This is a genomic window from Pseudomonas aylmerensis (assembly GCF_001702265.1).
Taxonomy (GTDB): Bacteria; Pseudomonadota; Gammaproteobacteria; order Pseudomonadales; family Pseudomonadaceae; genus Aquipseudomonas; species Aquipseudomonas aylmerensis.
Genome location: NZ_MAUE01000001.1, coordinates 1 through 112,010, shown reverse-complemented (window position 1 = coordinate 112,010; position 112,010 = coordinate 1). Strand labels below are relative to the sequence as shown.

At 59.7% G+C, this 112,010-nt stretch carries 110 protein-coding genes, 1 tRNA gene and 1 riboswitch; of the genes, 52 read left to right on the top strand and 59 right to left on the bottom strand.

The window, feature by feature from the left end; all coding sequences use genetic code 11:
* From BBG20_RS00525 to BBG20_RS00485, 9 genes are all read right to left on the bottom strand, one after another.
* A complete protein-coding gene (locus BBG20_RS00525; protein WP_065899425.1) occupies window positions 1–693 on the bottom strand; it encodes a 16S rRNA pseudouridine(516) synthase in 693 nt (230 codons plus the stop codon).
* Window positions 683–889, bottom strand: coding sequence for a cysteine-rich CWC family protein (locus tag BBG20_RS00520; protein ID WP_065899424.1), 207 nt, complete (start codon window positions 887–889; stop codon window positions 683–685). Before BBG20_RS00520 ends, BBG20_RS00525 begins: the two co-directional genes overlap by 11 nt.
* 47 nt (window positions 890–936) lie before the next feature.
* Window positions 937–4,554, bottom strand: a complete 3,618-nt coding sequence (gene uca, locus BBG20_RS00515; RefSeq protein ID WP_065899423.1) for an urea carboxylase — start codon at window positions 4,552–4,554, stop codon at window positions 937–939.
* Between the two features lie 239 nt (window positions 4,555–4,793).
* On the bottom strand, window positions 4,794–5,423 hold the full coding sequence (locus BBG20_RS00510) for an urea amidolyase associated protein UAAP2 (RefSeq protein ID WP_065899422.1): 630 nt from the start codon (window positions 5,421–5,423) through the stop codon (window positions 4,794–4,796).
* Between the two features lie 9 nt (window positions 5,424–5,432).
* Window positions 5,433–6,158 (bottom strand): urea amidolyase associated protein UAAP1, encoded by a 726-nt coding sequence (locus BBG20_RS00505; RefSeq protein WP_065899421.1) that lies wholly within the window; start codon window positions 6,156–6,158, stop codon window positions 5,433–5,435.
* Window positions 6,155–6,919 carry an ABC transporter ATP-binding protein gene (locus tag BBG20_RS00500; protein ID WP_065899420.1) on the bottom strand — a complete coding sequence of 255 codons (765 nt, stop codon included), beginning with the start codon at window positions 6,917–6,919 and terminating at the stop codon, window positions 6,155–6,157. Before BBG20_RS00500 ends, BBG20_RS00505 begins: the two co-directional genes overlap by 4 nt.
* A complete protein-coding gene (locus tag BBG20_RS00495) occupies window positions 6,916–7,731 on the bottom strand; it encodes an ABC transporter permease (protein ID WP_065899419.1) in 816 nt (271 codons plus the stop codon). Before BBG20_RS00495 ends, BBG20_RS00500 begins: the two co-directional genes overlap by 4 nt.
* A 12-nt stretch (window positions 7,732–7,743) precedes the next feature.
* On the bottom strand, window positions 7,744–8,811 hold the full coding sequence (locus BBG20_RS00490) for a putative urea ABC transporter substrate-binding protein (protein WP_065899418.1): 1,068 nt from the start codon (window positions 8,809–8,811) through the stop codon (window positions 7,744–7,746).
* 59 nt (window positions 8,812–8,870) lie between these two features.
* A riboswitch (guanidine-I (ykkC/yxkD leader) is annotated at window positions 8,871–8,972 on the bottom strand.
* 167 nt (window positions 8,973–9,139) lie between these two features.
* Window positions 9,140–10,762: a methyl-accepting chemotaxis protein gene (locus BBG20_RS00485; protein WP_065899417.1), complete on the bottom strand. Its 1,623-nt coding sequence runs from the start codon at window positions 10,760–10,762 to the stop codon at window positions 9,140–9,142.
* A gap of 316 nt (window positions 10,763–11,078) precedes the next feature.
* Between BBG20_RS00485 and BBG20_RS31500 the strand changes: the two genes are divergently transcribed.
* Window positions 11,079–11,444: a hypothetical protein gene (locus tag BBG20_RS31500; protein WP_083221300.1), complete on the top strand. Its 366-nt coding sequence runs from the start codon at window positions 11,079–11,081 to the stop codon at window positions 11,442–11,444.
* Between the two features lie 55 nt (window positions 11,445–11,499).
* On the opposite strand, the gene BBG20_RS00480 is transcribed toward BBG20_RS31500, so the two are convergent.
* Window positions 11,500–12,612, bottom strand: a complete 1,113-nt coding sequence (locus BBG20_RS00480; RefSeq protein ID WP_065899416.1) for an enoyl-CoA hydratase/isomerase family protein — start codon at window positions 12,610–12,612, stop codon at window positions 11,500–11,502.
* Window positions 12,613–12,747: 135 nt separating this feature from the next.
* Between BBG20_RS00480 and ung the strand changes: the two genes are divergently transcribed.
* Entirely contained in the window at window positions 12,748–13,440 is a 693-nt protein-coding gene (ung, locus tag BBG20_RS00475; RefSeq protein ID WP_065899415.1) for a uracil-DNA glycosylase, read from the top strand.
* Between the two features lie 38 nt (window positions 13,441–13,478).
* Here ung and BBG20_RS00470 read toward each other — a convergent pair whose 3' ends face one another.
* From BBG20_RS00470 to BBG20_RS00450, 5 genes are all read right to left on the bottom strand, one after another.
* Window positions 13,479–14,507, bottom strand: coding sequence for an AbrB family transcriptional regulator (locus BBG20_RS00470; RefSeq protein WP_065899414.1), 1,029 nt, complete (start codon window positions 14,505–14,507; stop codon window positions 13,479–13,481).
* Complete coding sequence (locus BBG20_RS00465) at window positions 14,500–16,014, bottom strand: tripartite tricarboxylate transporter permease (protein ID WP_065899413.1); 1,515 nt, start codon at window positions 16,012–16,014, stop codon at window positions 14,500–14,502. The genes BBG20_RS00470 and BBG20_RS00465 overlap by 8 nt, the downstream gene beginning before the upstream one ends.
* A 1-nt stretch (window position 16,015) precedes the next feature.
* Complete coding sequence (locus BBG20_RS00460) at window positions 16,016–16,474, bottom strand: tripartite tricarboxylate transporter TctB family protein (RefSeq protein WP_065899412.1); 459 nt, start codon at window positions 16,472–16,474, stop codon at window positions 16,016–16,018.
* 129 nt (window positions 16,475–16,603) lie between these two features.
* Entirely contained in the window at window positions 16,604–17,587 is a 984-nt protein-coding gene (locus BBG20_RS00455; protein WP_065899411.1) for a Bug family tripartite tricarboxylate transporter substrate binding protein, read from the bottom strand.
* A 33-nt stretch (window positions 17,588–17,620) separates the two neighbouring features.
* Window positions 17,621–18,913 (bottom strand): OprD family porin, encoded by a 1,293-nt coding sequence (locus BBG20_RS00450; protein ID WP_065899410.1) that lies wholly within the window; start codon window positions 18,911–18,913, stop codon window positions 17,621–17,623.
* Between the two features lie 235 nt (window positions 18,914–19,148).
* On the opposite strand from BBG20_RS00450, the gene BBG20_RS00445 reads away from it, so the two are divergent.
* Together BBG20_RS00445 and BBG20_RS00440 are read left to right on the top strand one after the other, a co-directional pair.
* Window positions 19,149–19,820, top strand: coding sequence for a response regulator (locus tag BBG20_RS00445; protein WP_010212220.1), 672 nt, complete (start codon window positions 19,149–19,151; stop codon window positions 19,818–19,820).
* Complete coding sequence (locus BBG20_RS00440) at window positions 19,813–21,198, top strand: sensor histidine kinase (protein WP_065899409.1); 1,386 nt, start codon at window positions 19,813–19,815, stop codon at window positions 21,196–21,198. Before BBG20_RS00445 ends, BBG20_RS00440 begins: the two co-directional genes overlap by 8 nt.
* On the opposite strand, the gene BBG20_RS00435 is transcribed toward BBG20_RS00440, so the two are convergent.
* Together BBG20_RS00435 and ygfZ are read right to left on the bottom strand one after the other, a co-directional pair.
* A complete protein-coding gene (locus BBG20_RS00435; RefSeq protein WP_065899408.1) occupies window positions 21,199–22,020 on the bottom strand; it encodes an HDOD domain-containing protein in 822 nt (273 codons plus the stop codon). It abuts the gene before it with no gap.
* A 36-nt stretch (window positions 22,021–22,056) separates the two neighbouring features.
* Window positions 22,057–22,998: a CAF17-like 4Fe-4S cluster assembly/insertion protein YgfZ gene (ygfZ, locus tag BBG20_RS00430; protein WP_065899407.1), complete on the bottom strand. Its 942-nt coding sequence runs from the start codon at window positions 22,996–22,998 to the stop codon at window positions 22,057–22,059.
* A gap of 140 nt (window positions 22,999–23,138) precedes the next feature.
* Here ygfZ and BBG20_RS00425 point away from each other — a divergent pair, with 140 nt between their 5' ends.
* Window positions 23,139–23,393, top strand: coding sequence for an FAD assembly factor SdhE (locus tag BBG20_RS00425; RefSeq protein WP_010563680.1), 255 nt, complete (start codon window positions 23,139–23,141; stop codon window positions 23,391–23,393).
* Window positions 23,377–23,823: a protein YgfX gene (locus BBG20_RS00420; RefSeq protein WP_065899406.1), complete on the top strand. Its 447-nt coding sequence runs from the start codon at window positions 23,377–23,379 to the stop codon at window positions 23,821–23,823. Before BBG20_RS00425 ends, BBG20_RS00420 begins: the two co-directional genes overlap by 17 nt.
* On the opposite strand, the gene nadB is transcribed toward BBG20_RS00420, so the two are convergent.
* Entirely contained in the window at window positions 23,792–25,408 is a 1,617-nt protein-coding gene (gene nadB, locus BBG20_RS00415; protein WP_065899405.1) for an L-aspartate oxidase, read from the bottom strand. The two genes, BBG20_RS00420 and nadB, sit on opposite strands and share 32 nt — an antisense overlap.
* A gap of 464 nt (window positions 25,409–25,872) precedes the next feature.
* Between nadB and rpoE the strand changes: the two genes are divergently transcribed.
* The 4 genes from rpoE (at window position 25,873) to BBG20_RS00395 (ending at window position 29,721) form a co-directional block, all read left to right on the top strand.
* On the top strand, window positions 25,873–26,454 hold the full coding sequence (gene rpoE / locus BBG20_RS00410) for an RNA polymerase sigma factor RpoE (protein ID WP_003172477.1): 582 nt from the start codon (window positions 25,873–25,875) through the stop codon (window positions 26,452–26,454).
* Window positions 26,455–26,486: 32 nt separating this feature from the next.
* On the top strand, window positions 26,487–27,074 hold the full coding sequence (locus tag BBG20_RS00405) for a sigma-E factor negative regulatory protein (RefSeq protein ID WP_003172479.1): 588 nt from the start codon (window positions 26,487–26,489) through the stop codon (window positions 27,072–27,074).
* 16 nt (window positions 27,075–27,090) lie between these two features.
* Window positions 27,091–28,050: a MucB/RseB C-terminal domain-containing protein gene (locus tag BBG20_RS00400; protein WP_065899404.1), complete on the top strand. Its 960-nt coding sequence runs from the start codon at window positions 27,091–27,093 to the stop codon at window positions 28,048–28,050.
* Between the two features lie 234 nt (window positions 28,051–28,284).
* A complete protein-coding gene (locus tag BBG20_RS00395; RefSeq protein ID WP_065899403.1) occupies window positions 28,285–29,721 on the top strand; it encodes a DegQ family serine endoprotease in 1,437 nt (478 codons plus the stop codon).
* Between the two features lie 66 nt (window positions 29,722–29,787).
* On the opposite strand, the gene BBG20_RS00390 is transcribed toward BBG20_RS00395, so the two are convergent.
* The gene (locus tag BBG20_RS00390; RefSeq protein WP_065899402.1) at window positions 29,788–31,221 is read right to left on the bottom strand and encodes a M48 family metalloprotease; all 1,434 of its coding nucleotides are present in this window, start codon (window positions 31,219–31,221) and stop codon (window positions 29,788–29,790) included.
* 95 nt (window positions 31,222–31,316) lie between these two features.
* On the opposite strand from BBG20_RS00390, the gene BBG20_RS00385 reads away from it, so the two are divergent.
* Window positions 31,317–31,556: a sulfurtransferase TusA family protein gene (locus BBG20_RS00385; protein WP_010212198.1), complete on the top strand. Its 240-nt coding sequence runs from the start codon at window positions 31,317–31,319 to the stop codon at window positions 31,554–31,556.
* Between the two features lie 31 nt (window positions 31,557–31,587).
* A complete protein-coding gene (locus tag BBG20_RS00380) occupies window positions 31,588–32,658 on the top strand; it encodes an AI-2E family transporter (RefSeq protein WP_065899401.1) in 1,071 nt (356 codons plus the stop codon).
* Between the two features lie 114 nt (window positions 32,659–32,772).
* Here BBG20_RS00380 and BBG20_RS00375 read toward each other — a convergent pair whose 3' ends face one another.
* Window positions 32,773–33,246, bottom strand: coding sequence for a peroxiredoxin (locus tag BBG20_RS00375; RefSeq protein WP_025855402.1), 474 nt, complete (start codon window positions 33,244–33,246; stop codon window positions 32,773–32,775).
* A gap of 12 nt (window positions 33,247–33,258) precedes the next feature.
* Window positions 33,259–33,819, bottom strand: coding sequence for a glycine cleavage system protein R (locus tag BBG20_RS00370; protein ID WP_003172487.1), 561 nt, complete (start codon window positions 33,817–33,819; stop codon window positions 33,259–33,261).
* Between the two features lie 273 nt (window positions 33,820–34,092).
* Between BBG20_RS00370 and dapA the strand changes: the two genes are divergently transcribed.
* The 5 genes from dapA to BBG20_RS00345 all read left to right on the top strand — a co-directional run bounded on the left by dapA (window position 34,093) and on the right by BBG20_RS00345 (window position 37,781).
* Entirely contained in the window at window positions 34,093–34,971 is an 879-nt protein-coding gene (dapA, locus tag BBG20_RS00365; protein WP_065899400.1) for a 4-hydroxy-tetrahydrodipicolinate synthase, read from the top strand.
* 17 nt (window positions 34,972–34,988) lie between these two features.
* Window positions 34,989–36,104 (top strand): outer membrane protein assembly factor BamC, encoded by a 1,116-nt coding sequence (bamC, locus tag BBG20_RS00360; protein ID WP_065899399.1) that lies wholly within the window; start codon window positions 34,989–34,991, stop codon window positions 36,102–36,104.
* A 4-nt stretch (window positions 36,105–36,108) separates the two neighbouring features.
* On the top strand, window positions 36,109–36,867 hold the full coding sequence (locus tag BBG20_RS00355) for an MBL fold metallo-hydrolase (protein ID WP_065899398.1): 759 nt from the start codon (window positions 36,109–36,111) through the stop codon (window positions 36,865–36,867).
* A 27-nt stretch (window positions 36,868–36,894) separates the two neighbouring features.
* Window positions 36,895–37,608, top strand: a complete 714-nt coding sequence (gene purC, locus BBG20_RS00350; RefSeq protein ID WP_010212191.1) for a phosphoribosylaminoimidazolesuccinocarboxamide synthase — start codon at window positions 36,895–36,897, stop codon at window positions 37,606–37,608.
* An 83-nt stretch (window positions 37,609–37,691) separates the two neighbouring features.
* Window positions 37,692–37,781 (top strand) — tRNA-Ser (locus BBG20_RS00345).
* A 111-nt stretch (window positions 37,782–37,892) separates the two neighbouring features.
* Here BBG20_RS00345 and BBG20_RS00340 read toward each other — a convergent pair.
* The 8 genes from BBG20_RS00340 to BBG20_RS31490 form a co-directional block, all read right to left on the bottom strand.
* Window positions 37,893–39,110, bottom strand: coding sequence for an Arm DNA-binding domain-containing protein (locus tag BBG20_RS00340; protein ID WP_065899397.1), 1,218 nt, complete (start codon window positions 39,108–39,110; stop codon window positions 37,893–37,895).
* Entirely contained in the window at window positions 39,107–39,322 is a 216-nt protein-coding gene (gene xisR, locus BBG20_RS00335) for an excisionase family protein (RefSeq protein ID WP_027614470.1), read from the bottom strand. Before xisR ends, BBG20_RS00340 begins: the two co-directional genes overlap by 4 nt.
* The gene (locus BBG20_RS00330; RefSeq protein ID WP_049827962.1) at window positions 39,319–39,771 is read right to left on the bottom strand and encodes a hypothetical protein; all 453 of its coding nucleotides are present in this window, start codon (window positions 39,769–39,771) and stop codon (window positions 39,319–39,321) included. The genes xisR and BBG20_RS00330 overlap by 4 nt, the downstream gene beginning before the upstream one ends.
* Window positions 39,768–40,148 carry a pyocin activator PrtN family protein gene (locus tag BBG20_RS00325; protein ID WP_027614472.1) on the bottom strand — a complete coding sequence of 127 codons (381 nt, stop codon included), beginning with the start codon at window positions 40,146–40,148 and terminating at the stop codon, window positions 39,768–39,770. The genes BBG20_RS00330 and BBG20_RS00325 overlap by 4 nt, the downstream gene beginning before the upstream one ends.
* Window positions 40,149–40,306: 158 nt before the next feature.
* The gene (locus tag BBG20_RS00320; protein WP_027614473.1) at window positions 40,307–40,588 is read right to left on the bottom strand and encodes a phage antirepressor KilAC domain-containing protein; all 282 of its coding nucleotides are present in this window, start codon (window positions 40,586–40,588) and stop codon (window positions 40,307–40,309) included.
* A gap of 10 nt (window positions 40,589–40,598) precedes the next feature.
* Window positions 40,599–41,189 carry a hypothetical protein gene (locus tag BBG20_RS00315; protein WP_027614474.1) on the bottom strand — a complete coding sequence of 197 codons (591 nt, stop codon included), beginning with the start codon at window positions 41,187–41,189 and terminating at the stop codon, window positions 40,599–40,601.
* Complete coding sequence (locus BBG20_RS31495) at window positions 41,186–41,365, bottom strand: hypothetical protein (RefSeq protein ID WP_081730299.1); 180 nt, start codon at window positions 41,363–41,365, stop codon at window positions 41,186–41,188. Before BBG20_RS31495 ends, BBG20_RS00315 begins: the two co-directional genes overlap by 4 nt.
* Window positions 41,366–41,446: 81 nt before the next feature.
* Window positions 41,447–42,226, bottom strand: a complete 780-nt coding sequence (locus BBG20_RS31490) for a LexA family transcriptional regulator (protein WP_081730300.1) — start codon at window positions 42,224–42,226, stop codon at window positions 41,447–41,449.
* 110 nt (window positions 42,227–42,336) lie between these two features.
* On the opposite strand from BBG20_RS31490, the gene BBG20_RS33415 reads away from it, so the two are divergent.
* From BBG20_RS33415 to BBG20_RS00280, 7 genes are all read left to right on the top strand, one after another.
* Window positions 42,337–42,615, top strand: coding sequence for a transcriptional regulator (locus tag BBG20_RS33415; protein ID WP_081730301.1), 279 nt, complete (start codon window positions 42,337–42,339; stop codon window positions 42,613–42,615).
* A 325-nt stretch (window positions 42,616–42,940) separates the two neighbouring features.
* Window positions 42,941–43,459 carry a phage regulatory CII family protein gene (locus BBG20_RS00305; RefSeq protein WP_025112490.1) on the top strand — a complete coding sequence of 173 codons (519 nt, stop codon included), beginning with the start codon at window positions 42,941–42,943 and terminating at the stop codon, window positions 43,457–43,459.
* Window positions 43,452–43,676 (top strand): TraR/DksA family transcriptional regulator, encoded by a 225-nt coding sequence (locus BBG20_RS00300; protein WP_008080171.1) that lies wholly within the window; start codon window positions 43,452–43,454, stop codon window positions 43,674–43,676. Before BBG20_RS00305 ends, BBG20_RS00300 begins: the two co-directional genes overlap by 8 nt.
* On the top strand, window positions 43,666–45,885 hold the full coding sequence (locus tag BBG20_RS00295; RefSeq protein WP_027614476.1) for a VapE domain-containing protein: 2,220 nt from the start codon (window positions 43,666–43,668) through the stop codon (window positions 45,883–45,885). Before BBG20_RS00300 ends, BBG20_RS00295 begins: the two co-directional genes overlap by 11 nt.
* Entirely contained in the window at window positions 45,878–46,237 is a 360-nt protein-coding gene (locus BBG20_RS00290; protein WP_027614477.1) for a PA0613 family protein, read from the top strand. The genes BBG20_RS00295 and BBG20_RS00290 overlap by 8 nt, the downstream gene beginning before the upstream one ends.
* Before the next feature lie 529 nt (window positions 46,238–46,766).
* Window positions 46,767–47,099 carry a phage holin family protein gene (locus BBG20_RS00285; RefSeq protein WP_027614478.1) on the top strand — a complete coding sequence of 111 codons (333 nt, stop codon included), beginning with the start codon at window positions 46,767–46,769 and terminating at the stop codon, window positions 47,097–47,099.
* Window positions 47,100–47,428: 329 nt separating this feature from the next.
* Entirely contained in the window at window positions 47,429–48,031 is a 603-nt protein-coding gene (locus BBG20_RS00280) for a hypothetical protein (protein WP_027614479.1), read from the top strand.
* A gap of 647 nt (window positions 48,032–48,678) precedes the next feature.
* Here the strand turns inward: BBG20_RS00280 and BBG20_RS31475 are convergent.
* Entirely contained in the window at window positions 48,679–52,392 is a 3,714-nt protein-coding gene (locus BBG20_RS31475) for an autotransporter domain-containing protein (RefSeq protein ID WP_083221299.1), read from the bottom strand.
* 223 nt (window positions 52,393–52,615) lie between these two features.
* On the opposite strand from BBG20_RS31475, the gene BBG20_RS00270 reads away from it, so the two are divergent.
* Both BBG20_RS00270 and BBG20_RS32235 read left to right on the top strand, forming a co-directional pair.
* Window positions 52,616–55,564: an RICIN domain-containing protein gene (locus BBG20_RS00270; RefSeq protein ID WP_158267390.1), complete on the top strand. Its 2,949-nt coding sequence runs from the start codon at window positions 52,616–52,618 to the stop codon at window positions 55,562–55,564.
* A 56-nt stretch (window positions 55,565–55,620) separates the two neighbouring features.
* Window positions 55,621–56,712: a hypothetical protein gene (locus BBG20_RS32235; protein WP_027614481.1), complete on the top strand. Its 1,092-nt coding sequence runs from the start codon at window positions 55,621–55,623 to the stop codon at window positions 56,710–56,712.
* A 273-nt stretch (window positions 56,713–56,985) separates the two neighbouring features.
* Here the strand turns inward: BBG20_RS32235 and BBG20_RS00265 are convergent, their stop codons facing one another.
* The 3 genes from BBG20_RS00265 to BBG20_RS00255 all read right to left on the bottom strand — a co-directional run bounded on the left by BBG20_RS00265 (window position 56,986) and on the right by BBG20_RS00255 (window position 59,853).
* Window positions 56,986–57,363, bottom strand: a complete 378-nt coding sequence (locus tag BBG20_RS00265; protein WP_027614482.1) for a hypothetical protein — start codon at window positions 57,361–57,363, stop codon at window positions 56,986–56,988.
* Between the two features lie 638 nt (window positions 57,364–58,001).
* Window positions 58,002–58,271 (bottom strand): hypothetical protein, encoded by a 270-nt coding sequence (locus BBG20_RS00260; protein ID WP_219738114.1) that lies wholly within the window; start codon window positions 58,269–58,271, stop codon window positions 58,002–58,004.
* Between the two features lie 787 nt (window positions 58,272–59,058).
* Window positions 59,059–59,853 (bottom strand): AraC family transcriptional regulator, encoded by a 795-nt coding sequence (locus BBG20_RS00255; protein WP_049827964.1) that lies wholly within the window; start codon window positions 59,851–59,853, stop codon window positions 59,059–59,061.
* A gap of 88 nt (window positions 59,854–59,941) precedes the next feature.
* Between BBG20_RS00255 and BBG20_RS00250 the strand changes: the two genes are divergently transcribed.
* A complete protein-coding gene (locus tag BBG20_RS00250; protein WP_027614485.1) occupies window positions 59,942–61,150 on the top strand; it encodes an MFS transporter in 1,209 nt (402 codons plus the stop codon).
* A 253-nt stretch (window positions 61,151–61,403) separates the two neighbouring features.
* Here BBG20_RS00250 and BBG20_RS00245 read toward each other — a convergent pair whose 3' ends face one another.
* Entirely contained in the window at window positions 61,404–62,306 is a 903-nt protein-coding gene (locus BBG20_RS00245; protein ID WP_065899486.1) for a LysR family transcriptional regulator, read from the bottom strand.
* A gap of 143 nt (window positions 62,307–62,449) precedes the next feature.
* On the opposite strand from BBG20_RS00245, the gene BBG20_RS00240 reads away from it, so the two are divergent.
* From BBG20_RS00240 to BBG20_RS00225, 4 genes are all read left to right on the top strand, one after another.
* Window positions 62,450–63,850 (top strand): amidohydrolase family protein, encoded by a 1,401-nt coding sequence (locus tag BBG20_RS00240; protein WP_027614487.1) that lies wholly within the window; start codon window positions 62,450–62,452, stop codon window positions 63,848–63,850.
* An 11-nt stretch (window positions 63,851–63,861) separates the two neighbouring features.
* Window positions 63,862–64,335, top strand: a complete 474-nt coding sequence (locus tag BBG20_RS00235; RefSeq protein WP_027614488.1) for a DMT family transporter — start codon at window positions 63,862–63,864, stop codon at window positions 64,333–64,335.
* Between the two features lie 39 nt (window positions 64,336–64,374).
* Window positions 64,375–65,235, top strand: coding sequence for an SMP-30/gluconolactonase/LRE family protein (locus tag BBG20_RS00230; RefSeq protein WP_027614489.1), 861 nt, complete (start codon window positions 64,375–64,377; stop codon window positions 65,233–65,235).
* Window positions 65,236–65,429: 194 nt separating this feature from the next.
* Window positions 65,430–65,984 (top strand): sce7726 family protein, encoded by a 555-nt coding sequence (locus tag BBG20_RS00225; RefSeq protein WP_027614490.1) that lies wholly within the window; start codon window positions 65,430–65,432, stop codon window positions 65,982–65,984.
* Here BBG20_RS00225 and BBG20_RS00220 read toward each other — a convergent pair.
* The 3 genes from BBG20_RS00220 to BBG20_RS00210 form a co-directional block, all read right to left on the bottom strand.
* A complete protein-coding gene (locus BBG20_RS00220; RefSeq protein ID WP_027614491.1) occupies window positions 65,976–67,043 on the bottom strand; it encodes a beta family protein in 1,068 nt (355 codons plus the stop codon). The genes BBG20_RS00225 and BBG20_RS00220 overlap by 9 nt on opposite strands.
* 688 nt (window positions 67,044–67,731) lie before the next feature.
* Window positions 67,732–68,619 carry a GntR family transcriptional regulator gene (locus BBG20_RS00215; RefSeq protein ID WP_027614492.1) on the bottom strand — a complete coding sequence of 296 codons (888 nt, stop codon included), beginning with the start codon at window positions 68,617–68,619 and terminating at the stop codon, window positions 67,732–67,734.
* Window positions 68,620–68,730: 111 nt separating this feature from the next.
* Window positions 68,731–70,047 (bottom strand): CitMHS family transporter, encoded by a 1,317-nt coding sequence (locus tag BBG20_RS00210; RefSeq protein WP_026019990.1) that lies wholly within the window; start codon window positions 70,045–70,047, stop codon window positions 68,731–68,733.
* Window positions 70,048–70,395: 348 nt separating this feature from the next.
* Here BBG20_RS00210 and BBG20_RS00205 point away from each other — a divergent pair, with 348 nt between their 5' ends.
* The 6 genes from BBG20_RS00205 to BBG20_RS00175 all read left to right on the top strand — a co-directional run bounded on the left by BBG20_RS00205 (window position 70,396) and on the right by BBG20_RS00175 (window position 78,051).
* Window positions 70,396–73,002 (top strand): aconitate hydratase, encoded by a 2,607-nt coding sequence (locus tag BBG20_RS00205; protein WP_027614493.1) that lies wholly within the window; start codon window positions 70,396–70,398, stop codon window positions 73,000–73,002.
* 31 nt (window positions 73,003–73,033) lie between these two features.
* On the top strand, window positions 73,034–74,182 hold the full coding sequence (prpF, locus tag BBG20_RS00200; protein WP_027614494.1) for a 2-methylaconitate cis-trans isomerase PrpF: 1,149 nt from the start codon (window positions 73,034–73,036) through the stop codon (window positions 74,180–74,182).
* Between the two features lie 79 nt (window positions 74,183–74,261).
* On the top strand, window positions 74,262–75,488 hold the full coding sequence (locus BBG20_RS31465; protein WP_226939986.1) for a lactonase family protein: 1,227 nt from the start codon (window positions 74,262–74,264) through the stop codon (window positions 75,486–75,488).
* A gap of 31 nt (window positions 75,489–75,519) precedes the next feature.
* Window positions 75,520–76,230: a TerC family protein gene (locus tag BBG20_RS00185; RefSeq protein WP_027614497.1), complete on the top strand. Its 711-nt coding sequence runs from the start codon at window positions 75,520–75,522 to the stop codon at window positions 76,228–76,230.
* Window positions 76,227–76,961, top strand: a complete 735-nt coding sequence (locus BBG20_RS00180) for a transporter substrate-binding domain-containing protein (protein WP_027614498.1) — start codon at window positions 76,227–76,229, stop codon at window positions 76,959–76,961. Before BBG20_RS00185 ends, BBG20_RS00180 begins: the two co-directional genes overlap by 4 nt.
* Before the next feature lie 178 nt (window positions 76,962–77,139).
* Entirely contained in the window at window positions 77,140–78,051 is a 912-nt protein-coding gene (locus tag BBG20_RS00175) for an alpha/beta hydrolase (protein ID WP_065899395.1), read from the top strand.
* Window positions 78,052–78,228: 177 nt separating this feature from the next.
* On the opposite strand, the gene BBG20_RS00170 is transcribed toward BBG20_RS00175, so the two are convergent.
* Window positions 78,229–78,687 carry a winged helix-turn-helix transcriptional regulator gene (locus BBG20_RS00170; RefSeq protein ID WP_027614500.1) on the bottom strand — a complete coding sequence of 153 codons (459 nt, stop codon included), beginning with the start codon at window positions 78,685–78,687 and terminating at the stop codon, window positions 78,229–78,231.
* A gap of 96 nt (window positions 78,688–78,783) precedes the next feature.
* Between BBG20_RS00170 and BBG20_RS00165 the strand changes: the two genes are divergently transcribed.
* A complete protein-coding gene (locus BBG20_RS00165; RefSeq protein WP_027614501.1) occupies window positions 78,784–79,731 on the top strand; it encodes an aromatic alcohol reductase in 948 nt (315 codons plus the stop codon).
* Window positions 79,732–79,914: 183 nt separating this feature from the next.
* On the opposite strand, the gene BBG20_RS33050 is transcribed toward BBG20_RS00165, so the two are convergent.
* Window positions 79,915–80,370: a hypothetical protein gene (locus tag BBG20_RS33050; RefSeq protein ID WP_226939985.1), complete on the bottom strand. Its 456-nt coding sequence runs from the start codon at window positions 80,368–80,370 to the stop codon at window positions 79,915–79,917.
* Window positions 80,321–80,557, bottom strand: coding sequence for a hypothetical protein (locus BBG20_RS33045; protein WP_226939984.1), 237 nt, complete (start codon window positions 80,555–80,557; stop codon window positions 80,321–80,323). The genes BBG20_RS33050 and BBG20_RS33045 overlap by 50 nt, the downstream gene beginning before the upstream one ends.
* 388 nt (window positions 80,558–80,945) lie before the next feature.
* Between BBG20_RS33045 and yidD the strand changes: the two genes are divergently transcribed.
* On the top strand, window positions 80,946–81,239 hold the full coding sequence (gene yidD / locus BBG20_RS31450) for a membrane protein insertion efficiency factor YidD (RefSeq protein WP_219738115.1): 294 nt from the start codon (window positions 80,946–80,948) through the stop codon (window positions 81,237–81,239).
* 180 nt (window positions 81,240–81,419) lie between these two features.
* Here the strand turns inward: yidD and BBG20_RS00155 are convergent, their stop codons facing one another.
* Together BBG20_RS00155 and BBG20_RS00150 are read right to left on the bottom strand one after the other, a co-directional pair.
* Entirely contained in the window at window positions 81,420–81,788 is a 369-nt protein-coding gene (locus BBG20_RS00155) for a helix-turn-helix domain-containing protein (RefSeq protein WP_049827965.1), read from the bottom strand.
* 334 nt (window positions 81,789–82,122) lie between these two features.
* Window positions 82,123–83,349, bottom strand: a complete 1,227-nt coding sequence (locus BBG20_RS00150; protein ID WP_065899394.1) for an MFS transporter — start codon at window positions 83,347–83,349, stop codon at window positions 82,123–82,125.
* A 279-nt stretch (window positions 83,350–83,628) separates the two neighbouring features.
* Here BBG20_RS00150 and BBG20_RS00145 point away from each other — a divergent pair, with 279 nt between their 5' ends.
* From BBG20_RS00145 to BBG20_RS00125, 5 genes are all read left to right on the top strand, one after another.
* Complete coding sequence (locus BBG20_RS00145; protein ID WP_065899393.1) at window positions 83,629–83,883, top strand: hypothetical protein; 255 nt, start codon at window positions 83,629–83,631, stop codon at window positions 83,881–83,883.
* A 144-nt stretch (window positions 83,884–84,027) separates the two neighbouring features.
* The gene (locus tag BBG20_RS00140) at window positions 84,028–84,579 is read left to right on the top strand and encodes a cytochrome b (protein WP_065899392.1); all 552 of its coding nucleotides are present in this window, start codon (window positions 84,028–84,030) and stop codon (window positions 84,577–84,579) included.
* 48 nt (window positions 84,580–84,627) lie between these two features.
* The gene (locus tag BBG20_RS00135) at window positions 84,628–85,179 is read left to right on the top strand and encodes a tetratricopeptide repeat protein (protein WP_107339004.1); all 552 of its coding nucleotides are present in this window, start codon (window positions 84,628–84,630) and stop codon (window positions 85,177–85,179) included.
* A gap of 60 nt (window positions 85,180–85,239) precedes the next feature.
* Window positions 85,240–85,737, top strand: coding sequence for an RNA polymerase sigma factor (locus tag BBG20_RS00130; RefSeq protein WP_065899485.1), 498 nt, complete (start codon window positions 85,240–85,242; stop codon window positions 85,735–85,737).
* A complete protein-coding gene (locus BBG20_RS00125; protein WP_065899391.1) occupies window positions 85,734–86,501 on the top strand; it encodes an anti-sigma factor family protein in 768 nt (255 codons plus the stop codon). The genes BBG20_RS00130 and BBG20_RS00125 overlap by 4 nt, the downstream gene beginning before the upstream one ends.
* A gap of 2 nt (window positions 86,502–86,503) precedes the next feature.
* On the opposite strand, the gene BBG20_RS00120 is transcribed toward BBG20_RS00125, so the two are convergent.
* From BBG20_RS00120 to BBG20_RS00110, 3 genes are all read right to left on the bottom strand, one after another.
* Entirely contained in the window at window positions 86,504–87,523 is a 1,020-nt protein-coding gene (locus tag BBG20_RS00120) for an AraC family transcriptional regulator (protein ID WP_065899390.1), read from the bottom strand.
* Window positions 87,524–87,541: 18 nt separating this feature from the next.
* Complete coding sequence (locus BBG20_RS00115; protein ID WP_065899389.1) at window positions 87,542–88,363, bottom strand: SDR family NAD(P)-dependent oxidoreductase; 822 nt, start codon at window positions 88,361–88,363, stop codon at window positions 87,542–87,544.
* A gap of 112 nt (window positions 88,364–88,475) precedes the next feature.
* Window positions 88,476–89,417 (bottom strand): LysR family transcriptional regulator, encoded by a 942-nt coding sequence (locus BBG20_RS00110; RefSeq protein ID WP_065899388.1) that lies wholly within the window; start codon window positions 89,415–89,417, stop codon window positions 88,476–88,478.
* Between the two features lie 157 nt (window positions 89,418–89,574).
* Here BBG20_RS00110 and BBG20_RS00105 point away from each other — a divergent pair, with 157 nt between their 5' ends.
* The 3 genes from BBG20_RS00105 to BBG20_RS00095 all read left to right on the top strand — a co-directional run bounded on the left by BBG20_RS00105 (window position 89,575) and on the right by BBG20_RS00095 (window position 93,241).
* On the top strand, window positions 89,575–90,894 hold the full coding sequence (locus BBG20_RS00105) for an MFS transporter (RefSeq protein WP_065899387.1): 1,320 nt from the start codon (window positions 89,575–89,577) through the stop codon (window positions 90,892–90,894).
* A gap of 13 nt (window positions 90,895–90,907) precedes the next feature.
* The gene (locus BBG20_RS00100; protein ID WP_065899386.1) at window positions 90,908–92,137 is read left to right on the top strand and encodes a Zn-dependent hydrolase; all 1,230 of its coding nucleotides are present in this window, start codon (window positions 90,908–90,910) and stop codon (window positions 92,135–92,137) included.
* 78 nt (window positions 92,138–92,215) lie between these two features.
* Window positions 92,216–93,241 (top strand): histone deacetylase family protein, encoded by a 1,026-nt coding sequence (locus BBG20_RS00095; protein ID WP_065899385.1) that lies wholly within the window; start codon window positions 92,216–92,218, stop codon window positions 93,239–93,241.
* 134 nt (window positions 93,242–93,375) lie between these two features.
* On the opposite strand, the gene BBG20_RS00090 is transcribed toward BBG20_RS00095, so the two are convergent.
* From BBG20_RS00090 to BBG20_RS00060, 7 genes are all read right to left on the bottom strand, one after another.
* Window positions 93,376–94,260, bottom strand: a complete 885-nt coding sequence (locus tag BBG20_RS00090) for a hypothetical protein (protein ID WP_065899483.1) — start codon at window positions 94,258–94,260, stop codon at window positions 93,376–93,378.
* Window positions 94,261–94,343: 83 nt separating this feature from the next.
* Window positions 94,344–96,278 (bottom strand): response regulator, encoded by a 1,935-nt coding sequence (locus BBG20_RS00085; protein WP_065899384.1) that lies wholly within the window; start codon window positions 96,276–96,278, stop codon window positions 94,344–94,346.
* Window positions 96,268–97,131, bottom strand: a complete 864-nt coding sequence (locus BBG20_RS00080) for a sensor histidine kinase (protein WP_065899383.1) — start codon at window positions 97,129–97,131, stop codon at window positions 96,268–96,270. The genes BBG20_RS00085 and BBG20_RS00080 overlap by 11 nt, the downstream gene beginning before the upstream one ends.
* Window positions 97,124–98,131 carry an ATP-binding protein gene (locus tag BBG20_RS00075; RefSeq protein WP_083221298.1) on the bottom strand — a complete coding sequence of 336 codons (1,008 nt, stop codon included), beginning with the start codon at window positions 98,129–98,131 and terminating at the stop codon, window positions 97,124–97,126. The genes BBG20_RS00080 and BBG20_RS00075 overlap by 8 nt, the downstream gene beginning before the upstream one ends.
* Window positions 98,122–98,526 carry an ATP-binding protein gene (locus BBG20_RS00070; RefSeq protein ID WP_065899382.1) on the bottom strand — a complete coding sequence of 135 codons (405 nt, stop codon included), beginning with the start codon at window positions 98,524–98,526 and terminating at the stop codon, window positions 98,122–98,124. Before BBG20_RS00070 ends, BBG20_RS00075 begins: the two co-directional genes overlap by 10 nt.
* Complete coding sequence (locus tag BBG20_RS00065) at window positions 98,523–98,885, bottom strand: STAS domain-containing protein (protein WP_065899381.1); 363 nt, start codon at window positions 98,883–98,885, stop codon at window positions 98,523–98,525. Before BBG20_RS00065 ends, BBG20_RS00070 begins: the two co-directional genes overlap by 4 nt.
* Window positions 98,886–98,887: 2 nt before the next feature.
* On the bottom strand, window positions 98,888–99,739 hold the full coding sequence (locus BBG20_RS00060; protein WP_065899380.1) for an STAS domain-containing protein: 852 nt from the start codon (window positions 99,737–99,739) through the stop codon (window positions 98,888–98,890).
* Between the two features lie 333 nt (window positions 99,740–100,072).
* Here BBG20_RS00060 and BBG20_RS00055 point away from each other — a divergent pair, with 333 nt between their 5' ends.
* Window positions 100,073–100,975 (top strand): LysR family transcriptional regulator, encoded by a 903-nt coding sequence (locus BBG20_RS00055; RefSeq protein ID WP_065899379.1) that lies wholly within the window; start codon window positions 100,073–100,075, stop codon window positions 100,973–100,975.
* On the opposite strand, the gene BBG20_RS00050 is transcribed toward BBG20_RS00055, so the two are convergent.
* Window positions 100,967–101,725 (bottom strand): substrate-binding domain-containing protein, encoded by a 759-nt coding sequence (locus BBG20_RS00050; RefSeq protein ID WP_065899378.1) that lies wholly within the window; start codon window positions 101,723–101,725, stop codon window positions 100,967–100,969. The genes BBG20_RS00055 and BBG20_RS00050 overlap by 9 nt on opposite strands.
* Window positions 101,725–103,029, bottom strand: a complete 1,305-nt coding sequence (gene tcuC, locus BBG20_RS00045; RefSeq protein ID WP_065899377.1) for an MFS transporter — start codon at window positions 103,027–103,029, stop codon at window positions 101,725–101,727. Before tcuC ends, BBG20_RS00050 begins: the two co-directional genes overlap by 1 nt.
* 196 nt (window positions 103,030–103,225) lie before the next feature.
* Here tcuC and BBG20_RS32885 point away from each other — a divergent pair, with 196 nt between their 5' ends.
* Window positions 103,226–103,369 carry a hypothetical protein gene (locus BBG20_RS32885; protein ID WP_162946067.1) on the top strand — a complete coding sequence of 48 codons (144 nt, stop codon included), beginning with the start codon at window positions 103,226–103,228 and terminating at the stop codon, window positions 103,367–103,369.
* Between the two features lie 76 nt (window positions 103,370–103,445).
* Here the strand turns inward: BBG20_RS32885 and BBG20_RS00040 are convergent, their stop codons facing one another.
* Entirely contained in the window at window positions 103,446–103,625 is a 180-nt protein-coding gene (locus BBG20_RS00040; protein ID WP_065899376.1) for a hypothetical protein, read from the bottom strand.
* Between the two features lie 129 nt (window positions 103,626–103,754).
* Here BBG20_RS00040 and BBG20_RS00035 point away from each other — a divergent pair, with 129 nt between their 5' ends.
* Window positions 103,755–104,678, top strand: a complete 924-nt coding sequence (locus BBG20_RS00035) for a LysR substrate-binding domain-containing protein (protein WP_065899375.1) — start codon at window positions 103,755–103,757, stop codon at window positions 104,676–104,678.
* A gap of 79 nt (window positions 104,679–104,757) precedes the next feature.
* Window positions 104,758–105,120, top strand: a complete 363-nt coding sequence (locus tag BBG20_RS00030; RefSeq protein ID WP_065899374.1) for a 5-carboxymethyl-2-hydroxymuconate Delta-isomerase — start codon at window positions 104,758–104,760, stop codon at window positions 105,118–105,120.
* 15 nt (window positions 105,121–105,135) lie between these two features.
* Here the strand turns inward: BBG20_RS00030 and BBG20_RS00025 are convergent, their stop codons facing one another.
* The 4 genes from BBG20_RS00025 to BBG20_RS00010 all read right to left on the bottom strand — a co-directional run bounded on the left by BBG20_RS00025 (window position 105,136) and on the right by BBG20_RS00010 (window position 110,677).
* Window positions 105,136–106,071, bottom strand: a complete 936-nt coding sequence (locus BBG20_RS00025; protein ID WP_065899373.1) for a LysR family transcriptional regulator — start codon at window positions 106,069–106,071, stop codon at window positions 105,136–105,138.
* Between the two features lie 137 nt (window positions 106,072–106,208).
* On the bottom strand, window positions 106,209–107,396 hold the full coding sequence (locus BBG20_RS00020; protein ID WP_065899481.1) for a cyanate transporter: 1,188 nt from the start codon (window positions 107,394–107,396) through the stop codon (window positions 106,209–106,211).
* A 216-nt stretch (window positions 107,397–107,612) separates the two neighbouring features.
* Window positions 107,613–109,055, bottom strand: coding sequence for an aldehyde dehydrogenase family protein (locus tag BBG20_RS00015; RefSeq protein WP_065899372.1), 1,443 nt, complete (start codon window positions 109,053–109,055; stop codon window positions 107,613–107,615).
* A complete protein-coding gene (locus tag BBG20_RS00010) occupies window positions 109,052–110,677 on the bottom strand; it encodes a 5-guanidino-2-oxopentanoate decarboxylase (RefSeq protein WP_065899371.1) in 1,626 nt (541 codons plus the stop codon). The genes BBG20_RS00015 and BBG20_RS00010 overlap by 4 nt, the downstream gene beginning before the upstream one ends.
* Before the next feature lie 111 nt (window positions 110,678–110,788).
* Between BBG20_RS00010 and BBG20_RS00005 the strand changes: the two genes are divergently transcribed.
* Window positions 110,789–111,667: a LysR substrate-binding domain-containing protein gene (locus BBG20_RS00005; protein WP_065899370.1), complete on the top strand. Its 879-nt coding sequence runs from the start codon at window positions 110,789–110,791 to the stop codon at window positions 111,665–111,667.
* Window positions 111,668–112,010 lie beyond the last annotated feature (343 nt).

The following is a 112,010-nucleotide window of genomic DNA, read 5'->3' as shown; positions in this document are numbered from 1 at the left end:
TCAGACCTGCCGAATTTCTTCCTCGGACAGCGCCCGATACTCGCCCGGCGCCAGGCTCAGGTCCAACACCAACGGGCCCATCCGCTCCCGGTGCAAGCCCGTCACTTTGTTGTTGAAATGCCCGAACATGCGCTTCACCTGGTGATAGCGGCCTTCGATGATGCTCAGGCGTGCGGTCCTGGGCCCCAGCAACTGCAGATCGGCGGGTTGCGTGGTCAGGTTTTCAAACGCNAAATACACGCCCGCCGTAAAGGTAGCCGCGTAGTGCGGGCCGATGTCCTGCTCGGTCTGCACGAGATAGACCTTGGGCAGCTTGGTCTGCGGTTGCGTCAGGCGCCGTGACCACTGGCCATCGTTGGTGATCAGCATCAGGCCCGTGGTGTTGAAATCCAGACGACCGGCGATGTGCAGCTCGTCTTTGTCCGGCTCATCCAACAGGTCCAGGACCGTGCGGTGTTGCGGGTCAGCGGTAGCGCTCACGCACCCCTGGGGTTTGTGCAGCATGAAGTAACGCGCTGCGCGGCCCGCCTGCAACACTTCAGCGTCCACGCACACGCGGCTGAATTCGCGTACTTCATGGTGAGGATCGCTGACGGCGACACCATCAACGCTGACACGCCGCTCGACCAGCAACACCCGCACTTGCTGGCGATTGAAACGCGGCAGATTGCTGAGGAAACGGTCAACGCGCATGGCGAATCTGTTCATCGACCTGCGCGCACCGCGGGCACAGGCAGGCCTTGTTGCGCAGTTCATCGGGCAGCGCTTCAAGTATCGCCGGGTCGATGGTGACGCTATAGCACCAGCAAGGCTGATCGGCGGTACGTGGGTCGGCCAGGGTGCAGTCGTTGCGGGCACCGCAGGCAGGGCAAAGGGTTGGCGTGGTCATGGTCGGTCGGGCAGGGCCTCGGAAGTCCCTGCACGATACAGCGCCGTTCAGTCGCGTTCCAGCACGACGACCCGCTGTCCGGCACCGATGCTGCTGCCCGGCTGTACTGGAATCTTGCGCACCACCCCGGCAAACGGCGCCAGCACCGGGATCTCCATTTTCATCGACTCCAGGACCACCAGCACATCGCCGGCCGCCACGCGCTCACCCGAGCTCACCTGGACTTGCCAGAGATTGCCGGCGATATGGCTGTCGATGCTGTACTCATTGGCTTGCAACGGTGTGTCCTGCGCCAGCGGCGGCGCTGACTCTTCACTGTCGAAATGCGCCTGGCCGCTGGCGATCCAGCGTTCGCGCTCGGCGTTGAAAGCGTGCTGCTGGTGCTCACGAAAGGCGTCGATCGTGGAGGCTTCCCGCGCGAGAAATGCCTGGTAATCCGCCAGGTTCAACGTGCTGTCTTCGATGCTCAGCTCAAAGCGCCCCAGGGGAAAGTCCCGCCGAATCTGCAGCAGTTCCTGCGCGCTCACCGGGTAGAAGCGAATCTGGTCGAAAAACCTTAGCAGCCATGGCTTGCCATCGAACGCCGCCACCTCTCGATAGCGGTTCCACATCTGCAGCGTGCGCCCGACAAACTGATAACCGCCGGGGCCTTCCATGCCGTACACGCACAAGTAGGCGCCGCCGATGCCCACCGAGTTCTCGGCGGTCCAGGTGCGCGCCGGGTTGTACTTGGTGGTCACCAGCCGGTGGCGCGGGTCGAGCGGCGTGGCCACTGGCGCGCCGAGGTAGACATCGCCCAGGCCCATGACCAGGTAGCTCGCCTCGAACACGGTGTGGCGCACTTCATCGAGGTTGGCCAGGTCGTTGATACGGCGGATGAACTCAAGGTTGCTCGGGCACCAGGGTGCGTCCTTGCGCACGGTGGTCATGTATTTTTCGATGGCCAGCTGGCACGCCGGGTCGTCCCAGGACAACGGCAAGTGCACGATGCGCGACGGCACCTGCAGGTTTTGCCGGGCGCACACGGCGCTCCACTCGCTGGCGATCAGTGCCAGCAGATCCGCCAGGGGCAGTTGTTCGGGCTGGTAGTGGATCTGCAGGGAGCGGATGCCCGGCGTCAGGTCGATGACGCCGTGCAGCGCACGGGCTTCGAAGGCTTGCATCAGGGCGTGGCCGCGAAAACGCAGGACCAGGTCCAACTCGGCGGCGCCGATTTCCAGCAGCAGATGGGTGTCGCCTGCGAGGCGGGCGACCAGGCGGGTGTCGCCCTCGCCGATATCCAGCACCACCGGCGACGTGTAGGCGCCCGGCGTGCCGGCGATGGCGGCGCCTTGGTCAGCCTGAAGCACCGAGTTGTCGGCATCGCTGGCAAGCTTGCTCCTGCAGACGCGGTTCTCGTTCATGGCCAGTTCACGGGCGGTCTTGAGGTCGACCGGCTCGAAGCGGACCTTGTCGCCTGCCTTGAGCTGCCCCAGTTGCCACAGGTCCGCCTCGATCACTGTCACCGGGCAGACGAAACCGCCGAGGCTCGGGCCATCCGGGCCGAGGATCACCGGCATGTCGCCGGTGAAATCCACCGCGCCAATGGCATAGGGATTGTCGTGGATATTCGACGGATGCAGCCCCGCCTCCCCGCCGTCCGTGCGTGCCCACGATGGCTTGGGCCCGATCAACCGCACGCCGGTACGGCTGGAGTTGAAATGCACTTCCCACGGCGTGGCAAAGAAGGTGTCGATGTACTCCGGCAGGAAATATTCCGGCGCGCCGTGGGGGCCGTAAATCACTCGCAGCGTGCGCACCTGCGGCAGCGGTTCGGCGAGGCACTGCTGGCCGGCACTCGCGTCCAGCAGCGGCGCCAGGTGCAACACATCCCCGGCGCGCAACGCCCGTCCACCATGGCCGCCGAACTGGCCGAGGGTGAAGGTACTTTTACTGCCCAGGTAGTCCGGTAGTTGCAGCCCGCCGCGCAGGCACAGGTAGCTGCGCGCGCCGGCGCCGGCGATGGTGCCAAGGCTCAACACCGCGCCGGCCTCGATCAGCAGCGCGGTGTTCATCGGCACCGGCTGTTCATTCAACAACAATGGAATGTCCGCGCCGGTCACCGCGACCACCGCCGCACAGTTGAAGCGCAGCAGCGGCCCGCTCATGGTGATTTCCAGCGCGGCGGCGCCGTCGTCATTGCCCAGCAGGCGATTGCCCCTGCGCAGCGCGCGGCTGTCCATCGGCCCTGACGGTGGCACGCCCACGGCCCAGTAACCGAGGCGGCCGGGATAGTCCTGCACGCTGGTTTGCGTGCCGGCGCTGAGCACCTCGAAGGTGTTGGCGACGTAGACCAGATCTTCCAGGCAACGCGTCCAGGGCCGGCCGCTGGCGAAGGGGGCGGCGAGCAGAATCTGGCGCAGGTAGTCGCGGTTGGTTTCCACCCCATACAGCTGGCTGTCGCTCAAGGCCTGGTGCAGGTCCAGGCGCGCCTGTTCGCGGGTCGGGGCCCAGGCGATCAGCTTGGCGATCATCGGGTCGAAGTACGGCGGGATCTCACACCCGGCCTCGACCCACGTGTCGATGCGCAGGCCATCGCCTGCGGGGAAGTCCACACAGGTCAACAGCCCTGGGCTCGGCTGGAAGTCGCGGCCGGGGTCCTCGGCGTACAGCCGCGCCTGGATCGCATGGCCCCGAGGTTTTACGTCCAACTCACTCAATGGCGGCAGTTCACCCGCCGCCAGTTGCACCATCCAGCGCACCAGGTCCACGCCCCACACCTGCTCGGTGACGCCGTGTTCCACTTGCAGGCGCGTGTTCACTTCAAGGAAGTAGAAGCGCCCGTCGGCGCTATCAAAGATAAATTCCACGGTGCCGGCGCTGCGGTAATTCACTGCCTTGGCGAGGGTGATGGCGGCTGCACACAAGGCCTCGGCCATGCCTTCGGGCAGATTCGGCGCCGGGGTTTCCTCGAGGACTTTCTGGTTGCGCCGCTGCACGGAACAGTCGCGCACGCCGAGGGCGATCACGTCACCTGCGCCGTCGCCGAACACCTGCACTTCAAGGTGACGCGCGTGCTCGATGTACTTCTCGATAAACACACCGGCGTCGCTGAAGTTGTTCTGGCCCAGGCGCTTGACCGCCTCGAACGACTCGCTCAACTGCGCCGCGCTGCGGCACACGCGCATGCCAATCCCGCCGCCGCCGGCGGTGCTTTTCAACATCACCGGGTAGCCGACGGTGTCGGCGGCCCGCAACGCAGCGTCGAGGCTGTCGAGCAGCTCGGTACCTTCCAGCAGCGGAATGTGCTGTTGCCTGGCCAGGGCGCGGGCAGTGTGCTTGAGACCGAACACGCGCAACTGTTCGGGCGTCGGCCCGACAAAGGCAATGCCTGCGTGTTCACAGGCTTGGGCAAACGCTGCGTTTTCCGACAGGAACCCGTAGCCCGGATGAATCGCCCTGGCACCGCAGGCCTTGGCGGTCGCGAGGATTTTTTCCACCGCCAGGTAGGTCGTGGCGGCGGCGCCTTCACCGAGGCTGTAGGCCTCGTCGGCGTGTTGGATATGCAGGCTCGCCGCATCGGCTTCGGCATAGATGGCGACGCCTTTGACCTGCAGTTCGCGCAAGGTGCGCAGGATGCGGCAGGCGATGGCGCCACGGTTGGCGATCAACAGTTTTTCGAACATGGCAAAACCCTGCGGGCCGTCCCGCAAAGTGAGGGAGCACTTCGGTCGTCCGAAATGCATGCGGTCAGTGTGGGAGCGGGCTTGCTCGCGAATGCGGTGTTTCAGTCAATGCATGTATCGCTGATACACCGCCTTCGCGAGCAAGCCCGCTCCCACATTTGATCTTCAGCGTTTGTGGAGGCACTGCCCGGCGCGGGCCTGGCACAGGGCAAACAACCATTGACGCAACCGGCTCATTTTCAATTCCATACCAGCAGCTCCGCAGGGGTGGGGTTGTAGGCGTTGCACGGGTTGTTCAATTGCGGGCAGTTGGAAATCAACACGATCACGTCCATCTCCGCGCGCAGGTCGACGTACTTGCCAGGGGCGGAAATCCCGTCTTCGAAGGTCAGCCCGCCGTCGGCGGTTACCGGCACGTTCATGAAGAAATTGATGTTCGGCCCGATGTCGCTTTTGCCCAGCCGGCCATCGTGGGCGCAGGCGCGCAGGTAGTTATCGCGGCAGCTGTGCATGTAGCGTTTTTCCAGGGCGTAGCGCACGGTGTTGCTCTCCTGGGCGCAGGCGCCGCCGAGGGTGTCGTGGCGCCCGCAGGTGTCTTCGACGATGGTCAGCATCGGCTGGCCGAGGTTGGAATACAGCACGCTGCCGGTACCCAGGTACACGCTGTTCTGGCGACGCAAGGTGCGTTGCACGTCGTAGCGCTCACGTGGGTTCTTGAGGCTGTAGAACAGCGTGTCGACGGCCTGGTTGCCCTCAAGGTCGAGGATGCGCAGGGTCTGCCCGGCCTTGACCTCCATCAGCCACGGCTCGCCGGCGGGGATGGTGGCGCGGTATACCGCTGCATCCGGTTGTTTCAGTGCGATAGACATGGCAGCTCCTCAGGCGAACAGACGGTCGGTGTTGATAAAGCCGCGCGCGTTTTCCGGGCGCGAAGTGCGGCAGTGTTCGGCGACGCTGGGGTCGGCGTTCATCCAGCTCAGTTTCAGTGGTTGTGGGGCGTAGTCAGGGTTGGGGTCCATCGGGTGTTGCAGTGCGGTGAGCACCACCAGGGTGTCCATCGGGGCGTAGAGTTCGATGTAGTCGCCGGCCTTGGAGTTGCCCGGCACGAAGTGCAGGCCGCCGTCGGCATCCACGCTGACGCGGCTGAACAGGTTGAGGGTCATCAGCAGGTCGGACAGGCCCAGGCCCCACTTGCCCAACTCCACCAGCAGGTTGTCGGTGCCGTTGCGGAAAAATCCGTTGCGCAGTTCCTGATAGCGGCCCTGGCCGTACTTCTCGGCGACTTCGGCGGCGCACAACACGCCGCCAATGCTGTCACTCCAGCCGCAGGTGTCGGCGGTGATGGCCGCCAGTACGCGGCCCATGTCCGAGTACAGGCAATGGCCGGTGGTGAGCTTGGCGGTGTGCTGGCATTTGAGGCTGTCGGGCAGGTTCAGGCGCTCGGTTTTTTCGTTGGCGTTGAGCAGGGTCAGGCTGACGTTGGCGCCGCCGCGAATATCCGTGAGACGCAGCAGTTGACCGCGCTTGAGCACGAACGAACGGTGACCACCACCGGGTAGCATTTCCTCGGCGAACGGCGGGAACAGCGGGTTGGAATCAGTCATTTGGAAAGAGCTCCAAGTTCGGCGGCGAGCGCCTTGCGACGCTCGCTGTTCAAAGGGATGTCGTAGGTGATACGGGCGCCATAGGCGCCGGGGGCGTGGGGATCGACGCGCACTTTGTCGAACACCAGCAGGCGCGTGCCGAGGCTGAAGCCTTCGCTCAGGTCGTGGGTGACCATGAACACAGTCAGGCGGGTTTCGCGCCACAGTTCCAGCAGCAGTTGGTGCATGTCTTTGCGAATGCCCGGGTCGAGGGCGCCGAAGGGTTCATCCAGCAGCAATACGCGCGGCTGCATGATCAGCGCCTGGGCGATGGCCAGGCGTTGTTGCATGCCACCGGAGAGCTGCGCCGGGTATTTGTCCAGCGCATGGCCGAGGCCGACCTTGTGCAGCAGTGCGCCCGCCTGTTCGCGGGCCTGCTGCCTGGCCTTGCCGAACAACCGGCCGAGCAGTGCTGAACGCGGCAGTTCCAGGCCCAGGGCGACGTTGTCGAGCACGCTCAGATGCGGGAACACCGAGTAGCGCTGGAACACCACGCCACGGCTGGCATCCGGCTCGGCAGCGAGCGGTTGGCCGTCCAGCAGGATCTGGCCTTTGCTCGCGGTTTCCTGGCCCAACAGCAGGCGCAGGAAGGTCGATTTACCGCACCCCGAGGTGCCTACCAGCGTGCAGAACTCGCCCTCGGCCACGTGCAGGTTGAGGCCTTCGAGCACCACCTGGTCGCCATAGCGCTGCCACACATTGTTGACGCTGATAAAGCTCATGCCCGCGCTCCTTCGTACCAGGGGAACGCGCGTCGGGTCAGGGCCTTGAGGCCCCAGTCCATCAGCCAGGCCAGCAAGGTGATCCACACCACGTACGGCAGGATCACGTCCATCGCCAGGTAGCGGCGCACCAGGAAGATGCGGTAGCCCAGGCCATCGGTGGAGGCGATGGCTTCGGCGGCAATCAGGAACAGCCAGGCCGAGCCCAACATCAAGCGCAGGGAGATCAGCAGGCGCGGCAGCAATTGCGGGAGTACCACGCGCAGCATCAGGGTCCAGGTAGAGGCGCCGAGGGTCTGCGCCTTGACCAGCAGCTCGACCGGAATCTCGCGCGCACGCTGCTCCAGGTCACGGGCCAGGGCCGGGGCGATGCCGATCACGATCAGCATCACCTTGGACAATTCCCCGAGCCCGAACACGATGAACAGAATCGGCAGGATCGCCAGCGGCGGCACCATCGACAGCACCGTCAGCAGCGGCGACAACGGTGCGCCAAACAGCGGCAGCGTGCCCGCGGCGATGCCCAGGCACAGGCCGGCGAGGGCGCTTATTCCCAAGCCGATGGCCAGGCGGCGCAGGCTCGACGCGCTGTCTTGCCAGAGCACGTATTCCCCGGTGCGCGCGTCGGCGCTGAACGCCAGGCGTTTCACCGCGTCGCTCATTTGCGCGGCGCTGGGCAGCAGCTTGTCGTTGGGATTTTCCGCCAGGCGCTCGGCCGAGCCCACGAAGTAGGCGAACAGCAGCAGGGCGAACGGCAGTATCACCAACAACAGGCGGCTGGAGCGTTCCGGATGACGGTTGATCAGGCGCATGGCCAGGTCCTCTTACAGCTTGCCGTCGGCGGCCATCTGTACGTAGCTGGGGTCGAAATGCAGCTTGAGGTTGGCGGTGTCGCCGCTGGTCACGCCGTTGGCGAAGCTCATGCCCACGGCGCTGGTGTCCTTGGCGCCTTCGCCGAGCAAACCGTGTTCAAACGAGAACTCGGCGACCTTGCGCATCGTCGCCGGCAGTTGCGCGCTGGTGGCGAACGCCAGGGCTTCCTTGGGCGTGGCAAACAGCTTGGTGGTGTCCAGTTGCGCCTGGAAACCCTTGAGGTCGGTGCCGGAAGCCTTGGCCATATGTTCCAGGGCCTCGGTGCTGGCGGCGCCCTTGGCGTTCATCAGTGCGACCACTTCAAACCAGGCGCCCGTCAGCGCCTTGCCGAGCTTGGGGTTGTCCTTGAGGGTCTGGGTGTTGACCACCATCATGTCCATGATTTCGCCGGGCACTTTGCTCGAGTCGAACACTTCGCTTACGCCGGGCTTGGCCTTGATCTCCGAGAGCATCGGGTTCCAGGTGGTGACGGCCTGCACCTGATCGGTGTTGAAGGCGGCAGCGATATCGGCGTCGGAGGTGTTGACCACCTTCAGGTCTTTTTCAGTCAGGTCTGCCGATTCCAGCGCACGGGCCAGCAGGTAGTGGGACACCGAGAGTTCCACCAGGTTGACGTTCATGCCCTTGAGATCAGCCACGGTCTTGCCCGTGCCCTTGATGATCACCCCGTCGTTGCCGTTGGAGAAATCGCTGACCACCAGCGCGGTGCTGTCCACGCCACCGGCGGCGGGGATGGTCAACGCGTCCATGTTGGTCATGGTGCAGCCATCGAACTGGCCGGCGGTGTACTGGTTGATGGATTCGACGTAGTCATTGAGCTGGACCATGTCGATGCTGATGCCGTACTTCTTTGCCCATTTGTCGAGGATGCCTTGGCTGCCGGCATACTCCCAGGGCATCCAGCCGGCGTAGATCGTCCAGCAGACGCTGAAGTGGTCTTTGGTGGCGGCCTGGGCCGGCAGGCTCAGAACGGCGGCGAACGCGGCGGCGAGGAGGGCGGGTAAACGGATTGAGGGCATGGGCTTCTCCAGTTGATCAAGGGCGAGCAGGAGCAACGCGGCACCGCGAACGGTGGCTTGTCTCCCGGGCTTTTATCCCGCCGTGTAACCTCAACTGGAGGTCGCCAACTCTCGGACCAGCCACTCGCTTGTGGCGAGCCGGAACCCTAGTCGGCCATTGCAAATTGTGGTGCCGCGAACCTGTGATGAATCCTGCACGGCAGATGCAAAGCGAGGTTCGTGCCAAGTGCGCCGGGGCCCGGCTGTGCAGGCGGCCCGGCGAGGAGGGAGGTTAAAGGCAAAGGCAGCGTGCGCCACGCGGGTGCGTCGGCGCACTGCAATGAGGCGCTTACAGCTGGAACTTGCTGACCAGCACGTTGAACGAAGTGGCCAGCCGTGACAGGTCCTGGCTGGAGGCGTTGGTCTGGTGCGCGCCGGCGGCGGTCTGGGTCGACAGGTCCTGGATGTTGAGCAGGTTGCGGTCGACTTCGCGGGCCACCTGGGCCTGCTCCTCGGAAGCCGAGGCGATCACCAGGTTGCGCTCGTTGATCATCGCCACACTTGCGGTAATCCGCTGCAGCGCGTCGCCGGCGTTCTGCGCCAGGGCCTGGGTATTGTTGGCCCAGGTCAGGCTTTTGTTCATCGCGGCCACCGCGTCATCGGCGCCGACTTGCACTTCGCCAATCATCTTTTCGATGTCCACGGTCGAGGTCTGGGTGCGATGGGCCAGCGCGCGGACCTCATCGGCGACCACCGCAAAACCGCGACCTTGTTCACCCGCGCGGGCGGCCTCGATGGCGGCATTCAGGGCCAGCAGGTTGGTCTGGTCGGCGATGCCGCGGATCACATCGATGACCTTGCCAATCTCGCGCACCTGGCCGGCGAGGTCGGCCACCGATTGGGTGGAGTCGTTGATCTCGTCGACCATCGATGACATCCCGGACACGGCCTGCTCGACCTGCTGGCGGCCATCTTCAGCCTCGGTGGTGGCCTGGCGCGAGGCTTCTGAAGTCGACACCGCGTTGCTGGCCACTTCGTCGACTGCCGTCGTCATCTGATTCACGGCGGTGGCGGCTTGCTGGATTTCGTCGTTCTGGCGCGTCAGGCCGCGGCTGCTTTCGTCGGTGACCGCGCTCAGTTCCTCGGCAGCCGAGGCGAGCTGGTCGGCGGCGTTGGCGATTTCCACCAGGGTGCTTTTCAGGCCACCCTGCATATCGGCGAGTGCCATCAGCAGTTGCCCGGCTTCGTCGGTGCGCTCGGTGAGGATGGCTTGGGTCAGGTCGCCCTTGGCAATGCGTTGCGCACTTTCTACCGCCTGGGCGATGGGACGGGTGATCAGCCGCGTGATCAGCACGCCAATGATGATCGCAATGATAAAGGCCAGCACGATGCCGGCGATCATCCAGGTCAACGCACTGCTGCGCAGTTCATCGGCGGCGACGGCGCCTTCCTGGATCTGGCGGTTGTTGGAGTCGATCATCACGCGGATCAGGTCGCGGGCCTGGCGGAACAGTTCATTGTTGCTGCTGTTGAGCTGCGCGCGGGCCTGCTCGACCTGGCCGCCATCGAGCATGGCGATGATGCGTTCGGAATTGCTGACATAGGTCGGCCAGAGCTGGTCGAGCTTGTCGCCTGCTGCACGTTCGTCATCTTCCAGCGGCGTGGCGCGGTACGTGGCGTAGGCGGCCTGGCTGCGCTTGAGTTCGTTGCTGATGTCGTCGCGCACGCGGTTGCGGTCCTGCGCGGCGACGTCGCCCTTGCTGGCATCCAGCAGGCGGTACAAACCACGGTTATGCGCAACCAGGCCATTGAGGGTGGCGGCCGTGTTGCTGACGGACACCAGATTATTGGAGAACGTCAGCTCCAGCGCACTCGCCAATCGCACGACGCTTTTGATCCCCAGCAGGCCGACCCCGAGGGTGACCAGCGCGCACAGTAGAAATGACAGCAGCAGCTTGGTGGAAATTTTCATGGCTCGAATCCGCAGATGTTGGCGAAGGGCGCACACTAGAGCCTTCCTGGCGTTGTGCGATGTCATAGTGACATCATCGCAATCGACAAAGTTTCGAGCCAGATAAATTTACTGAATCGTTAAAGCTTCGAGCAGACTAAACACGCTCTCCCCATGCAGCCATACGGCCCTTCAAGCCACCGGCATTGATGTATCAAGTTGTTACCAGAACGCACCAGATTCTGTTTTTGATGTCAGATATTTCGTCATTCGTTGAAAGATGAATGCCGCCCTCCAGCGTCGCTGGAGGAGCTCTTCCGCGGTCCAGGAGGCCGCCATGTATCGACGATTGCTACTCAGTGCGTTACTCGGTCTTACGCTTTCTGCGTGTGTGCCTTACTACGATGGAGGCCAGAGCTATTACCGCTCCGAGGTCTACACCGCACCGGCGCCGGTGTATTACTACGGCGGTGGCCCGACGTACCAATACCGTCGTGACTACTACCCCGCACCGCGTTATTACGCCCCTCCACCGCGTTATTACTCCGCACCGCGCTATTACGCGCCGGCGCCTCGCTACTACCCGGCAGGCCCGAGGGCGGGCTACCGGCCTTACCCGAATCAGGGCTGGGGTGATCACGGCGGTAATGGCGGGCATGGACGTGGAGGTGATCACGGCGGCGGCCGTGGCGGTCACCGTTGATCGATCAAATACGCAAACGGCGCAGGAAGCGCCGTTTTTTTATGCCTGTAAACCCTCAGTAATCCGACAGATCCGCCAGCGGGTGCCGGCCTTCCCAGGCCTTGTTGAAATGCGCCTGCACCACGGCGTCGGGGATCGTGTTGATATCCGGCCAATGCCAGTGGGGTGTCTGGTCCTTGTCGATCAACCGCGCGCGCACCCCTTCGCTGAACTCCGGATGACGGCAGCAATTGAGGCTCAGGGTGTATTCCATCTGGAACACCTCGGCCAGCGACAGATGGCGAGCACGCTGGATCTGCTCCCACACCAGGTGCGCGGTCAGCGGGCAGCCTTCGCTCAAGGTCTTGCCGGCGCGGCTGAACAGTGGGTCGGCGTGCTCGCGCAGCGGGCTCAAGGCGCGCCAGGCACAGCGCACGTCGCCGACATCCAGCAATGCATCGATCTGCGCCCGGCGCGGCAGCCATTGGGCTTCGGGTTGCTGGTCGACGGCTTCCTGGGCCAGGGCCTTGAGCAGGCTGTTGAGTTGCATCGAGGTTTGTTCCTGCCAGTTCAGTTGCAGCAGGCCATCGAGCAGTTCGTCCTGTTGATCGTCGCGCAGGAAACGGTCGGCCAGGCCCAGGTCGAGGGCATCACGACCATTGATGTGCGCGCCGGTGAGGCCCAGGAACAGGCCAAGTTTGCCCGGCAGGCGCGACAGGAACCAACTGGCGCCCACATCCGGGTAGAGGCCGATGCTGATCTCGGGCATGGCCAGGCGGCTGCTCGGCGTGACGATGCGCACCGCCGCGCTCTGCAGCAGGCCCATGCCGCCGCCCAGCACGTAGCCGTGGCCCCAGCAGATCACCGGTTTGGGGTAGGTGTGCAGGCGGTAGTCGAGGCGGTATTCCGCCGCGAAGAACTGCGCAGCCAGGGCCGGCACTTCTCCTGGATGTTCACGGCAGGCCAGGGCCAGGCTGCGCACCTCGCCACCGGCGCAAAAAGCCTTGGGGCCGTTGCCGCGCAGCAGTACGCAGACGATGTTCGGGTCTTTGGCCCAGGCATCCAGGCGGTCGGCCAGGGCCAGGATCATTGGCAGGGAGAGGGCGTTGAGGGACTTTTCAGCGTCCAGGCTGGCGATGCCGATGCGGGCACCGTCGCTGCCGGTCAGCTCTTCGAAGTGCAGGTTCATCGTGACCTCAATCGAGAAAGTGAAGGTTCAGTATGATCGCTTCGTGGGAAAGTGCCGATGGTGTGTCAGATCAATTGACAAGCGGGGTCGGCTTTCCTAGGGTTCGCCCATTCTTTTTCAGGCGACGACCACACCATGACCGAAGGCGACCGTATCAAACTCGAACCCAGCTGGAAACACGCCCTGCGCGATGAGTTCGAGAAGCCCTACATGGCCGAGTTGCGCGAGTTCCTGCGCCAGGAACATGCCGCCGGCAAAGAGATCTATCCACCTGGCCCGCTGATTTTCAACGCGCTCAATTCAACCCCGCTGGACAAGGTCAAGGTGGTGATCCTCGGCCAGGACCCGTACCACGGTCCCGGCCAGGCTCATGGTTTGTGCTTCTCGGTGCAGCCGGGCGTGCCGACGCCACCGTCGTTGGTCAATATCTACAAAGAGCTCAAGCGCGACCTGAACATCGACATCCCCAACCACGGCTGCCTGCAGAGCTGGGCCGACCAGGGCGTGTTGCTGCTCAACACCACCATGACGGTGGAGCGCGCCAACGCCAATGCCCATGCGGGCAAGGGCTGGCAGTTCTTTACCGACCGGATTATCGAAGTGGTCAGCGAACACCAGCCGCACTTGGTGTTCCTGCTGTGGGGCGCGCATGCCCAGGGCAAGCAGAAGCTGGTCGATGCCACCAAGCACTTGGTGCTGACCTCAGTGCACCCGTCGCCGTTGTCGGCGTATCGCGGGTTTCTGGGCTGCGGGCATTTCAGCCGCACCAACAAGTTTCTTGAGCAAAATGGCGAGACGCCGATTGAATGGCGGTTGCCACCGCTCTAACCCTCGCCACCCCACTGCAGGCGCCGGCAAGCCGGCGCCTAGACACGGCGGTTCCAGTGCCGGAACAGCGGCTCCGCCAGGAACAGCACAAACAGCAAGCGCATCACCTGCATTGCCGTCACCAACGGCACCGACAGTTGCAGGGTCTCGGCCGTGAGGCTCATTTCGGCAATGCCGCCGGGCATCATGCCCAGGGTCAATGAGCGCAGGTCCAAATGGGTCAAGGCGCTCAAGCCCACTGCCGCCAACGTCGCCAGCGCCATGGTCAGGGCCGTGCCGATCAAGGTGCGGCCCATGAACGACGGCGCGCGGCGAAAAAACTGACGGTTGAAGTGGCAACCCAGGCCGCTGCCGATCAGCCATTGGCCCACCTGGCTGCCGCCGTCCGGCAGGCCGATATGCAGGTCCCACACCACGCTGGCCGTCGCACTCACCAGCAACGGGCCGAACAGCCACGGGTTCGGCTGGCGCAAGCGTTGCCATCCCCAGGCCACCAACGCCCCGAGCGGAAACAACAACGCCAGCCATGCCCAACTGACCGGCGCCGGATGAAACTGCGGCGCGCCGCCTTCAAGCAGGTACTTGAAGATTGCCGGCACGCACAGCACCACCACCAGCACGCGCAAACTCTGCCCCGCCGCGACCCGACTGAGCACCGCGCCATTGCGTGCGCCGAGGTTGACCATCTCTCCGGAGCCGCCCGGCATGCTCGAGAAAAACGCGGTGGCGCGGTCTTCGCCACTGCGGCGCATCAACCACACGCCGACGATGCTCGACAGGCTGGTGACCAGCGCGCCGAAGAAGATCAGGCCGAAGTGGCTCATCACCTGCTCGATCACCACCGGGGTGAAGTGCAGGCCGATGCCGATCCCCACCACCCATTGGCCGCATTTGCGCCCGCCGGGAATTTCCGCCAATTGCCACGGCGTGAGGCACCGCACCAGGATGATCGCCAGTAACGAGCCGACCATGTACGGCAACGGCCAGCCAACCAGGCTGGCCAGGTAACCGCCGGCCAGGCCGACCAGCGGTGTTCCCCACCATTGCTTGAAGGTGACCTCAGACATCAGCCACGGCACGACGCTGCAGGGCACGTTTGCGGTAGATGCGCACCAGTGGGAAGGCCAGCATCAGCGCCGTCAGTACCCACACACCGAAGGTGATCGGGCTCGACCAGAGGATGTCCAGCGCACCGTTGGAGATCGACAGCGCGCGGCGCAGGTTTTGCTCCATCAGGCCACCGAGGATAAAGCCCAGCAGTACCGGCGACAGCGGGAAGTCCAGCTTGCGCAGGATGTAGCCGAAGATGCCGATGCCAACCATCAGGAACAGGTCGAAGGTGGTGGCGTGGACCGCGTACACACCAATCGCGGTGATGATCGCGATCACCGGCACCAGCGCCCAGTTCGGCACGGCGAGGATGCGCGTGAAAATGCGGATCATCGGAATGTTGAGGATCACCAGCATGATGTTGGCGATGAACAACGAGGCGATCAGGCCCCAGACGATGTCCGGTTGCTGTTGGAACAGCAGCGGGCCCGGCGTGATGTTGTACAACGACAAGGCGCCTATCATCACCGCCGTGGTGCCCGAACCCGGCACACCCAGGGTCAGCATCGGCACCAGCGCGCCGCAGGCGGAAGCGCCGATCGCGGTTTCCGGGGCGGCCAGGCCGCGCATGTCGCCCTGGCCAAATTTGCCGCTGGCACCGGCCAGGCGTTTCTCGGTCATGTAGGCCACGGCCGAGGCCAAGGTCGCGCCGGCACCTGGCAGTACGCCCATGATGAAACCGAGCAGGCCGCAGCGGATGTTTACTACAAACACCGCAGACGCTTCCTTCAGGTTGAACATCATCCGTCCGGTGGCCTTGACTGCTTCCTGGCCACGGTGGGTTTTTTCCAGCAACAACAGGATCTCGCTGATGGAGAACAAGCCCAGCACCAGCACGACGAACTGGATGCCGTCGGTCAGGTGGATGTTATCGCCGGTAAAACGGTAGACGCCGCTGTTGGCATCAATGCCCACCGCCGAGAGAAACAGGCCGATCAGCGCCGCAACGAAGGTCTTCAGCGGTTTGTCGCCGGCCATGCCGCCCAGGCAGACAATCGCGAACACCATCAGCACGAAATACTCCGCCGGACCGAAGGCAATCGCCCATTTGGCCAGCAGCGGTGCAAACAGCACCATGCCGCAGGTGGCGATAAACGCGCCGATGAACGAACTCCATGCCGACAACGACAGTGCCACACCGGCCAGGCCTTTGCGGGCCATCGGGTAGCCGTCGAGGGTGGTCATCACGGTGGACGCTTCGCCCGGGATGTTCAGCAGGATCGAGCTGATACGGCCGCCGTATTCGCAACCCAGGTACACCGCGGCGAGCAGGATCAGCGCCGATTCCGGCGGCAGGCCCAGCGCGAAAGCGATCGGGATCAACAACGCCACGCCGTTGATCGGGCCCAAGCCCGGCAACAGGCCGACCACGGTGCCGATCAAGGTGCCGCACAGCGCGGTCACCAGGTTGTAGGGGGACAGCGCAACGCCGAAGCCCTGGCCCAAATAGCCAAAAGTATCCATGTCAGTTCTCCAGAACGTCGAGCAGGCCGAGGGGCAGCGGAACATCCATGGCTTTATCGAACAGCAGATAAAGACCAATGGCCATCAGGCTGACGATCACCACGCTGGGCAACCAGCGGCCGCCATACAGGCGCGCCATGGGGATGCCGATCAGCATGCTGCTGAGGATGAAACCCAGTGGTTCGAAGGTGCCGGCAAACACAATCAGCAGGGCCACGCAGACGCCGATCTTGATCAGGGTCTGGCGGTCCAGCGCGGGTTCTTCCTCGGTGTGCTTGGTCGGCTGTGGGCGAAACAGCATGTAGATCAGCCCCAGGCTCATCAGCCCGAGCATCAGCAGCGGGTAGGCGCGAGGGCCGACCGGCTCGTAGGAAAATGCCGCCTGATACGGCCACGCCATCAAGGCGAGGCCGGCACAGACCAGCAACATCACCGAGGCGAAAATGCGTTGTAAGAGCATAGGAAACTCCTGGGCCACTTTTGCAGGCGCGAAACTGCTCGCGAAAAATGCACGGACGCCGCGTGTGTCGAGCAGCACGCGTCGTCGTTGACGTTCTTCGCGGGCAAGCCCGCTCCCACAGAGGGGCGATTACTGGATCAGGCCGAACTCTTTGGCCAGCACTTTGTAGTCAGCCACCTGCTTCTTCACGTAGGTGTCCAGCTCCGGGCCGGTCATGGCGAACGGGAACAGCTCGCGCTGGTCACGCAGCTTGGCGAACTCGTCGGAGGCCAGCAGTTTGTCGAAGGCATCCTTCCACCAGGCGTAGTCGGCATCGCTGACTTTCGGCCCGAGGTAGAAGCCGCGCACCACCGGCCAGACGATGTCGTAGCCTTGCTCCTTGGCGGTCGGAATATTCTTCATTTCCGGCTCGTCCAGGCGCTGTTCGGAGAACACCGCGAGCAGGCGCATGTCACCGCTGAGAATGTGCGGCATGGAGTCGGAGATGTCGGTACTGCCCACCTGGATATGCCCACCGAGCAGCGCGGTGGCGATTTCACCGCCGCCCTCGAGGGCCACATAACGCAGCTCACGCGGGTTGATCCCGGCGGCCTTGGCGATCAGCGCGGTTTGCATCCAGTCCTGGCTGCCGACGGTACCGCCGGAGCCGATCACGACGCTGCCCGGATCTTTCTTCAAGGCTTTGACCAGATCGTCGAGGGTCTTGTAGGGCGAATCGGCTTTCACCGCGATGGCCCCGTAGCTGGTGCCGACCGCTGCCAGCCAGCGCACGGCGCTCTCATCGAAGCGACCGAACTTGCCCTGGGCCAGGTTCAGCAGCGAGCCACTGGACCAGGCCACCAGGGTGCCGGCGTCCGCCGGGCGCTGCGCGACCACCGCGTTGTAGGCCACCGCGCCCACGCCGCCAGGCATGTAGGTCACGCGCATCGGCTTGCTCAGCAGCTTTTCATTGACCAGCGCGCTTTGCGCCAGTTTGCAGGTCAGGTCAAAACCGCCGCCAGGAGAGGCCGGCGCGATGCATTCCGGGCGCTTGGGCTCGTCGGCGGCCAGCAGTTGGCCGGCGAACAACATGCAGCCGGCGGCGAGGGCCAATTTACGCAGTGAAGGGGTCATGATGATCTCCGTCTTTGTTGTTATGAGTTGTTACTACCAAAGCGCGACGCTATAGCTGACCAGCAGGCGCATTTCATCCGCGTCACGGGCTGAATAGTTGGAACGATAAGTCGCGTTGCGCAGGCGCACCGACACATCCTTGAACGTGCCGCTTTGCACCACGTAGCGGATCTCGCTGTTGCGTTCCCACTCCTTGCCGGTCTCGCCGTTCTTGAGCTTGATGTTGTCACCCGAGAGGTAACGGCTCATGAAGCTCAGGCCGGGAATCCCCAGTTTGGCGAAGTCGTAGTCGTAACGGGCTTGCCAGGAGCGCTCTTCAGCGCCGGCGAAATCGTTGATCTGCACGAAGTTGACCAGGTACGGATCGCTGCCATCCACATACGGGAAGGCGCTGTCACCGGACATGTGCTGATAACCGGCGCTGAGCTTATGGCCATTGAGCGCATAGCTGAACAGGCCGTTGAGGGATTGGTTGTCGATCTTGCCGCCACGGGCACTGCCGGTGTCATCGCTGATCGCCAGGCGCAGGTCGGTGGCGAAGGTCCCGGGGCCCATCGGGCGCGCAGCGACCAGGCCGAGGAAGTGCTGGCGGTAGACATCATCGAGCTGGGCGAAGTGGTAGCTGCCGGTGATCTTGTCGGCGAACTTGTAGTCGGCACCGCCAAAGTTGAAGTGCTTGCCGGTGGCGCCACTGAGGAAGCGGCTGTTCTTGTTATTGAGGGCGATGTCCTCGTAGTTGGTGTCGTCGCGGTCCTTGGCCTTGTCGAGCCGGCCAGCGGTGAACACCAGGTTCTTGAATTCCTTGGAGGTCAGCAGACCGCCGTTGAAGGTCTGCGGCAGGATGCGCCCGTCGTTGGGCTTGAGGATCGGCAGTTCAGGGATCAGCGCCCCGATCTTCAACTCGGTGGCAGAGATTTTCACTTTGCCGGTCAGGCCCAGCTTGGAGTACTCGTTGGCGGCGCGGCCATCGTCATGGGTCGGCAGCAGGCCGGTGCCGGTGCGGTCGGGGCTGGAGTCGAGCTTGACCCCGAGCATGCCCAACGCATCCACGCCAAAGCCGACGGTGCCGTCGGTGTAGCCCGATTGCAGGTTGAGCATGAACCCCTGGGCCCATTCGTCGCGCTTGGATTGCTGCGCACTTGTGCCGTCGCGAAAGTCGCGGTTGAAGTACATGTTTCGGGTTTCCAGGGTCGCGCTGCTGTCTTCGAAGAAGGCAGCCTGGCTGAGCGGCGCAAAGCCGGCGAGGGCAGCGGCACTGGCAAGGGCGGTGTGGGTCAGGCGAGAAGAACGAACAGGCGGGCAAGCCTGGGGCTGTGTCGACAGCATCGTTGGGTACTCCGTTATTGTTCTTATTTTGGCGAAAACGCTTCGAGGCGTTTTTCGAGCGCTACGGATCAGGTAGCTCGATGGGCATGACCCACCGTGGCTGGATGCTAAAGGGCGAAGCTTTCACTAACCTTTCAGTTGTCTTTCAATGTTTTCGGGCTTCACAGGCCAGGCGGCGCCTGTAAACTGCCCCGCAAAGCGTGGCGTCGGCCATGCCCGAACGAGGTAGAAGTCCATGCGTGTCCTCCTGGTTGAAGACCATCTGCAGCTCGCTGAAAGCGTCGCCCAGGCGCTCAAGAGCACGGGTTTGACTGTCGATGTGTTGCACGATGGCGTGGCCGCGGACCTGGCCTTGAGCAGCGAGGAATACGCGGCGGCGATCCTCGACGTGGGCCTGCCGCGCATGGACGGCTTCGAAGTGCTGGCGCGGTTGCGCGCCCGTGGAAAAAACCTGCCGGTGTTGATGTTGACCGCGCGCAGCGATGTGAAAGACCGCGTGCATGGCCTGAACCTCGGCGCTGACGACTATTTGGCCAAGCCGTTCGAACTGACGGAACTGGAGGCGCGGGTCAAGGCGCTGCTGCGGCGCAGCGTGCTGGGCGGCGAGCGCCAGCAGGCCTGTGGTGTGCTGGTCTATGACCTCGACACGCGCCGCTTCACGGTCGGCGGCGAGCTGATGACCCTGACCTCCCGTGAGCAAGCGGTGCTTGAAGCACTGATCGCGCGACCGGGCAGGGTGATGAGCAAAGAGCAACTCGCCTCGCAGGTGTTCGGCCTGGACGAAGAGGCGAGCCCGGATGCCATCGAAATCTACGTACATCGCCTGCGCAAGAAACTCGACGGCCAGCCTATCGCCATTGTGACCTTTCGCGGTCTCGGCTACCTGCTGGAAGCGCGCGATGCATAAGCCCAGCAGCCTGCGCTGGCGCCTGCTGTGGAACCTGGCGCTGTTGCTGGTGCTGCTGATGCTGGCCAGCGGCATGAGCGCTTACTGGAATGGCCGCGAGGCCGCCGATACCGCCTATGACCGCACCCTGTTGGCCTCGGCCCGCACCATCGCCGCGGGCCTGACCCAGGTGGACGGCACCCTCAGTGCCAATGTGCCTTACGTCGCCCTGGATACGTTCGCCTACGACAGCGCCGGGCGCATCTATTACCAGGTCAATGACATCGACCAAAAGCTGATCTCCGGCTACGAAAACCTGCCCGGCCCGCCGCCGGGCACGCCGCGCACCGATGATTACCCGGCACTGGCGCGCTTCTATGACGCCGTGTATCTGGGCCAGCCGGTGCGGGTGGTCAGCCTGCTCAAGGCGGTGTCCGAACCGAACATGAACGGCATGGCGGAAATCCGCGTGGCCGAAACCGATGAAGCGCGTGTGAGCATGGCCCGCAGCCTGATGGCCGACACCTTGCTGCGCCTGGGCATGCTCGCCATCGGCGCCTTGTTGCTGGTGTGGTTTGCCGTCAGTGCGGCACTGCGCCCGCTGGAGCGCCTGCGCACGGCGGTGGAAGAGCGCCAGCCCGACGATTTGCGGCCACTGCCGTTGGTGGAGGTGCAACATGAGTTCGGCCCGCTGGTGCGTTCCCTCAACCACTTCACCGAGCGCCTGCGCGGCCAGTTCGAGCGCCAGGCGCAGTTCATCGCCGATGCGGCCCACGAACTGCGCACCCCGCTGGCGGCGCTCAAGGCACGGCTGGAGCTGGGGCTGCGCAGCGACGCCCCGGCGACCTGGCGCAGCACCCTGGAAACCGCGGCCCAGGGCACGGACCGCCTGACCCACCTGGCCAACCAATTGCTGTCCCTGGCGCGTATCGAGAACGGCGCGCGGGCGATTGCCGAAGGCGGCGCGCAGTTGCTCGACCTCAGCCAGCTCGCCCGTGAGCTGGGCATGGCCATGGCGCCGCTGGCGCATGCCCGCGGCGTGGCGCTGGCCTTGGAGGCCGACGAGCCGGTGTGGCTGCGCGGCGAGCCTACCCTGCTCAACGAGTTGCTGAGTAACCTGGTGGACAACGCCCTGGCGCACACGCCGCCCGGCGGCAACGTGATCCTGCGGGTGACGGCGCCGGCGGTACTGGAAGTGGAGGATGATGGCCCGGGTATCCCGCTGGATGAGCGCGACCGAGTGTTCGAACGCTTCTACCGACGCAGCCAGCAGGGCATGGGTTCAGGCCTGGGGCTGGCGATCGTCGGCGAAATCTGCCGCGCGCATCTGGCGCAGATCAGCCTGCATGATGGCGAGCTGGCGGGGTTGAAGGTGCGCGTGAGTTTTATCGCCGGTTGATCAATAGAACATCGAGCGCGCTTCATCCAGTTCCGCGCGCAAGCTGTCACTGTAGGGGTCGACGCGCAGCTTCTTGATCGCCGGCAGGGTGGACACCGGTACGCTTGCCAACGGGTGATCGGTGCCGCGATGGCAATACAGCACGGCGATCTGCACCAGGTCGATGTAGTCGAGGCTGGCGGAGTCGCGCTCCAGGTTCAAATATTGTCCCGGCAACTTCGCCAGCATTTCCGGGAAGTCCCAGCCACCGAGCAGTTTGTCGCCGAGCAGTGGGTGGATGCTGTCGATCACGTGGTTGAGGCTGACCGGGTCCGAGAGCAGCTCGTAGTGGTCTTCGGCGTAGGTCAGGATCGGCAGTACGCCGATCTGGTGCACCAGGCCGCCGAGGGCTGCCTGGTCGGGCTTGAGCAGGCTGTGGCTACGGCACAAGGCGTAACTCACGCCGGCCACTTCCAGGCTGCGGCGCCATACATCGCGCATCTTCTGTTCGACGGCTTCGGACCGGGCGTGGAAGATCTGTTCCATCACCAGGCCGATGGCCAGGTTGCTGCTGTAGTTGGTGCCCAGCCGCGTGATGGCGGTGTGCAGGTCGGTGACTTCCTGGGTCGCGCGCAACAGCGGGCTGTTCACCACTTTGATCAGGCGCGCCGACAGCGCGGTGTCACGACCGATTACCTTGCTCAAGTGGCTGATGCTGATGTCCGGGTCTTCGGCGGCCTGACGGATGTTCAGGGCGACTTCCGGCAATGTCGGCAGAACCAGGTCATCGTTGTCGATGGCCGTCACCAACGCCTGTTGGACTTTTTCCGCCAGCTTGTTCATTCATGATCTCTAGGGTGTTGCAAAAAGGTACGGCGACTAACGCTGGATCTCTCGATCACGGTCGAGTTGGTAAGGCAGGTCGAGCAGCTGTAAACCGGGGCCTTCCAGGGTGCCAAGATGCACATCGCCACTATCGGCTGCTTCGGCTTGCAACACGGCCAGAAGTTCAATCACCTGGTCCGCTTTTGCCGCAATCACCACCTCGCCAATGGCGCTGTTGTGGCTGGGGGAAAACAGCGGGGTGCCTGGCTCGGGCATTTGCGCCGCATTGAGGCTCAAGCGGTACAGGCGGCGCTTGAGTTTGCCCAGGTACTGCATGCGCGCGACGATTTCCTGGCCGGTGTAGCAGCCTTTCTTGAAGCTGACGCCGCCCACGGCTTGCAGGTTGAGCATCTGCGGTATGAACAGCTCGCGCGTCTGGGGCATGACCTGGCCGATCCCGGCGCGGACCTGGCCCAGCAGCCATTCATTCAAGTCTGCTTGTTTCAATTGAGTAGCCAATTGGCTGCGCACGGCATCGGCATGCTCGGCGGGGACCCAGAGTTCACTGCGGCCGGGCGACACGCGAATGGCGATCAAGTGGTCGGTGCGGGCAACACTGTCGGTGTCGGCCGGCAGTTCCAGACCCAGGCTGGCAAGGGCCTGATCGGCTTCGGCCAGGCCGAAACGCACCCAGGCGGCGCTTTCGTCGGTGAGCTTGGATTTGGAGAACACGGCGTATTTCTTCAGGTCCGCCAGTTGCGGCTCCAGCAACTCGGTGGCCATCGCCAGCAGCACGCCGTCACCTTGCAATACAATGCGAAAACTCGATTGCATCCGGCCTTTTTGCGTACAGCGCGCGCCGAGGCTGGCCTGCGTGTCGCTCAGGTAATTGAGGTTGCAGGTCAGTTGGCCCTGCAGGAATTTGGCAGCGTCGGAACCACGGACGGCAAGAACGCCTTCGTGGGACAGGGGGCAGAAGAAAGCAGAGTCAGCCATGGGTCATCGCAGGTCAAAAAGTCATGGGTGCATCATAGAGGGGCGCCCGGCAAATGGATAGTTTCCGTATGGGGCGACCAAAGCCGACTGTTCCGGTGCCGTTCGGCCTGTATACTCGCGCTCTATTTGAGGAGCGCTCCATGGTCGAAGATGTAGAACTCAATCGCCTCTACTGGCACAGCCGTCGCGGCATGCTTGAACTGGACGTGTTGCTGGTGCCATTCGTCAGAGAGGTCTATTCAACCCTTAATGAGGTGGATCGCAATGTCTATGTCCGCCTGCTGGAGTGCGAAGACCAGGACATGTTCGGCTGGTTCATGGAGCGTGCCGAGTCGGAAGACCCGGAGCTGCAGCGCATGGTCCGCATGATTCTGGACCGTGTACAACCCAAGTAATCGTTTTGAATGCCGCTGGCAGGCCTCGCGGCTCTTGCTGGCGGCGTATCTTCTTGCCCAGGCGTTCGCCTTGGGTGCCCTGTTGGTGGTGGATCTACCGTTCGCCAGTCTGGGCATGCTGGTGTGCCTGGCTCACGCCGCCTGGGTTTTACCGCGCCATATCCTGTTGACTCACCGTTCGTCGATTCGTGGCCTGCGCCGTGACGAAGACGGCTGGCAGTTATTCAGCGACGAGCTGGGCTGGCAGAGTGTGCAATTGCGTCCCGACAGCCTGGCGTTGCCGCTGATCGTGGTGCTGCGCTATCGGCTGAAGGGCCAATGGCGCGTGCGTTCCCTCTGCGTGCCGAGGGATTCGCAGGCCGCCGATATACACCGGCACCTGCGGGTTCGCCTGAAGTTCAGCCGGCGTAGGTGGTTGGCACCAGAATAGTGTCGCGCGCCTCGGGCAGCATCTGCGGGTAGTCGAGGGTGTAATGCAGGCCCCGGCTCTCCTTGCGCTCCATGGCTGAGCGGATCATCAGCTCCGCCACCTGGGCCAGGTTGCGCAATTCGATCAGGTCACGGCTGACCTTATAGTTGCTGTAGAACTCATCAATCTCATCCAGCAGCAACCGCACCCGGTGCTGAGCGCGTGCCAGGCGTTTGTTGGTGCGCACGATACCCACGTAGTCCCACATGAAGCGCCGCAGCTCGTCCCAGTTGTGGGCAATGATCACGTCTTCGTCCGAATCGGTGACCTGGCTGGCATCCCAGCGGGGCAGGGCGGCTGGCACCGGGATACGCGGCAGCTGTTCGAGAATGTCCGCCGCCGCCGAGCGGGCGTAGACGAAGCATTCGAGCAGCGAGTTGCTGGCCATGCGGTTGGCGCCGTGCAGGCCGGTGAAGCTGGTTTCGCCAATCGCATACAGGCCGGGCACGTCCGTACGGCCTTGCTGGTCGACCATCACGCCGCCGCAGGTGTAGTGCGCGGCGGGTACCACCGGGATCGGGCCTTTGGTGATGTCGATGTTGAAGGCCAGGCAGCGCTCGTAGACGGTGGGGAAGTGCGTCTTGATGAAGGCTTCGGGCTTGTGGCTGATGTCCAGGTAGACGCAGTCGATGCCCAGGCGCTTCATCTCGTGGTCGATGGCGCGGGCGACGATATCGCGCGGGGCCAACTCGGCGCGCGGGTCGAAGCGCTGCATGAAACGTTCGCCGTTCGGCAGTTTCAAGTGTGCACCTTCGCCACGCAGGGCCTCGGTGATCAGGAAACTCTTGGCTTGAGGGTGATACAGGCAGGTGGGGTGGAACTGGTTGAATTCCAGGTTGGCCACCCGGCAACCTGAACGCCAGGCCATGGCGATGCCGTCGCCACAGGCGCCGTCGGGGTTGCTGGTATAGAGGTAGACCTTGGCTGCACCGCCGGACGCCAGGATCGTGAAGCGCGCACCATAGGTGTCGACCTCGCCGCTGGCGCGGTTGAGCACGTAGGCGCCGAGGCAGCGTTCGCCCGCCAGGCCCAGGCGCTTTTCGGTGATCAGGTCGACGGCGACGCGTTGCTCCAGCAATTCGATGTTGGGGCGTTGGCGCGCCTGTTCGAGCAAGGTCTTGAAGATGGCCGCGCCGGTTGCATCGGCGGCGTGGATGATGCGGCGATGGCTGTGGCCGCCTTCACGGGTCAAGTGGAATTCGAAGCCGCCGTCGTCAGTGCCCGCGTGCTCGTCACGGGTGAAGGGCACGCCTTGGTCGATCAGCCACTGGATCGCCTCGCGGCTGTGCTCGACGGTGAAGCGCACCGCGTCCTCATTGCACAAGCCACCGCCGGCGTTGAGGGTGTCTTCGACGTGGGACTGCACCGTATCGGTGTCGTCCAGCACGGCGGCGACACCGCCCTGGGCCCAGAAAGTCGAACCGTTGGCCAGGTCGCCTTTGCTCAGTACGGCAATTCGCAGGTGGCGGGGGAGGGTCAGCGCAAGGCTCAAGCCGGCCGCGCCGCTACCGATCACCAGCACATCGTGTTGAAACTGTTGGCTCATTTGAAGGATTCCGCAAAAAGCGATCCACAGGGTTGGCGCAAACAGGACGCCCGGATCGGCGAATCAAAGGGTCACACGGGCCACTAGTATATAGAGGGGGGGAGCGGCACAATAGCCGGGCATTCGTGGCAATGTGAGATTACGGTGCGCGGCTCGGGTTAAAATCGGCTGGTTATTGAGATGGGAACTTTTTGCATAAGCCCCGACTCAATAGCAGGTTGCCCGAAAGCTGGGAAAACGTTGAGTTTATTGGCCCGTCGGGAGCATTGGACGCGTCAGAAAACCGACGACAAGATTATTCGCGCAGTCGGCATTGCCCGTGCTGCGTTTTTCGTGTGTGCCAAATCAGTGCATGCCGGAAACTTGCTTGGAGGGGGAGAACTTTTGCGAAAAGTCCGAGTCTATGTTTGCAAGCCTGATCGTTTAGTTATGCAAGCCTCCTTCAAGTACAACGAGGAGTGTTCATGCTAACCCAGGAAGAGGATCAGCAGCTGGTCGAGCGCGTTCAACGCGGCGACAAGCGAGCTTTTGATCTGCTAGTGCTGAAATACCAGCACAAAATTCTCGGGTTGATCGTGCGGTTTGTGCACGACACCCATGAAGCGCAGGACGTTGCACAGGAAGCCTTTATCAAGGCGTACCGTGCACTTGGCAATTTTCGCGGTGATAGTGCGTTTTACACGTGGCTATATCGCATCGCCATCAACACGGCGAAGAACTATCTGGTGTCTCGCGGGCGCCGCCCACCGGATAGTGATGTAAGTTCAGAAGATGCAGAATTTTACGATGGTGACCACGGCCTCAAAGATCTCGAGTCGCCGGAGCGTGCATTGCTGCGCGACGAGATCGAAGGAACCGTTCATCGCACAATTCAGCAACTGCCAGAAGATTTACGTACGGCGTTAACTTTACGTGAATTCGATGGTCTGAGTTACGAAGACATTGCGAGCGTCATGCAGTGTCCGGTGGGGACTGTAAGGTCACGGATTTTCCGGGCCCGGGAAGCCATCGATAAAGCCTTGCAACCGTTGTTGCAGGAAAACTAAAGACAGCGGCGACAGCCAAGAGAGGAACCGCCATGAGTCGTGATGCCCTGCAGGAATCGCTGTCCGCAGTGATGGATAACGAAGCGGATGAACTGGAACTTCGTCGAGTGCTCAACGCATTTGATGATGCCGAAACCCGTGATACCTGGTCTCGTTACCAAGTCGCTCGGGCGGTGATGCACAAGGATCTTCTAATCCCTCGTCTGGATATTGCTGCGGCCGTTTCTGCCGCGCTGGCTGATGAAGCCGTTCCGGCAAAAGCTGCTCGTGGTCCTTGGCGTAGCCTGGGTCGCCTGGCAGTTGCTGCCTCGGTGACTGTTGCCGTGTTGGCCGGTGTTCGCCTGTACAACCAGGACGAAATCGCCGGTGCCGAACTGGCCCAGCAGACTCAGCAACCGGTCATGGCCGGTCCGCAAGTCAAAGGCCCAGCGGTATTGGCCGGCTACAAGGAAAGCTCTGACACCACCGGCCCTATGGCCAACGGTGTGTTGCAAGGGCAATCCGGCTGGCAGGACCAGCGTCTTCCAGGCTACCTGCGCCAGCACGCACAGGAATCGGCCTTGAAAGGCACTGAAAGCGCTCTGCCATATGCACGTGCTGCAAGCCTGGAAAACCGCTAAACCGTCAAGGAGCCCTATGCGCGCCATACCGCTCCTTACGCTTTTGCTCAGTGGTTGGTTTGCACTCCCCGCCCATGCCGATGAAGCCCAAGACTGGCTGACTCGACTTGGGCGTGCAGAGCAGCAGCAAAGCTTTAAAGGTACGTTTGTCTACGAACGTAACGGCAGTTTTTCCACCCATGACATCTGGCATCGCGTCCAGGATGGTCAGGTCCGTGAGCGGCTCTTGCAGCTCGATGGCTCTGCCCAGGAAGTCGTGCGGCTGGACGGCCGTACTCAATGTGTCAGCGGCACCCTGGTCGCAGGCCTTGGCAATTCGCGTGATGCACCTTCACGCGCGCTGGATCCGCAAAAACTCAATCAATTCTACGAACTGGCCGTCATCGGCAAATCGCGCGTGGCCGGTCGGAATGCGGTAATCGTTTCGATAACGCCGCGTGATCAGTACCGTTATGGCTTTGAGCTGCACCTGGACCGTGAAACCGCGCTGCCGCTCAAGTCTTTGCTGCTCAATGATCAGGGCCAATTGCTGGAGCGTTTCCAGTTCACGCGCTTGGATACTTCCCTGCCCGACGATCACGACCTGCAGCCCGGCAGCGACTGCACGCCGGTCAGCGTCGCCAAGACTCAGGCACCGCAAGCTCAGTCTGTCGAGGCGTGGCACCTGGAGTGGTTGCCGCCGGGGTTTCAGCTAAGCAACAGCAGTGTGCGTAAAGACACGCAAACCAAGGCAACCGTCGAAAGCCTGATGTATGAAGATGGCCTGGCGCGGTTCTCGGTGTTTCTTGAGCCCATCAGCGATGTAAGCGTCACGGAAACCCGCACCCAGTTGGGCCCGACGGTGGCCGTGTCCCGTCGTCTGAATACGGTGGACGGCGAAATGATGGTGACGGTCGTCGGCGAGATTCCTATCGGTACGGCCGAACGTATCGCGCTGTCAGTGCGCGGTGAAAAAAAGCCAGTCACCCAGCCGTGAGCCGTTAATCCTATGTTCATCCTGACCTTTCACTGTGTATCCACGCCAGGTTGGCTGCCGAGAGCATGAAATGTCCGGATCAGCATTTTCACTTGCAAAAATCTCTCATGTTTTCTATAGGTCAGGGCTTGTCGGCTCTGGCCTTGTTTTGTTCGCGGAACAAAGATGTCGGTCGCAGTTTTCGGCGTTTCTTGAACCCTGTCGCTCAACCCTGCTCGTCGTAACGGGAGCTGTATGTCGATACCACGTTTGAAGTCTTACCTATCCATAGTCGCCACGGTGTTGGTGCTGGGTCAGGCCTTGCCTGCGCAAGCGGCCGAGTTGCCTGACTTTACCCAATTGGTTGAGCAAGCCTCGCCTGCCGTGGTGAACATCAGTACCACGCAGAAGCTGCCGGATCGCAAAGTCTCCAACCAGCAGATGCCGGACCTCGAAGGCCTGCCGCCGATGCTGCGCGAGTTCTTCGAGCGCGGCATGCCGCAGCCACGCACGCCCCGTGGCGGCGGTGGCCAGCGTGAAGCACAATCCCTGGGGTCGGGCTTCATCATCTCGCCGGATGGCTACATCCTCACCAACAACCACGTGATTGCCGACGCCGACGAGATTCTTGTGCGCCTGGCCGATCGCAGTGAGCTCAAGGCCAAGCTGGTGGGGACTGATCCACGTTCCGATGTGGCGTTGTTGAAGATTGATGGCAAGGACTTGCCTGTGCTGAAGCTGGGTAAATCCCAGGACCTGAAAGCCGGTCAGTGGGTGGTCGCCATCGGTTCGCCGTTCGGTTTTGACCACACCGTGACCCAAGGTATCGTCAGCGCTATTGGTCGCAGCCTGCCCAACGAAAACTACGTGCCGTTCATCCAGACCGACGTGCCGATCAACCCGGGTAACTCCGGTGGCCCGCTGTTCAACCTGGCGGGCGAAGTGGTGGGGATCAACTCGCAGATCTACACCCGCTCCGGTGGCTTCATGGGCGTGTCCTTCGCTATCCCGATCGACGTGGCAATGGATGTTTCCAACCAGCTGAAAAGCGGTGGCAAGGTCAGCCGTGGCTGGTTGGGCGTAGTGATCCAGGAAGTGAACAAGGACCTGGCTGAATCCTTCGGCCTCGACAAGCCGGCCGGTGCCCTGGTCGCGCAGATCCAGGACGACGGCCCGGCTGCCAAGGGTGGCTTGCAGGTTGGCGATGTGATCCTGAGCATGAACGGCCAGCCGATCATCATGTCGGCTGACCTTCCACACCTGGTAGGTGCACTCAAGGCCGGCAGCAAGGCCAAGCTGGAAGTGATTCGTGAAGGCAAGCGCCAGACCGTTGAGCTGACGGTTGGCGCCATCCCTGAAGAGGGTGCAACGCTGGATGCCCTGGGCAACACCAAGCCGGGTGCCGAGCGCAGCAGCAACCGCCTGGGTATTGCCGTGGCTGAGCTGACCGATGAGCAGAAGAAATCCTTCGACCTCAAGAGCGGCGTAGTCATCAAGGAAGTGCAGGATGGTCCGGCAGCCTTGATCGGCCTGCAGCCAGGCGACGTGATCACTCACCTGAACAATCAGGCGATTGACTCTACCAAGCAGTTCACCGACATCGCCAAGGCGCTGCCGAAGAATCGCTCGGTGTCGATGCGCGTGCTGCGTCAGGGCCGTGCCAGCTTCATTACCTTCAAGCTGGCCGAGTAACCGCCAGCTCAATAAAAAGCCCCGCCTTCGGATGACGAAGGCGGGGCTTTTTTGTGGGCGATGGGTTTAGCTCATCATTCCCTTGACCAGGCGTTCCTGTTCGATCAGCTCACGTTGGCGCGCATCGATGCGTGACGACAGCGGGAAATTGTTGCCGGCGCGACGCTTGGCAAAGTCCAATTGCTGAATGGCCTGCTGGAAATCGCCCACCAGGGCAAAGTATTCGGCACGCGCCTGGTGCAGGCCGATGATATTGCCGGACAGGCCGCGCGTCTCGGCAACCTGATACCAGACATCCGGATCGTCCGGACGAGACTTGAGCAATGCGTCGAGGGCCTTTTCTGCATCGGCGGTGCGGTTCTGCTTGAGCAGCAGATCCACTCTCACCTGATTCAACGGATAGTTGCCCGGATACTGGGTCAACATCTTATCGGTGCGCTGCTGCGCATCCGGCAGGTGGTTGTTGTCGATGTCCAACTGGATCTGGGCCAGGTTGTAGGTGATGTCAGTGGGCGCCTTGGCCAGCAGCTGCGCGAGGTTTTCCCGCGCCTCCTTGAATTGCGAGCCCTTGATCTGGGCGATGGCCAAGCCATAGCGTGCCACGTCGTTTTTAGGGTTCTCATCCAGCTGTGCCTGGAAGCGCTTGGCAGCGAGCCCGGACGTATCTTCGTATTGCAGCTGCACACGGGCGCGAATCAGCTGATAACGCAGGCTGTCTTCCTTGCCGCCGGGCTTGGCTTGCTCGGCGCGGTTGCGGGTGTCGGCGATCCGCGATTCGGTGACCGGGTGCGTCAGCAGGAATTCAGGCGGCTTGGCATCGAAACGGTACTGGCGCATCAGGCGTTCGAACATGGTCGGCATGGAACGCGGGTCGTAACCGGCTTTTTCCAGGTTGAGGATGCCGATGCGGTCGGCCTCTTGTTCGTTCTGGCGCGAGAAGCGCCGTTGTTCCTGGATCGCAGCGGCCTGGGTACCGGCAATTGCGGCAATCCCCGCATCACCTGCGCCGGCAGCGGCGGCGATGATGCCGCCCAGCAGGGCCGCCATCATCGGGATCTGCATGCGCTGTTGCGCCTCAACACCACGGGCAAAGTGGCGTTGGGACAAATGCGCCAATTCGTGTGCGAGCACCGAAGCGTATTCGCCCTCGGTCTGAGCATTGAGAAACAGGCCGCCGTTGACCCCGACAATCCCGCCGGGTGCGGCAAAGGCGTTCAATTGCGGGCTGTTGATCAGGATGAACTCCAGGCGCCGGTCATTCACCTGGCTGGTCTCTACCAGCTTGTACACGCTGGTTTCGACATAATCCTTGAGTTGCGGATCATTGAGCTGCGAGACCTGGCCGCGCAGATAGGCCAACCAGGCGCGCCCCAGTTGGTATTCCTGTTGTGGCGAGACAATGGCAGAACTGGCGTCGCCAAGTGACGGCAGGTCATCGGCGAAGCCCGGGGAGGCCAGCAGGCAAGCCAGCGTCAGCAGGGTAGGGCGCAAAAAAGTCATGCACAGAGCCTTTCGACAAAGAGCTTACTGTAGCCGGACACTGAGCTTCGGACCAGATATTCTAAGCAGCCCGAATGCGTGCCTGGAGTAAAACCATGACCGACGCTGTAGCCTTTGATGCCGAACTCGATGCCAGTGGCCTCAATTGCCCGTTGCCCTTGCTCAAGGCCAAGCTGGAGCTCAATCGATTGGCCAGTGGCGCAGTGCTCAAGGTCATCGCGACCGACGCGGGCTCCCAGCGTGATTTCCGTACCTTTGCCAAGTTGGCGGGCCATACCCTGCTACATGAAGAAGACGCCGCCGGTGTGTACCGTTACTGGTTGCGCAAGGCCTGAACCGTTCGCCCCCACCACCCGAGGTTGATTGATGTTCAAAGTGTTACGAGACTGGATCCAGCGCTACTTCTCCGACGAAGAAGCGGTGGTGCTGGCGGTCCTGCTTTTCCTGGCCTTTACGGCCGTGCTGACCTTGGGCGGCATGCTGGCGCCGGTACTGGCGGGGATGGTGCTGGCTTACCTGATGCAGGGCCTGGTCACCACCCTGGAGCGTCTGCGACTGCCGGGCGGCGCTGCCGTGGGCCTGGTGTTCGCCTTGTTCATGGGCTTGCTCGTGGTGTTTATCGTGGTGGTGTTGCCGTTGCTGTGGCACCAACTGATTACCCTGTTCAACGAACTGCCGGGCATGCTCGCCAAGTGGCAATCACTGTTGCTGCTGCTGCCGGAGCGTTACCCGCACCTGGTCTCGGATGAGCAGGTGTTGCAGGCCATCGAAGCGGCGCGCGGCGAGATCGGAAAATTCGGGCAATGGGCGCTGACCTTTTCCCTGTCCAGCCTGCCGTTGCTGGTCAACATCATGATCTACCTGGTGCTGGTGCCGATCCTGGTGTTTTTCTTCCTCAAGGACCGCGCGATGATCGGTCGTTGGGTGAGCGGCTACCTGCCGCGCGAGCGGGCGCTGATCACGCGGGTGGCCGAAGAGATGAACCGCCAGATCGCCAATTACATCCGTGGCAAGGTCATCGAGATCATTATCTGTGGCGGCGTGACTTACATCGCCTTTATCGCCCTGGACCTGAACTACGCGGCATTGCTGGCGTTGCTGGTAGGGGTGTCGGTGGTCGTGCCGTACGTCGGTGCGGTGGTGGTGACGGTGCCGGTGATGTTGATCGCCTTGTTCCAGTGGGGCTGGAGCGACCAGTTCATCTACCTGATGGCGGTGTACGGCATTATCCAGACCCTGGATGGCAACGTGCTGGTGCCGCTGCTGTTCTCGGAGGCGGTCAACCTGCACCCGGTGGCGATCATTTGCGCAGTGCTGTTGTTCGGCGGGCTGTGGGGGTTCTGGGGCGTGTTCTTTGCCATTCCCCTGGCGACGCTGTTCAAGGCGGTGCTGGATGCGTGGCCGCGGCAGGAGCCAGTGGTGGCACCGCTGCTTTAAACGTAGCGGGGGATTGAAGGCGCCATCGCCGGCAAGCCGGCTCCTACAGGGAAATGCGTTACCACTATAGGAGCCGGCTTGCCGGCGCTGACAATCCAAAGGTCGCAGCAGCAATCAAGCCTTGTTCAAAGCCTGCGCCGCCGCCAACACCGCATCCACATGACCCGGCACTTTCACGCCACGCCATTCCTGGCGCAGCACACCTTCGCTATCGATCAGGAAAGTGCTGCGATCCACGCCCAGGTATTCCTTGCCGTACAGCTTCTTCAGCTTGATCACATCAAACAGTTGGCAAACCGCTTCGTCCTTGTCGCTGATCAGCTCAAAGGGGAATTCCTGCTTGCCCTTGAAGTTTTCGTGAGACTTCACGCTGTCGCGTGACACGCCAAACACCTCGGTGTTGGCGGCCTTGAATGCCGCGTACTGGTCACGGAAACCCTGGCCTTCGGTGGTGCAGCCCGGGGTGCTGTCCTTCGGGTAGAAGTAGATCACTACCTGCTTGCCCTTGAGAGCGGCAAGGCTGAAGGTCTGGCCGCTGGTGGCCTGGGCTTCGAAATCGGCTACGGGTTTGTCGATGACTACCGCCATGAAAAAACTTCCTTACATTGGGTTCTGTGGGCGCCACGGCTCGATCAGTGCGTCGAGGTTCAAGGCATCGGCAAAGTCGAGGAACTGGTCGCGCAACCAGCTGATCTGCACGCCGGCCGGCAAGGTCACGGTGAACGTGGCGTTGAGCATGGTGCCGCCGGTTTGTGGCGCCTGGTAAGTGTCGCAGGTGAGGTTCTCCAGCTCGACGTTGTGGTCGATAAAGAACTGGCACAGCTCATTGACGATGTCCGAGCGGTAGGCCGAGCTCACGTACGCTACATAAGGCAGGGCCTGGGGACGGTTCTCCAGGGCCGCGCTGCGCACCACGTTGACGGTGAAGTCGTGCTTCTTGGCCAGGCCCGGCAAGCCGGTTTCCAGGCGCGCGAGGGCATCCCAGGTGCCGGAAATCTGCAGCACCAGCGCACTGCACTCGCCGTGGCGGGTCAAGCGGGAAGTCACGACGGCGCAGCGGTTTTCATGGCTGGCGCGGCACAGGACGTTGGTCAGCTCCATGGGGTTGGCGCCGAGGGCACTGATAACAAGGAATTGTTCGCGAACTGTGGGGGTGGACATGCAGCCTTCCTAAAACGATGAGCGGTCGATACTGTGAGGGCCGTATCGATCAAAGGATGAAGGGTAGCGAAAAGCGTCGCCAAGGGATAGGAGGTGGCGTTTTCATTGCGTGAACGGCGGAATTTTCTCGGGCTTGCGGCCGTACTTTGGCCCAATGATGGCATTGCCCGTCGTTTAGTTGCTCCGGAACGCATCGTCAGGCGGTACTTAGCTTGTACAAGCATCTTGGCGCCAGTACCATTACGGCTCTCTTTTTCCGGCAGGAGCGGTTGCATGATTGCGGGCAGTATGGTGGCACTGGTCACACCCATGGATGCACAAGGTCATCTCGACTGGGACAGCCTGGGCAAACTGGTGGACTTCCACCTGCAAGAAGGCACCAACGCCATCGTGGCGGTCGGCACCACAGGTGAATCGGCCACCCTCGATGTGGAAGAACACATCCAGGTGATCGAATTCGTGGTCAAGCGCGTCGCGGGCCGCATTGCCGTGATCGCCGGTACGGGCGCCAACTCGACGCGTGAAGCGATCGAGTTGACCAGGAACGCCAAGAAGGCCGGCGCCGATGCCTGCCTGCTGGTGACCCCGTACTACAACAAGCCGACCCAGGAAGGCCTGTACCAGCACTTTCGCACCATTGCCGAAGCCGTGGACATCCCGCAGATCCTCTACAACGTACCCGGCCGCACTGCCTGCGACATGAAGGCCGAGACCGTGATCCGCCTGTCCACCGTGCCGAACATCATCGGTATCAAGGAAGCCACCGGCGACCTGCAGCGCGCCAAGGACATCCTCGCCGGCGTGAGCAGCGACTTCCTGGTGTATTCCGGTGACGACGCCACTGCTGTCGAGCTGATCCTGCTGGGCGGCAAGGGCAACATCTCGGTCACCGCCAACGTGGCCCCGCGTGCCATGAGCGAAATGTGCGCCGCCGCCATCGCCGGCGACGCCGTGACCGCCCGCGCGATCCACGAGAAGCTGATGCCGCTCAACAAGACACTGTTTATCGAATCCAACCCTATTCCCGTGAAATGGGCACTGTTCGAGATGGGCCTGATGCCGGACGGTATCCGTCTGCCGCTCACCCGCCTCAGCGACGCCTGTCACGAACCGCTGCGACAGGCCCTGCGCCAGTCCGGCGTCCTGGTTTAATTGAGGAAGCACTACGCATGAAGCGATTGGCCGGACTTTCCGCACTTGCCTTGATTATCTCCAGCACCAGTGGCTGCGGTTGGATCTGGGGCCCGGAAGGCTACTTCCGTGACCGCGGCAGCGATTACCTGGAAGCACAAGCAACCAAACCGATGCAACTGCCGCCGGACGTCAATGTCGCCAAGCGCCTTGACCCGTTGCTGCCGATTCCACGCAATGTGGCCGACGACACCACCAAGGGTGAGTACGTGGTACCACGTCCACAGCCGATCTCGGCCGTGGCGGATGCCAGCGACTACAGCCTGCAGAAGAGCGGTGATTCGCGCTGGATCATGGCCCAGCGTCCACCTGCCGAAGTCTGGCCGGTGGCGGTGCAGTTCTTCCAGGACAACGGCTTCCGTATTGAAGAGCAGCGTCCACAGACCGGTGAATTCACCACGGCATGGCAGCACAGCAGCGAACTCTCCGCCAGCATGGCCAAGCGCCTGCAGGCCGGTGGTGTAGCCGCTGACAGCGAAGCCCGTGTGCGGGTGCGCATCGAGCCTGGCGTGCAGCGCAATACCAGTGAAGTCTACGTCGTCAGCGCCGAGCGTCCTGCCGGCAGCACCGCCAACGTCGATTTCACCAACCGTTCGGTCAACACCGGTGTCGACTCGGCACTGGTCGACGAGATGCTGGCCAGCATGAGCCGCATTTCCGAGAAGGGCGGTTCCGTCTCCCTGCTCGCCGCACGTGATTACGACACGCCGAGCCGCGTCAGCCTCACCGAAGACGGCAGCGGCAACGTGGTGCTGAACCTGGGTGAAGACCTGGACCGTGCCTGGGCCAGCGTTGGCCGTGCCTTGGAGCAGGGCCCATGGCGTGTTGAAGACATCAACCGCAGCCTGGGCCTCTACTACATCAACGTGGCTGAAAAAGCCGAGCGCAAAGATGAAGAGCCAGGTTTCTTCGGCAAATTGTTCGGCAGCAAGCCGACCAAGGAAGAGATCGAGACCCGCGCCGAGCGCTATCAGGTTCGTTTGAGCAAGGTTGGCGAAAGCGTACAAGTCACCGTCGAGAAGAACATCAATACCGTTGCGCCAGCTGAAACAGCGCGCAAAGTGTTGGGCGTGATTCAGGACAACCTGGGCTGATCCGATGCGTTTTGCCGTTCTCGGCAGCGGTAGCCAAGGGAACGGCACGCTGGTCGCTCATGACGACACGTACGTGCTGGTGGATTGTGGTTTCTCGTTACGGGAAACCGAGCGGCGCCTGCTGCGCCTGGGTGTTCACCCCACGCAGCTGAGCGCGATTCTGGTGACCCACGAACATGCCGACCACGTGCATGGCGTGGGTTTGCTGTCTCGGCGCTACAATCTTCCGGTGTACCTCAGTCGCGGTACCTTGCGCGGGATGCGCAAACCGATTGAACCCGCAGGTTTCCTGGCCGGTGGCGAGCAACTGCAGATCGGTGCGTTGAGCATTGATGTGATTGCCGTGGCGCACGATGCCCAGGAACCGACGCAGTATGTATTCAGTGATGGCGAGCGGCGTTTCGGCGTGCTTACCGACCTGGGCTCCTACTGCGCCAAGGTGCTGGACGGTTACCGGAACCTCGATGCATTGATGATCGAATCCAATCACTGCCGGGACCTGCTGGCTCGCGGTCATTACCCCTACTTTCTCAAGCAGCGGGTCGGTGGCGAACTGGGACATTTGAACAACCACCAGGCGGCGTACCTGGTGTATGAGTTGGGCTGGCAAGACCTGCAACACCTGGTCCTGGCCCACTTGAGCAGCAAGAACAACCTGCCGACGCTTGCCCGGCAATGTTTTGTCGACACCCTTGGGTGCGACCCGGACTGGCTGCAACTGGCCGATCAAGATTCAGGGCTCGACTGGCGACACATCGCCTAGCCCACCTCACTCAAAGCGGAGCCCATCATGGAAAAACGTGAAGAACTCTACCGCGGCAAAGCCAAGTCGGTTTACAAGACCGACGACGCCAACCGCCTGATCCTGCTGTTTCGCAACGACACTTCGGCGTTCGACGGCAAGCGCATCGAACAGCTTGATCGCAAGGGCATGGTGAACAACAAGTTCAACGCCTTCATCATGCAGAAACTCGAAGCGGCCGGCATTCCGACCCAATTCGACAAACTGCTGGGCGACAACGAGTGCCTGGTCAAGAAGCTGGACATGATCCCGGTGGAATGCGTCGTGCGTAACTACGCCGCCGGCAGCCTGGTCAAGCGCCTGGGCGTGGAAGAGGGCCTCAAGCTCAATCCCTACACCTTCGAGCTGTTCCTGAAGGACGACGCCAAGGGCGACCCGTTCATCAACGAATCCCACGTCGTGGCATTCGGCTGGGGCACCGCTGAGCAACTGGCGCGCATGAAAGAGTTGTCCCTCAAGGTCAACGACGTGCTGAGCAAGCTGTTCGACGACGCCGGCCTGCTGCTGGTGGACTTCAAGCTCGAATTCGGCGTATTCCACGATGGCTCCATCGTCCTCGGCGACGAATTCAGCCCGGACGGCTGCCGCCTGTGGGACAAGGACACCAAGAAGAAGATGGACAAAGACCGCTTCCGCCAGGGCCTCGGTGATGTGATCGAAGCCTACGAAGAAGTCGCCAATCGTCTCGGCGTACCGCTTTAATCGACGCAAGCATCTGATAGCACGGAAAAAAATCGCGTTTGGGGTTTGCTTCCGCGAAACACACTGTTATGATGCGCGCCGTTGGAGAGATGCCAGAGTGGCCGAATGGGACGGATTCGAAATCCGTTGTACCTTCACCGGTACCTAGGGTTCGAATCCCTATCTCTCCGCCATTATCGAATAAGACTAAGCCCCTGTAATCATTGATGATTACAGGGGCTTTTTCGTTTCTGTCGATCCATTTAGGGCATTTCTAGGGCATAAACCTTGCCCGTTATGCCGCTCTAGTCCGTCCTAAACCCCAGCATTTTCGACACGACACCGGCCATGCTCTTGGTGTCTTTGGGTATCCACCTCCCATAATGTTTTCTCACCATCGTGGTGTCAGCATGTCCAAGCTGTCTCGCTACCCATTCCACTGGTACATAGCTCGACAGCATCTGGCTCGCGAAGGTATGACGGCATTGGTTGGCGCCTCGGTGTCGGACCTCTGCCTTCTTCAGGTGAGCCGTGAACCAATTGCTCAAGGTCTTTCCGCTCCATAGCAGCCCGCTGGTGGAGCTGCGGAAAAGAAACCTGACTTTCATCTTCTTCGACGTGATGTTGTCACGCTGGATAACGGTGATCTCTTCCGCGGGGACCTCTCTTGCAGCAGCTACGATCTCTCGCATCAGTACAAGTGCAGGATCGATCAGCTCTATCACCCTAACCCTGGAGCGCTCTTTCGGGACTTTGAACTCACCAACGACCAGCGCACGACGAACCTGCACTAGGCCGGCATCGAGATCGATATCTTCGACAGCGAGCGCGATGAGCTCGGATAGCGAAAGTCCGGCCCAGCAGTTGAACTCAATCATCCTGCTATCATGTCGTCTGTCCGGATCCGCTTTGCCGATCAGCTCGATCTCGGTGCGGCTGAAGGGATCGGCGTGCTCAAGGTCTACGTCCGAACCGACGTTACTGATTCGGTCCAGTGCGTTGGCTTTCAAAATGCCGTCGCCAAAGGCGTCAGCCCAGACGCCACGAACGACGGTGAAGATGTCGTTTACTGTCTTAGGGGATAGCCCTTGCTTTAGCAATTGAGCTTGGAATAGCTCTATATCGCTCTTGCTGATGTCGACGATTCGGCGTTTGCCAAATTTGTTATCGACGTGCTTGGCCTTGCTGACATAGTTAACGACGGTACTTGATGCTTTAAGCGCCCTTTGAACCTCCAGCCATCGGTCGATACCTTCTTTGACTGTACGCTTTAGGGACGGGCCGCCGGTGTCCGTGAACATGGCGGCCCTTGGTGAGTTGGGAAAGTGAGCCGCATAATCGAAACGGCCCTCTCTAATCTCCGCTAAGATGGTGCGCCGTTTGTTGTCGGCGTATGCAATTGCGGCTTTGTTTACTTTCGAGATTCCTTCGAGAGGTTCTCGGCAACGTTGGCCGTTGAAAATGAACCAGATGCGTAATTGCTTGCCATTCATCTCGACGCCTGTGGGCATCTTGTCAGTCATGGTTGGCCTGCCATCCACTTTTCAATGGCCTCCTTGTTATAAACAAGCACGTTCGCTGGGTCGGTTCGATAGTGCTTCCCTTCTAGCCAGATCCCGCGGGATCGGTATTTGCGGACTGCTTCCGTGCTTAATCCAAAAACTGGATACAGCAGATCCTGCCGAAACCAGGCGCCTGGAGTTATGTGGAAATCAATTTTTTCTGCGGCGCTCATGCTCTCACTCCTTTTGGCTGAATGCCTTTCATGTGATCGGTCCTTTTTTGGGTTACTACGCGTTTTGCTAATTGAAGCGCTTGTTCTCGTAGAGGTCTGGCGTCGCGCTCGAGCTTCTTGCCAGTACGAAATACGCTGAAGGTTTCGGCGGCAATTCGCAGTAGGTCGCCGATGGCGACCAGCGTCTGCTTTTCTGTCGGGCCGAACTGCGGACTTGCTTCAAGAAGTTTGCAAGTTTGTGCCAGGCGCGCGTGATCAGCCCTGATGAACTGCAGGGAGGCCTGAAGCTCGCGTATGGTTTTGGCGCTCACGGCGCGCTGAATGTCTTCACTCTCGCGCAGGCCGACCTCCAGACCATCTCTGCGGCCCATGATGTAATCGCCCCAAATAAGGAGAGCGGCGAGCGCCGTCAGGATGACGAGTGCAACTATTTGTATTGGAGTCATCATTTGGTGTGCTCCTGGGGTTGTCGTGGGGTAGTGGTAACTGCCGTTAATGGAGTGGGTGCAGCATCGGGTTGGTCTTCCTGCTGTCGCTGCATGTCTTCATCGGCCTTGTAGGCGCAGATGTCGATCAACGAGGCCATGTGCCGGATGTGGACGTATTTAAGTGCCTTGCGACTGGCGTCGATCGTGGTGATCGGAAGCTGAATCCGGCCGTTGTAGATCTCAGTCACGAACAACTGCGAATTCAGGTTGCGAAAATAGGCCTCCCGAATTTTTTCCAGCGGGATCAGCACATTCCCGAAAGTGCGATAGAGCATTTCAACGGTGGTCGATTCAGGCGCCGGATGAAGGCGAAGCGGTGTTTGGTTCGCGTTGTTCATGTGGCTATTGAGCCTCCTTGCGTTTGGATCGTGATGGGTGGTTCCAGGCGTTCAGGCAATGGCGTTTGGTCAATTCCCGCAGATGTTCAGGCACCTCCTGGAGCGCGGCATTGCGCTCCTCACGTGTTCGCATTGCGATGATCTGTCGGGCGTATTCCCTAGGCCACGTCACGGCGGCCTGCCGGAATGGCGGGGAGGTCGATACCCAACTGGTCAGCCAGCCAGCGGATTCCGGCCTGCTTGACCCGAGTCGACTGGCTGTACTGCATGCCGTATTTCTCGTCGTACCAGGGACTGCTTTTGATCCGCAGATAATCATCGTCACGGTTGAGATCCGCCGGCAGGTTTCCCTTGAGCAGACCCTTTTCGCGCATGCGGGCGATGAGCTTGGGGCGGGTCAGGCCGAGATGAGCAGCTGTTTGGGCGAGGGTACGTTCCATGTCGCCCACCTTAAGCCGCGTGTGCAGCAGGAGTGGCCGCTGCAGCAATTTGGCTGATGGATTCGCTGACTTTGCCGTAGATCTCGACATCGGTACCGCACGCGGTAAAACACCGGGTACGCGGGCTCTTTTTGCCGATGCTGAGGATGGCGGTGATGCAGGAGAGAGTGTGCGGGCGATGAACAGCCACGTGCAGCGGCAGATCGAAACCCATGTCGAGGCTCAGCACGCCGCCGGTACGAATCAGCTCGAACACCCGTTGCTTGTCCTGGACGTCAAAGCGGCCGTATTGGCGATCGGCATGCGCGCGATGCGCCGGGTCGCTGGTGTTGCTCGGATCAAGCGGGCCGTTGGCAATCTCTTCGATGAAGTCGGCTAGCTTGAGGTGCATCTTCTTGTCGTTCGGCAGGGTCAGCGTGTGGCGTTCACTGCCCAGCTCGATGACAAAAGTGCTTTCCACGGGGCCGCGCTCAGCCTTGAGACGGAATGCCAGGCACTCGCGCTTCGGCGCTGTGCGCAGAACATGGTTGAAGGTCTCGCTCAGGTTGACCTGGGCATTGAGCAACTGCAGGGTACGGTTGTCGATCTTGAACTTGATCATGCCGCGTGCCCTCCGCCGTTCGGATGAACAGGAGAGGGCTGACAGGACTTGGCGACAAGCTTGGGTTTGCTGTTATGAATGACGACCAGGCAGCCCGTGGCGAGCTGCAGCTGTTCGATCAGTTTTCGATTGCTGACGCATGCCGGATGGACATGCAGGGATGCGGTGGTACGCATGGTGAAGCCTCACTGTGGTAGGAGAGTGAGGCGAAAATAACCTAGGTGTTAGCATGATGCAATTACTTTGGTTTTAGATCTTCAATTTCTTGGAAGAGGAGGAGCATTCACGGGGCGGATTGTCGACCACCAAAATACTCGACCTAAAACTTTCATTTGCTGCTCTACAAACTGGTCAAATGTATAGGATTCATCTGGATGTTCAGCTCTGTTATAGCTCACGAGCTTCAGTCCACCACCCTCCAAACGTTCCAGGAATTTAATCCTCAGCGCGCCCTCTTGCTCAATGGCATAGAGATGGTCAGAAATGATTTTGGTCATGCCGCGGTCTATTCCGACCGTCGCACCGTGAAGGATTAACGGTTCCTGGCTCCTACCTGTGACTGGCGCACATAACGCATTAGCAGGGTGGACGCCGCACTGCCGAAGTGTTGCAAGGGAAAAACGAAGCACACGGCCATATTCAGCCTGAACAGCTGTTCTCCCTGCCCCAGCTGAAATCTCAACTTGCTTAAAAAGTGGTATCTCCACCTCGTCATCATTCAAGGGGGTGTCGTTATCCCACGCGGATACCGGTTCAAGAATAAGAGGCGGGGGTGATTTTTCCTGACGACGAGTGATGGGCACTATGCTGGCTGGCATATCGCCATTCTCAAGCCACGGTAACGAAAGGTTAAGTCCGCGAGCTATAGCGCCTGTTTTGCGGCTTTCTCGTGTTTGGCCATCTACGATTTTGAAAATCGTCGCTTGAGAGCATCCCGAAAGCTTCGCCACATCAGTTTGACTGAGGTTGAGTTGCTCCATGGCATATTTCAGCCGATCGGAGAGCGTGGGGAGGAGATCGATCGGTAAGTATTTCATGGGGTAATTCTACGACCTCGGTTATAGGGCGTCCTAAACTATTGGGTGTTGACTTGTCTATTACGAAGGTTGTAGATTCGCTTCGTCGTTCATCAGGGAGAGCTTAATCAGTGACTTACTGCGTTAAAGACGCCGAGCTATGTCGGCAGGCCTTAGAAAAGGTCATCAAGATTTGCGGTAACAACCAGTCAGAGCTTGCTCGCCGCTGCAACGTCAAGCAACCGCATGTCTGGAAATGGGTCAGGGCGGGGCGGGTTCCCACCGAACGTGTGCATTCGGTTGCTAAGGCATCGGAAGGAAAAGTGTTACCCCACGAATTGCGTCCTGATTTACCTGATCTTTTTCCAGCTCCAGCTCCAGCTCCAGCTATTTCCGCTGTCGCTGCATAAAACCTAGAAAAAAGGCGACCCAAGGGCCGCCCAGTTCCTCCCGTTAGCATCATCACATGCTGCCGGGGCGCGATGTCGGTAGGTGCGCACACCACATGCCGCCGACCTCCATCGCGTTTCCAAGGCTCGGAAGCCTTGGTGTTGCTGCCGTTCTTACCACAGAGCTGGCAGCTGTTGCGCCAGGGGGGAACAACGGATTGTTCGCCCCGGCACGGTGCCGGTTGTCCCCTGCAAGGGTTACCGGCGTTTGGGCCTCTCCAGACCACGCGGCAAATGTATCACCAACATCTGTCGCATGGCACTGGCAACTTTTAGGATTAATGCCATGAGCCGAATCGCTCTCAGTTCTCTGGAACGGGCGCAGCGGGAAATCCTGCCGCTCGATTTAGCGCTGTACCACGCCGCTCGCGAATACCCAGGCGGCGCTGCTGCCATCGCTGCCACGACCGGTCGTAACCCGACCACGCTGCAGCACAAGCTGTCGCCAACCCATCCGAGCCACTCCATCAACATTCAGGAGTTTGGCGAAATCCTCGAACTGACCAAGGATCGCCGCATTCTGGATGCGGTGCATGCGCTGGTCGGCGATACGATCTGGCAGGAGCTAGCCGACACCTACACCAACGACATGCCCGAGACCCTGACCACGGGTATCGCCGAATACTTCCGTCAGGTCGCCGATCTGGCCGAGACCTGGGCCAAGAGCATTGGCGACGGTGTGGTGACTGATCAGGAACTGGCGGCGATTCGCCTGCAGGTGTTCCGCGGCATTCAAGGGCTGCTCGGGTTGTTCAACCGCGCCACCTACGTCAACCAGACGACGCGAGGTGCCGACCGTGGCTGACATCGCCGATTTCGCCAACGATCTGGTGCAGGAACGCATCGATCAGGCCATGGCAGCGCGCAGCGCTGCCAAGGCCGAGAGTGCTGCCCATTCCTTGCTGTTCTGTGAAGCCTGTGACGATCCGATTCCGGAAGCACGCCGACTGGCCCAACCGGGTTGCTCGCAGTGCATCAGCTGCCAGTCCCTGTCTGAGCGGGGGATTCAGCATGCTCGATGAGGTATTGGGCCAATTCGCCGACTACGGTCTGGAGCCAGCGCAACCGCTGGTGTTCGGCAAGCTGACCCGCTGCAAGACAGCGCAGGACAAGGGCAAGGAAAAGAACGGCTGGTACGTGGTTCACGAGCAGCGCACGGAGAAGGGCGACACGCTGATCTTCGGCGCCTTCGGTGATTGGCGTTCGGGCGAGACGCAGAAGATCAAGGTCAAGGCCGGGCGCATGTCGCCGGAAGAGCGCGAAGTGATGCGCGCTCGCCAGGAGGAAGCCAAGCGCCGTGCCGCCGAAATCGCGAACAACGCTGCGCGGCGGGCGGCGAAAAGGGCGCAGGGTTTGTTCGAGCGCATGCCGACCACCGGACGCAGCGACTACCTGGACCGCAAACAGATCGTCGGGATCAATGTGCGTTACGCGCCGCGCACCGGCGCCGTGCTGGTCCCGATGAAAAATGCCCGTGATCAAATCATGGGCCTGCAGGTGATCTTCCCCAGCAAGCAGGAAGACACTGGCCGCGACAAATCCTACTGGCCTTACGGCATGGCGAAGGAGGGCACCTTTCACCTGCTCGGTCCGCACCCGGAGCCGGGTGAACCGGTGCTGGTGTGTGAGGGTTACGCCACCGGCGCCAGCCTGCACATGGCGACCTCGCTCACTGTGGCGGTGGCCTTCGATGCGGGCAACCTGCTCGCGGTGTGCAAAGCCATGCGTGAGCGTTTTGCCGGATGCCCGCTGATCATCTGCCGCGACGATGACTGGAAGACCACCAAGCCCAACGGTGATGCGTGGAACCCCGGCGAAGAGAAGGCCGGCAACGCCGCGCTGATTGTCGGTGCCCAGGTGGTTGCGCCGACCTTCGCGCTCGAGCGCCACGACAAGTGGACCGACTTCAACGACCTGCACGTCGCCGAAGGTTTGGATGCGGTTCGCCGACAAGTGCTCGCGGTTGTGCGTCCACCGGCCGCCGGTGGCTGGAAAGATCAGCTGGCTCGCAGCGAGAGCGGGGCCCTGATCGCGCACATGCAGAACGTCGAACTGATCCTCGCGCATGACGAACGCTGGGCCGGGGTGATCAGCTACTGCGCCTTCAGCTCGAAGATCGTCAAGCTGCGGGCTGCTCCTTATGGGGGTGGTACCGGCGAGTGGGCCGACATCGACGACGTGCGGGTGATGAAGTGGCTCGCGCAGCAGTACAACCTGCGCGTGAAGTCGTCGCACGTGATCGAGGCGGTGAGTGTCGTGGCCCACGACCACGCCTTTCACCCGGTGCGCGAGTACCTGAAAAAACTCGAATGGGATCGTGTGCCGCGCCTGGAGCGTTGGTTGACGGATGTGATGGGGGTGAAGGCAACGGATTACACCTCCAAGGTCGGCAAGCGCTGGATGATCTCCGCCGTGGCGCGGGTGATGAAGCCGGGCTGCAAGGCGGACTCGGTGATGATCCTCGAAGGCGTACAAGGCGCCGGTAAGTCGACCGCGATGAGCGTGCTCGGTGGCGAGTGGTTCATGGACACGCCGTTTGCCCTCGGCGACAAGGACGGCTTTCAGGCGATTCGTGGCAAGTGGATTGTCGAGCTGGGCGAACTGGACAGCTTCAACAAGGCCGAGAGCACCAAGGCCAAGCAGTTCTTCTCGGCGTCGACCGACACCTACCGCGAAAGCTATGGCCGCAGAACGTTGGACGTGCCACGCCAGTGTGTTTTCGTCGGGACCACCAACCAGGACGAGTACCTCAAGGACGCCACCGGCAACCGGCGTTATTGGCCGGTGGCCTGTACCAAGGTCGATGTGCCGTTGCTGCGCGAGATCCGCGACCAGCTGTGGGCCGAAGCGGTGTTCTGCTTCGAGGCCGGCGATCTCTGGTGGGTGACACGAGAGGAAGCACCGATGTTCAGCGAGGAGCAGGACGAACGCTTTGTGGTGGACGAATGGGAAACACCGATTCTGAACTGGCTCGAAGAGTCGCAGATTGGCGAGACCACCACCGGCAGTGAGGTGATGAGTCAGGCGCTCAAGCTCGATCCCGGTCATTGGGGCAAACCCGAGCAGATGCGCGTCGGTGCGATTCTGCATCGACTGGGGTGGCGACGGTTCCGTCTGGGGGCTTTGAACAAGAGCGGTCAGCGGCCATGGGCGTACAAGAAACCCGAGCACTGGGGCAGGGCGCCTGCACTTCAGAAGGAAGAATTCGAGGAGCCGTGCTTCGATGATTAAAGCGATCGATATGGCCCTCAAACAATGGGCCCAGGAGCTGCACAGCGACGAAGTGGCCGCCGGTTATTCGGGCGGCAACATGGTCGCCATGATGATGGAGAGCGGTGGTCAACTGGTGCGCGGCCGGCGCGGGAGCCGGGTGCCGCTGGAAGCCTCGCTGGACATTGAGCGCATCGTCAAGAAACGCCTCGACCCCGAGCTGATGACCGTGGTCAAGGTGCATTACTTCCAGCCTGACGCGCCCTTAGCCGCACGTCTGACCCGCAGTGGCTGCACGCGCAACGTCTACTACCAGCGCCTGCACGACGCCCACATCGTGGTCGAGCACTTCCTCCTGGGGGAAGCGGCTTGATCGTGGGCATCTCTCTGGCTCATGCCGTCCCACTGGCCTGCCTCCGTCCCACCGCTTTTTGCGGTGGTGGGACGGGCGCAGGCCGCGTCGTTGTTGGGCTGTCCCACCGTCCCACCTTTTTCATGCCTCCCGCCCGTGTGTGCGTAGCGGGTACAGGTACGCGCGTTTACGCGCACGCGTGCTTTTTAAATTTCTTTCTATACACGAGAAAAGAGAGATAAAAGTAGGACGGTGGGGCAGAGCCCCAATCTGCGGGGCTTTCAGACGTCCCACCTCGTTTTAAAGAGGTGGGACGCATGGGACGCCAGAAAAGCAAAAGACAGCCGGGACAGATATTCACCGACATTCGCCAGCCGTTCACCGGGTGTCACCCACACATTCACCGGGTGGCATTAAAACGGTCTTGCTGCCACCAGAATCGACCTGTAAAAAGGGGCCATCTTCGATGGGTGCGACCGCAAAGCGCGGCAGGCCACCCACCACCTGACCCGACCATTGCGCCGGGTCTTTTTGTTTAAGGGGCAGGGCAATGACGAACGAGCAACAGGCACTGGCAGAGATGCCGATCTGGTTGGTGATTGCTCTTTCCCTGGTTGGCGGTGTGTCCGGCGAGATGTGGCGCGCCGACAAGGACGGGGCACGAGGTTGGGCGTTACTGCGCCGGCTAGTACTTCGCTCCGGTGCCTGCATCGTGTGCGGCGTGTCGGCGATGATGTTGCTGTTCGGTGCGGGCCTGTCGATCTGGACAGCGGGCGCCCTGGGTTGCCTGACCGCGATGGCCGGCGCCGATGTCGCCATCGGCTTGTACGAGCGCTGGGTGGCCAAGCGGCTGGACCTGAGCGAGGCCGAGCCGAAAGCATGAGCCGGGCGGGCCGGGTAGGGCGCAGATTTCACGGGTCCTCCCCAAGGGCCGCCCCCTACACGGGTTATCGAACTCGCGGAATCTCTCTAGCTGAAATGGTTGCAGGGATGTCCGTCTTTCCAACGGAATTGGGGCAGGGCATGGCACTCGGATGCTGGCTCGACCGGCCGGACCCGGCAGAAACCCGCCGGGGACCCTGGGGACTTTCAAAGGACACGGGGTCGGAAACCCGCGGGATCTTGTTAGTGGGAGGCCCGCCAGCTTACTGAAATTTCAATCCACTGAAATCTTGAAAGGATTCATTGAAAAGCCGCTGAAAAGGAGGGCTTATGACCGTAGCCACCTACCTATCCAAGAGCGCCTTCGCTGCGCACATCGGCCGGTCACCGAGTTACATCACCTGGCTTAAGGAAAACGGCCGACTGGTCCTGTCTCCCAATGGCAAGCAGGTCGACGTGCTGGCCACTGAAGCGTTGATCCGCGATACCGCCGACCCGAGCAAGGCTGCCGTCGCTGCTCGCCATCAACAGGAGCGGATTCAGCGTGATGTGTACAGCCACGTCGCTGCACAATCCGAGCCGACTAACATGGCTGCGCCGCCGCCCGCTGATCCCGCGCAAGGGCAGTCCCCGGACTTTCAGAAAGCACGAGCGCATCGCGAGCACTACTTGGCGCGGATGGCGGAGATGGAGTTTCGCAAGGCCCAAGGTGAACTGGTGGAAGTCAGCTTCGTGCAGAAGGCCGCTTATGAAACGGCGCGTTCGCTCAATCAGTCCCTGATGAGCCTGTCGCCACAGTTGGCGCCTCAACTTGCTGCGCTATCGGACCCGTGGGAAGTGGAGCGGGAGCTGACCGCTGCGCTACGTCAACGGCTTAATGAAGCAGCTCAAGTGTCCAGCGACGACTTTGGACTTTTATCGGACGAGTGCTAAGGCGAGAGGAGTTCACAGGGTGAGCCAAATGGTCCGCTTTCGGCCAAAAGCGGACGCTCACTAGCGACCGCTACAGGTAACAAGCAGTCGGCGTTTCAATGTGGGTCAGGCCACTCGCTTCGAGTACCCCTCTATCCAGTCCGCAAGCGATCGCACATCTGTTTCGAGTTGGGCGAGTTCGGGGGGGACCGCTGGAAGATCGTCTGCCTGAGAATGCTCATACACAGAGTATCGTGTCATCAAGTCGTCTATCAGATCACAATCCTCCTGAGTGATGTTACTTAGCCGACCGTGATAACGAGCAGGCTCAGCTCTACACCGAGATTCAAGCCCAGCTTCAGTTGCAGCTTCAGGCACGAGAAGAGGCCCGGCAACGAGCGGCCTTGTAGTCGCGATAATGCCCAAGGCCCCCAGTTCTACCCTCAGTGTGGGGCCAAAGAAACAGAGGCAAGCACGCTATGAAGCATTAGCATGCTCGCCAATGAAAGCGTCGCTTGATGTGGTTAGATCTTTGAGATCCGGTTGGTGAACGGGCGGGCAAAATCTAAAAGACTAGCTTTATGCGCAATTATGCAAAAAAACATAATTTGTCTGGAGAGATGGCCGGGCTGCGAGTAATGGGGTGTGCAGGACGCTTGGGTCGGCGGTTAGAAACGGCTGCCGACCCGAAACATCAACGCATTCGATCTTGAGTCATCGCCGAGTCCATATGAGCCCTGGTACGTCAGTCCAGTACTCACGCCCGATGACAGAAGGAAGTCTAATCCCAGCGCCACCGTCATGATGTTCTCGCTCTGCCCTACCGTTGAGATGGCATAGGTAGAATCGCTGACATCGGCATAGCCAACACGTGCAGTACTATCGCCGCTAAACGTATGGCTGTATTCGACTCGACCTCTCAGAGTAACGGCTGACTGCGTCAACGGTATGCCATATTGCCCGCGCACCCCACCAACGCCAGAAAACACTGTCATACGCTGCTCCGCGTAAGCCAGGTCATAGATGCCGCTACCGCTCTCGCGAAATCCGTCCAGCTTGGTCGAAGAAATATCCATGCGGCCATAAGGCGCGACCTTCCAATTCTCGTCCCGGAACTCATAGCCAGAACTCAGGGAGCCGAATATTTGATCTCCATCGCGGCTGCCCTTGGCGCGGCCTCCGTTATCGGTAACGTAGCGCCGACTATCGAATGACAAGCTGCTGTAGCCGAGTAAGCCGTCGACGAATATCCGTCCAGGATGCAAGCTGCCATACAACGCGGTGCTGAATGAGCGCCCCTTACTGCGACTATCCCGGGAACCAATATCGCTCGAATCACTTCCATAACCGAAGCCGATGCCGGCGGTGAAGGTATCGAAGAAACGATAGTCAGCACCCGCACTAACCCCCACCATCGTGCTGTCGAACTTGACGTCATCTCGATGAGTATCACTAACATTCACGTAACCGCCGCTCCACAACGCGAGGTTATCGTCTCCCAACCAACCATCCTGCTCACCTGCTGCAGCGTGCCGCTCAATTGCCGGAGCATCGTTACCGCTCAGCGACGACAGTGCCTGATACATCTCGGCAGCACTGGTATTTCCGGTGCGAGATGGGCGGGACTGCGGTAGACCCAACTGTAAATTGAAGCCTCTATTCCGCCGGCTTTCGTCGTCGTGCAACTGTTCAAGCCGATCATTGAAGTTGTCGATCTGCGCGCGAGCAAAGCGCGTGGAGCTCTGTGCTTGAGCGCCGACCATACCGATAACCTCTGGATCCTTGCTTGGATCGGATCGCCCGGTAATCTGCACGCTCAGCGCAATAGGTTGAGAAGTCCCCCAACGGTTGCTCAACGTGTAATGGATCACTGTCGCTCCCGAGGCCTGAGCGGCCGCAAGAAAAGTGAGGTTCATACCGTTCAGACTGACCTGTCCCATTGCTCTGGGTGGGATATCAAGCAATGAGGCTTGAGTAAATGGACCGCCGCTGATGTTATCGGTGAGATCAACCGTTAGTGACTGACCTGCCAACAAAGACGTACTACGATCCGCGCCACTTGGCACCGAGCCATTCACCGTCAGGCTATAGGGAACCTTCGCAGATGTGCCCGTATTATCGCTCACTGTTACCAAAACATTGGCCGTACCAGAGGTGGTCGGCATGCCACTGATGACGCCTGAGGATGCATCGATAATAAGCCCTGCTGGCAGGCCTGCCGCTACAAAATGATAGGGGGTGGCTCCGCCTGAAACACTAATGAGCTGCGAATAAGCGACACCAACTGTTGCACTGGGTAACTCCGACCCCGCCGGCGAAACTGTAAGCACTGACGGAGCGACAGTAATGCTGACCGTCGCTGCTGGTGATGTCCCCGAGGCATTACTGGCTGTGTATCGGAAGCTATCTGTGCCGGCGAAACCTACTACCGGTGTGTAGAAAATCGAAGTTCCACTGACTGCCGTCGAACCGTGTGATGGCGGTGTTACTACCGCCACAGCAGTTGCCGTCCCACCACTGATCGACAATGCGACCGCGCCGCTGCTGTTGGCAACAACGGTGGTTGAGACTGGATTCGCAACGGGTAGTGCTCCAGCCGCAACATTCAACGTGTAGTTCGCACTTCCGGTTGCGCCATGGCTATCTGTCACCGTAACAGACAAATTGAAAGTGCCTGTACCAGTAGGCGAGCCACTGAGCAGTCCACTGATTGAGTCCAGGTTCATACCTACGGGAAGGCCCGAACCGACGTAACTGTAGGGAGCCGAACCGCCGGATGCGCTGAAAGATTGGCTGTAAGTGCCGCCGACCTGCGCCGACGTCAACGTGCCTGAAGTCGGTGTCAGAACAAGTGTCGGCGATGTGACGGTCAAAGTGACCACTGCCGGCGCAGATGTGCCAGAACCATTGCTTGCTGTATAGGTAAAACTGTCGACGCCTGAATAACCTGCATTCGGCGTATAGGTGATTGAAGTACCGCTAGCCACGGCAATGCCATGCATCGGTGCAGACGCTACCGTTACAAATGTCGCTGTGCCTCCCGACAACGCGACGGAAACAGCATTACTGGTATTGGCCGAAACGGTGGCGGAGACTGGATTGGCGACAGGTAACGCAGCAGCAGCAACATTCAACGTGTAGTTGGCACTACCGGTGGCACCGAAATGATCGGTAGCGGTAACAGACAAATTATAGGTACCGCTGCTGCTCGGGATGCCGCTGAGGTGCCCATTGGAGGGATCAAAAATAAGACCTGGCGGAACTCCCGTAGCCACATAACTGTAGGGTGCTGTACCGCTCGAAGCACTGAAGAACTGATTGTACGCAACACCCATCTGACCAGAGTTTAGTGTTCCGGCCGCCGGCGACAGCGCTAACAGTGGCGCCGTCACTGTAACTGTCACCGTGGCAGACTGTGAGTTACCAGCTCCATTGCTAAGGGTGTACTGGAAGCTATCTACCCCTGAATAGCCGGCTGTAGGTGTGTAATAAATCGATGTACCTGTCGCTACTGCGTTGCCATGAGACGCATTTACGGACACCGCAGCCGACGTATAAGCGCCTCCTGAGTTGGACAGCGTGACAATGTTATTCGAACTGTTGGCCGAGACAGTCGCCGTCACTGCATTCGAAATTGGGACTGCGACTGCTCGCAAGACGCTTACTGAATAGAGATTCGTGGTGGTGCCGTCTTGGGCTGTGACGGAAATGCTGATCGGATTTGTGCCTTCACTTAGACCGATCGTGGGAGATGCCGCACCAGATACAACCGTATTGCTGCCTACATTAATCGTAGCATTGCCACTGCTGGCAATCGGCGTGAAGCCAATCGAAGAAACGCTGTTAGCAACAGAAATACTGTAACTGGTGGTACCTGGAGAAAATGATGGAGACAACGTGCCAGTCGACGGAATGAGATTGGAAAGCGTGGCGTCACTGGATACTGCCGACCCACAGGAAATCGACACTGCACTCAAGTATGTCCCAGCTTTGATGCTGACGAACGCGCCACCGGTCAACTGTGAGGATGTCGCACCACCAGTGTGACTACCTCCGCTACCGGTGTTGCTTCGGTAATCATAGTAGGCGGTAAACGTCGTCGGATTACGAAGAATGACCGAATCTGCAGAACTGGGATTGGAATTTCCGACGTTTGAACCGTTATCCGAAAACGAGACAGTCAAGGTATCACCAGGATCGAAAGATCCTGCAGCAAATGATCGCGAGAAAGACGTCGTACCGCTTTGGGCGTTCAAGGTTGTACACCCTGCGGAGAGGGCATATACCGATGGAGAGAAACCAAAAAGGGACGCCGTCGCTAGCAAAGTTAGCGCAAGATTTCTGGCAACCGCAGTGAAAATTAGCTTCCGTGTCAGGGACATTCCGACAAACCTGTTTCAAGCGCAATTGCCAGCCAAGTGAAGGGGGCTGTTCAGACTGCAATTTATTCTGGGATCAGCGTGTATCGGCAATGTGGCTCGAATCTGCAGAAATTTAGTAAAGCGGGTTTCGCATTCACGTCGAGGCATTGCACCAAGGGTCTTGAACCTGATAATGGCAATATGGCACTGTCAGTCGCAAATCTCAATCCGTAGAGAAGCGCTCATGGTCGACGACGTACTTGAAGATGGCGAAGGTTCGGAAAACCCAGAGGGAGGAAGGCCCCTCTCCAACGAACCGCCGCAACGGATGAGCAACGGATTCAAAGAACCGGATGATCTGGATGCTATCTCCGCTGACGACATCGATAAACGACTCGACCGTATCTTGCTGCGCAAGCATGCTTTGGATGTGCGCAAGATGGAGAAAGAAAGCGAGGCCGAAGCGGAGAAGTTCCGGAAAGAAGCGAAAGACAGGCGTGCGCAGTTGTTGAAGGCCGTCGAGGCATCAACGCCGGATTTGAGCGCGAAGCTGTTCGAGAAGATGGAAAGCCTTGAGCACGAAGGACACGAGTTCTCTCCTCAAGAAAAGGTCGCATTGCTTCAGGCGCAATTGGCTCCTCTAAAGGATGCGCAGGATTTTTTTGACCTGACAGTGGCTCAACGTGATGACTTACTCGATCGTGTTGGTTTTTACCGCGGTATCGTCCTCGATCCGTCGACGTCTATAGATGCCAGCTTTCGAGAAGTGCTCCGTCGCCCGGACTTCAGTGCGACACAGGTCGATAACAATGAACTGTCTCCAGCCACAGTGCTGTACAGGAAACCGCTGTTTTCCGGTTATTTTGAGAACCAATTCACCTTTTCTGAAGCGGTGCATCAAACGCAAAAAAGCGGAATATCCAACCTCTCCTTTTCGCTAGCAGTCGCCGGCGGAGCTATGACGACCGTCGGCGTCGGGATGGCAGCCAGCTATGCCAGCCAAGAGCAATCGAGTGCTGGAATGATTGGAAAGAGGTCGTACACCACGGCCAACTTCTTCCTACCCCGCATCGAATTGTCGTTCGACGAACATAAACCATGCGCCAGTCAGAGCTTTTTCGAAAAATGCCAGGCTGCCATGGACAAAGAAGACGACACCGAACAGTTCAAAGCTCTGAAAAAGGTGCTCGGGTATTACGGGCATTTCGTCTCGACGCGGACCCTAGTAGGAGGACGCCTTTTCGCAACGCAGTCGAAGGTATTTGACGGAAAGGAAGATAAATCCAGCCTGACTGAACGTTTCGCAGCGAAGGTTCAAGCTAGCCTCAGCGCACCGACAGTTGATGTGCAGTTGTCCGCATCTGCGGAAAAAAGCACTCAGGCGGACGAAAAGAACAAGTCCAGCAACGAATCGCAATCATCAACCTTCCATGCCGTCGGCGGTGAAGGCATCGTGGTTCAAGATGCGGCTCGATGGGCCGAATCGCTTTACGATTACAAACGCTGGGCAGCAGTTCAAAGAGAGAACCTGATTCCGAGCATCAACGTGTTACCGGATGAGTTATCCAGCAAGTGCTGGGCAATGTTGAAGCGCTATGCAAAAACTCAAACGAAACGCGCTCTGCTATTTGAGGAAAACGCGTGGTTCCTTTTTTATGGCGAATATGGAGATTCCGTAGGCTGCCTGGCCAAGGATATCTACTTCACGATTGGCAACAAAAATAACGACGCACTATTGAGCTTGGCATCCGACACCGAGCTTGAAGGAACTGCCATCGTCTGGAAAAAAAGTGAAGATGCGCCAGAGCGATCACAGCTGTGGCGTATGACTGCCGAAGGCCACATAGTGAGCCTGGTCACACGTAAGGCTGGCGCGTGGGGCGCCCGCGGGGATATCACTTTCGCCATCACTCCCGAAAAGGCCTCTGGTACCCAAGATGCCGTTTATACGCTAATCGCCCATCAGCTTGGTAAAGCAGATAACCAAATCTGGGAATCAGCAGGCTCCGGTGAAATCACCAATGTCGGGATTGGGAAAAACCACGCACTGCTTGCTGCAGCGGAAAATAAAATTCTACTGAAAGCACGAACAGATAACACCCGTAATGATCGACTATGGCAACTGGACGAGATACCCCTCTATTTTGTCGACAACCTAATCAAAGCCGCTAACGAAGACACTGCTCCACTCTGGTTCAAACTTCGGCTAGCCGACGGCGGTCCGGTTCTTTCGATCAATGGCGGCGAAGGCCTGGAGTCTGTGCTTTCGACTTCACAATGTTCGGTAGTTACACAACCTGACATCAATGGTGCACATCAAATATGGCAACTGGATGCGAAAGGACGGTTGATCTCAGCTGTAAAAGCGCAGGATGCTGGGAGCTTCATGGATCTACTATTGTCAGCCGACCTTAAAACCAAAGCCCTGGTTGTGAGCCCAGAGTCACCCAATTTTGCCCAGCGATGGACATTGCAAAACGACCAGCTAATCGTGTCACGTCATTCAGAGCTGGCGGATTTGGTAATCGCGGCCGGTAATGACTCCAACAACGCGAAAACTGGTAACCCTTTAGCCATGAGGGTCAGTGGTACAGCTTCTAAACAGAAGTGGACGAAAGTCACAGTTGGGAAGAGCCTGGGATACACCAGCTACAAGCAAATAGTAGCCAATTCGCAGCGAAGTAATGAATGGGCGAAGATGATAGATCGGCGAGAGTTAATTATCGCGGGAAATCTGACTTCGCTTGCGCTTAAGCTCATCAAACGTGGTGGTTTTTGGTCAATCAATGAAGGCTATGCCGTTCAGCTGACGATAGGTGTTTCGCGGGAAAATGCTAAGCCCGCCTATGAAACCCATAATGAGCCGGATGATGATCAAGTGTTAGAAATCACTTCCGATTCTGTCACGGGTATCGACACTCAGTTTCTATACTTACCCGAGGAGCCGATACACGCAATCAAGCTCGATGTAAAGCCCAAAAGCAAGCGACTTTGCTTTCAATACAAATTGAAGCCGGATAGTGCTTGGACCTTTGTGGCAGATGATGCATCGGACGAGCCTCAACAGCTGAGTGTTTCCAGTACCTTCCTTTCCAATATAGAGTCACCGGATAATCAGGGCCTTCTGGCCATCGGGCTTCACTTCGATGCTGCATCCGGTGTCTTATCGCCCAAAGCAATCTATAGAAACTAATATTTGGAATGGCGTTCATTATTTATTGAACGCCATTCTGTAATGGAGTCGGTGAAATGCCAGATTCAGTTTATTACCCCGGAGCCAAAAACGCTCTCAACCTTCTGGAGAAAATGCTAATTTCTACGCAGGAACTCCCGGAAACGCCGGCAAACAAAAAGTCACGAGACTGGCTGTTGGACAAACACAATGGTTGGGAAAATTCGATAACTGGCATAGCAATGGGGTATTACGTAGAATCCGCAAAAGGCCTAAAACATCTTAAGAAAAAAAATTTCGCAGGAGGCTTTTCTGAAAAAGTTAATAACAAGGTCGTCAAAAAAAACCGCGGTGACATTACAACAACAACCAATAAATACAACGAGGAGGGAAAAAGCCAAGGAAAGGTTATTCAGCTGAAACATACCATTTGCGATACACCATCAGCAGTAAATAATGCCATCAGAGATGCGTTCACTCAATTATCCGGCCAAAAAGGTGAAATGCCATTAGCAGACGACATTTTAATTGCGGATATTTTCATTGCAAGTCCGAACAACGCATGGCCACTTGACAGGAGCGGGACAACTGATGGGGAAACATGGATTGCCCACAATTATCCGTTTTTAATATCCCAGTTCGTAGAGAAAGTTAAAATAAGAATTACCAATCACTTGCTTCTTGATGATTATAAAAAAAATTACGCCGAAGCCAAAGAGAAAAGAGATATTGAGCTTCAATGCAAAAAAGCAAAGCGCGCATTTAGCGAGCTCTATATTCCTGGCGAAACTTTTCATACTGCTGGTTTGTTTGATTCGGATGTCGGTACTCCCACCGCGCTTTCCGGTTCAATGCCTAATAAGTTATTACGAAAAAACGACAAGGCATCCCAAAAAGCCCGTTCTGATGTACTCGCTGCGGAAAACCTCATAAAAGAACCATCCCCCGTATCCACGAAAAATAAATCTAATAAATCTAATAAATCTGTCGGACAAAAAGATCTTACCGATTACCCAACATTGGTACTGAAATTAAACTTCACGACCGGTCGAAAAATACTATTTGAAAATCAACAAGAACCCACCATAGTGAATAAAATAGTTTTATCTGTACGCTGGACCAGTGGAGAGCTGTCCGTCCAGTTCGTCCGAGAAAAACCAGTAAGCTAGGATACGCAAGATGGCATTTCTGAATAGTCAACTGTACGAACATCAGACGTTGATTATATAGGGAGATAAAAATAAATTTGCATTTTCTAGCCGGTTGGCAGCCCCCCCCTCGCTATTTTTTTAGATTTTTAGTGTAAGCGTCCGGCGAACTCGCCTTCCAACTCCAGCATTAAGGGGAATGGTGTCTGTAGCGTTTAAGTAATCCCGGGCATGACGTTATTTTTTATCGGCCTGAGGTGGGGCAGCCCATCGTTGAACTGAACCGGTGCTCTCTCAAGCCGTCATGTCGCTCACATTAAGTATGGAAATACTGTAGTGCGGCGACAGGCAACCTGCTTTAGATGTGGAGAAGAGGAAGTTTTCCATAGGACAGAGTTCGCCCTTTCTTAAAATTGCTTTTACGGACATTAAGGCGCTCATCTCAGTCAGTCCCATTAATATCGAGAACGCCTTATCTATTCGAAATCCCAAAGTGGGTTCAGCAATCACCACCACGAACCAAAGAAATCTTTGTCTCAGTTCATTCTTTGTTTTCTCATTTATTTCCTTTTGTACCAGTAGCCGTAACTCGAGCGATGCAGCGAGCAACAATTCTGACTCCAAAAGGCCGGCGAAGAAGCCATTTGCTCTAAGTGATGCGTTGATTGCCATGACCTGTAATTACTGGTTTAAGCCAAATCATTTAAAAGAGACGTCGGTATAATCAGCCACAGTTAGGCATAGCTGGCCATCAGAGCCGAGAAGGCGATGATAGGTAGGTAGTGGAGAAAACGCATTCCTGCCCAGGGATCCTACTGGCGTCCAGGAGGATTGCGTTCCCTGGCTTCGTTAGCATCTTTGAGTGTCCGCTTTTGGCCGAAAGCCGCCGTTCGTGAGCGGCAGCTATCGGCCGAAGCGGCCAGTCAAGGGGGGGCGGACACGGACGTAAATCGACGGGAGAGCAACAACTTCCCTCGAGCATTGATGAAATCAACCGGATCTGTATCTATTGGCTTCCTTGTTACCTTGGTACGATTCCACCCCGCCCTCGTCCGAGATAATCCCATGCAGCTCACCGACATCCCATTTGGGACCACCAATTGGTAGAAAATAGAAGCGACTGCCCACCCTGGCGAAACCGGCACGGCACACTGACGCACTTGCCAATTCGGTAATGCAAGAGACCCCGCCTTGGTGGCCTTGCTCCGGGCCGGGGGAGGTGCTTTCCACAGACAGATTTTATGAACTCGTCGTTTTCGCTTAGCCCATCAAACCAGCTTGCCTAGGCCGCCCATACACCCACTTCTAGGCTAATACCATATGTGGGGTTCGTTGGGATCCTGGGTCACCCTGAGTCGTTCGAGATTCATGACATTGAGCGTGGTATCGCCGTTGACACGCCGCTTGATCTTACCCACGCGTCCTTGGATCGCGATCGGGTATTGAGTCGAACTCTTTGAGACGGCGTAGTGGGCCTCCATTTGCCGGGCATGGTCGAAGTAGAACTGATTCCAGCCAACGGTATTGCCTGCAAACACTGGTTCTAGGTGCTCGTCGATGTCAGCGTCTTCGTCGCACATTGCGCGCAGTCTGAGGACGCTTTGTGCGGTATTGATATAGGAGGACAACCGATTGGATGATGGTGTGTAGGTTCAGATGGCAGTAGAGGATGTCTCACCACCGTCATCTTTCTTGAGTCGTCTAGCATTTGCTTTCAACTCTTCTGTCACCGCGACCGACGCATGCGGAAGCGGTTTTTCTGGACGCTTTCGACCAGGCAGTTAGAGGTGCTGGCGAGCTCAACGATTTGCTTATCAACACCGAAACGACAGTTGGGGCCATGCGTTCCATTCGCTTGCGGGCGGAAGCAGGCCCGAACCTTAGAGGTTTTGTAGTAGCAGCCCCGAGTGAAGGAATTGACATGAATTACTGTTGCGTCGCACCGTTCACACTTCAGAGCATTTGTACCCATGCTCTTGGCATAGGTGCCCGCACTGAGGTGGATATTCCCGCCAGGCTGTTGTAGCAACTGGCTGGTGCCTTCACCAATCCCTAGGATTACAGGCCTATGGTCGGGTGAGCTATGTTGAAATCTTTATGATGGTCGAACTCGACCTGTATTGCCTGAGGCGGCGGCCCTTGAAACGTGACATGTCAGCAATCCTTAACTATTTGATGGCTCCATTCTCACTTCACGACTGGCCGTGTCAGAACCGCACTTTCCCATTTTACAGAATTTAGTGATGCCGATGGTCAGTGGGTGTCTGCGACGAGGACTCCAGATGGAGAAGCTGAGCAGGGGGTGATCCCCAGAATCGTGCAGGTGGCTCGACGACTCAATGGGTCGGATATTTAACAAGCAAAGCACTATCGCAGAGAGGAAAAGTACAGAGTGGGCGGTTTTCCCAAAGCTTTCTTGAACATCGTGATAAAGGCGTTAACAGAGTCATAGCCCAGGATGCCTGCCACATGCTGCACGGATACGCCTTCTGCCAGATGACTCAGTGCGATCATCAGATGCAGTTGCTGGCGCCAGCGTCCGAAGCTCAGCCCAGTCGTACTTTCCACAAGTCTGGCTAGCGTTCGCTCACTCGTTGCAAGCCGATTGGCCCACTCGCGCAACGTGGTTCGGTCACCGGGGTCTGCAAAGAGCGTATCCGCGATTTGTTTGATCTTGGGGTGGTCGGATATCGGCAAATGCAGCTCTTTCAGCGGAGCATCGGAAAGCTGCTCAAGCAGTACTGCAACCAGCCGCGCAGTTTTACCCTCGCAAAGACAGGAGGGTTCCTGCTCTGCGAGGTGAAGGATCATCTCGCGGACAATGGGGGTAATGGCAACCGTACAGCAGGCGTCAGGCATCTCTGCTGCATCGGGTTCAACAAACAAAAAACAAGTGCGGGCGTTTTCGGTCATGCGGCAACTGTGCGGCGTGCCGCCGGGAATCCATACCGCATGTTGGGGAGGCACAAGCCAAAGTGCGTTCTGCACCTCACAGCTCACCGCTCCGTGCAAAGACAGGACTAGCTGGCCTTTCCGATGATCATGGGCGCGGGCAACCGAATCATTGGGGGCAGGCGCAACCTTGAGCGCAATCGCAGCCTGAGCGAAGAGATTTGAATCGAAATCTTCCGGCGAGGTAACGACATTTTTTGAGCTTGGCATAATTTAGGTATCAGGTGTCTTGATATCTATATTAGATAATTCTGAAGCTCTCTACAGTGGTCTTCTTTTCAGAGGACAGCTACAGAATATGTCAGATACAAAAAACAAGTGGCATGCCATCGCGCTCGTCGCGGGCATTCTGCTCATTGCCGTAAACCTACGCGCTCCCTTTACGGGCATCGCCCCTGTTTTACCGCTCATTCAGAATGACTTTGGCTTAAGCGCCTCAGCTCTAGGCCTGCTTACTTCACTACCACTTCTGGCTTTTGCCGCCTTTTCCCCGCTTAGCGCTTCGGTTGCCCGCAGGTTCGGCATTGAACGCACGCTTTTCGGTGCACTGTTGGTCATTTCAGCAGGCATCCTGCTGCGCTCGGCAGGCAGCGCATGGGCGTTGTATGCCGGTACGGTATTGATAGGCACCGGGATCGCACTGGGCAACGTGCTATTGCCTGGCCTGATCAAACGCGACTTCTCGACGAAGATGGCGTCTGTGACGGGCGCTTACTCCATCACGATGGGGGCAGCAGGTGCTGCCGGTTCCGCCGTTATCATTCCGCTGACCCAATCATGGGGATGGCCGATTGCCCTGAGTTTGTTGATAGCAGCCCCGCTGTTGGCGCTGATTGTGTGGCTACCCCAGTTGAAAAAACACGAACATATTGTTCTGTCCGGCCCCAAACAAGCGGCAACCGTGAACGTCTGGAGTTCACCGCTGGCGTGGCAGGTCACACTGTTTATGGGCCTGAACGCGATGCCTTTTTACGTCGCCGTAGGCTGGCTGCCGACCATGCTGATGGATCATGGTATATCCCCGGAGCAAGCTGGCATGGTACACGGCACGCTGCAATTGACCACCGCCATTCCCGGCTTGATTCTGGCGGCCACGCTTCGCCGTCTCAAAGACCAGAAACTGGCAGCCGCTACCGTTAGCCTGTTAACCGCCTCATCTTTGATCGGGCTCATTTACGCACCAAGCTACGCCATGTTGTGGGCAGCTTTCCTGGGCTTCGGCTCTGGCGCTAGCATGATGCTTGGCCTGACGTTCATTGGCTTGCGTACAAAAAATGCCGGCGACACGGCGGCACTATCAGGAATGGCGCAGTGTGTGGGTTATCTGATGGCGGCCACAGGCCCATTGCTACTGGGCCAACTGCACGACTGGACTGATGGCTGGACAGCACCGCTGTTGATCACAGCGGCAATCGCCGTTGCCGGCGCATCCACCGGCATGCTGGCCGGGCGCAATGTTCAACTCGAACCCACTCATTACAGAAGCACGCCCATGCAACACAGCTAGGCCAGCAAACATGGCAAATACGTGTCGATCGCCACCGAGCGGCCCTATCACGATCCTCATCGTCGGTGATTAAGCCTCGCGAGCAACGTACTGATCATCAACGGTGCCAAGCCATTTCTCATCTCCAAGGGAGAACTAAACAATACGTTCGCCACACTGGCCGCCGAGCACTTCGCTGCGCTTGGCTACTCGTCGCTATTGGCGCACCAGCTGAATATTCGAGCCTGTTTGTTCAGCCCTGCAGCCACTGAACTCAGGCTGAATCCCCGTCACGAACGAGCTCGGAGATCCAGTCAGCGAATGCGCTCACGGCTGGCGAAAGAAAGCGCTGATGCGGGTATAACAGGTGCACAGGAATCGAAGCCGGTTGCCAGTCAGCAAGTACTTCCACCAACCGCCCTTCTCGCAGGTGCTCGGAAACCACGTTCTCGGCGAGTTGCGCCAGCCCAAAGCCTTCAAGGCACAATTTTATGTAGAGCCCAGTCTCGTTGACGGCTGTTGTTCCGTTCACCTGAACCGAGAGCTTTTCAGAGCCACTGGCGAAGCGCATTTCGCCCGCGTGCCTTGCGTGGCCCGAAAAGTAATGGATGGCCCGGTGGTGTGACAAATCCAGTGGTGTTTGCGGAGTACCGTTTTCTTCGAGATAGGCAACAGATGCACAGGTCACCCAGCGAAATCGGCCAAGGGGGCGCGCAACAAGCGTTGAATCGTCGAGCTCGCCTGTGCGAATGACGCAATCTACACCCTCTTGAACAAGGTCAACCTGCCGATCGCTGACGCCGATCATTAGGTAGATATCTGGGTAGCGCATGTAAAAAGCTTGCAGATGTGGCATGACGATGAAGTGTGCAATGCCGCCCGGCATATCAACCCGCAAACGTCCCTGTGGCCGTTTTACGGAATCCGTCAGACTAGTCTCTGTGTGTTCTATCAGCTCCAATATTTCCCGGCATTGCGCCAGATACTGTGCGCCCTCAGGCGTCAGACTAACCCGCCGCGTGGTTCTGTTGAGCAAGCGCACCTGCAGGTACTTCTCAAGATTCTTGACGGTGCTGGTAACCGTCGAGGCCGGCAAAGAGAGCGTCTGCGCCGCCTGGATAAAGCTTCCTGCCTCAGCCACACGGACGAATACCTGCATCGCTTGAATACGATCCATGACTGTTAGCAGCCTCAAAGCAGTGACCGGGGAAAGCATTATTATTCGTCATTCTTGAATAATAAAAACAGTTTAATCATCTTTTTCCCGCAGTATCGCCTTGCGTACATTTCTTCCAACGAAATTGGAAGAGGTGTACTGAAATGGCTGAATACAACCGCAGCATTGTGCAGGCCCCAGTCGCTCCGGCCGCACGCACACTTATCCGCGGCGCCACTGTACTGAGCATGGATGGCGACATCGGCAATCTGGCGCGTGGCGATATTCTTATCGAAGGCACCACCATCACGGCAATCGGTGAAAATCTCGAAGCCGGCGACTCTGTCGTGATTGAGGCATCCGGCATGATCGCTATGCCGGGCATGGTCGATACCCACCGTCACTCCTGGGAGGGGCAACTACGGCGAATAAATCCGAACGCCGCAACCCTGGAGGACTACTGCAACGCAACCCACTTCTCGTTCGCCAAATACTATCGCCCGGCGGACATGTATATCGGCAACCTCCTGAGCGCATTGGGCTGCATCGATGCCGGTATAACGACCTTGGTGGACAACTCGCATAACAGCCGCACGGGTGAGCACTCCGATGCCGCTGTCGAAGCGCTGCTCGATGCAGGCATACGCGCCGTACACGCCTCGGGGGCGCCGGTTGCGGGTGAGTGGGACAAAGCCCACTGGCCGGGCAATCTGGAGCGTCTGCAGGAAAAATACATCAAGAAAGGCGACAACCCGCTGCTCTCTCTGGCGGTGATGGCGCAGTTGGAGCCTGAGCTGTGGGCTGAGGCCCGACGCCTAGGGCTGCCTATCATCACCGAGTTCTTTGGCGGTGACATGGCGGCTGAGTTGGAAGGATTGCATCGCGAGGGGCTGCTGCGTTCCGACAACATCTTCAACCACTGCACCGCGCTGCCGGACGCCGGCTGGAAAATCCTTCGCGAGGCTGGCGTTCGGGTCAACGTATGCCCGCGTTCAGATGCCCACTACGGCATTGAAGATGGAATGTTCGCCATGCAGTCGGCCCAACGTCACGGTATCAGTCCAGGCCTGAGTGTCGATAACGAAACCTCCTACAGCGGTGACATGTTCATGGAGATGCGGGTGGCGTTCTACCTGCAGCGCGTCATGGGCATGCACCACCAGCGCTGCTGCGGTGAAGACCATCATCCGGTGGTGACCCTGCCCGCCCATGGTTTGCTCAAATCCGCCACCGTCGACGGCGCGGTCTGTGCCGGTTTACAGGACAAAATCGGCAGCCTGAGTCCCGGCAAGCAGGCTGACCTGATCCTGATAAACGCGCGGGACATCAACCTTTATCCGTCAGGCAATGCCTTCGGTACCGTGGTACATGCGGCAGAGCGCAGCAATGTCGACACCGTCATGATTGGCGGGCGTATCGTCAAGCGCGGTGGCAAGGTTTTAGGTGTGGATAGCGAAAGGCTGCGTGCGGCGATCAACGAGTCCCGTGAGCATCTGTTTGCTGCTGCAGGCTATCAGCCGGATATCTTTGCCGAGAAATTCCTGCCGCTTGAGTCAGCCAAGTAAGGAGGTGTGAGATGAATGCAGCCTACTACCTGCTGGCCATCTGCGCGGGGCTTGGCATCACCCTGCAGACCACACTGAATGGCCAACTCGCTAAAGGTGTGGGTGGAGACTCCGTAGCGGCGGCGCTGTTCTCTTTTACTGCTGGCGCGGTATGCCTGGGCATTTTTTCATTGATGCGCGGGGGGATAGCAGCCTCACTGGCGGCCATACCTGCACAGCCTTGGTGGAGCCTGTTGGGTGGTTTGCTGGGTGCCAGCGCGTTGCTCAGTTATGTAGTGCTGGCACCGAAAATCGGTCTGTCAGCACTGCTTGGCCTCGCTATCGCTGGGCAGATCATTTCGTCACTGGCGATCGATCACTTCGGATTGATGGGGGCATTGGAGAGGCCGGTGTCTTCCATCAAGTTGGTCGGGACGGTGGTGATGCTCGCAGGTTTGGCTATCGCGTTGTTCGGTGACCGTTGGTCAGCGCTTTTCTCCAACTGACTACCTTGTTTACCCCATTCTGTTTCGTAGGAAGCAACCATGTTTAAAACTCTAACCGACACCACCAGCATGCTTGGCGAGTGCCCTGTCTGGTGTGAAAGAACCGAACGCCTGTTCTGGACGGACATTCCAAGCTGCGAGTTACGTGCTATAGATCTCGTAAGCGGTGAAGTGCAGTGCTGGCCGCTGCCCGAGTCGCTAGGCTCATTTGCCCTCACGGCAGACGAAGACGTATTGCTAATGGGACTGGCATCCTGCCTGGGCTACTATCAGCTGAGCACAGGCCGTTTCAGCAGAATTGCAGTCACGCCTGGTGTACCCGGAACCCGAATCAATGATGGCCGCTGCGACCGTATGGGCAACTTTGTGTTCAGCACGATGGACGCCAGTGAGCAGGTGCAAACCATCGGCAGATTTCACCGCCTCAATGCGTCGACGCTCGAAACAGAAACGTTGGACATTCCCGCAGTGGCGATCCCGAATAGCATCTGTTTCAGCCCGGACGGCTTCACTCTGTATTACGCGGACTCCCTGCAGGGACGTATTTTCTGCTGCGATTACCCCTCACTGGAAAACCAGCGTGTGTTCACGACGGTTGACGGTCAAGGCGCTCCAGATGGCTCTTGCATTGATGCGCAGGGGTTTCTCTGGAATGCCGAATGGGGCGGCAGCAGGGTGGTGCGTTATGCGCCGGATGGAAAAGTCGATCGCGTAATCGACTCCCCGTGTATTCAGACCACTTGCCCAGTGTTAGCGGGCGCCGCTTATACCACGCTGTACAGCACCAGCGCGCTGATAGGCCTGGACAAGCCGACATGTTCCGATGGTGCGCTGATAAAAGCCGAAGCCGTTGTCGCTGCGGGACTTTCTGAAGAGCGATTTTCAGGGCTACTGAGCTGAGTACTGGGTTCTAGCCTCGGGCGTCGCTCTAAATGCCAATTTCTAGCCGCATCGGAATGAACCCACCAAGCTTCTACCGGGCGCATCCCCACTTCGTGCAAGATGGCTATCATACAGATGCGGGCTCTGTGGCCTTAGACGACCGGATGCTTTTTTAGCGTGAGAAGCCTCAACTGTCTGTCTATAATCCGCGCATGCTGAATCCAACCGAAATCCGCCCAATCCTCAAGCAGTGGGTCGCGAAAGCGATGTCCCATGAAGAGAGTGACGTTTTCATCGAGGAGCTGTGCTTCATTGATAAGGCCAGACGCGCCGATCTCGTTCACGCCAATGGAAAGCTAACCGCGTTCGAAATCAAATCGCATGCTGATACCTTGGCTCGCTGGGAAGGCCAGCAGCAGGCCTATATGGCATGCTTTGACGAAGTCTGGCTATGCTGCCATTCGAAGCACTTGGTGAAGGCTCTTGAGTCCTGTCTACCGCATGTTGGAGTGCTCGTAGTCGATGACTATTCGGGCATGGCGATGATTCGAAGGGCGAAGCCCAACAAGCTCCAGGATAAATTTCACCTTACGGGATTCTTGTGGCGTAGCGAGTTGGACGCACTCGCGGCCCAGTATGGGGTGCCAACGAAAAGTCGCAACCTCATAAAAGAGGTGCGTCGCCAGCTATGCGACGCCCTCCCCATGAACGTGATCAGATCGCATGTACTAGCAAGCTTGAAACAACGCTATCGCTCGCTAGAGTAAGTCGTCGGCATCAAAGTCATCGAAACTGTTATCCGTATCTACGATGGACTCGATCATGGCGCAGATATGCTGATTGATCCTGTACCCATTCCATGTGCCATTGTTCCCGTAACCTGTAGATGTGGCGACAATTCTGCTGTACTCACGAGTAGCCCAGCAAAAGTCATCACCGTGGTAACCCGGCAGGCCTCTGATTTCTTGGGCGATTTCAACGTACCGTACAAACTCCTTGTCCGAACCTTTGCGTCGTTGCCACCATTCTGTTGGCGTGTAATAGCAGGCAAAAGGAAGCACAGGCATGCCTCGTATGTATTCCATCGAGGCGGTCGGATTGGTGGCGGCGTAATCCCCGTAGACGATATCCAACTCTATGCCACTGGTATCGACCCTTGCTTGCCACGCAACGTCGTAACAGGCGGAGGAACGTGAAGTGTTTGAAGCCGGCTTATCGATAGGGAAGGAAGTGCTCATGAGGATCAGATTTCGTATCTGATAGCTGTTCAGTTGTCTCAGGGATACGTTGAAATCTGACCCTGAGGCGGTGTTGGCCGGAGCGGTGGCACCGAAGTCTAAAATCACCGTCGCGGTGTCCGGGCGTTCAAGAGCATCCAGGATTGATAGCAATCTGCTCCACGAAGTCGAGGTGGGGTTTTCCGGGCAGGTAACCCTTATGGCTATATGGGGGAAATCGCCCTGGAGAGCAAGTGCACTTTGGATGACTGCTCGTTGGGGATCGTCATCAACCCAGGAGACCACCGGTATAACATTCTGGTTGATGGCTGCCACATCGGAAAAGAAGCGACGTTTGTTCTCAAACGCGCCATGAGGATTGTGCAGGTCATTGGTAGTAATGAATTCTTCACCAACGTCCTTAGCTATTCTTGAAACGTCCAGGAAAAAAGGATGCTCAGTCCAACTCGCTAGGAATGTTTGAAGGTGTCTGTCGTCGTCACCTCGCATGTCCAACAGCGGAGCCACTACTTCCCGCCTGTGGTCTTCCAGATTTATCAGCGCCTTAACGTCATTCTGACCAACTCGTAAACAAGCCACGTACTGCATCTTGCACTCCTTGCATGCTGTGAAAACAGGTTTTGCCGTAATCTGAAGTCATAGCGAGTCAAAGGCCTTGGTGAGCAGCGAGCGTCGACATGCGGAACGTATCGGTTTTGCTCAGTTTCACTGGCCGACGTCATGCTCCCAGTGAGACGGCAGGTGGAGATTGGCAGGATAGCACTTGGCCACTCAATAAAAGCCTTAATGCGTATTTTGGGATGTGGGGCGCGTCTATGTCCGATCAGTCGGTAGGTTACTCATGCCTTTGCACCAGAGAGAGGCTTTTGTATGCCGGCCTGGCTGCATCGAACAGCCTGTACCGTCACATGAGCGACATGTTGCGGGTCGCCATGGATCATGGGAAATCCGCTCTCTGGGCCAGAGATGGTGTCTACTTAAATTAGGTGGAAACCATGGCCTTTAGCAGTCGTTCGAGGAAGATATGTTTGCCGGACGGTTACAAAACTTGAGGTCGACCTCGTCTAACAGCGTGATCGAGCTGGGTGCAAAATGACACGAAAGCGCGCACTCGGATGTCTTAGTTCGAATGTTTTATATGGAAATATAAGTCAATCAGCGCGTTATGGGACTACGACGATACCGCTAGCTGGCAGAGCGTCGTCCAAGCGCCAGGAGTGAGCGCATGCGACCAGGTTGATCGCGTCAATGCTCTAGGGGCTAGGGAGTGGAAATCTTATTCAAACAAAGCAGGATCGACTTTGTGTCGGCGAGCTTGTTCAAGGTGGCGCCGCATCTGGTCAGCAGCAGCCAAGCGGTCGCCACGTTCCAGGCAATCGAGAATCGCTAAGTGCTCTTCCGCTTGGCCTTTACGGGGTGTGCGTGCGCTGGCCTGGCGGTATTCCACCAGGCGTCGTAACTGGTCGAGACGGCGGACAGTCTGCTGCAGGAAACGGTTACCCGAGCACGCTGCCAATGTCTCGTGGAACTGGGAATTGGCCTCAAAAAGCTCCTGAGGCGTCATGGTCAGGTAGCCGCCGTTCGCGATGAATTCCTGCTGCTTACGACATGCCGCCAACGTCTCGCGATCAATCTGAAAAGTCGGTGACAAAAGGCCAGAAGGTTCGACGGTCGCTCGGAAGGAGTAGCTTTCTTCGTAAGCCTCAACAGAGTCGATCATGGGAAGCAGACGCCACCCTTGGCCTGCACGCTGTTCAACCCACCCTTCTTGCTGCATCCGAGACAGCACGGCCCTCAGAGCTGCTCTGGACACATCGAACTGCCGCATGAATTCGATCTCGGTAAACAGTTCAGGAAGCTGCCGACTGAGGCGAAGTTCTGCAAGCGTCAGGTACAGAGGATCGTCGCTCTTCTCCATGACTTCAGAGACAAGGTCGCTCAAGTCGTCACTGGATCGCGCGAGGAAAAATCCCCTGTTGCGGTCGTAGGTCAGCATACCCTTTTCAACCAAATGGCCCAGGGCAAACTTCACAGGCGTGCGCGACACATTCAGTGTGTTCGCTAGCTGTGATTCAACCAGATGATGGCCAACAGGGAAGCGTTCACGTCGGACGTGGGAAACGATGTCACGCGCGATGCGTGCTTGCAGCGGGCTTAGAGGCATTAGGTCGGAAACCACAGAGATCTGAACCGAAGAAAGCCCATTCTAGCGCGTCATTTTACGCTGTGGCAGAGACCGTTTGGCCTCCGCCTCAATTATGACGTCCAGCGGGGCTTACCGAACCTGATAGAAGGGAAATGCCCCAAACAGAAGGCCGCCCACCAACAGGCCGAGGCTGGCCAAAATAGCCCATTTGAGCGCGAAGCGTTGATGATCTCCGAGATCTACTTTGGCCAAGGCAACGAGCAGATAGAGTGATGGCACCAGCGGGCTGAGTAGGTGGACGGGTTGACCCACAACCGAAGCCCGCGCGATTTCCAGTGGAGTTATCCCGTATTGGGCTGCAGTCTGTGCGATCACCGGAAGGATGCCAAAGTAGAACGCGTCGTTAGACATGAAGAATGTAAACGGCAGGCTAACGAGGGCGGTGAAGACAGCCAGGAACGGGCCGAAGCTTGGTGGGATTACATGCAGCAAGCTTTTCGCCATTGAGTCCACCATGCCGGTTCCGGAAAGGATCCCCGTGAAAATGCCCGCAGCAAAAATGACTGCTGTAACGGCCAACACATTCGTCGCATGAGCGGCAATACGTGCTTTTTGCTGCTCAATGTTCGGGTAGTTGAGCATGATGGCAATGGCGAAGCCGACCATGAACAGGATCTGGATAGGCATTGCGCCAATGATCAGGCAAGTGATGAGGCCTAGTGTCAAGATCAAATTCGGCCAAAACATTTTCGGACGACGATTTTCATCACATTGCTCTGCTGATCCATTGCCCAGCGACACAGGGCCGTGATGAAGACCGTCCATATCAAGAATGCCAATGCGCGCACGCTCTTTGCGCCCAATGACTACGGCAGTAAAGATGAGGCAGGCGCAACCTAGCAGCATGCCAGGAATCATGGGCAGGAAAATCTCCATTGCATCCACATGCAGCGCTGCTGCTGCGCGAGCAGTTGGCCCACCCCACGGCGAGATATTCATGATCCCGCTGGCAATGTTCACCAGGCATGTCATGCCCAGCACGCTCATCCCCAGTCGCTGATACAGCGGCAGGAATGCAGCGCAGGCAATCATGTAGGTAGTCGAGCTGTCACCATCCAGCGACACCAGCATCGTCAGCACCGCAGTGCCTACCGAGACCTTGAGAGGGTCGCCTTTCACCACTTTCAAGATGAAGCGGACGAGCCCGTCGAACAGCCCAGCGTCGATCATTATGCCGAAGTAGAGAATCGAGAAGGTCAGCATCACGCCGGTTGGAGCAAGTGTTTTGACGCCGTCGAGCATCATGGCACCGAGGCCTACGTAATGGCCTCCGATCAGCGCGAAAACGATAGGTATCAAGATCAACGCGATGAGCGCAGAAAGGCGCTTCGTCATGATCAAGTACATGAAACAGATAACCATTGAAAAGCCAAGGACTGTTAGCACGGTCGAACTCCCATTTTTCAGATCTATGTGGCTCTGGTCGGCCATATGGCCTGGATAGCGCAATAGGTCTCAGGTCGAGACCGGCTCGATCCAAATGGGAGTGGTGGGGGAGCGGGGGCAAAAGAGCTTGATCATGGCGGGCCTCGATTTTTCTTATCTTTATTTTTTCTACCGTACCTGACTGGGCGCTACGTCGAAGGAGCGAGCATGCGCAGTAGAAATCGTTGGTTGGGTACGTCCGACACTCAAACAAGATGAATCGGATGACCCAACATTGACCTATATCATCACAAAGTGCAATATGCGTCCCACAAGAACGTTACCCGTGTTGTTTGTGAGGAATAGTCAATGCCTAAGTCAAAGGGTCAAATCGTTTCCGCCAACGGAATCGAGTACCGTGTCAGCGACATCCGGGGGGTCGTGACCGACCTGGGTGGTGATTACGCGAAGCTGCCCTACAGCTTGCGAATCCTTGCCGAGAACGTTTTGCGTGGAGAGGCTGACCCTGAAGCCGCGCTCAAAGTCATCTGCGCCCGCTCTAAAGAATTCGACATTCCTTTCCGTCCAGCTCGCGTCGTTCTGCAGGATCTGCTCGGTACGCCGGCGCTGGTCGACCTCGCGGGTCTGCGCGATGCCGTCGCTGCTCAAGGCGGCAACCCGAGGCTGGTTAACCCTGTTACACCGACCCACTTGGTAGTGGATCATTCGCTCAACGTAGAGCGTTGGGGTGACGCCAGTGCACTCGCCGATAACGAAGCCATTGAGCGTGAGCGCAACGCCGAACGTTTCCAGTTTCTGGACTGGTGCAACAAGGCGTTCAGCAATTTGTCGATCATCCCTTCGGGCAAAGGCATCCTTCATCAGATCAACTTGGAACGCTTGACTACCGTAATTGGCACTCAGCGCCGTGATGGTGAGCTGTGGGCGTTCCCGGATACGCTGGTCGGCACCGACAGCCACACCACCATGATCAATGCCATCGGCGTGCTGGGTTGGGGTGTCGGTGGTATCGAGGCTGAGGCAGCTATGCTGGGTAAATCCCTGATGCTTCGTCTGCCTGAAATTGTCGGTGTGCGTCTGGAAGGCACCTTGCCCCAAGGCTACCTGGCAACGGACATCGCATTGGCTCTGACCGAGCTGCTGCGTAAGGCTGGCGTGATCGGCTCCTTCCTGGAGTTCTTCGGCCCAGGTGTTCCACAGTTGTCTCTTGCTGACCGAGGCACCCTGTCGAACATGGCGCCTGAGTTCGGCGCTACCGCTGCCATGTTTGCCATCGACGACCGCACGCTGCATTACCTGCGCATTACCGGTCGTGGCGGTCAGATCTCGGGGCTGACTGAAGCCTATGCTCGTGCTCAAGGCCTGTGGCATGACAGCCTCGGCGCGGTTGAATACAACCGCGTTGTAACCCTGGATCTCGGCACCGTGGAGCGTTCCATCGCCGGCCCGAAACAGCCTCACCAGCGTATCGTGCTGGGTCAGAAGGCACCGGCAACCAATCTACCAACTGGCCTGGACAATGGTTCGGTCGTATTGGCTGCAATCACCAGTTGCACCAACACCTCCAACCCCCGTGGTGTGATCGCCGCTGGTCTGGTAGCACGCAACGCCCGCAAGCGTGGTCTGAAGCGCGCTCCATGGGTAAAAACTTCGTTTGCGCCAGGTTCGATGGTGGTTGCTGGTTACCTGGAGCGTTCGGGTCTGAACAATGATCTGGATGCACTGGGCTTCAACCTGGTCGGTTACGGCTGTACCACTTGTAACGGTATGTCGGGGCCATTGCTGAGCCCTGAGATCGAAGAGGAGATCCGCACCCGCAAGCTGGAAACCGTGGCTGCGACCTCGGGCAACCGTAACTTCGAAGGCCGTGTTCATCCGCTGGCTCGCGAAGTTTTCATCATGTCGCCGCCGCTGATCGTTGCTTACGCCATCGCCGGTACCTATCTGATCGATCCGGAAAAAGACGCGCTGGGCGTGGATGACAACGGTGTGCCTGTTTACCTGCACGAGCTGTGGCCAAGCGACGAGGAACTCACCTCAATCGAGACTGAAAACCTCACCGCCGACCTGTTCGACAAGGCGTACGAAGACGTCCCGCGCGAAGCCGGACTGATTGCCAGCGACCTGCGCGCCGGTGTCAGCGACCAATACGCATGGCAAGCGAACAGCACCTACATTCGCAAACCTCCCTACTGGAGCGATGCGGTGACGGCCACTGACATCAGCAAAGACTTGAGCAACATGCGCGTCCTCGCCATGCTGTCGGACAACATCACCACCGACCACATTTCTCCATCGGGTGCGATCCTGCCGGAAAGCGATGCGGGCCAATACCTGCAATCGCACGGCATCGCGGTGCCTGACTTCAACTCCTATGGCACACGTCGCGGCAACCACGAGGCTGCGCAGCGCGCCACCTTCGCCAGCCCGCGCCTCAAGAACGAGTTGCTCGAAGATGGTCGTGAAGGCCCATGGACGCTGCTGCTGCCTGAGAAAGAGGTCACCACGATCTTTCAGGCTGCCGAGATCTACGCAGATCGCAAGCAGTCCCTGATCGTTGTCGCCGGCAAAGAATATGGCAGTGGTTCGTCTCGTGACTGGGCGGCTAAAGGCCCACGCCTGTTGGGTGTGCGCGTGGTAGTAGCTGAGAGCTTCGAGCGTATCCACCGTACCAACCTGGCGGGTCTCGGCATTCTTCCGCTGCAGTTCGAGCAGGGTGTCTCGCGCCAAAGCCTGGGTCTGAATGGCCGCGAAACGTTCAGCGTGGAAGGCATCACCGATGACTTCCAGCCAGGCGCCAAGGTCACTCTGGTGATCGAGCGCGAAAACGGCGAAACCGAGCGCGTCACTGTGGTGAGTCGTCTGGATACCTTCGAGGACGTTCGTTACTTCCGCAATGGTGGTCTGTTGCCGCAGTTGCTGATCGAAAGCATGAAGAACGCATCCGCTAACTGATGTGCCGCTGATTTGTCGCAGGAGATATCAAATGACTCAAAGACGTATTCCAGCCGTTTACATGCGTGGCGGCTCCAGCAAGGGTGTGTTCTTTCTCGACAAGGATCTGCCGCCTGCAGGCCAAGAGCGAGATGCCATCCTGCTCCGCGTGATCGGTAGCCCGGATGTGTACGGCAAGCAGATCGACGGGGTGGGTGGTGCGACCTCCAGTACCAGCAAGGTGGTGATCATCGGTAAATCTAGTCGCGAAGATTGTGACGTGGATTACCTGTTCGGGGCTCCGGCCATCGAGACGCCAGTGATCGACTGGTCGGGCAACTGCGGCAACCTGAGCTCGGCTGTCGGCCCATACGCCATCTCTGAAGGTCTGGTAGATGCGCCTCGCGATGGCATCGCCGTCGTCCGTATATGGCAGGCCAATATCCAGAAACGCATCATCGCGCATGTGCCTATGCGCAACGGCGAGGTTCTGGAAGAAGGTGATTTCGTGCTCGACGGTGTGGCGTTCCCCGCTGCTGAAGTCGTGCTGGAGTTTCTTAAACCAGGCGGCTCGGGGGGCAGCATCCTGCCGACGGGTAACGCCATCGACGAACTAAATATTCCAGGCATTGGCAATATGCCCGTCACGTTGTTGAACGCTGGTAACCCTACCATCTTCGTTGAAGCTGACCGAGTGGGCCTGAAGGGCACCGAAACTCAGGATCAGGTCAATGGGGATGCTGAGCTGCTGGCACGCTGCGAAACCATCCGTGCCCACTGCACCGTTGCCATGGGACTGGCCGCCACCGCCGAAGAGGCAACTCGTCTGCGTCCGCACACGCCGAAGCTGTGCTTCGTGGCCAAGCCTCAGGCCTATCAGGCGGCAGGCGGCAAGCTCGTTGAGCCTGGTGATATCGATGTGATCGCCCGGATCTTGTCGATGGGCAAACTTCACCATGCGATTACGGGTACGGGTGCAGTCGCTGTCGCCGTCGCGGCAGCTCTCGACGGCACGCTGGTGAATCGTATCGTGGGTGACATCGGGGATCGTCAAGTTCGTATGGGGCATACCGCTGGCAGTGTGGCAGTAGGCGCAAAAACTGTGCTGGAGGACGGTGCCTGGAGTGTGGACAAGGCTGTGATGAGCCGCAGTGCTCGCCGGCTGATGGAGGGCTGGGTACGGATTCCTGAAGTCCTCTGATCCAGCCCGTGCTCATGTCGGCTTCCGTCCGGCATGAGCACAACCCTGATCAATAATAAAAACAACAGAGAACCACACCATGAGTTCATCCGAATTCCCGCGTCACTCGATGCTCCGCCGCCAATTCATTCAGCTTTCTGCGCTCGCGGCAGGCGGTGTATTGGCTGGTGGCTTCACCCTCCCGGCACACGCTGCTGCTACCAGTGATAAAAGCAAGATGACCAATAACAAACGGTCGCATACCCCTCGGTTTGCTTATGTTGGATCACGCACAACCAAAGAGCGCAATGCCCGTGGCGTAGGCATTACTGTATACCGTTATGCGCCTGAAACGGGTGCGTGCACGTTGGTTCAGGCGCTCAATGATCTTGTGAATCCATCGTTTCTGACCTTCGACCACTCGCAGACTCATCTTTACTGCGTACATGGTGATCTCAGCGAGGTGAGCTCGTTCGCTATTGATGCGAAGAGCGGTGAGCTGACCAAGCTCAATACAGTTGGCACCCAAGGCAAGAACCCCGTTCATCTCAGCGTCGATCCTTCCGGTAAGTTCCTGGCTGTTGCGAACTATGCCACTGGCGGTTTTGCGATCTTCCCGATTCAGGATGATGGTAGCCTCGGCGCGCTGGCTCATCTGGAGTCGCTGCCTGGCGAGCCTGGGCCGCATAAAGTGGAGCAAAGCAGCTCTCATCCACACATGATTCCTTTCGATCCGTCCGGACGATTCTTGGTCATTCCCGACAAAGGATTGGATGGCGTCTTCGTCTACCGGGTGCAGCAGAACAACGCGAAATATGGCGCCACCCAGGTCAGCATGGTCAAAGCACGCGAAGGCTCGGGCCCGCGCCACGTGGTATTTACGCCGGTAGGGAAGAGCGCTTACGTCGTAAACGAACTCGACAGCAGCGTCACCGGGTACGCCTACGATCCTGAGCAAGGCTCGCTAAAGCCTCAGGAAATTGTCTCCACTCTGCCGTCGAACTTCACAGGCAATAGCCGTGCCGCGGCCATCGTGATGGCGCCGTCTGGAAAATACCTCTACGTGTCGAACCGGGGCCATGACAGTGTGACGACTTTCGCGCTGGAAGAGAGTGGGGCATTTGCTGCCAAGGCTCACACTTCGTCTCAAGGACGTAAGCCTCGCTTCATGAACCTGACGCCGGATGGCACGCGTCTGTTTGTCGCCAACGAAGAGACAGACACCATTGTCGGCTTTGATGTTGATCAGGCTTCCGGGGTGCTTACCTCGAACGGTCAGGTGATCAAGACCGGCAGCCCGGTCTGCATGATCTTCAAAACTGTCTGATTAACCGGCCCCCTGGCTTGGAGAGCTCATTTTGATCGAACTCATAAACTCGCCAGGGTTCTGGCTGGCGGTGATGCAAATCATCGCCATCGATATTTTGCTGGGTGGCGACAACGCGGTGGTCATCGCGCTGGCTTGCCGCAAGCTCCCAGAAGCTCAGCGCAATCGCGCCATCATTGGTGGCGCGTTGGGGGCGATCCTTCTCCGGATCGCCATGATCTTCTTCGCTCTGCAATTGCTGGAGCTGCCGTACCTAAAGCTAGTTGGCGCCGTGCTCCTTCTGTGGATCGGGATCAAACTGATCGTTCCCGAAGGCGAGGACGCTCACGACAACTTGGCTGCGAGCCCCAAGCTTCTGGGGGCAATCAAAACGATCATCGTCGCCGACGCGGTGATGAGCCTGGATAACGTCGTTGCTGTGGCGGGAGCATCCAACGGCCAACTGGAACTCGTGATCTTCGGCATCGTCATCAGCATTCCCATCATCATTTGGGGCAGCAAGTTGGTGCTGCACTTCATGGATCGGTACCCGATAGTCATCACGCTGGGAGCGGCACTGCTGGGCTGGATCGCGGGTAGGATGGCGATCACCGACATTAGCGTGCCGGCAGTGCCGACATGGTCTCATTACGCCGCTGGAGCATTAGGTGCGCTCATGATTTTGATTATCGGAAAAATGATTATCCATTGGAAAGGGGCAGGCGCTAGCCAGTCAGAAGCGGAAAGGAGCGAGCGATCGTGAAATTTGAACTTGCCAACGTGTGTAGGGATTTGGCTCCTCACGGGACACTGCGGGTGGCCATTAACCTTGGCAATCCTGTCTTGGCGAAGCGAGATGAGCAAACTGGAGTTCTTTCCGGAGTGTCAGTTGCGTTGGCAAAGGCCCTTGCCGATGAGCTTGGCATCCAAATTTCGATGGCGACGTACGATGCTGCCGGCAAGGTGTTCGCTGCTTTAGAAGAACAGGCTTGGGATCTTGCATTTCTGGCAATCGAGCCAGTTCGGGCCGAGAAAATCGCGTTCTCGAACCCCTACGTTTGTATCGACGGAACCTATCTTGTGAAGACCGATAGCAAATTCCATCGAGCCTCTGCTCTGGATACAGGCGGAAACCGTATCGCCGTAGGAAAGGGTGCCGCCTACGACTTGTTCCTGTCCCGCACACTCAAGAATGCTAACCTCGTCCGAGCGGAAACCTCGTCTGAAGCTGTCCACACCTTCCTGGAGTTGGGCCTGGATGCAGCCGCTGGTGTTCGCCAACCATTGGAGCGTTTCGCCAAGTCGACTACTGGCGTGAGGGTGTTAATGGATAACTTCACAGAAATCCGTCAGGCACTGGCAGTGCCTAAAGGCCGCGATATTGCGGCGGAGTATGTCCAGGGCTTCGTTAACCGCCAATTGCGAAGTGGATTCGTAGCTAAGGCTCTTGGTGACAGTGGCGAGTTCGACGCCCATGTCGCCATGCCCGCTTGAATCCTCATGAAAAAAACCAGATCTGCACTGGCTGAATGAGGCGATAACCTCTCTCATGAGCCTATGCCGTTCTTGGACGTCTCTGCTATGGCCGCCTCAATTGGCAATCTCCGCTACCCGAGGATGAATCTAATTGCTCAGATCAACAACTTGGCTGAACCCCGTGACTGAGCCTTCAATGGTCTATAAAGATCTTTTCCCTGTGATGGAGACAGTGCTTGCGAGCGGCGTTACGCTTCTTGGGGGGCTGCAATATCATAGAGTTGATGGCTACCGTCCCCTGACGCTCGACCTCTACTCCCCGTTGAAGAAAGGGCAGCCTCACCCAAGGCAGTTACCCCTGCTGATCTATATCCACGGAGGAGGTTGGAGGCGTGGTGACAGTCACCGATGCGGTGTTTTCACTGACTTTCCGAGATTATTGGGCGATATTGCGAGCAGAGGTTATGTCGTCGCAGCGGTGAATTACCGACTTAGCTCAGAGGCGAAATGGCCAGCGCAAATCGACGATGTTCGAACTGCTGTCAGTTTTCTGCTGAACCAAGCTGATGCATTCGGTATAGATCCGCAAAGGGTCTACGCTTGGGGCGTGTCAGCCGGAGCTCAGTTGGCTGCCTCGCTGGGCAATCCAACTGAATCGGTAAGTAGTCAGGATCAGCATTGTCCGGTCACGGCAAGCGTTCATGGCGTAGCGGCTTGGTATGGAGTTTTCGACTTCACCACTCTCGGTGATCAAGCGCTACAGCTGGGAATTGACATTCCAGATGATGCGCCGGAGTGGAGGCTTATAGGGGCAGAGCCTGGCCAGGATCGCACTGCTCGTTTTCGCTCAGCCAGTCCCGCTTTTCACCCCACATCTCGAACTTCGCCGATGCTGATTTTAGCCGGGAAAAAGGATCGGAAGGTTCCATATCTCCAAAGCGTGCAAATGAAGGACGCGCTTGATCGTGTGGGTGTGCCAAATCTTTTTTATATATATGAGGAAGTAGGACACAGCTTCATCTGCGAAGATAACCCTGCTGAGACTAATCGAGTCAATTTATTGGCAATAAATCAGACTATTGATTTTTTCGATGCTTTGGCCTTTTAGTGTCGACTGAGCAGCAGCATTGGGGCCCAACATTAACAGCCAGCGCAGGCGTCGCCTGTGCTGGTGTCACTATGTGCAATGCATGGTCATGCTGATGGCCCAATAAAGAGCGTCAGTGCGATTGATTAATTACTACGCTATTCCTCAGCACCGGGCTTCTAGTACGCTGCGAGTAAATCAGTCAGACGCTTCTGAGCCTAATGGTGTCGACGTGGGTATTTGCCATACAGGCTTTTTATCATTCTGATTGTCGAAATTACGCCGCGCCTTGCGGAAATCCTCAACGTTTTCGACAACCCACGTCCAGATGGGGGACATGCGGATCAATAGTTCCATGCCTAGCGGCGTGAGCTCATACTCGACACGTGGTGGAATTTCATCAAACTCCCGCCGATTCACTAAGCCATCCCGCTCCATGGCGCGCAATGTCTTAGTCAACATCCGCTGAGTCACTCCGGTCATCTGCCGTTTTATTTCGGCATGGCGCATTGTGCCGTACACCCCTAGGGCATGCAGAATGCCTAATGACCAGCGGCTGCCTGCGTGAGCAAGCACTTCCCTTCTGACGCCATCATCGTCTTCTCTAAGCGTTCGGCAGATTGTCTCAGCTTGGCTGAGAGCCTCCTGACTGGACATTTCTTTGTCTGGTATCACCGGTGTGCCTTCTTACAAGCGTTGCCTAATCGTGCAAGCATTTGTTCATCTTACAGGCAACAGGGCTCAGGAGAAATCATGACCGAAGTGACCCAGCTTTCCCCCCAATCCATTCTCGTTCTAGGCGCCGGTGAGCTTGGACTGCCGGTTTTGCGCAACCTGGCGCGGGTAGCAAAGCGTGCGCCAGGTTCAACAATCAGCGTCCTCCTCAGGGACTCGACCATCAACACTCAAATTCCTGAGAAAAAGGTTGAAATCGATGAGCTTCGGGCCCTAGGCATCCAGATGGTAGCCGCAGACCTCGTGAATGACTCAATCGATCAGTTGGCGGAAGTATTCGCACGTTACGATACCGTAATCGGCTGTGCAGGCATGGTTGCAGGCCGGGAAACCCCGATGAAACTGGCTACCGCTGCTCTGAAGTCAGGTGTGAAGCGCTACTTCCCGTGGCAGTTTGGTGCCGACTTCGAGGCAATCGGTCGGGGCAGTCCTCAGGATCTGTTCGATGCTCAGCTTGATGTTCGCGAATTGCTTCGCGCCCAGGATAAAACTGAATGGGTAATCATCTCGACTGGTATGTTCACCAGCTTTTTGTTCGAGCCTGTATTCGAGGTGGTCGATTTCGAAAACGACACCGTGAACGCACTAGGCAGTCTCGAAACCAGCGTGACGCTTACGACTCCAGACGACATCGGCGCCTTGACAGCGGAAATCGTTTTCTTCGAACCCCGCTTTCGCAATGAAATTGTTTATCTATCTGGAGACACTGTGACGTACGGAGAGGTCGCCAGCCTCCTTGAACGTGTGCTGGGTCGCCCGTTCAAACGAAACGTGTGGACTGTTCCGTACCTGCTCCAAGAATTGGAAAAAGACCCCACCCATCACATCAAGAAGTACCGTGCCGTATTTGCTCAGGGCAAAGGTGTGTCATGGCCTAAAGCAGGCACCTTCAACGAGCAGCAGTCGATTCAACTCACGACCGCTGAGAACTGGGCCCAGGCAAACCTGACAACCTCTTCAGTATAAGTGGGGTAGCTGAGCTAACGTTTCCGCTCTGGAAATTTACCTGCTACAAGCTCTTCAGTCTGATAGGGCCACCGATAACCGAAGCTAAAAAACGGGGTAGGGATACCTGATTGCCCTGAGCACCATTCCCCTAGTTTTCGGTGGTAGGGGAGCGAGCTCATAGAAAGCCTACCGTCGAGCGGCTCATCCCAAGCTGCCTGGCGGTTTGGCGTTAGCATTCGCAGGAGCCTGACGGCTGCTGGCTTCGAGCCGGCCTTCACCTGCTCTGCTCTGCGCCTTACTGGTGGCATTAGGTTTAACACTAGCGCTCTGTCCATGTCCTCGGCGTTTACGCCAAGTCACCACAGCGCCGCTGAGCCTTTGCAACAACCAACCGACGGAGTGTCGCGTTCCCGGATCAACCAACTTACTCAGTTGGGTTTTGATTTCTGGCCCCATCGCTCTCAATGTGCCGGTGTGCGTCATCACCAGTTTTTTAGCCTGGTCCGGCAGAAGGTTTTTCGCTGCGCTATTGGCAACTCCTTTACCTACGGCTTTGTAGGCGCTAAATGCAGCCCCAAAGATATTGCTGATGGCCGCCTTGGGATCGCTAAGCAATTGATTGCCGGCAGCAGTGATTTTCTGACCCGCGGCGCGCATCGCCTTTTGCGTCGAGCTTGCCGTTGACGACGGCTTCAAGCCCTTTCGCAATTTCTTTTACCGCGCTTGCCCCCAAGTTCCCGGCATCGGCAAGAATGCCCGAAAGTTTGCCTTGGGCCTGTTTTACGAAGTCATCGATCGTGCCGACGATGGTGGCGTTCAAGTGCCCGACCAGCACTTCGGTCATTGAATCGCCCAACAACATCTTGGCGCTGTTACGCAGTCCTGATGTACTAAAAACAAGGTAGGGCGCAAACTCATACGAGCAGCAGCCATGGTCGGAGGGGCTGGTAAAACACCGATCAGGTTGATACCCAGGCTGACCCAATCAAGTAATTCCCGCTGCTTGCTTTTGGTGAGCGTGACGATGTCGTCATGGGAATACAAGCATTCACAAGGTGATCACGGATGTACATCTACAAAATGGTTCAAGTGCCGCCAACCATTGAAGTTCGTGCGAAGGAGCACCGAGTGAACGAGGCCGCAGTTTATCTATAAAATGTGGTCAACACTCATGCTGAAGATGGGGGGGAGTTTTATCGGATAGACACGATTGGCGTTTCAGTCAAACCGGGATGTTTCGACGCGTTAATGGGGAAGAAAAACGTTCTGAACCAATATTACGTGATTTCTATGCGCAAGCCCCGGTGATCAAGCTTTGCGCCGTCTCAGCAATTCGTTGCTATCAGCGAGTTGCTTCCTCTCGATTGCGAAATGCCTGCCGCTTTGAGCCTTCCTGTTCAAACTATGCGAAACAAGCCATCGAAAAGTATGGTGTTCTAAAGGGCTGCCGCATGGCTGTCGGCCGCATCTGCAGGTGTCGGTACCCGAACGGCGGGAAAAATTTTCCCTGTATAGTCGGACAGTGAGCCCCGACGCCTCAATTGTTCAGCTGTGCTTGCCATGACCCTGACGGGCTGCTCTTGGCCAAAGGCGGCTTGCCAATGTCCGCTTCTGGCCGTTAGCTGCCGTTTGGCTAATGACAGGGCGACTGGGCTGGCGACGGGGCTGTTACTCACCGCCCTTGGCTGCTGCTTTTCATTGGTTCGTTATTCGATTAAGTGGAAATCGTCGCGATGCTTGGGATTGGATGTCGCGCCTCGGCAGTTCTCGCCTTTAGACGGTGGGTGACCTGGCATAAAAATTAGCCCTTCGTTCTCGAAGGCGTAAGCCAAGGCTTGCATCGTTACCTGATTCAACTTCCTTGTGCCGCTCTCAAGATCTTTGATGGCTTTCACGGAGACGGAGGAACGAAAGGCTAATGCCTCAATGCTCCAGCCCAGCATTTTTCTCGCTACAGAACTGTGATCTGCAGAAAAGGTGAGCGGTAGCCTTTGAAAAAAAGCTAACAGGTCGGCGTCCTCGGCCGCCTCGGAGTCGGATTTAACTCTATAGAAATCGATAATTTCAGCACTCATCATGGTGGTCCTTAACTGTATGAATAGACAGTGCTTAGGGTAGCCTCCTGGATTTTCTTTAGCTAGCGGTGTTTCGCACTAGGATCTAACCTGAGCTGCACACTCTAAAAAAAGCTGAGCGCTATTCAGCGTTTTTTAGGGCAAATTTAGGACATATCATGGGCCTATCCGGGCCTCTCTAGACCAACCCAGATGGCTCCAAGGCAATGCTTTCGTGGCCTGAGGCGGCATGAGTGTGATGTGGCAGGGGTTCGAATCCCTATCTCTCCGCCATTACATAGAAAAAGCCCCGTAGCTGAACAAGCTACGGGGCTTTTTCGTTTCTGCGGTTTGATCAGCTCGGCTGGGCCACCAGGCTATTGCTCACACGACGCCCCAGTACCAGCACCGTCACGAACCCACAGCCCACCAACGCCGTGGCCAGGCTCAGCAGCACCGCGCTGCCCATCTGGTCGACAATCCGGCCGCCGAAGAACGAGCCCAGGGCGATGATCACCTGGAACAAGGCGACGAACAGTGGCATGCCGCGTTCGACATCCTTGGGCGCCACGACAAACATCCAGATACTTGCGCAGGCCGGGAAGGCGCCGAAGGCGAAGCCCCAGAGGGCGATCAGCATCGCTGCGCCGGTCATGCCGGTGGCGAAGTAGGGGAACAGGGCGGTGCTGGTGCCGATCATGAGTGCGACCAACAGCAAGGTGTGGCGCACGCTGCGGTTGGCGGCGAAGCCGGCGAAGACATTACCCATGACCCCGGCCACGCCGTAGAGCAGCAACAGTGAGCCAATCGTCGGTCCGTCAAAGCCCGAACTGTTTTTGAAGAAGGGCGCGACGTAGGTGTAGGCGGCGAAGTGCGCCAGGCCGATCAGCAGGACGGCAATCAATCCGACCCGTGCTTGCGGGTTGATGAACAAGGCGGGCAGGTCACGCACCTGAATGGCCTTTTCCGGTTTGAGGCGGGGCAGCAGGAGGACTTGCGCGAGCAGCACCGGCACGCCGACCAGCGCGGTGACCAGGAAGGTCATGCGCCAGCCCATCAGGCCGCTGAGCCAGGTGCCCACGGGGACGCCGAGTACGGTGGCCAGGGTCACGCCCATCATGATGATCGAGGTGGCCTTCGCGACGCCCACGCCCTTGGGGGCGAGGCGGCCGCTGAGGGCGATTGCCGTGGCCCAGAAGCCGCCGATGCTGATACCCAGCAGGACACGGCCGAACAGCAGGAGGCTGAAGTCGCTGGCGTAAGCCACGACCGAGTTGGCGATGATCATGATCAGCGTCAGGCCGATCAGCAGATAACGACGGTCCATGGCGCCAATGCTGACAGACAGCAACGGGGCGGCGAGGGCGGCCATGATACCGGGCAGGGTCACCATCAGGCCGGCGTGCCCGGCACTGATGCCGAGGTCGCTGGCGACGTCGTTGAGGACGCCCACCGGCAGAAACTCACTGGTGACCAGGGCAAAGGCGCCCACGGCGACCGAGAGAATCGCCAGCCACTGCTGTTTGACACTCTGTTGATTATGTTCGGGACGGCCGCTGGGGGCCTGGCTCGCGCTTGGCATGGTGCTGGATTCCAGAAGGGGAATGTCGCCTGAACTCAGGCGAGGGGGAGGGAAAGTGGAGGCGATTATATGAATCGGCTCTGGCAATCACACAGGCGCTCGTTTCGATAATAACCATCAGTGCAATCGATTCGACGCCCCTACAGGACGGTTGGGTTTTTCTTACCTGCATCTCCAACGCTGCCTACAGGCAATGCATTGCGACCCGTGGCGTTAGTCACTATCTTGGGCCCCACGGTTTTTCAGGTAGAAATTCCCACACTGCATAGGAAATGCATCATGAGCAAAAACACGAAAAAAACCTCCGACAAAATGGCCACGCTGGCCGCGCACACCCTCACTGATCCAAACGCCTCGGCCATTGCCAAAAGCCTGGCGGCGTCTGCATTGGCCCAGAGCGGTACCGACAAGCAGACCAGCGCCGACATGGAGGAAAAAGCCGGGAAGGCCCTCCAGGGCGGCCACTACAGCGAGAAAACCAAATCCCTGGCCGCCTCGGTGCTTTCCCAAGCCAATAAAGAGCGCGGCAACTGAGTTACACGTCATGAAAAAAGCCCCGCAGCTGAACACGCTTCGGGGTTTTTTCGTTTGCGGGCAGGCGCGCATAAATTATTCGCGCCCCACCGAATAACTTCCCCCCCTGCGGTGTTCACTCCACAGACCACCCAGGAAACGCCCATGAACACACCTGTCGACCGCTACGACCGCCTGACCCGCACCTTCCACTGGCTGACCGCTGCCGTGGTGATCTTCATGTTCGCCAGTGCGCATATCTGGGAAAACCTGGAAAAAGGCACGCCGCTGCGCAAGGGCCTGCAGTCGGTGCATATCTCCCTGGGCATTGCCCTGGCGGTACTGATCCTCGCGCGGATCGCGTGGCGACTGTCTGGCGGCACCCGGCTCAAGGCCGACAGTCACCCGGCGCTTAACCTGCTGGCGAAAATGGCGCATGGTTGCCTGTACCTGTTGCTGCTGGCGCAGATTGTCCTGGGGTTCCTGTTTCGTTGGGCACAGGGCGAGCCATTCAACTTTTTCGGACTGTTTTCGGTTCCCGCGCCGTTTGCGATTGATCACGCATGGCGCGGCACGCTGGGCGGTCTGCATGACACCGTGGCGTGGGCGATCATCGGGCTGGCTGGCCTGCACGCCTGTGCGGCGCTGTGGCACCACAGCATCAAGCGTGACAACACGCTGCGCCGCATGCTGCCCGCCCCACGGGACGCTGTTTGAAGTGATGTTTGCTGCTGTATCTCCCCATCGTTACGGAGCACGACAACCATGAAGACTCGCCACCAACACCCCATTACTTATCGCACCGCGCTGCTCTTCGGTGCCTGCCTGGCTGTCGCCTTGCTTGCCGGCCAGGCCCGGGCTTCCGGTGATGAATCAGCGCCGCCCAAGCCGAACTGTCCGAAGGGCCAGGTGTGGGACACCAAGACCGGCAAGTGCGTGCTGCAAACCAGCAAGGCGACGTCGGATGCCGATCGGACCGACTACGCTTACCGCCTGGCCAAGGACGGGCGCTATGAAGAAGCCCTGGCCTTGCTCGATACCCTGAGCAACCCCAACACCGGCAAGGCCCTCAACTACCGCGGCTACGCCACGCGCAAACTGGGGCGTACCGATGAAGGCATCGGCTATTACCTGCAGTCCGTGGCGTTGGACCCCAACTACGCCCAGGTCCGCGAATACCTGGGTGAGGCCTATGTGATCAAGGGCCGGGTGGACCTGGCCCAGGAGCAGCTGCTGAAAATCAAGGCGCTGTGCGGCACCACCTGCGAAGAATATGAAGACCTGGCCGAGGCCATCACTGCCGCGCCCCAGGTATGACGTCGGTGAGTGAACGAGCAGGGGGCCGCCATTACTCGAGAGGCTGAGTTTCGTCGCGAATTGGGCCAGTTGTTGCCGCGTTTATGGCGATACGGCCTGGTGTTGTCGCGACAAAAGCACCTGGCCGAGGACCTGGTGCAGGCCACGTGTGTGCGGGCGCTGGAGCGTGCCGGGCAATTTGTCGCCGGCACGCGGCTGGATCGCTGGTTGCTGGCGATCATGCACTCGATCTGGCTCAACGAACTGCGCTCGCAGCGGGTTCGTCAGGGGCAGGGCTTTGTCGATGCAGAGCAGGCGTTGTCATTCGATGGCGAAAGCCAGGCCCAGGATCACGTGCTCGCCGCGCAAGTGATCAAGCGGGTCAACGGGTTGCCCGAAGCGCAACGAGAAACGGTTTTTCTGGCGTATGTCGAAGGGCTTTCATACAAGGAAATTGCCGATGTCCTGCAAATACCGGTCGGCACAGTCATGAGTCGGCTCGCGGCCGCACGCGCCAGGCTGGCCGAGACGGCCCCGGCAAAAGCCCACGCGGGACACGCCAGTGGAGAACGCCGATGAATCACACACACTTGCCTTGCGATGAGCAGTTGGTGGCTTATCTGGATGGAGAACTGGATGCCGACCAGCGCCGGGTCATCGCCGACCAGATCCACGCTCACCCCGCGGTCGCTGCGCGCCTGGAGGTGCTGCGGTGCGCTGATATGCCGTTCAAGGACGCGTTCGACAGCGTGCTGGATCAAGCGCCGACCGACCGCCTGCAGGCGATGCTCAACGCCTTGCCGCCGGCAGCGGTCCCCGCCTTGAGTCGCCGCCGTTTCCTCGCCGTGGCCGCAGGGTTCGCGGTGGCCGGCGTGGTCGCCGATCGCCTGTTCCTGGCCTGGCCGCATGGGGAACCCGGCCAGGGCTGGCGCGCCTCGGTGGCTGAATACATGGCGTTGTACACGCCGCAGACACTGGACAATCTCAGCGCGGACCCGGCTGCCCACCTCGCGCAACTCAGCGCAGTGGGCACGCAACTGGGCCTGCCGTTGTCGCCTGCTGCCGTGGCCTTGCCCGGCGCCGAGTTCCGGCGGGCGCAGAGCCTGGACTATGACGGCGTGATCATCGGCCAGTTGACCTACCTGGATCCCCGCCACGGTCCACTGGCGCTGTGCATCACGGCCAACAAAAGAGCCCCGGCGACTTTCGCCACCGAGCAGCGCCGAGGCATGAACGTGGTGTATTGGGCCAGCGCGTCCCATGCCTTCATGCTGATCGGCCGAAACCCTTTCGAGGATTTGCAGATCATGGCCAGCAGCGTCGAGCGCAGCTTGCCGGCCTGATCTCAGTGACGGGTCTGCAGGGCGCGCCAACGCGTGGGCGTGGTGCCTTCCCAGGTGCGAAACGCGCGATAAAACGAGTTGGTGTCTTCGTAACCGAGCAGGCAGGCGATCTCGTCTATTTCGATCGACGGCTCCGCCAGCAGATGGCGCACCACCTCCTGGCGGCTCTCCAGCAGCAATTGCCGAAAGCCTGTGCCTTCCTCGGTCATGCGCCGCTGCAAGGTGCGTTCGCTCAGGCCCAGTTCGCGGGCCACGTCGACCATCTCCGGGCGCCCACTGGCGAAGAGGCGCTTGAGGGTGCTTTTCACCTGGTGGCTGATCGTGGCGGGCGCGGTCGCTTCGGCCAACGCCGCCACCAGGGCCGGGTTCAGCAGGTCGAGCAGTTCCGGGTTATGGCCAGGGAAGGGCCGTTTGAGGTCGGCGGTGTCGAACACCAAGGCATTGCGCGTGGCACCGAAACGGATGGCACAGCCGAAAAACTCCGCCAGTGCCGGGCTGTTGCTCCGGGGGCGGGCCAGTTCGACACAACGCGCCGTGATGTGCACCCCCGAGCCGCGCCGGCCCAGCTCGACAAACGTCGCAAACGCCGCGTCGATCAACAGCCGCGGTGGCGGCTGCTGGCTGCGCAGCCAGTCGAGGGTGACTGTGCAGGTCGCGCCGTCCTCGTTCACTTGCACGCGTTCGGGCGTACACAGTTGCTTGAAGCGTGCGAGGCGATGCAGGCCATCGCGAAAGTCGCGGGCGATGAACGCGGCAAAACTGGACGGCGGCAGGGCGCTGCTGTCCAGCTGGGTGACCAGCAGGACGCCGGCCGCCGGATCGGGATTGAGCACGCCCACGGCTTCCCACAGGCGAAAATATTCCTCGGTGCTGACGTGGCGACGATCACTGCGCTCGCCCAAGTGCAGGGTCATTGGCAGCCGTGCCTGGCGTAACACCGCTGCAGGCTCCAGCCCGATGGTTGTCAGGGCGTGCCAGAACACCTGCGGAATGTTGAAGCGCGATTGGCGTGCGTCAGACATGGACCACCTTTGTTTCAATCAATCGGAGGCTGACACACTGAGGTCATGCCATTTCTCGTCGGAAGCTGCCAGGTCCGCCGCCGCCCGCGCGGCATATTGCACCGCATCGCTGCCGATCAACAGGCGCAGGGGCGCGTCTTCACTCAGGGCCAGTTCGAGCACGATCTCGGCCACCCGCTCCGGCCCGGTCGGCAGAATGCCGGGGGAGTTGAGCAACTCAACCAGTGCACCGACACTTTGCTGATAGGGCGCACTGATCGGCGCAATCGTCATGGAGCTGCCCGACCAGTCGGTACGCATGCCGCCCGGTTCCAGCACCGTCACCTGCACGCCCAGCGGGTTGACCTCTTGCGCCAGCACGGTTGAAAAACCGCCCACGGCCCACTTGGCACTCTGGTAAGCCGCCAGGCCCGCCATGCCAATCCGCCCGCCCAACGACGATACCTGAAAGATATGCCCGCGACCCTGGGCGCGCAGGATCGGCACCACGGCCTTGCTGACGTGCACGACACCATAGAAGTTGGTGTCGATCTGTGCCGAGAAGTCCTCCAGGGTGACATCCTCGACCGAGGCCAGGTCGCCATACCCCGCGTTGTTGACCACCACATCCAGGCGACCGAAGTGCGCCACGGCGGCCTCCACAGCCTGTAGGACCTGCAGGTTGTCGGTCACATCCAGCTGCAGTGGGTAGATTGCGTCACCGTACTCGGCCACCAGTTCATCCAGTTGGCGGGGAGTGCGTGCAGTGGCCGCCACACGATCGCCGGCGCGCAAGGCCGCTTCGGTGATGGCGCGGCCAAGGCCACGGGAACTGCCAGTGATAAACCAGATCTTGGACATGCGAACACCTCTTCGTTTCGGGCGGCTCAAGCAGCCTGGGAACCCAGGATGGTCGATGAACGCGGTCCAGGCACTAGCAGAAGGGCGCCAAGTGACTTGCAAAAGACGCCAATTATTCGCGGGTCAAGCGCGCGGCCAGGCTCTGGATAAACACCGTCTCGGCCCGACTCATCTTCTGTTCACGATTCCACAACAGGTGAATGTCCACATCGGCGATCCCTTCATCGGGCGGCAGCCGCCACAGCAGCCCGTTTTTCATGTCCTCCGCCACCACATGGATCGGCAGGCACCCCAGGCCGAACCCGGCGATCACCAGACGTCGCACTTCTTCCAGGCTGGAGGACGAGGCCACGATGCGCCCGCTGAAGCCTTGCTGATCGCGAAAGATGGTCAGTGGCGAGAGCATCCCGCCGATCTGGTCGCTGGTGAAACTGACGAAGTTCTCCGACTGCAAATCACCTTCGGCCAAACCGGTACGGCCAAACAGCGGGTGGTGGCGCCCGCAAAAGAATGCGTAGCGTTGACGCAGGAACAGGTGCTGCTCCAGGCGCGGCTGCGGCCGGCGATTGAGGCTCAGTCCGAGGGTCGCGGTTTTTTCCAGCAGGGCGGCGACGATGTCGGAGCTGCGCATCACTTCGACCTCGAGGTCGACCCGCGGATGTTCGCGGTGGAAGCCGGTGAGGAAGTCATCAAAGGTCTCTGAGTTGATGCGGCTGATCATCAGCAGGCGCACTTTGCCGATCACTTCATCGCCGGGTTTTTGCAGGGCGTTGCTCATCTGCGAGACCTGGCCGTACATCTCGCCGGCGATGGCGAAAATCTGTTCGCCGGCTTCGGTCAGTACAAAGCGCGGGCCACGGCGCACGATCAGTTGGCAGTCGAGTTGTTCTTCCAGGCGTTTGAGCGCCTGGCTGATCGCCGGTTGCGTCAGGTGCAGGCGCGCGGCGGCGCGGCTGATGCTCAGCTCCTGGCCGATCACGCGAAAGGTGCGCAGCAGGTTCCAGTCCAGCCGGTCGTTGAGCAGCGGGTGAATATCGCGGCGGGGTTCGGACATGCGCGGGCTCGATCATAAGCAGGATTTATAATCGGAATAATAAATAGAAAATTGACTAATCATAGCCCCGAGACGAAAAATCCTCCTCGACAAGCGCCATCAGAGCGCCTGCGTTTGACCTTTCTCCTGCCAAAAAAATAACCAAAGGAGCCCGCCCATGAAGCCTTCCGCTTCGCCCCAGCCTCGCCGTGCTGCGGCCGCCGCTTTTATCGGCACCATGATCGAGTGGTACGATTTCTACATCTACGCCACCGCCGCTGCACTGGTGTTTGGCCAACTGTTTTTCCCTTCCGAAGACAAACTGTTCAGCACCATGGCCGCGTTCGGCACCTTCGCCGTGGGTTTCTTCGCGCGGCCCTTGGGCGGCATTGTGTTCGGCCATATCGGCGACCGGATCGGCCGCAAGAAATCCCTGGTGATCACCCTGGTGATGATGGGCGTGGTCACCGTCTGCATCGGCCTGTTGCCGACCTATGCGCAGATCGGCGCCGCAGCACCGGTCTTGCTGGTGCTGTTGCGGGTGGTGCAAGGCATTGCCGTCGGCGGCGAGTGGGGCGGGGCAGTGTTGATGGCCGGCGAGCACGCGCCGAAAGGGCGGCGTAACTTCTTCGCGTCCTTCGCGCAACTGGGCAGCCCGGCGGGGTTGATCCTGTCCCTGCTGGCGTTCAGCGCAGTCACCCGCTTGCCCGAAGAAGACTTGCTCAACTGGGGCTGGCGCCTGCCGTTCCTCGCCAGCGCCTTGCTGCTGGTGGTCGGCCTGGCGATTCGCCTTGGCGTCAACGAGTCGCCGGAGTTCCTCGAAGACAAGGCCCTCGCGGAAAAAGCCCGGGCAATCAAGCAGGACCAGGCCCCGGTGATCGAAGTGCTGAAAACCGCCTGGCGCCCACTGTTGCTGTGCATCGGTGCCAATACCCTGGGGATTGCCGGGGTGTATTTCACCAACACCTTCATGATTGCCTACAGCACTCAGCAATTGGGCCTACCGCGCTCGCTGATCCTGGAGTGCCTGTTCTTCGTGGCGATCATTCAGTTCTGCGTCCAGCCCCTGGCGGCCTGGGTGGCAGAGAAGGTCGGTGCTACGCGTTTCCTGTGTGCGATGACCGTGCTGGCAATGGCCTCGCCTTATCCGATGTTCGTGCTGGTGAGCAGTGGCCAGGCGCCGTTGATCATCCTCGGCATCGCCTTGGCAGTGGTGTGCATGGCCTCGTTTTATGCGGTGATCGCAGGCTTTGTCAGCGGCCTGTTCGAAACCCGCGTGCGCTACACCGCCATCTCCCTGGCTTATCAGGTGTGCGGTGCGCTGGCCGGTGGCCTGACGCCATTGATCGGCACGTGGCTGGCCCACGAATACCAGGGCCAATGGTGGCCGATGGCAGTGTTCTACAGCCTGATCGCGGCGGTGTCGCTGGTGTGCGTATTGGCCTTGTCGCGCCGCCACGCCAGCGCGCACCGAATTGAAATGGCACAGAGTGCCTGAGGGAGATTGCAGCATGTTGAAGATTAACGGCGAACGCCTGTGGGCCAGCCTGATGGCCATGGCCGAGATCGGTGCCACTGCGCGCGGCGGCAGTTGCCGGCTGGCCTTGAGTGCCGAAGACCAAGCGGGTCGCGAACTGTTCAGTCATTGGTGTAGCGCTGCCGGGCTGACCCTCAGTGTGGACGCCATCGGCAACCTCTTCGCCCGGCGCGCCGGCACGGACAAGGACGCCGCCCCGGTGATGATCGGCAGTCACCTCGACACCCAGCCAGAAGGCGGGCGCTTTGATGGCGTCTACGGCGTACTGGCCGGCCTCGAAGTGATCCGCAGCCTTGACGACCAGGGCATCCGGACCCGCAAACCGTTGGAGATTGCGGTGTGGACCAACGAGGAGGGCGCGCGTTTTACCCCGGCCATGCTCGGTTCGGCGGTATTCACCGGCAGCCTGGCGCTGGCCCCGGCGCTGGCCACGACCGATGTCGACGGTATCAGCGTGGCCGAGGCCCTGCGCGCCACCGGCTATAACGGCGCGCGCCCGTTGGGCGGTGCGGTGGATGCGTACTTCGAAGCGCATATCGAACAAGGCCCGATCCTGGAAGACAACGCCAAGAGCATCGGCGTGGTGACCGGCGGCCAGGCGATTCGCTGGCTCGACGTGCGCGTCGAAGGCATGGCCGCGCATGCCGGCACCACGCCGATGCCGCTGCGCAAAGATGCGCTGTATGGCGCGGCCCGGATGATCCAGGCGCTGGAGCAATTGGCCGCCGATTTTGCCCCCGAGGGCCTGACCACCGTCGGTGAGCTGAGCATTGCCAATTCGTCGCGCAATACCATTCCCGGCCTGCTGAATTTCACGGTCGACCTGCGTCATCACCGCGACAGCGCTATCGACGCCATGGAGCAACAGGTGCGCCAGCAGTTGCAGGCCATCGCTGAACAGCGCGGGCTCATCGTCACCGTCACCCCGCACTGGGTCAGCCCGGCCACGCCCTTCGACATCGAATGCGTGGCCTGCGTGCAAACCGCGGTGGATGCGCTGGGCTACAGTCAGCAACCAATCGTCAGCGGCGCAGGCCACGATGCCATCCACCTGGCGCGCTATTGCCCGACCGCGATGATTTTCATCCCCTGCGTCGGCGGCCTCAGCCACAACGAAGCCGAAGACGTGTTGCCCGAGGACGTGCGCCAGGGCACCGACGTATTGCTCAACGCCGTGTTGCAACGCGCCGGCCGGGCCGACTGACAACACCGTTCGGGAAGACTGAAGAAGCTCACCTGTGGGCAGCGTCTACCCGCAACCCTGTGTATTGAGGAGATTGCCATGCGTACTTTTTTCCACCCCGAACAACTGCTGCACCATCCGCGCAGCTATTACTCCCGTGGCCAGATGCGCACGCCGCAGGAGGTCCCCGAGCGCGCGCGCAACCTGCTGCAGGCCGCGCAGACCCTTGGGTTCGACATCCAGCAGCCGGCCGACCACGGCCTTGATCCGCTGCTTGCCGTGCACGGTGCGCCTTATCTGACGTTCCTGCAGGAAGCCCATCAGCGCTGGAAAGAAATCCCCGAAGACTGGGGCGACGAAGTCATGTCCAACATCTTCGTGCGCGAGCCCAACGCGCTGCGCGGCATCCTTGCCCAGGCCGCGCGCTACCTCGCCGACGGCAGCTGCCCGGTGGGCGAACTCACCTGGCGCTCGGCCTACTGGTCGGCGCAAAGCGCGGTTGCCGCCGCCCGGGACATTCTCGACGGCGCCCCGGCTGCCTACGCGTTATGCCGGCCACCGGGGCATCACGCGCGTTTCGAGGCGGCAGGCGGGTTCTGCTACATCAACAACGCCGCCGTGGCCGCGCAAGTGTTGCGCGACGGTTTCCAGCGTGTTGCCGTGCTCGACACCGACATGCACCATGGCCAGGGCATCCAGGAGATTTTCTACACGCGCGACGACGTGCTCTACGTGTCGATCCACGGCGACCCGACCAACTTCTATCCCGGTGTCGCCGGCTTCGCCGAAGAGCGTGGCAGCGCGGCGGGTGAAGGTTTCAACCTCAATCTGCCGATGCCTCACGGCGCCAGTGAGGCCGTGTTCTTCGACAAACTTGAAGTGGCGTTGAAGGCGCTGAAGGACTTTTCGGCCGATGTGCTGGTGCTGTCGCTGGGCTTCGATATCTACGAGTTGGACCCGCAGAGCAAAGTCGCGGTGACGCGCGAAGGCTTCGCGCGGTTGGGCGAATGCATTCGCGGGCTGGGCCTGCCGTGTGTGATCGTGCAGGAGGGTGGCTATCACCTGGAGACGCTGGACGCGAATGCGCAGGCGTTTTTCGATGGGCCACAGGCTTGGGTGAAGTAAGGCAAGAGTGACGTGGCACCTGCGTGACGATCTCGCGTTGTGATCGTCACGTGGCATGTCATGAGGGGGAGGTCACCGGGAGCTTGAACGGTTTGACCAGGCGCTCTGCCGGGATACCAACTTCCCGATCACAATCAACGCGTCGAAGCGCCGTCGTCGCCCACCGCAACATGCGCCATGGGCGGCGTCAATTCTAGTACCCGGTCACGCCCACCTTCGGCCAACAGGTAAGTGCCTCGAGTCGTCGGCACAATCGACTGCGGCGCTTTCAGGAATGACAGGATCGTCTGCCGGTGCCCCTGCTTGTCGATCAGCAGCAAACGCGCGCGGTGGGTGGCGTCCTCGTTGATCCACAGGCCCCGCGCATCACACATCAGGAACGTCGGCTGGTTCAGCCCGTCCACGACCATCGGGTCGCTGCCGTCCTCGGTCAGCTCGCGCACCATGCCTTCCTTCTTTTTGGTGTAGAGCATGCGCCCGTCGCTGCAGCGGATGATCGATTCGCCTTCGTCCATGCCCGTGCGTACGACGCTCAGGCTCTGGTCACTCCAGCGATAACGCAGCACACGGCCCTCGTCGCGCCGGTCTTCCATGGCATACAGGTAGTCGCCGTCGTCCCACAGGCCTTGCACGTTCTGGCCCCTGAACAGTTCGGTGACGTGGCCGTCCTTGAGGAAACTGACGGGCGAATCGAGGGCTTCCTGGCTGAACACCCAGCCGCCGCGCGTGGCGAACATGCCGTCGGGCTTGGACAGGTTGCCCACCACCACTTCGCGGCTGCCGTCGGGGTGGATGCGCACGATGCTGCCCTTGCCGTCGTCGAGTTCCTGGCTGACCATCAGCGAGCCGTCGTCCAGGGGCATCAGCGAGGCGGCCTTGGCCACGTCCGTGTGCAGCACCTGGTAATGCCACTGGCCGCTGGCGCTGACCGGGTAGTAAGTCTGCCAGGCAAAAAAGCCCAGGGCGGCGGTACACACCAGGACGAGTGTGCACAGTGCGGTTTTCAGGATTCGGATCATTGCTTGGCGCCGACGGATCGAAAGGTCGACCACGTTATCAAGCATGTCGCCGAACATCACCCGGCAATTGCGCGATGTCCCCTTTATCCGGCGCCTGCCGCGCCATCCAGGCCACGGCGGATCTTCTCCAGCAACTCGTCGATATGAAACGGCTTGGAGATCAGGTCCATGCCTTCACCGAGGAAGCTCTGGCGATTTGCCGCGTTCTCGGCGTAGCCGGTCATGAACAGAATCGGCAGCGCAGGGTGCATTTCGCGTGCGATGTCGGCCAGCTCGCGCCCGTTCATGTAGGGCAGCCCGACATCGGTCAGCAGCAGGTCGATGCTCGGGTCGTTGCGCAGGCTGGTGACGGCTTCGTCGCCATCGGCGGCCAGGCTGCAGCGGTAGCCGGCATCGACCAGCACCTCGGCGACAAAGCTGCGCACCGAGGGCATGTCCTCGACGATTAATACGTGTTCGCCGCTGCTCTGGCCGGGGGCTGCAACCGGTTTGGTCGCCGTGCTGGCGGGACCGCTGGCGGCGGGCAGCATGATGGTCACTTCGGTGCCCTGGCGGGTCACGCTGCGGATCAGTGCGTCGCCGCCGGACTGGCGCGCGAAGCCATAAATGGTCGACAGGCCCAGCCCGGTACCCTGGCCCAGGGGCTTGGTGGTGAAGAACGGGTCGAAGACCTTGTCGATGACGCTGTGCTCGATACCCACGCCGTTGTCGCGTACCGACAGGGCGATATAGGGGCCGTTTTCCAGTTTCAGGTTGCCGTTGGAATAGGCCGGGTAGGTGGTCACCCAGATATTGCCGCCTTTGGGCAGCGCATCGCGGGCGTTGATCACCAGGTTGAGCACGGCGCTTTCCAGCTGGATCGGGTCGACCATTGCCACGGCGGGGTTGTTGGTCAGTTCGAGCTTCAGCGCGATATGTTCGCCGATGGTGCGCACCAGCAGTTCTTCCAGTGAGCGGATATGTGCATTGATGTCGATCGGCCGCGTGTCCAGCGGCTGCTGGCGGGCGAAGGCGAGCAGGCGGTTGGTCAGGCCGGCGGCACTCAGCGCCGAACTCAAGGCCGCATCGGCGTAACCCATGACCTTGTCGGTGCGCTGGCTGTCGATGCGTTTCTTGATCAACTCCAGGCTGGTGATGATCCCGGTCAGCAGGTTGTTGAAGTCATGCGCGATGCCACCGGTGAGCTTGCCCAGGGCATCCATTTTCTGCGCCTGCAACAGCTGCGCCTCGGTGCGCGCCAGTTGGGTGGTGGCGTTGGCCAGTTCGGCCTGCTGATGACGTTCACGGTGGCGGTGCTCAGTCACGTCCTCGACAAACACCAGGCTCAATTCGGCGCGGCGATAAGGTGAAATCTGCCACTCGGTTTCGCGCAACTGGCCGTCGACCTTCATCTGCAGCGTGCCTTTCCAGCGCTCACCGGCGGCCAGGCGCTGGCACAGCTCCTGGAGTACCGTGAGCTGGTCGGCGGCGAAGCACTCGAGCAGGGCGTCCGGGTTGAGGTTGTCGTGAATCAATTGGGCGAACGCGTGGTTGCATTCGTGCACCTTGAGCTGTGCGTCCATCACCGCAATCGGCGCGCTGATATTGAAAAAGATCTCGCGAAACCGCGCCTCGCTCTCGCGCAACGCGTATTCGGTGTCACGTACGCGCAGCAGGGTGCGCAGGGTCGCGAGCAGCACATCAGGGTCGACCGGATGGATCAGGTAGGCATCGGCGCCGGCATCCAGGCCGGTGATAATGTCGCCGGTCTCGATGGAAGCCGCCGACACATGCACCACGGGCAGCAAGGCGGTGACCGGGTCGGCGCGCAACACCCGCACGATGTCGAAGCCGCTCATGTCCGGCAGGTTGACGTCGAGGATCAGCCCGTCGATCTTTTCGCGGGCAATCAAGTCCAGCCCCTCCTGGCCGGTGCCGGCTTCGAGCACGTGATAGTCGTGGCTTTCCAGGCGCCGCCGCAGGGCGTAGCGGGTGGCGGCATTGTCGTCGACGATCAGCAGTTGAATGTCACGATTCATCGACGGGTCCGCCAGCGATAGAGAGAGGAATGATCACAAAGAACATCGAGCCCACGCCGGGAGTACTTTCGACGCCGACCCGGCCGCCAAGCAGCTCGGCAAAACGCTTGCACAACGACAGGCCCAGCCCGGTGCCGCGCAGGCGTTTTTGCAGTGGCGAGTCGATCTGCGAAAAATCTTCGAACAGGTTGCTGTGCAGTTGGGCGGGAATGCCCAGGCCGGTGTCCTGTACGGCAAAGCGGATTTCTGCCTCGCCGACCCGTTGCGCCGACACGCGGACCTCGCCTTGCACGGTGAACTTGAGGGCATTGGAAATGAAGTTGCGCAGGATCTGCGCAAGCTTCTTGTCATCGGTGTAGAGCTTGGGCAAGCCGACGGGCTCTTCGAAGATCAGGTCCACCGATGACGCGTCGACAATCGGCCGGAACATGCCGCGCAAGGCCGAGAACAGGTCGAACATATCGAACCAGGCCGGCGAGATAGTGATACGGCCCGCCTCGATCTTGGCCAGGTCGAGCAAATCGTCGACCATTTCGCGCAGTTCGCGCGCCGAACTGCGGATAAACCCCACCTGGGTGTGTTGCTCCGGGCTCAGCGGGCCATCGAGTTCATCGGCCAGCAGGCTGGTGATGCTCAGGATCGAGCCCAGCGGCGTGCGGAATTCATGGCTCATGTACGACAGGAAGCGGCTTTTCAGGTCCGAGGCCTGGCGCAGTTGATCAGCCTGCATGTCCAGCTCGGCATACAGCGCCAGGACACCCTGGTTGGTCTCGTCCAATTCCGCGCGCAACGCCTCCGCTTCCTGGCGCAGGCGCAGCACTTCATCGGCGAGGGAAACAGTGGCTTCAGCCATCGATGGCCTCCAGGGCAATCACGAAGACGGTGACGTCATCCCGTCCGCGACAGAAATCACGGTGCAAAATGGCGGCAATCAGGGCGGGGTGGCGGTGAGAAAGCCCAGGGTAGTCGGCAAGGTTCCAGCGTGACTGCAGGCCGTCGCTGTAGAGAATCAGCAACTGGCCGCTGACCTCAGCGTAGTCGAAGGGCTGCGCCTTGCGAAACTGCACGCCGACAATGCCCGGATGAGACGCCAGCCCGCGCGACTTGCCGGGACCGATCAGGCTGGCGCCGATATTGCCCACTCCGGTAAAGCGCAGGCTGTCGGCCGTGGCGTCGTATTGCGCGACCGCCACGGCGCCGCCGCGGGTGCCGGTCATGCCGATATGCAGGTCGTTGAACAACACGCTGGCGTCGAGGAACGCGTCATGGGCAAACACTTCCTCACCGGCGCGCGCGGCCCGTTCGGCCTCGCTGCCATGACCCAGGCCGTCAGCCACCATCACGCTGAAGCGGCCCGGTTGGATTGCCAGGTGCCAGGCATCGCCGCAGGCCGGGTCGTGGTGCAGGGAATGCTGGCTGACGCCGTAGCGAATGTCCTTCGCGCCGGCCGCCCGTGGGTACAGCCGCGCCAGCATCGCCGTACCGCGTTGGTCGGCGTACACATCGAAGACCTGGGCCACGCGGGAGATCGCGCCCATGCCGATGCCCTGGGTGCCGCCGGTGGAAAACCCATCCACCAGGCAGCTGTCCAGGTCGAAACCCTGGCCGCGGTCCACGGCGATCAGCTCCACGCCCTGGTTGCCGGTGGCGCGCAGATGCAACTCGCCATGGGCGGCATGCTTGAGGATATTGCTGGCCAGCTCGGTAGCCACCAGCGCGACGCGACCGGCATCGGTTTCGTCAAAGCCCAACTGCTCGGCGAATTGTTGCGCGGTACGCCGTGCGTGGCCGACCTGGCTGACGTCTTCGATCAACAGCACCTGGGTCAGGGCGCTGGGAATGTTCACGTCCATCGGGTGATCGTCACGCGGGTACCCTTGCCGGGTGCGGTGTCCAGTTCGAACTCGTCGACCAGGCGCTTGGCGCCGGTCAAGCCCAGGCCCAGGCCGCTGCCGGAGGTCCAGCCGTCGGTCATCGCCAGCTTGAGGTCGGGGATGCCGGGGCCTTCATCACGAAAGGTCAGGCGCAGGCCGGGGCGGTGGTCTTTCTCGACCACGGCCCAATCCATATGACCGCCGCCGCCGTAGACCACGGTGTTGCGCGCCAACTCGCTGACGGCGGTGACCAGTTTGGTCAGGTCGATCAGGCGCATGCCGCATTCCTGGGCCAGCTTGCGCACCAATTGTCGGGCCAGCACCACGTCCTGTTCGATGAGCACCGGGTGGGTGCCGCTGCTGGCCTGGGTCATGAGTGGTCTACCCGGTCACGCAGCAGATTCATGCCGCGCTCGACGTTCAACGCGGTCGCCACGCCCGGCAGGGTCATGCCCAGTTCCACCAGGGTGATGGCCACGGCCGGCTGCATGCCGACCAATACGGTCTGGGCATCCATGATGCGCGACAGGCCGGAAATGGTGCCGATCATGCGACCGATGAACGAGTCGACCATGTCGAGTGCCGAGATATCGATCAACACGCCACGCGCCGAGGTGCGGTTGATGCGTTCGGACAGGTCGTCCTGCAACGTCAGTGCGAGTTGGTCATGCATGTCGACCTGGATGGTCACCAGCAGGAATTCGCCCATCTGCAAAATAGGGATGCGTTCCATACTTAAACAGCCTTGCTGATGGTGACGCCCAGGCGCTTCAGGGCCAGCGCCAGCGCATCGGCCAGGTTGGCCTTGGTGACCACGCCCTGCAGGTCGAGGCCCAGGTGCACGATGGTCTGGGCGATTTGCGGACGCACGCCGCTGATGATGCAGTCGGCACCCATCAGGCGGATGGCGGTCACGGTTTTGAGCAGGTGCTGGGCCACCAGGGTGTCCACGGTCGGCACGCCGGTGATGTCGATAATGGCAATTTCCGAGCCGGTGTCGACGATGCGCTGCAACAGCGACTCCATGACCACCTGGGTGCGTTGCGAATCCAGGGTGCCGATCATCGGCAGGGCCAGTACGCCGTCCCACAGCTTGACCACCGGGGTAGAGAGTTCGAGTAATTCTTCCTGCTGGCGCTTGATCACCGACTCACGGGATTTCTGGAACGTACGGATGGTGTGCATGCCCAGTGCGTCGAGCAACTCGGAGATTTCCCACAACTGTTCGGCGAGTTGCGTCGGTTGCTCGGCGTATTCACGCTGCAGCAAGGCGAACAACGGACCCTTGAGGGCGAAGATAAAGCTGGCGGTCTGCTGCGAGTCCTGGCCGACCAGGGCACGGCTGTGGGAGAGCTTTTCCAGGAACACGCGGGTCTCGGCCCAGTTTTCCTGGCCGACCTGCTGGGAACCGCCTTGCTGCAATGCCGCGATCAGCAGGTTGAGGAAGTCGCTGGCCTGTTGCTTGGCGTCCTCACCCTTGACGTTGCGTGTGGCCCCCGAAGCTTCAAGGCTGGCAACCCACTCGGTCAGCAGGGTAGGGCGATGGGTGTGGAGCGCCTGAATGGTGTGAGCTTGCAAAGTTGCCACGGGGAATCTCCTTGAATGCCTGGGTGAATGGCATGCAATTTATACTAAAACGGACTGTTTTGAATTGTTTCGAGTGTTTTCGTTCAATTCGTAGAGGCCCTATGGATTGGGCGCTCCAGCGGGTTTTGGGGTTGACACGGGAAAGGTCTCTGCAGGCTCGAAAATTTCTGTGCGGTGACGCGGCTTTCTCTGGCAAATCAACCGAATGGGGCAAGTGGACTTTTTGATCGTGGCAAGCCTGCTCACCCCAACACGCTTGCTCTTCACAATCATGGCGCCCCATCGTCTCTAGGACGATAATGCCCCCCACCCCGACTCAACTGGCCGCCTCCCGTGATCATCAACTTCGACCTCAACGACCTCCAAGCCTTCCGCGCCGTGGTAGACAAGGGCAGTTTTCGCGGCGCCGCCGAAGCTATCCGTATCTCGCAGCCGGCGCTCAGTCGCCGTATCGAGAAGCTTGAGTCCGCGCTGGATGTGAAGCTGTTCGAACGCACCACGCGGCGGGTCAGCCTGACCATGGTCGGCCGCGCGTTCCTGCCGCAGGTCGAACGCATGCTCGACGACCTCGACGTCGCCCTGATGGGCATCAGCAACGTCGCCTCCACGCGCATGGGCAACGTGACCATCGCCTGCGTGCCGTCCACCGCGTACTACTTCATGCCCCACGTGATCTCCGAATTCCACAAGCTCTATCCGAAGATTCGCCTGCGGGTGCTCGACGCCAGCGCCGGCGAGGTGTGCAACGCGGTGGAAAGCGGCGAGGCGGATTTCGGCGTGAGTTTCAGCGGCAGCCTGGCCGATGAGGTGGAGTTCGAGTTGTTGCTGCAGGAGCGCTATGTGCTGGCCTGTCGGCGTGACCACCCGCTGGCCGGGCGCGACAGCGTGACCTGGGCCGAAGCCTACGAGCACGACTACATCACCGTGGACAAGACCTCGGGCAACCGCTTCCTGCTGGACCAGGCCCTGCGCGGGGTGCGGGTGAAAAAACCGAGTATCTGCGAGACGCACCACGTGACCACGATGATCGGGCTGGTGGAGGCGGGGCTGGGCGTGGCGATGGTGCCATCGATTGCGATGCCGGCGAGCGATCACCCGATCCTGCTGAGCGTGCCGTTGGTGGAGCCGCAGGTGATGCGCAATGTGGGCTTGATCAAGCGCCGCGGGCGGACATTGCCACCGGCGGCGCTGGAGTTGGAGCGGTTGGTGCGCGAGACACCGTTTCGGTCAGTGTGATACCGAGTCCAGCCCGGTCGATTGCACCACCGGTTGGGCTTCGGGCGACGCCAGGTAGCGCAGCAGCGCCTTGGCCTGCGTCGGGTGTTCGGCGTTGACCGGAATGCCCGCGGCAAAACGCGTCACCGATTGCACGTCTTCCGGGATCTTGCCGACGTAGGTCACACCCGGTACCGGCAACAATTCCGCGACCTGTTGCAAGCCCACCTCGTAGTCACCCTGGGCGACCTTCTCGGCCACCGGAATGCGTTCGACCATCGTGCCTTTGGCCGGCATGCCGAGTTTCTTGAACAACTCCTTCTCGACATACACACCGCTGGCGCTGTCCGAATACGCCACGGACTTGGCCTTGAGCAGCACCGCCTTGAGTTCGGCGTCGGTGCCGATCGCAGGCTTGGGCGCGCCGTCCTTGACCACCAGGCCGATGCGCGAGTCAGCCAATTCGACACGGGAGGCCGGATCGACCTTGCCCTGCTTGATCAGGTCGTCGAGGGCGTAGCCGACCATGATCACCACGTCGGCGTGTTCGCCACGGGCCAGGCGGTTGGGAATCGCTTCCGGCGCCTTGCCCATCGACGGGCCGAGGATGGTATCCAGGCTGTCACCGCTTTGCTTGGCGTACTGCGGGCCGAGCAATTTGTAGGCGGCGGTAAAACCGCCGGAGGTCATCACCTTGAGTTCCTCGGCCTGTGCCGTCAGCGCCACCGCGCTGAGGGCCAGGGCCGTCAGGGTCGTGAGCAGCGGCTTCATCATGCCGCCCCCTGCATCACCTGCCCGCGAGTGTTGGCGCGACGGTACAGCGCCAGCGTCGAGCACAGGGCGCACAGGGCGGCAAACATCATCCAGTAGGCCGGCGAGGCCTTGTCTTCGGTGATGTGGATGAACCAGGTGGAGATCGCCGGGGTGAAACCACCGAAGATCGCAGTCGCCAGGCTGTAGGCCAGCGAGAAGCCTGCCACGCGCACTTCCACCGGCATGATTTCGGTGAGCGCCGGGATCATCGCGCCGTTGTACATGCCATAGAGGAACGAGAACCACAGCAGGGTTTCGAGCATGTGGGCGAAGCTCGGTGCATTCACCACGTAGGACAGCGCCGGATAAGCCGTGAGAACGGTCAGTACCGTCATGGCGATCAGCACCGGTTTGCGGCCGAAGCGGTCACTCAAGGTGCCACCGATCGGCAGCCAGACAAAGTTCGACACCGCCACCAGCAGGGTCACCAGCAGCGCATCCGAGGTGCTCAGTTGCAGCACGGTCTTGCCGAAGGTCGGCGCGTACACGGTGATCAGGTAGAACGCGGTGGTAGTCATGGCGACCATCAGCATGCCGCCGATGACCACGGTCCAGTTCTTCACCAGGGTCGCCAGCACTTCACGCATGCTCGGGCGATGTTTGCGGTTGGCGAACTCTTCGGTCTCTTGCAGGTTGCGACGCAGCAGGAAGATGAACGGAATGATCACGCAACCGATGGCAAACGGAATGCGCCAGCCCCAATCGGCTACCACCGAAGGCTCCATCCACACGTTCAGGCCATAGCCGAGCGCGGCGGCGACCACGATGGAGATCTGTTGGCTGCCCGACTGCCAGCTGGTGTAGAAGCCTTTGCGGCCCGGGGTGGCCATTTCGGACAGGTAGACGGACACGCCGCCCAGTTCCGCGCCTGCCGAGAAGCCTTGCAGCAGACGGCCGAGCAGCACCAGCAACGGCGCCCACAGGCCAATGGTGTGGTAACCCGGTACCAGCACGATCAGCAACGTGCCGCTGGCCATGATCGACAGGGTGACGATCAGCCCTTTGCGGCGACCGACGTCATCGATGTAGGCACCCAGGATGATCGCGCCCAACGGACGCATCAGGAAGCCTGCGCCGAATACGGCGAAGGTCATCATTAATGACGCAAACTCATTAGCGGCGGGGAAGAACGCGGCAGCGATATAGGTGGCGTAGAAACCGAACAGAAAGAAGTCGAACTGTTCGAGGAAGTTGCCCGAAGTAACGCGGAATACCGCACCAACTTTCGAACGGGCAGAGTCGGGCCGGGTAGGGCTAGTCATGGTTTTGTGTCTCCAGCGTTCTTTTTAAAGTGCTTGTTTCGCTTAAGACCTAGAATAGTGGCTGACACATTTAGAAATGATAAGTGACAAATTTGGATAGATTGATGTGCATTGGCTATCAATCCGAGTGTCCGTCGAAATTCCAGCCCTGCTCTATGCTTGAAGGTGTGACCAATTCTTATCGATGGAGGTGGCAATGGCTGACGAACATAAGCGCCGCGATGAGCCGGAGCATGAGCAACCCCGGCGGCGGGAAGAAGAAAAACCGCAGACCTGGAAGCATCCCGATGATGGGACAGAACTGTCCGAGCGCGACCAGGAGCGTCCGCTGAAGCCTTGATATCAGGTTAAACGCGGTGCAAATGTGCGGGTGTTCGCCGCGCTGGCAGCGCGGCGCTCGCGTCAGGGGCAGGGGGTCATGAAACCAGCAAAGAAATAGGAAACCCCGACGCCAGCACCAGGAACGCCACCACTGCCGCCAGGCACAGGCCAACAAACACCCGCAGCAAAGTGCGGGCGGTGGGGTGGGCAATCAACCGGATAGCCCAGAGACAGAACCCGGCCACGACAATGGCCAGGGCGAGAATGACCAGCACGGAAGATGCTCCAGCGACCCTGAAGAGCTGATTTATAGTCGCAAAGGCTTACGATGAACAGTGCGCACATAGACGCAGCCCCCCGGGCTTTCTAAACTGCGGCTTGTCTTGGGGAAGGGGCAGGCGCCGATGAATCGCAATGAATTACGCAAGGCCGACATCAACCTGATGGTGGTGTTCGAAGCTTTGATGCTCGAGCGCAACGTGACCCGGGTCGCCGAGAAGCTGTTTCTCGGCCAGCCGACCATCAGTTCGGCACTCAACCGCTTGCGCACCTTGTTCAACGACCCGCTGTTCATTCGCGTCGGCCACCGCATGGAGCCCACCGCGCGGGCCGAGGAAATCATCCAGCACCTGTCGCCGGCCCTGGATTCCCTGTCGTCGGCACTGAGCCTGACCCACGATTTCGACCCGTCCATCAGCACCATGACCTTTCGCATCGGCCTGTCCGACGATGTCGAGTTCGGCCTGTTGCCGCCGCTGTTGCGGGCCCTGCGCCAGGAAGCGCCGCAGGTGGTGTTCGTGGTGCAGCACGTGGACTATTGGCGGATTCCCGACCTGCTGGCCTCGGGCGATATCACCGTCGGCATCACCCAGACCCGTGGCCTGCCGGCGAACGCCAAGCGCAAGCTGCTGCGCCACATTCATCCGCGCATCCTCAGGGCGGACACCAGCGATACGCCGCTGACCCTCGATGAATATTGCTCACGCCCCCACGTGCTGGTGTCGCACACCGCCAACGTGTCCGGGTTTGCCGATGAGTGGCTGGCCGAAATCGGCCGCAAGCGCCATGTGGTGCTGTCGGTGCCGCAATACAGTGCGCTGCCGGCGTTGCTTGCCGGCACCGACTTGATCGCCAGCCTGCCGGACTACACCGCCGAAGCCATGGCGGTATCGGGCAAGCTGTTCTGCGAGCCGTTTCCGTTCCAGACGCCGACCCTGGATTTGTCCATGGTCTGGCTCAGCCACGTCGACACCGACCCGGCCGAGCGCTGGGTGCGTTCACGGTTGGAGGCCTTCATGAGTGATCGAGGGTTGGCGGGTAAAACCTGACTGACACAGCTTTCATGCCTGGGGCGTTGCGCCCCGTGCTATATCTACGAATCTTCCTACAACAAACTTGGAGAAACCCATGCCGCACCTGCACCTGGAATACACCGCCAACCTCACAGGCCTGGCCGTCGAGAAAACCTTGCTGCGGCTGAACAATGTGCTGATGGTGTCCGGGCAATTCGCTTCCGAGTTCGATATCAAGAGCCGCGCGGTGAAGGTCGAGAGTTTCCAGGTCGGCACCTCCCTCGGCCCGCGCGGTTTCATCGCGGTGAAGCTGTCGTTGCTCAGTGGGCGCTCACCGCAGGTCAAGCAGCAGTTGTCGCAGAGCCTGTTGGCGGCGTTGCAGGATCTTGGCGACTGGCCAGAAGGGCTGCAGGTGCAACTGAGTGTGCAGTTGGTCGACATGGATCGCGATTCCTACAGCAAAGCCGCGATCGGCTGACCTTCCCAGCAGCCGCTATAACAAGCCCTGATCGGCGCAGACCTTAACCACCTGTTCCCGAAACCAGGTATTGGCGCTGTCCTGGTGACTGCTTTCATTCCACTGCATGTCCAGGGTGAAGCCCGGCAAGCCGTTGGGCGCTTCGCAATGCCCATACAGCGTGGCCGGTGCCAGCAGCTTCTGCACGCGACGCGGCAGGGTGACGACGAAGTCGGTGCCGGCAATCATCTTCAGGGCGGCGCTGTAGCTGTTGGCCCGCGCGACCACTTGGCGCTTGTGGGCCTGGCGCAAAAGCCAGCCATCGATCATGTTGGTGTCGGAGGTCCACGGCGTCGGGAACACGTGGCGCCGTGCCGTGAAGGATTGCAGGCTGAGCGCCGGCTCGCGGGGCGTCGCGCGTTTGTCGAAGACGCACACCAGGTCGTCCTCCAGCAGCATCTGGGTCTTGAAATCCTTGTGGGCGCGGTGAAAGTGCGGGCCGAAGCAGACCACCAGGTCGAGGCGGCCTTCGCGCAGGTCGTCGGCGGGAATATCGGTTTCCAGCTTCTGCACATTGACGATCACCGGCAGGTCGGCGCGGTCGAAGTTCTTCAGCAGGCGCGGCAGGATCAGCTGTTCGAAGTATTCCGGCGCGCAGACGTTGAAGGTCACGGCCTTCTGGGTGGGGTCGAATGCCTGGCCACCGGCGTGGCACAGGTTGATGCTTTCGAGGATTTTCTGCACATGGCCGTACATGGTGCTGGCCTTGTACGTAGGACGCATACCCGCCCGCGTGTTGATAAAAAGCTCATCTTCGAAGCTGGTGCGCAGTTTCTTCAGGCTGTAGCTGACAGTGGACTGGCTGACGAACAGCGTTTCTGACACCTCGGTAACGCTGCTCTGGTCGTAGACGGCGATGAACACCATCAAGTCCTGCATATCGAGCTTTCTGAGCAAGTTACTGTTTAGCATCCATTCCGTCCGTAAGCCCGGTGCACCGAAGTCAGTACAAAACCGTGCAAAAGCTTAACGGAACGGACGTGCCAATAGAAAGTGCTGTAGGGCGTTTCTATGTTTTGAGTGGGACAAATACTTTTGGCAATACGACCTCAGCGGATATGCCGCGCGTAATGCCGTGGGTTGAAGCGCGTGACGATCACCAGCATCACCACGATCACGGCGGTGAGCGACCACCAGGCCCATTCAAAGCTGCCAAGTTGGTCGCGGATCATCCCGGCAATCAGTGGCGACAGGCCAGCGATCAGGTAGCCGATGCCTTGCACAAAGGCGGTGAGGCCACCGGCGCGGCGCGGGTTGTCCAGGTGGTCGAGCGAGAGGATCAGGCTCATCGGAAACAGGCCGCCGATGCCCAGGCCCAGCAGGCATGGCCACAGCAGGCTCAAATGATGAGGGCTGAGGATCAGGCCGCAGAACCCCAGGATGATCAGCACCAGCAGCACCGCGACCACGCCGCGTTTATCCTGGCGACGGTTGGCGATGGCCGGGGTGACCAGCCCGGATACCACTTCCATGGCGGTCAGGAACCCCAGCAGCAACCCGGCGTTCTGTTCGCTCCAGCCCAGCTCCACGTAGTACGGCGCCAGCCACGCCAGCACGCAGGTGTAGGACGCGGTGCCGAGGCCGAAAAAGATCGCCAGCAGCCAGGCGCGCCGATTGCCGAAAAATGATTCCTGCGCGCCTGTGCCGGACTGGGGCATCGGCGGCACTGCCGCGCGCTGGACATACCAGAACACCAGGGCGAGCAGGGCCAGCGCGGCCCAGATCGCCAGGCCGATGCGCCAGCTGCCGGTCTGCACCTGCACGAACGGCGCGAACGCAGCCGCCAGCGCCGCGCCGCCCATGATGGCGGTCACATACAGTCCCATGAACAGCGACACGTTATCGCTGAAGCGCGACTTGATCAGCGCCGGCATCACTGCCTGGATCAGCGCAATGCCGACACCGGCGGCAACCGCGCTGACGATCAACTCCAAGGCCGAATCCAGCCACAATCGCGACAGCGTCGCCAGGCCAATCACCAGCAGCGACAGCACAATGCTGCGGTGCTCGCCCACCCGCTTGGCCAGGCCCATGCCAAAGAACATCGCCAGGCCCATGGCCATGACCGGCAACATGGTCAGCAAAGCCGCACTGCTGAAACTCAACGGCACGTCACCGCGAATCGATGACAGCAACGGGCCAACGGCGGCCATCGACGGGCGCAGGTTGAGGGCCACCAGTACCACGCTGATCATCAGCCAGACGGCGGTGGTGGGTTTTGCGTGAACGTTTTCCATGGGCAGGCCTTGAATGAACAAGGGCGAATCAGGCCATGTACGGGGGAGGGGGGCAAATGAGAAAGTCGTTAGGCTTATCTAAAAAATCCAGATGACTGCAGCACCACGGGCAAAGTGCTGGAGCTGGCTGGCCGGCGATGGCGGTCTATCAGTCAAGCCTGCTGCAACTGAAAGAGTGCTATCGCCGGCAAGCCAGCGCCTGCAGGGGGCGCGGTATCAGACCGATCTGATCACGTGCTTGATCTCCTGAAACGCCGCCAGCCCCCACGGCCCCAGCTCGCGGCCAATGCTGCTCTGCTTGTAACCGCCCCACGCCGTCTGCGGGAAGATCACTTGCGGGGCGTTGATCCACACCATGCCTGCCTGCAACCCATTGGCCACGCGCTCAGCCGTTTCTGCATCGCGGCTGACCACGCTCGCGACCAGGCCGAAGTCACTCGCGTTGGCCAGCGCGATGGCTTCGTCCTCGCTGGCAAAGCGGCGTACGCACAGCACCGGGCCGAAGATTTCTTCGTTCCACAAGGCGCTGTCCAGCGGCACGTCGGTGAACACCGTGGGGCGGATGAAAAAGCCGTTGGGCAGGTCCGTCGGACGCGCGCCACCACACAACAAGCGCGCCCCCTGCTCAATGCCTCGCTGGATATGCCCGAGCACCCGCTGGTACTGCGTGCGGTTGATCAGCGCGCCCATTTCCACGTCTTCGGCAAACGGGTCCGCCACGCGGATCGCCTCCGCCCGTGCCTGCAAGCGCTGCAGGAATTCATCCGCCAGGCTGTCCGCCACCAGCACACGGCTGGTGGCCGAACACATCTGCCCAGCGTTGAAAAAACCACCGCCACACGCCAGTTCCACCGCCAGGTCGAGGTCGGCATCGGCGAGCACCAGCAGCGATGATTTACCGCCCAATTCCAGGCTCACGCCCTTGATGGTTTCGGCGGCGCGTTGCATCACCTGCACCCCGACGGCGTTGCTGCCGGTGAAGGAAATCTTCGCCACGCGACGGTCCGCCGCCAGCGGAGCGCCCACCGTCAGCCCGGTGCCGCAGACCAGGTTGAAGACGCCCGCCGGAAAACCGGCCTCGGCAATGATGCGCGCCAATTGCAGCTCCGCCAGCGGCGTGACCTCCGAGGGCTTGAGCACCACGCAGCAACCGGCGGCGAGGGCCGGGGCGAGTTTCCAGGCGGTGGTCACCATGGGGAAATTCCACGGCACGATCAGCCCCACCACGCCGCACGGTTCGCGGCGCAGGCGGGCGCTGAAATCTTCGCTGGGCAGCGCCACCGAGGCGTCCTGGCTGGCGTCCATGGCGTCGCAGACACCCGCGTAATACTCGAAGGTGGCGATCACGTCATCCACATCGATGCCCGCTTCAAACAGCGGCTTGCCGTTGTTGCTCGACTGCACGTGCATCAGCTGTTCGCGCTGCTCGCTCACCCCTTGGGCAACCTTGCGCAGCAGCGCGCCGCGATCACGGCCAGTGCTTTTCGACCAGTCGACAAAGGCCGCGCTGGCAGCATCGACCGCCTCGGTCACGGCATTCGCATCGCCAACGCTGACCTGCGCGAGGGTGGCTTCGGTGGCCGGGTTGATCACCTCCAGCGCCGTCTCGCCAGCTCGCCACGCACCGTTGATATACACACCGTTCACGACTGCGCTCATAGCGCTACCTCCTTCATCCAAAGACCCTGGTCGATTTCAATCAGCGTCGGCCCCTGGCGGTCAGCGGCGACGCGCAAGGCGCGGCGTAAAAGGTCGGGGCTGTGCACGCTTTCGGCCGCGCTGCCGAGCGCCTTGGCCACGCCGATGAAGTCCGGGGTGTAGATGTCCACACCGACAGGCTCGATGGCGCGGTTGAGCATGTATTTCTTGATCTCTTCGTAGCCCTGGTTATTCCACAGCAGGACGATGATGGGCGTACGCGCCTCGACCGCACTGGCCAGTTCCGGCAGGGTGAATTGCAACCCGCCGTCGCCGATCAGGCACACCACCGGCTGCCTGTCGCCACGCCCGAGCCAGGCGCCGATCGCAGCGGGGAGGGCGTAGCCGAGGGTGCCGTAGCCGGTGGAGGAATTGAACCAGCGGCGCGGGTGGTCGAGGTTCAGGGTCAGGTTGCCGCTGTACACCGGCTGGGTGGAGTCGCCCACCAGCACGGCGCCGGGCAGGGCCTCCAGCACCGTGTTGAGGAACAGGGTCTGCGCGCGGGTGGCGGCGTCCCAGGTGGGCGCAAGGTCTGCCCACAGGCGGGCGACGCGTTCAGCCCCCCACTGTGGATCGCGGTGGGGTAACGGCTGGTGGCTCAGTTCGGCCAGCAAGGCTTCGGCGGCGATCTGCGCGTCGGCCACCAGCGCCACCTGTGGCGGGTAGTTGCGCACGGTCTGGTCCGGATCAATATCGACGCGCAGCAGCGCACCGGGAATTTCAAAGCCGCCGGCGAAGGTCACGTCGTAATCGGTTTCAGCCAGCTCGGTGCCAATCGCCAGCACCACGTCGGCCTCGGCGACCAGCGCGCGGGTGGCGACCAGGGTCTGGGTCGAGCCGATCAGCAACGGGTGGGCGGCGGGCAGCATGCCTTTGGCGTTGATGGTCAGGGCCACTGGCGCGCCGAGCCATTCGGCCAGACGCGTCAACTCGGGAGCCGCATCAATCGCGCCACCGCCGGCGAGGATCAACGGCCGCTTGGCCGCTGCGAGCAACTGGCTCATCTGCTTGACGGCCGCTGGCGCTGCACCGGCACGCGCCACGCTGACCGGCTCACTGCCCAGCAATGCGTCGGCGTTTTCCACCAGCACATCCAGCGGGATCTCGATATGCACCGGGCGTGGCCGACCGGCCTGGAACACCGCAAACGCGCGCGCCAGGACGCCGGGCAACTCCGCCGCCGACATCAGTGTGTGCGAGAAGGCCGCCACGCCGGCGATCATCGCGCCCTGGTTCGGCAACTCGTGCAACTTGCCGCGCCCGCCCCCCAACTGGCTGCGCGATTGCACGCTGGAAATCACCAGCATCGGGATCGAGTCGGCGTAGGCCTGGCCCATGGCCGTGGTGATATTGGTCATGCCCGGGCCGGTGATGATGAAACACACGCCCGGCTTGCCGCTGGTGCGCGCGTAACCGTCGGCCATGAAGCCGGCGCCCTGTTCGTGGCGTGGGGTGACGTGGCGGATGCTGGACCGTGCCAGGCCGCGATACAGCTCCACGGTATGCACGCCGGGGATGCCGAACACCTGGTCCACGCCGTAGCTTTCCAGGAGGTTGACCAATACTTCGCCGCAGGTCGCCATAGATGTCGCTCTTGTTATTGATTCGAGGCGGTATTGGACCGGCTGGCCCGTAGCGGCAACAATCGATAAAAAGTCATACTAGCCATGTCCTCACGTCATGGCTGCGCCCCGATGAAACGCCTTCCGCCCCTGCCTGCGCTGCACACCTTCTGGGTCACGGCCCAGTGCTGCAACTTCACCCGCGCGGCCGAGCAGCTGCACATCACCCAGGGCGCGGTGAGCCGGCAGATTGCCGGGCTTGAAAGTCACCTGGGCTATGCCTTGTTCCAGCGCCAGGCCCGCGGCTTGAGCCTGACCGAGGAAGGGCGTGAATGGTCGCTGCGCGCGCAGCAGGTGTTCGGCTTGATCGCAGAGGCGGTGGAGCAGATCGGCAGCCGGCGCGAGACCCTGCAACTCAAGGCCTCCACCTGCGTGATGCGCTGGCTGTTGCCGCGCCTGATGCAGTGGCAACGGGAGCGTCCGGATGTGCCGGTGGAACTCACCACCACCGTGGCCTACACCGTCGACTTCCGTCGCGAGGCCTTCGACGCGGCGGTGATCTACGCGCCCATTGCCGAACAGTCGGCCGAGGCCCGGCATTTGTTCGATGAACAACTCACCCCCGTGTGCGCGCCGGGATTGCTCGGTACTTTGCTCACGCCTTCGGACCTGCAGCAGCAGGTCTTGCTGCACCCCACGCGCGATGAGCGCGATTGGGCGCTGTGGCTGCAAGCTGCGAATACGCGCCTGAGCAATCTGGCCCAGGGGCATCATTTTGAAACCCTGGACCTGGCGATGACCGTCGCGTCACAAGGCTCCGGCGTGGCGATTGGCGACAGCGCGTTGATTGGCGAGGATTTGAAGGCCGGTCGCTTGGCGACACCGTTTGAGCTGAGGGTGCCGACGGGGATGGGCTATTACCTCGTGTACCCGCCGGGGACAGCCCCGTCGGCCAGGCTTGAAGCGCTGATGGAGTGGCTGGTGGACCAGGCACAACAGGCGGAGCGCTGAAGAGCGAGTGTAGGGGTGGGTTTGTGCGCGAGGGCGGTGGTTCAGGGGATGTTTTCAGTGACTGGCAGGCAGCCTTCGCGGGCAAGCCCGCTCCCACATTTTTGTTCGGTGTGAGGCTTGGTGTGTGGCGGTGTGGCTGGAATAGTCGGGCCGTGCACCCAGCCATGGGCAACGCATCCCCACTGTGGGAGCGGGCTTGCTCGCGAAAGCGGTGTGTCAGTCGACGCTGTTCCAACTGAACCACCGCTTTCGCGAGCAAGCCCGCTCCCACATTTTTACTCGGTGTGAGACTTGGAGTCTGGCGGTGTGGCTGGAATAGTCCGGCCGTGCACAGCAGGCATGG

What these genes read in the sequence shown, in the direction of transcription:
- BBG20_RS00520 (WP_065899424.1), bottom strand. Translation starts at nt 889, where the DNA reads ATGACCACGCCAACCCTTTGCCCTGCCTGCGGTGCCCGCAACGACTGC.
- uca (WP_065899423.1), bottom strand. Translation starts at nt 4,554, where the DNA reads ATGTTCGAAAAACTGTTGATCGCCAACCGTGGCGCCATCGCCTGCCGC.
- BBG20_RS00510 (WP_065899422.1), bottom strand. Translation starts at nt 5,423, where the DNA reads ATGTCTATCGCACTGAAACAACCGGATGCAGCGGTATACCGCGCCACC.
- BBG20_RS00505 (WP_065899421.1), bottom strand. Translation starts at nt 6,158, where the DNA reads ATGACTGATTCCAACCCGCTGTTCCCGCCGTTCGCCGAGGAAATGCTA.
- BBG20_RS00500 (WP_065899420.1), bottom strand. Translation starts at nt 6,919, where the DNA reads ATGAGCTTTATCAGCGTCAACAATGTGTGGCAGCGCTATGGCGACCAG.
- BBG20_RS00495 (WP_065899419.1), bottom strand. Translation starts at nt 7,731, where the DNA reads ATGCGCCTGATCAACCGTCATCCGGAACGCTCCAGCCGCCTGTTGTTG.
- BBG20_RS00490 (WP_065899418.1), bottom strand. Translation starts at nt 8,811, where the DNA reads ATGCCCTCAATCCGTTTACCCGCCCTCCTCGCCGCCGCGTTCGCCGCC.
- BBG20_RS00485 (WP_065899417.1), bottom strand. Translation starts at nt 10,762, where the DNA reads ATGAAAATTTCCACCAAGCTGCTGCTGTCATTTCTACTGTGCGCGCTG.
- BBG20_RS31500 (WP_083221300.1), top strand. Translation starts at nt 11,079, where the DNA reads ATGTATCGACGATTGCTACTCAGTGCGTTACTCGGTCTTACGCTTTCT.
- BBG20_RS00480 (WP_065899416.1), bottom strand. Translation starts at nt 12,612, where the DNA reads ATGAACCTGCACTTCGAAGAGCTGACCGGCAGCGACGGTGCCCGCATC.
- ung (WP_065899415.1), top strand. Translation starts at nt 12,748, where the DNA reads ATGACCGAAGGCGACCGTATCAAACTCGAACCCAGCTGGAAACACGCC.
- BBG20_RS00470 (WP_065899414.1), bottom strand. Translation starts at nt 14,507, where the DNA reads ATGTCTGAGGTCACCTTCAAGCAATGGTGGGGAACACCGCTGGTCGGC.
- BBG20_RS00465 (WP_065899413.1), bottom strand. Translation starts at nt 16,014, where the DNA reads ATGGATACTTTTGGCTATTTGGGCCAGGGCTTCGGCGTTGCGCTGTCC.
- BBG20_RS00460 (WP_065899412.1), bottom strand. Translation starts at nt 16,474, where the DNA reads ATGCTCTTACAACGCATTTTCGCCTCGGTGATGTTGCTGGTCTGTGCC.
- BBG20_RS00455 (WP_065899411.1), bottom strand. Translation starts at nt 17,587, where the DNA reads ATGACCCCTTCACTGCGTAAATTGGCCCTCGCCGCCGGCTGCATGTTG.
- BBG20_RS00450 (WP_065899410.1), bottom strand. Translation starts at nt 18,913, where the DNA reads ATGCTGTCGACACAGCCCCAGGCTTGCCCGCCTGTTCGTTCTTCTCGC.
- BBG20_RS00445 (WP_010212220.1), top strand. Translation starts at nt 19,149, where the DNA reads ATGCGTGTCCTCCTGGTTGAAGACCATCTGCAGCTCGCTGAAAGCGTC.
- BBG20_RS00440 (WP_065899409.1), top strand. Translation starts at nt 19,813, where the DNA reads ATGCATAAGCCCAGCAGCCTGCGCTGGCGCCTGCTGTGGAACCTGGCG.
- BBG20_RS00435 (WP_065899408.1), bottom strand. Translation starts at nt 22,020, where the DNA reads ATGAACAAGCTGGCGGAAAAAGTCCAACAGGCGTTGGTGACGGCCATC.
- ygfZ (WP_065899407.1), bottom strand. Translation starts at nt 22,998, where the DNA reads ATGGCTGACTCTGCTTTCTTCTGCCCCCTGTCCCACGAAGGCGTTCTT.
- BBG20_RS00425 (WP_010563680.1), top strand. Translation starts at nt 23,139, where the DNA reads ATGGTCGAAGATGTAGAACTCAATCGCCTCTACTGGCACAGCCGTCGC.
- nadB (WP_065899405.1), bottom strand. Translation starts at nt 25,408, where the DNA reads ATGAGCCAACAGTTTCAACACGATGTGCTGGTGATCGGTAGCGGCGCG.
- rpoE (WP_003172477.1), top strand. Translation starts at nt 25,873, where the DNA reads ATGCTAACCCAGGAAGAGGATCAGCAGCTGGTCGAGCGCGTTCAACGC.
- BBG20_RS00405 (WP_003172479.1), top strand. Translation starts at nt 26,487, where the DNA reads ATGAGTCGTGATGCCCTGCAGGAATCGCTGTCCGCAGTGATGGATAAC.
- BBG20_RS00400 (WP_065899404.1), top strand. Translation starts at nt 27,091, where the DNA reads ATGCGCGCCATACCGCTCCTTACGCTTTTGCTCAGTGGTTGGTTTGCA.
- BBG20_RS00395 (WP_065899403.1), top strand. Translation starts at nt 28,285, where the DNA reads ATGTCGATACCACGTTTGAAGTCTTACCTATCCATAGTCGCCACGGTG.
- BBG20_RS00390 (WP_065899402.1), bottom strand. Translation starts at nt 31,221, where the DNA reads ATGACTTTTTTGCGCCCTACCCTGCTGACGCTGGCTTGCCTGCTGGCC.
- BBG20_RS00385 (WP_010212198.1), top strand. Translation starts at nt 31,317, where the DNA reads ATGACCGACGCTGTAGCCTTTGATGCCGAACTCGATGCCAGTGGCCTC.
- BBG20_RS00380 (WP_065899401.1), top strand. Translation starts at nt 31,588, where the DNA reads ATGTTCAAAGTGTTACGAGACTGGATCCAGCGCTACTTCTCCGACGAA.
- BBG20_RS00375 (WP_025855402.1), bottom strand. Translation starts at nt 33,246, where the DNA reads ATGGCGGTAGTCATCGACAAACCCGTAGCCGATTTCGAAGCCCAGGCC.
- BBG20_RS00370 (WP_003172487.1), bottom strand. Translation starts at nt 33,819, where the DNA reads ATGTCCACCCCCACAGTTCGCGAACAATTCCTTGTTATCAGTGCCCTC.
- dapA (WP_065899400.1), top strand. Translation starts at nt 34,093, where the DNA reads ATGATTGCGGGCAGTATGGTGGCACTGGTCACACCCATGGATGCACAA.
- bamC (WP_065899399.1), top strand. Translation starts at nt 34,989, where the DNA reads ATGAAGCGATTGGCCGGACTTTCCGCACTTGCCTTGATTATCTCCAGC.
- BBG20_RS00355 (WP_065899398.1), top strand. Translation starts at nt 36,109, where the DNA reads ATGCGTTTTGCCGTTCTCGGCAGCGGTAGCCAAGGGAACGGCACGCTG.
- purC (WP_010212191.1), top strand. Translation starts at nt 36,895, where the DNA reads ATGGAAAAACGTGAAGAACTCTACCGCGGCAAAGCCAAGTCGGTTTAC.
- BBG20_RS00340 (WP_065899397.1), bottom strand. Translation starts at nt 39,110, where the DNA reads ATGACTGACAAGATGCCCACAGGCGTCGAGATGAATGGCAAGCAATTA.
- xisR (WP_027614470.1), bottom strand. Translation starts at nt 39,322, where the DNA reads ATGAGCGCCGCAGAAAAAATTGATTTCCACATAACTCCAGGCGCCTGG.
- BBG20_RS00330 (WP_049827962.1), bottom strand. Translation starts at nt 39,771, where the DNA reads ATGATGACTCCAATACAAATAGTTGCACTCGTCATCCTGACGGCGCTC.
- BBG20_RS00325 (WP_027614472.1), bottom strand. Translation starts at nt 40,148, where the DNA reads ATGAACAACGCGAACCAAACACCGCTTCGCCTTCATCCGGCGCCTGAA.
- BBG20_RS00320 (WP_027614473.1), bottom strand. Translation starts at nt 40,588, where the DNA reads ATGGAACGTACCCTCGCCCAAACAGCTGCTCATCTCGGCCTGACCCGC.
- BBG20_RS00315 (WP_027614474.1), bottom strand. Translation starts at nt 41,189, where the DNA reads ATGATCAAGTTCAAGATCGACAACCGTACCCTGCAGTTGCTCAATGCC.
- BBG20_RS31495 (WP_081730299.1), bottom strand. Translation starts at nt 41,365, where the DNA reads ATGCGTACCACCGCATCCCTGCATGTCCATCCGGCATGCGTCAGCAAT.
- BBG20_RS31490 (WP_081730300.1), bottom strand. Translation starts at nt 42,226, where the DNA reads ATGAAATACTTACCGATCGATCTCCTCCCCACGCTCTCCGATCGGCTG.
- BBG20_RS00305 (WP_025112490.1), top strand. Translation starts at nt 42,941, where the DNA reads ATGAGCCGAATCGCTCTCAGTTCTCTGGAACGGGCGCAGCGGGAAATC.
- BBG20_RS00295 (WP_027614476.1), top strand. Translation starts at nt 43,666, where the DNA reads ATGCTCGATGAGGTATTGGGCCAATTCGCCGACTACGGTCTGGAGCCA.
- BBG20_RS00290 (WP_027614477.1), top strand. Translation starts at nt 45,878, where the DNA reads ATGATTAAAGCGATCGATATGGCCCTCAAACAATGGGCCCAGGAGCTG.
- BBG20_RS00285 (WP_027614478.1), top strand. Translation starts at nt 46,767, where the DNA reads ATGACGAACGAGCAACAGGCACTGGCAGAGATGCCGATCTGGTTGGTG.
- BBG20_RS00280 (WP_027614479.1), top strand. Translation starts at nt 47,429, where the DNA reads ATGACCGTAGCCACCTACCTATCCAAGAGCGCCTTCGCTGCGCACATC.
- BBG20_RS31475 (WP_083221299.1), bottom strand. Translation starts at nt 52,392, where the DNA reads ATGTCCCTGACACGGAAGCTAATTTTCACTGCGGTTGCCAGAAATCTT.
- BBG20_RS00270 (WP_158267390.1), top strand. Translation starts at nt 52,616, where the DNA reads ATGGTCGACGACGTACTTGAAGATGGCGAAGGTTCGGAAAACCCAGAG.
- BBG20_RS32235 (WP_027614481.1), top strand. Translation starts at nt 55,621, where the DNA reads ATGCCAGATTCAGTTTATTACCCCGGAGCCAAAAACGCTCTCAACCTT.
- BBG20_RS00265 (WP_027614482.1), bottom strand. Translation starts at nt 57,363, where the DNA reads ATGGCAATCAACGCATCACTTAGAGCAAATGGCTTCTTCGCCGGCCTT.
- BBG20_RS00260 (WP_219738114.1), bottom strand. Translation starts at nt 58,271, where the DNA reads ATGTGCGACGAAGACGCTGACATCGACGAGCACCTAGAACCAGTGTTT.
- BBG20_RS00255 (WP_049827964.1), bottom strand. Translation starts at nt 59,853, where the DNA reads ATGCCAAGCTCAAAAAATGTCGTTACCTCGCCGGAAGATTTCGATTCA.
- BBG20_RS00250 (WP_027614485.1), top strand. Translation starts at nt 59,942, where the DNA reads ATGTCAGATACAAAAAACAAGTGGCATGCCATCGCGCTCGTCGCGGGC.
- BBG20_RS00245 (WP_065899486.1), bottom strand. Translation starts at nt 62,306, where the DNA reads ATGGATCGTATTCAAGCGATGCAGGTATTCGTCCGTGTGGCTGAGGCA.
- BBG20_RS00240 (WP_027614487.1), top strand. Translation starts at nt 62,450, where the DNA reads ATGGCTGAATACAACCGCAGCATTGTGCAGGCCCCAGTCGCTCCGGCC.
- BBG20_RS00235 (WP_027614488.1), top strand. Translation starts at nt 63,862, where the DNA reads ATGAATGCAGCCTACTACCTGCTGGCCATCTGCGCGGGGCTTGGCATC.
- BBG20_RS00230 (WP_027614489.1), top strand. Translation starts at nt 64,375, where the DNA reads ATGTTTAAAACTCTAACCGACACCACCAGCATGCTTGGCGAGTGCCCT.
- BBG20_RS00225 (WP_027614490.1), top strand. Translation starts at nt 65,430, where the DNA reads ATGCTGAATCCAACCGAAATCCGCCCAATCCTCAAGCAGTGGGTCGCG.
- BBG20_RS00220 (WP_027614491.1), bottom strand. Translation starts at nt 67,043, where the DNA reads ATGCAGTACGTGGCTTGTTTACGAGTTGGTCAGAATGACGTTAAGGCG.
- BBG20_RS00215 (WP_027614492.1), bottom strand. Translation starts at nt 68,619, where the DNA reads ATGCCTCTAAGCCCGCTGCAAGCACGCATCGCGCGTGACATCGTTTCC.
- BBG20_RS00205 (WP_027614493.1), top strand. Translation starts at nt 70,396, where the DNA reads ATGCCTAAGTCAAAGGGTCAAATCGTTTCCGCCAACGGAATCGAGTAC.
- prpF (WP_027614494.1), top strand. Translation starts at nt 73,034, where the DNA reads ATGACTCAAAGACGTATTCCAGCCGTTTACATGCGTGGCGGCTCCAGC.
- BBG20_RS31465 (WP_226939986.1), top strand. Translation starts at nt 74,262, where the DNA reads ATGAGTTCATCCGAATTCCCGCGTCACTCGATGCTCCGCCGCCAATTC.
- BBG20_RS00175 (WP_065899395.1), top strand. Translation starts at nt 77,140, where the DNA reads ATGGTCTATAAAGATCTTTTCCCTGTGATGGAGACAGTGCTTGCGAGC.
- BBG20_RS00170 (WP_027614500.1), bottom strand. Translation starts at nt 78,687, where the DNA reads ATGTCCAGTCAGGAGGCTCTCAGCCAAGCTGAGACAATCTGCCGAACG.
- BBG20_RS00165 (WP_027614501.1), top strand. Translation starts at nt 78,784, where the DNA reads ATGACCGAAGTGACCCAGCTTTCCCCCCAATCCATTCTCGTTCTAGGC.
- BBG20_RS33050 (WP_226939985.1), bottom strand. Translation starts at nt 80,370, where the DNA reads ATGCGCGCCGCGGGTCAGAAAATCACTGCTGCCGGCAATCAATTGCTT.
- BBG20_RS33045 (WP_226939984.1), bottom strand. Translation starts at nt 80,557, where the DNA reads ATGACCGAAGTGCTGGTCGGGCACTTGAACGCCACCATCGTCGGCACG.
- yidD (WP_219738115.1), top strand. Translation starts at nt 80,946, where the DNA reads ATGTTTCGACGCGTTAATGGGGAAGAAAAACGTTCTGAACCAATATTA.
- BBG20_RS00155 (WP_049827965.1), bottom strand. Translation starts at nt 81,788, where the DNA reads ATGAGTGCTGAAATTATCGATTTCTATAGAGTTAAATCCGACTCCGAG.
- BBG20_RS00150 (WP_065899394.1), bottom strand. Translation starts at nt 83,349, where the DNA reads ATGCCAAGCGCGAGCCAGGCCCCCAGCGGCCGTCCCGAACATAATCAA.
- BBG20_RS00145 (WP_065899393.1), top strand. Translation starts at nt 83,629, where the DNA reads ATGAGCAAAAACACGAAAAAAACCTCCGACAAAATGGCCACGCTGGCC.
- BBG20_RS00140 (WP_065899392.1), top strand. Translation starts at nt 84,028, where the DNA reads ATGAACACACCTGTCGACCGCTACGACCGCCTGACCCGCACCTTCCAC.
- BBG20_RS00135 (WP_107339004.1), top strand. Translation starts at nt 84,628, where the DNA reads ATGAAGACTCGCCACCAACACCCCATTACTTATCGCACCGCGCTGCTC.
- BBG20_RS00125 (WP_065899391.1), top strand. Translation starts at nt 85,734, where the DNA reads ATGAATCACACACACTTGCCTTGCGATGAGCAGTTGGTGGCTTATCTG.
- BBG20_RS00120 (WP_065899390.1), bottom strand. Translation starts at nt 87,523, where the DNA reads ATGTCTGACGCACGCCAATCGCGCTTCAACATTCCGCAGGTGTTCTGG.
- BBG20_RS00115 (WP_065899389.1), bottom strand. Translation starts at nt 88,363, where the DNA reads ATGTCCAAGATCTGGTTTATCACTGGCAGTTCCCGTGGCCTTGGCCGC.
- BBG20_RS00110 (WP_065899388.1), bottom strand. Translation starts at nt 89,417, where the DNA reads ATGTCCGAACCCCGCCGCGATATTCACCCGCTGCTCAACGACCGGCTG.
- BBG20_RS00105 (WP_065899387.1), top strand. Translation starts at nt 89,575, where the DNA reads ATGAAGCCTTCCGCTTCGCCCCAGCCTCGCCGTGCTGCGGCCGCCGCT.
- BBG20_RS00100 (WP_065899386.1), top strand. Translation starts at nt 90,908, where the DNA reads ATGTTGAAGATTAACGGCGAACGCCTGTGGGCCAGCCTGATGGCCATG.
- BBG20_RS00095 (WP_065899385.1), top strand. Translation starts at nt 92,216, where the DNA reads ATGCGTACTTTTTTCCACCCCGAACAACTGCTGCACCATCCGCGCAGC.
- BBG20_RS00090 (WP_065899483.1), bottom strand. Translation starts at nt 94,260, where the DNA reads ATGATCCGAATCCTGAAAACCGCACTGTGCACACTCGTCCTGGTGTGT.
- BBG20_RS00085 (WP_065899384.1), bottom strand. Translation starts at nt 96,278, where the DNA reads ATGAATCGTGACATTCAACTGCTGATCGTCGACGACAATGCCGCCACC.
- BBG20_RS00080 (WP_065899383.1), bottom strand. Translation starts at nt 97,131, where the DNA reads ATGGCTGAAGCCACTGTTTCCCTCGCCGATGAAGTGCTGCGCCTGCGC.
- BBG20_RS00075 (WP_083221298.1), bottom strand. Translation starts at nt 98,131, where the DNA reads ATGGACGTGAACATTCCCAGCGCCCTGACCCAGGTGCTGTTGATCGAA.
- BBG20_RS00070 (WP_065899382.1), bottom strand. Translation starts at nt 98,526, where the DNA reads ATGACCCAGGCCAGCAGCGGCACCCACCCGGTGCTCATCGAACAGGAC.
- BBG20_RS00065 (WP_065899381.1), bottom strand. Translation starts at nt 98,885, where the DNA reads ATGGAACGCATCCCTATTTTGCAGATGGGCGAATTCCTGCTGGTGACC.
- BBG20_RS00050 (WP_065899378.1), bottom strand. Translation starts at nt 101,725, where the DNA reads ATGAAGCCGCTGCTCACGACCCTGACGGCCCTGGCCCTCAGCGCGGTG.
- tcuC (WP_065899377.1), bottom strand. Translation starts at nt 103,029, where the DNA reads ATGACTAGCCCTACCCGGCCCGACTCTGCCCGTTCGAAAGTTGGTGCG.
- BBG20_RS32885 (WP_162946067.1), top strand. Translation starts at nt 103,226, where the DNA reads ATGGCTGACGAACATAAGCGCCGCGATGAGCCGGAGCATGAGCAACCC.
- BBG20_RS00035 (WP_065899375.1), top strand. Translation starts at nt 103,755, where the DNA reads ATGAATCGCAATGAATTACGCAAGGCCGACATCAACCTGATGGTGGTG.
- BBG20_RS00030 (WP_065899374.1), top strand. Translation starts at nt 104,758, where the DNA reads ATGCCGCACCTGCACCTGGAATACACCGCCAACCTCACAGGCCTGGCC.
- BBG20_RS00025 (WP_065899373.1), bottom strand. Translation starts at nt 106,071, where the DNA reads ATGCTAAACAGTAACTTGCTCAGAAAGCTCGATATGCAGGACTTGATG.
- BBG20_RS00020 (WP_065899481.1), bottom strand. Translation starts at nt 107,396, where the DNA reads ATGGAAAACGTTCACGCAAAACCCACCACCGCCGTCTGGCTGATGATC.
- BBG20_RS00015 (WP_065899372.1), bottom strand. Translation starts at nt 109,055, where the DNA reads ATGAGCGCAGTCGTGAACGGTGTGTATATCAACGGTGCGTGGCGAGCT.
- BBG20_RS00010 (WP_065899371.1), bottom strand. Translation starts at nt 110,677, where the DNA reads ATGGCGACCTGCGGCGAAGTATTGGTCAACCTCCTGGAAAGCTACGGC.
- BBG20_RS00005 (WP_065899370.1), top strand. Translation starts at nt 110,789, where the DNA reads ATGAAACGCCTTCCGCCCCTGCCTGCGCTGCACACCTTCTGGGTCACG.